Origin of the sequence: Bacillus sp. 16GRE42 (genome assembly GCF_019837435.1) — a bacterium.
In the GTDB taxonomy this organism is placed as follows: Bacteria; Bacillota; Bacilli; order Bacillales; family Bacillaceae_G; genus Bacillus_A; species Bacillus_A wiedmannii.
In genome coordinates this window covers 403,031-518,373 of the sequence record NZ_JADAXF010000004.1, presented here as the reverse complement: position 1 = coordinate 518,373, position 115,343 = coordinate 403,031, and the positions used below count along the sequence as shown (strand labels likewise).

Here is a 115,343-nt window from a genome sequence, read left to right as displayed (position 1 = left end):
CAAAGCCTGTTTTAATTTTAGTAATACAAACTTTACCAGGTCCAATACCGACTTTTGTTGCGTCAGCACCAGCGTTTTCTAATTCTCTTACCGCCTCTGGAGTTCCAACGTTTCCAGCGATAACGAAGCTTTCTGGTAAATGCTTTTTAATATGTTGAATCATGTTGATTACAGCATTAGAATGTCCGTGTGCAATATCAATCGTGATGTATTCAGGTGTAAGTTGCTCAGCAGCTAATTGTTGTACGAATTCATACTCGTCCTCTTTTACACCAACGCTAATAGAAGCGATTAATCCACGTGATTGCATATCTCTAATGAATGAGATACGTTTCTCTGGTTGGAAACGATGCATGATATAGAAGTAATTGTTTTCAGCTAAATAAGTTGCAATTCTTTCATCAATAATCGTTTGCATATTCGCAGGTACGACAGGTAATTTAAATTTATGTTTACCTAAAGTGACAGTTGTATCACATTCAGAGCGGCTGTTTACAATACATTTTGCAGGAATTAATTGAATATCTTCATAGTCGAATACGTTTTCCATCATTTACACCCCTAAAATACGAATATTTTATTTGTTTTGTTTAAAAATGTTCGTCCAAAAGATAATTTACATTATTTTCACTCATAAGTCAAAGGTTTTCATGTTTATATTTAAAAATTAAGGTTTAACTACGTATGTTGTAAGTTCATGTAATTAAAATGTGTTTAAACATAGTATTATTTGATGTAAAATTATGTTTGGGAAATAAAAGTTAAAGAGGTAAATTTAGGAGGGGTGCTAATGAAGCGCTTAGTATATATGGATTGGTTGCGTGTATTAGCAACAATCGCAGTGGTTACAATTCACGTTTCTGCTGGTTATGTTTCTATGTTAGATGCAAATAACGTATCACGCTGGATGGCTGGTAACTTGTTTGAATCGATTTCACGTGCGAGTGTTCCGATTTTTGTAATGATTAGTGGAGCGTTATTGTTAAAGGGGACAAAAGATATTTCAGTCGGGGAATTTTTACAGAAGCGTGCAAGTAAAGTAATTATACCTTTTGTAGCTTGGAGCGCTATATTTTATGCATATGGAGCATATGCAGGATATTTCCCGGCATCTTTAAAGCAAGGAATAAAGCACTTTTTAACGGATACTATTGGGGGACATTTATGGTTCTTATACATGATTGTAGGGATATATTTAATTACCCCGCTACTGAAAATCTTTGTGAAGAATGCTAAAAAAAGAGAGATAGAATACTTTTTAATTTTATGGATATATGCATCTGTAGTAGTCAATTTAGCGAAATATTATTATCCTATCAACTTTAATATTGAATTATTTTACGTTACAAACTATGTAGGGTATTTCTTACTTGGTTATTATTTATCCAATTACGATATTTCGAAAAAATGGAGAAATATCTCTTATATTGGAGGACTTGTAGGATTTATTAGCACATTCTTTATTACATATTACTATACAGTAAAAGCAAATGGACAGTTAGACCAGTTTTGGTACGGATATTTTGCGCCAGGTGTTGTATTGATGGCGATTGGATTATTTATATTTTTCAAATATGCTTTCCAAAAATCAGAACGAGAATTACCATTGTTATTCCGTTTTATAAATCAAGCAAGCCTTGGAATCTATATTCTTCACTTCTTCTTATTAAATAACTTGTTGTACATGGTTTTCCCAAAAGTAAATGAACGTGTACATGCAATATTGGCAATACCTATTAATGTAACGATTGCAATTGTTCTTAGTCTGGTAATTACGTTAGTATTACAAAGAATACCAGTCGTGAAAAAATTGGTTCCGTAAAAATGAATATAGTATAGATAGGGCAGACTTATTATTAAGGCTGCCCTTTCCTATTTTAAAATTATACTTAGATAAATTTAGGTTGAAACGAATTGAAAACAGTGGATTAATATAGTATCTTACTATAGTCTAAAGTGAGGTATGAAGAACATAATAGTTTAAATATAAAATCAAATGAGGTTAATATATGAGTGAAAAAAGCTTTAGTAATTATGCATTAAGTAAAGAAGTAAGACGAGCACTTACTGGTTTAGGATATGAGCATCCGACAGAAGTGCAAGGAGAGGTTATTCCAGTTGCATTGCAAAAGAAGGATCTTGTTGTAAAGTCGCAAACGGGAAGTGGAAAAACGGCTTCGTTCGGAATACCACTTTGTGAAATGGTAGAGTGGGAAGAGAATAAACCACAAGCATTAGTTTTAACACCAACGAGGGAACTTGCTGTTCAAGTGAAAGAAGATATTACGAATATAGGGCGATTCAAAAGAATTAAAGCTGCTGCAATTTATGGTAAATCTCCATTTGCACGTCAAAAATTAGAGTTAAAGCAAAAGACGCATATTGTAGTGGGGACCCCAGGACGTGTGTTGGATCATATTGAAAAAGGGACCCTTTCTTTAGATCGATTGAAATATTTAGTGATTGATGAAGCAGATGAAATGCTAAATATGGGCTTTATCGATCAAGTAGAGGCCATTATTGATGAATTACCTACAAAAAGAATGACAATGCTATTTTCAGCAACCCTACCGGAAGATGTTGAAAAGTTATCCCGTACATATATGAATGCACCAACTCATATTGAAATTAAAGCAGCTGGGATTACAACAGATAAAATTGAACATACCCTTTTTGAAGTAAGGGAAGAAGAGAAGCTTTCACTTCTTAAGGATGTAACTATGATTGAAAATCCAGACAGTTGCATTATTTTTTGTCGTACACAAGAAAACGTAGACCATGTATATAGACAGCTAAAACGAGTTAATTATCCTTGTGACAAAATACACGGTGGTATGGTGCAGGAAGATCGTTTTGAAGTTATGGATGATTTTAGAAAAGGAAAGTTCCGTTATTTAGTAGCAACTGATGTAGCTGCGAGAGGAATTGATATTGATAATATTACACATGTTATTAATTACGATATTCCATTAGAAAAAGAAAGCTATGTACACCGTACTGGAAGGACGGGACGAGCTGGTAATAATGGAAAAGCTATTACATTTATAACGCCTTATGAAAATAGATTTTTAGAAGAGATTGAGGAATATATCGGATTTGAAATCCCAAAGGAACTGGCACCTTCAAAAGAAGAAGTTATAAAAGTGAAAGCAGTATTTGAAGAAAAAATATATGCTAAACCAATTATAAAGAAAGATAAAAATGCAGACCTAAACAAAGGAATTATGAAATTGTACTTTAATGGCGGAAAGAAAAAGAAAATTAGGGCGGTAGATTTCGTTGGTACAATTGCTAAAATTCAAGGTGTTTCTGCTGATGATATAGGTATTATTACAATACAAGATAATGTTTCGTATGTTGAAATATTAAACGGAAAAGGACCACTTGTTTTAAAGGTTATGAGAAATACAACGATAAAAGGTAAACAATTAAAAGTTCATGAGGCAATTAAGTAAACAAAAAAACTATCCACTTTAACAGGTGGATAGTTTTTTTATTTAAGATTCTTTTAAATCATCAATCAACTTCTCAGCTAAGCGTCTATACATATTACTCATTGACACAAATGATGTTAGTAATAAAAATTTCTCTAGATTCGGATCTTCTAAGGAAGAAATTTCACTTACTTCTGAAACACGGTTATTTACGTCTTGTGTAAAGCTTTCGACGTTGTTTTCGGTAAGAGAAAGATAATCTTTATATAGTATATTTAATTCGAATGAATCATCGTTTAATAAGGATTCATTTATATTTTCTAAGGAGCTTTTTATGTCATTAATGGAAAGGGCTCCTTTTAATTGATAAATTAAGCTGATTAAAATCATATGTTCTTTTGAGTATTTTTTATTTTTGATTGGAATAAACAGTTTTCCTTTTGCGTAATTGTTAATCATTGTTTTTGTTAATACTTTTTCATCATCGGTTCTTGTTGTATCCGCATAAGTATTTTCAAATAATTGGACAACCTGGTCTACATACAAATCGACATTTGGAATATCCTCAAGCGTAATGTTTTTTTCTAAATGTAATGTTTCAAGCAATTTATTTATATTTTCCACGTAGAACCCCTCACTTTTATAACTTAGTGGAGCATAATGTTTAGTTTATCTCTAAATATGGTATTACGAAACAAATGAATTGTAAATGTTGACCTCTAATAATAATGCGTATATAATTACATGTAGTTATAAAAACTACATGTAATTATATGAGGGGTGTATATATGAATGCTTATGTAAGAGAACCGGTTAATGCTTTTACCCACTTGGGAGGAGCTGTATTATCATTTATTGCATTATTAGCTATGCTTGTAAAAGTTTCTATTAAGATGCCATCTTTTGCGGCAATTACAGCTGTTATTTTGTTTGGCATCGGAATGATGGTTCTGTATACAGCATCAGCTGTATATCATAGTGTTGTAGCCAGTGAACGTGTTATTTATTTCTTTCGGAAGCTTGATCACTCTATGATTTTTATATTGATTGCAGGTACATATGCACCATTTTGTTTAATTACATTACATTCCGCAAACGGTTTATTATTATTTTGTTTAGTTTATGCAACTGCCATTTGTGGTATTGTTTTTAAAATGTTTTGGTTTAGTTGCCCGAGATGGTTATCAACAGCAATTTATATTACAATGGGCTGGTTAATTGTTCTGTTCTTTGCACCGTTAGCTGCTAACTTAAGTGCAGGAGGTATCGTGCTTCTAGTGCTTGGAGGCATTCTTTATACAATCGGTGGATTTATTTATGGAACAAAGCCAAAGTGGTTAGAGTTTAAACATATGGGGCATCATGAAATTTTTCACGTTTTCGTGTTATTGGGAAGCCTTGCCCACTTTTTAAGTGTATATTGCTACGTAATTTAACAATATGAAATTTTCGAGTGATTATTATTTTTCTTGATTAATAAAAAAGATATAAACACATACGTATGTTGAAGAGCTTCATAACTTAAAAGTTATGTGGCTCTTTTTTATATAAATAATAATTTGAAATAAATATTCTAAATTATCAGTCTTTTGTGGTAGGATAGATGTGTATTTAGGTTATAAAATTTTATAATTAATAATAAGTGGGGGACTATATATATGGCGATACTTATAACAGGTGGAGCAGGATATATTGGTAGTCATACGTGTATAGAATTATTAAATAATAATTATAAAATTATAGTCGTAGATAATCTTTCAAATAGTTCAATCGAGTCCTTAAATCGAGTAAAAGAAATAACAGGAAAACAATTTGAATTTTATAAAGAAAGTGTTTTAAATCGTGAAAAAATGAATGAGATTTTTTTGGAAAATAACATTGAAGCGGTTATACATTTTGCTGGATTTAAAGCAGTGGGGGAATCTACTACAATTCCACTTACGTATTATTATAATAATATAATAAGTACAATCATACTATGTGATGTGATGCAGAAACATAATGTTAAAAAATTTATTTTTAGTTCATCTGCAACTGTATATGGAATTCCAAAAACATCACCGATTACAGAAGAATTTCCGCTGAGTGTGACAAACCCGTATGGGCAAACAAAACTAATGATTGAGCAGATTATGCGTGATGTAGCAAAAGCTGATGATGAATGGAGTATTGCGTTACTCCGTTATTTCAATCCCTTCGGAGCACATAAAAGTGGTCGTATTGGAGAAGATCCAAATGGGATTCCGAATAATTTAATGCCATATGTAACGCAGGTGGCGGTAGGTAAGTTAAAGGAACTAAATATATTCGGAAATGATTATCCAACAAAAGACGGGACAGGTGTCCGTGATTATATTCACGTTGTTGACCTTGCAAAAGGACATGTAAAGGCACTTGAGAAAGTACTTGAGACGAAAGGAATAGAGGCATATAATCTTGGCACAGGTAAAGGGTATAGTGTGTTGGAGATGATAAAGGCTTTTGAGGAGGTTTCAGGTAAAAAAATACCTTATAAAGTGATAGGGCGTCGTCCTGGTGATGTAGCAGTATGTTTTGCTGATGTATCTAAAGCGAAACGAGAATTAGGATGGGAAGCGGAATATGGGTTAGAAGAGATGTGTGTAGATTCTTGGAGATGGCAGGTAAATAATAAAAATGGCTATCAAATGATTTAAGGTAGTTAGTAAAGCATTCTCTTATTATTTTGTAGGATATGTTATGTATATAATAAATTGTATTCTTTATTATGTTGCTTGAGGTCAGTAATATGTTCAATTTAGGAAAGCGAATGTAATAAAATATTACTGACCATAGCATTTGAATAGCAACTGGTTCTATAGAGGAAAGAACTCTTAATGAATGCGAACAAGTTGTTTATGATATACAGTATTACCTTCTTGGCTTGTATAAGGCGGCAAGCTTCTTCCGAAACAATTTGCAATAATATTGGAGTGAGGGGGGGAAGAAATACGAATTTCATACAAATTAATAGCTTCATCTAAATTAGCATAAAATACTGCTAGGTTGTTACCTTGTAAAAGGTATGGGAATTCTACCACTGTATCTTCACCAATGAGCACAGGTAATTTTACAGGATTAGAATAGTTAGACCAATCCCACACTTCTATATTTACATAGTGTGCGTAATATGCATCTAAATTTACAATATTTATTACTGCTGAAACTGTTGCAGGCTCTCTTGTTAATACACCTGTTGAATGAATAACAGATTGGTTTGGATAATGAAGAGGCATAAATATCAGACCTTTCTAATTTAATATGATTGTACAACATTCTATGCAGATCATTGATAGAAGGAGATAGGGAAAATGCATTATTATATCAACTTTTCATAGAAATAAAAAATGTAATATGGAAGAGTATTCTAATACTTGTATCATTGTTAAAGTGCGTTTATAATCAAATAATCCTATTAGCTTTTAATTAAGTTGTGTATTATTGAAAGCGTTTTTATTATATGATACATTTCGATTGACATCATTACTGTATGACATGTATGAAAAGGTTTTTTTATTGTTTTTTAAGGTAGGAAGTCTGACTTGTTTTCAAAAAAACTTTGTATGTAGTTGTAAGTAAGAAGGAGAATAAGGAATAATATAATTTTTACAAGACGGGGAGGGTACAGTGTGAAAATGTAAGGTTTTCACATGAGGATATATGGGGTACGTAGGATTATTACTTTCGGGTGCAGCTTTATTTTTAAATAGTCTTGTTATATTAGGGAAAGCAGAGATGAAAAGTGCGGGTGTTTTTAATTTATTTGTGGGTGCACTACAAATTATTATTCCGTTCTATTTGATCATGATTTCTGACCAAAGCAATTGGACAGTGTATTCATATGCAGCTACTTTCTTATTTGGATTAACCTATTTATATGTAGGTGTTACCTTTATAAAAGGAATGGATAGTAGCGGTTTAGGTTGGTTTTGTATTTGGGTAGCAATTATAGCTTTATTCTATATGGTTGTTTCATTTGTTCAATTTCACGATGTTGTTAATGCATTAACGTGGTTTATGTGGGCATTACTTTGGTATTTATTCTTTGTATTAAATACACAAAAGAAGAATATCAATCAATATCTTGGAAGAATTGCCTTCGTACAATCATGGGTAACATTGACGTTGCCTTCACTCTTTTACTTTATGGGAGTATGGGGAGAGGGATTCGTATATGAACTATGGGTTTATGTATCCGTAATTTCTATTTTATACTTCTGTTATTGTATTTATAAATATCGAGTACGTTAATATATTTTCTGTAGAAAGGCATGGAATCGTTAAACGAATTCCATGCTTTTTCTATATTAGCATTTATAATAGAGAGGTAGTATTTTACAATTTATCAAAGTGGGGATGATGAAGTTGAAAAAAGTATTGGTGCTAGGGGGAACAAGATTTTTTGGTAAACATTTAGTAGAAGCACTTTTGCAAGATGGACACGATGTAACAATTGCGACGAGAGGGGTTACCGAAGATCCTTTCGGTAGTGCAGTGAAAAGGCTGATTGTAGATAGAGAAGATGAAAAACAATTAGCAGAGCGTCTAGAAGATAAAAGTTATGATATCGTATACGATAATTTATGCTATAGCTCGAATGCAGCGAAGATAATATGTGAAGTGTTACAAGGAAAAACGAAGAAATACGTTATGACATCTTCAATGGCTGTTTACGAACCAGCAATAGGCTTGTTAGAAGAGAACTTTAATCCGTACGAGTATGCCATTACATATGGTAGTAGGAAGGACTTTACTTATAGTGAAGGCAAGCGATTAGCCGAAGCTGTTTTACTTCAACAAGCAATATTCCCAGTTGTTGCAGTACGTTTTCCAGTTGTTATTGGAGAAAACGATTATACGAAAAGGTTACAATTTTACGTTGAACATATTGTGAGGCAAGAACCTGTCGCCGTGAATGATCTAGATGGTGAGTTGTCATTTATACATGAAAAAGAAGCAGGAGAATTTTTAGCTTGGTGCGGGATGACGGATATAGAAGGGTCAATTAATGCTTGTAGCAATGGGGTAGTTTCTACTCGAGAAGTTATTCATTTCATAGAAGAAAATATAGGAATAAAAGCACTCGTTCAAGAAGTAGGAGATAATGTAGCGCCTTATAATGGAGTGATTAATTGTACATTACATAATGGAAAAGCTAGTGAATTAGGATTCCGGTTCCGGGAGTTGAAAATAGAAATAGAAAAAGTATTACGGTATTACATACATGCAATGAAATAATCATAAATCCCCCGGTGGCAATCCGGGGGATTCTGGAGGATTTCGACAATACTAATTTTACATTACCAAATTTACCTTATGCGCACGACTAATGTGTTTGTGATTGAATTGCTTGTAAATACTTTTCATTTACCCGGTCCCAGTTCACCGTATGCCACCAGTTGGTAACAAATTCTGGACGCCGATTTTGATACTTTAAATAATAGGCGTGTTCCCATACATCGATGACGAGTAATGGAATTTTACCTTCTTGCAAAGGTGTATCTTGATTGGGTGTACTCATAACGGAAAGTTCCTCACCGTCCAGAACAAGCCATCCATAGCCACTTCCAAAACGACTAATAGCTGCTTTGGAAAGTTGATCTTTTAAGTTGTCAAAGGTATTGAAATAATAATCAATTACTTTTGCAACGTCTCCATTAGGCTCACCGCCACCTCGCGGGCTCATTAATTCCCAAAAAAGACTATGACAATAATGTCCACCACCGTTATTTCTGACAGCTGTAACAATTTCTTTTGGTAAAGTTTCTAAATTACATAGTAACTCTTCTAAAGATTTATTATGTAATTCCGTATAGTTTTCTAAAGTGGCATTCAAGTTATTTACGTATGTTGCATGGTGCTTTCCATGATGAATAGAAAGCGTGTTGCTATCGATATATGGCTCTAGTTCATCATAGTCATATGAAAGCTTTGGCAATTGAAATGAAGACATAACATTCCCTCCTTTCTTATTAAAAAGTTGGTCTAGGTAAAAACAATTTACCTGAGTCAAAAATACACCTATTTTTTATACAAGTCAATAGTAATCTCTTTAATTTTCTGAAAAATATTACAATAAAAGTAACACTTCGACTTTCATTTGTGACTCTTATTCTTTTTGCTTATACTGTAAAGTAGTAACGTTTTGTTGAAATAGAAGGAGATCGTTTATGAGTAAAACGAAACAATTAATAGAGGAAGCGAGTCATTTTATTACGGTTTGCTATAAAGAGCTTAATAAAGAACAATTCATAGAAGAGAGAATAAAAGAAATTCAAGTTGAGATAGAGAAGACGGGGACGTATGAGCATACATTTGAAGAACTTGTTCATGGATCACGAATGGCATGGCGCAATAGTAATCGATGTATCGGAAGACTATTTTGGAGTAAGATGCACATATTAGATGCACGTGAAGTAAATGATGAGGAAGGTGTATACAATGCATTAATTCATCATATTAAATATGCAACGAACGATGGGAAAGTTAAACCGACAATTACAATTTTTAAGCAATATCAAGGTGAAGAAAATAATATACGAATTTATAATCACCAATTGATTCGGTATGCAGGATATAAAACAGAAATGGGAGTGATTGGTGACTCTCATTCCACTGCGTTTACGGATTTTTGCCAGGAACTTGGATGGCAGGGAGAAGGTACGAATTTCGATGTATTGCCACTTGTTTTTTCTATAAACGGGAAGGCACCTATATATAAAGAAATTCCGAGAGAAGAAGTAAAAGAAGTGCCAATTGAACATCCAGAATACCCGATTTCGTCACTTGGAGCAAAATGGTATGGGGTTCCAATGATTTCAGATATGCGCTTAGAAATTGGCGGTATTTCTTATAAGGCAGCTCCGTTCAATGGATGGTATATGGGAACGGAGATTGGGGCTCGTAACTTAGCGGATCATGATCGCTATAATTTACTTCCGGCTGTTGCGGAGATGATGAAGCTCGATACATCGAGAAACGGTACGTTATGGAAAGACAAGGCACTAATTGAGTTGAATATTGCTGTATTACATTCCTTCAAAAAACAAGGAGTTAGTATTGTGGATCACCATACTGCTGCACAACAATTTCAACAATTTGAGAAGCAAGAAGCAGCATGTGGACGGGTTGTAACAGGCAATTGGGTGTGGCTCATTCCACCGTTATCTCCAGCTACTACTCATATTTATCATAAACCGTATCCGAATGAAATTTTGAAGCCGAATTTCTTTCATAAATAAAATTTAGTATAGTTTTTTTATGCAAATTATAATTTTTTTTAATTACTGTTACGTAGCAAATGGAAGCCTTTACTCTCGGTTATTTTTGGAAGGAGCTTTTTGAACCAAGGAGTTCCTTATGTTATAATCAAATTTCTGTTTCGAAGACCTTATAGAAATATAAGGTCTTTTGTTTTGCTTTTTTATGTAATAGGAATAGAAATTTTCTTTTAAATAAGGGATTTAGCATATTTTTAGGGACAACATAAGTGTGTAGAAAATTGATGAATTATTATGCTTATATAATCATTGTGTTTTGGGTGTAAACAATAAAACATAATAAAGTTGTTTTTTTAGATTGCTGAGGAAGGAGGAAGTGTAAATGAGGATGAAGAGTCGAAAAACGGATTGGCCTGTATTTCTTATTAGTGGTGGCTCGCTTTTATTATTTGTAATTGCAGTTATTTTAAATAAAAGTTACGTAGAGGGAGCCATTAATAGAAGTTTTGCAGCTTCAATTAAATATTTTGGTGCCTTTTGGCAGGTTTTATTAATTGGTACATTTGTTGTTGCAATGTGTATGGCGTTTTCAAAATATGGGAGAGTTAAACTTGGGGGGCTAGAAAAACCTGAGATTAGTACGACAAAATGGCTCGCTATTATTATGTCTACATTACTTGCTGGAGGTGGCGTTTTTTGGGCAGCCGCAGAGCCGATGTACCATTTGATGACGGTGCCACCAATACATGAAGGTATAACTGCTGGAACGAAAGAAGCGGTAATGCCTGCTTTAGCACAAAGTTATATGCACTGGGGTTTCCTGGCTTGGACGATTTTAGGTACAATTAGTGCGGTAGTTATGATGTACGGACATTATCATAAAGGTATGCCGTTAAAACCTCGAACGCTTTTATATCCTATTTTTGGAGAGAAATTGCGAAAGAGTTGGCTTGGAACAATGATTGATGTGTTTGCCATTATTGCGGTAGCTGCAGGGACAATTGGTCCAATTGGATTTTTAGGACTACAAGCAAGTTATGGGTTACAAGCATTGTTTGACATTCCTGATGTGTTTACTACTCAATTAGCCATTATTGTTTGTGTAGTAGCTGTTTCTACTATATCTGCGGTAACAGGAATTGATAAAGGGATTCAAATTATAAGTAATTTAAATGTTAGATTAGCAGTTCTATTAATGGTATTTGTATTACTATTTGGACCAGGTGGATTTATTATCGATTCATTTGTTTCTTCGTTTGGATTTTATATAAATGAATTTATTCCAATGAGCACATATCGTGGTGATACAGCTTGGTTAGGATCGTGGACAATCTTTTTCTGGGGATGGTTTATTGGATATGGACCGATGATGGCAATTTTAGTGAGCCGAATTTCAAGAGGAAGAACAATCCGAGAAATCATCGTTGCAATTGGAGTTATTGCACCTATTATTACAACGTTTTGGTTTACTATACTAGGGGGATCAGGTGTGTTTTATGAGTTAATGAATCCTGGTTCTATCTCGACCGCATTAAGTGAATCTGGTATGCCAGCGGCTATGATTGCAATTACAAAGCAACTGCCACTATCTAATATTATTGGACCTGCATTTCTTTTATTAACAATTTTATTTGTAGTGACAACAGGAGATTCAATGGCTTATTCGATTTCAATGGCAGTGACTGGAGATGGAGATCCTAGAATTAGCTTACGAGTTTTTTGGTCGCTTATTATGGGTGCAGTTGCAGCGATTCTTTTATACATGGGTGAGGGAAGTATTAACGCCTTACAATCCTTCATTGTAGTGACGGCTGTTCCGGTATCTATTCTGTTATTCCCAATGCTATGGTTAGCGCCTAAAGTTGCAGGGGAATTAGCCTTAAAACAAGGTATTGTAAAAGAAGAAGAGAAAACTTCCTTCTTGTTCCAAAAAGCTAGTAAATCAAAATAAATAATTGTATTTATATAAGAAGAGGAAGCATTTCATTTGAGATGCTTCCTCTTTACTATTTATTTAACTACTTTTCTAGAAGGGGATAGTACCCTGTACAGTTTCAATCTATTCTAATACTTTATCTTTCGTCTCTGGGACACATAATAGCATTGTAACTAAACCGATTGGATAGATAATGAAGATGAGAGATAATGCTCCCATTAAATTACCACCTGCAGCAAGTAAGCCGATAATAACAGGTCCAAATCCAGCTAACCCACGTCCTGTACCGAAAATAAAGTTCTCTGCTGTCGAGCGAGCTTCAGCAGGATAGTTTTCAGCTAAAACTGCTCCGAATCCCCCCATCATGCCATTGGTAAAGAATCCAAGTAGTGCACTTCCCCATAACAATGATGTTGAGTTTGTGAATAAGAAGAAGTAAATGAGACAGTATATAGTACCACCGACATAATAGATTGTAAAAGTTTTACGGCGGCCAATTTTATCGGCTAGAATACCAAAAGTTGCAATTCCAATTAACATGCCGATTGTAGAGATGAACATCCAACCGCTCGCTTTTGCTAGCGTGTAATTATATTTATTTGCTAAAATAGTTGGCATCCAAGTAAAAATCCCATAATATCCGAAGTTCTGGATGAATGACATAATAATAAGACCAATGGTTGTTATCGTTACTTTTTTATTGGCAAATAACTTTCGAAGTGGGAACTTTTTTATTTGCTTTAGCTGTTCTGCCTCAGCGGTTGTTAAATGACCTTCAGCTTCTTTTTGTAACAATTCTTTTTTGTATCGTTGTTTTTGTTCCCATATTTTCGGTTCACTTAAACTTTTGCGAACATAGACAGCTAGTAGAGCGGGAATGAGTCCAAATAAGAAAACCGCTCTCCATCCGAAATGTGGGACGATAAATGCTGGAAGGAGTGAAGCGACTAGTACGCCAAATTGCCATCCAAGTGCAACTACGGATGTCGCCTTAGCGCGCATTTCTTTAGACCATGTTTCAGTTACGATGGCCATTCCAATCCCAAATTCACCACCAACTCCCATTCCAACTAAAAAGCGAAGAATTAATAATTGCCAATAATCTGTTGCGAAATAAATAAGTGCTGTTGCTAGTGAGAATAGTAAGATTGTAAAGGCCATCGTACGGATACGCCCAAATAAATCAGCAATAAATCCAAATAAATAAGACCCGATTAACATTCCTATTGTGGTAGCTAATGTTAAGTTTCCACCTTCCACAGGGCTTAAATGAAATTCTTTTAAAATGTAGACGAGTACGAAAGATAAGAGCAACATATCTAAACCTTCTGCTGCATATCCTAGCGCAGAACCAAACAATGTTTTATATCTTTTTTCCTTCGTTTCCTCTGTTGTTGATTGTACATCAGTAGTGACGTTCATCATTACTCCTCCTTATTTTCTTCTACAGTCGCTATGGAAGAATAACAAAAGGCCTTCTCACCTGATATGATGAGAAGGCCAAAAAAGCATACGTATCCCTAAAAAAGACCATACGTATAGTATATTCCGACTTCCTTCTCAACCTCACGGGGTTGGGTTAAAGGACTGTATTATATTACTTTATTTTTAGCACTCTTCTATTAGATTGTCAAATAAAGAGTGAATTGTTATGTGTAAAATATTTCAAAAGATACTTCATTCTCCTTGACGCCCACTTCATTATTTTCCCATAATAAAACTAACTCATATAAAAAGGAATGAATCACAGATGCTAAATTTAGTACTTATGATGATTGAACGTGTCGGACTTATTGTTATTTTAGGATTTTTACTTTCTCATATTAAAACGTTCAGGCGCCTTCTTCATAGACAAGATGGGTATGCAGATAAGCTTAAGCTTATTTGTATTTTTTCAGTGTTTACAATTGTCAGCAATTACACGGGAATTGAAATTGCAGGGAATACAATTATGAATGAAAATTGGCTACAAGGTGTTTCTTCATCGAGTACAATCGCGAATACACGTATTATGGGTGTTGGAATTAGTGGGTTACTTGGTGGGCCTATCGTTGGAATTGGAGTAGGATCGATTGCGGGTATTCATCGTTATATGCTTGGCGGGACGACAGCGCTAAGTTGTGCAATTTCATCAATTTTAGCAGGTGTTATAACGGGGTATATTGGATACATTTTCAAAAAATATAATCGTGCAACTACGCCTAAATTTTCAGCAGTTTTAAGTGTGTTTATCGTTTCTTTAGAGATGATTATGATTTTATTAATTGTAGAGGATGGGATTAGTATCGTGAAAACAATTGCGATACCAATGATTCTTGTGAATAGTTTCGGGAGTTTTATTTTACTTTCTATGATACAAGCTATTTTGCGCCAGGAAGAAAATGCGAAAGCTTTGCAAACACATAAGGTATTACGAATTGCTGATAAGACATTACCATATTTTCGCCAAGGATTAACAGAAGAGTCTTGTAAACATGTGGCACAAATTATTCACCGTTTTACGGGAACGGATGCGGTATCCTTAACAGATACAGAGAAAATATTAGCTCACGTTGGATTAGCATCAGATCATCATATTCCTTCACACAGTTTAATAACAGGTTTATCGAAAGAGGTTTTACATACAGGGAAAATAATGAAAGCGAAATCACGTGAGGTTATTAATTGCCAACATGAAGGCTGTCCTCTGCAAGCAGCTATTGTTATTCCATTAACTTCACATGAAAATACGATAGGGACATTAAAACTGTATTTCAAGAACCCTAACCAGTTAAGTCGTGTTGAAGAGGAACTAGCAGAAGGGTTAGCAAAAATATTTTCCACGCAGCTTGAATTAGGTGAAGCTGAGTTGCAAAGCAAATTATTACAAGATGCAGAGATAAAGGCATTACAAGCACAAATTAACCCGCACTTTTTATTTAATGCGATTAATACAGTATCAGCTTTATGCCGAACAGATGTAGAAAAAGCAAGGAAGTTATTATTACAGCTTAGCGTGTATTTTCGTTGTAATTTGCAAGGGGCACGTCAGTTATTGATTCCGCTAGAACAAGAATTAAACCATGTACATGCATATTTATCATTAGAACAAGCACGGTTCCCAAATAAGTATGAAGTGAAGATGTACATGGAGGAAGGGTTAAAGACGACTTTAGTTCCACCATTTGTACTTCAGCTATTAGTTGAAAATGCATTGCGCCATGCTTTTCCGAAGAAACAGCCAGTATGCGAAGTGGAAGTGCATGTTTTTGAAAAAGAGGGCATGGTTCACTTTGAAGTAAAAGACAATGGACAAGGAATTGAGGAAAAACGTTTAGAACAATTAGGAAAGATGGTAGTTTCGTCAAAGAAAGGGACTGGAACGGCTTTATATAATATTAATGAACGTCTAATTGGGTTATTTGGGAAAGAAACGATGCTTCATATTGAAAGTGAATTAAATGAGGGGACAGAGATTACTTTTGTTATTCCCAAAAAAGCAGGGGAGGAAGAGCGGATTGTTAAAGGTATTAGTAGTTGACGACGAAATGTTAGCACGTGACGAACTAAAGTATTTATTAGAGAGAACGAAAGAAGTTGAGATAATTGGTGAGGCGGATTGTGTAGAGGAGGCATTAGAAGAGCTAATGAAAAACAAACCAGATATTGTTTTTCTAGACATTCAATTATCTGATGATAACGGATTTGAAATCGCAAATATATTAAAGAAGATGAAAAATCCCCCTGCAATTGTTTTTGCTACTGCCTATGATCAATATGCATTGCAAGCATTTGAAGTAGATGCGTTAGACTATATTTTAAAGCCATTTGATGAAGAACGTATCGTACAGACATTAAAGAAATATAAAAAGCAAAAACAAATAAAATTAGAAACGAAACAAGAAGTAAAGAGTGTAGACGTAACGACCGAGATGCATAAATTAGCATTACCAATTGAAGAATCGATTGTACTCGTGAATATTGAAGATATTATATATGTAGGACTTGTGGACGGAAAGGTGACAGTAAAAACGACGAGAGAAACATATGTAACACACGATACACTTGTAATTTTGGAAAAGAAGTTGCCGCAAGCAAGTTTTATGCGTGTCCATCGCAGTTTTATTGCAAATATTAATCATATTACAGAAATACAACCATGGTTCAATTCTACATATAATTTAATTATGAAAGAAGGATCGAAAGTACCTGTTAGCCGTACATATGCAAAAGAACTCAAAAAGCTGCTTCGTATTTAAGAAGTAGCTTTTTGTATTTCATCTGCCTATTTTTGTAACTAATTTTGTATATTTGACGTTCTGTTGTGTAAACGCTTACAAATTTGTTTGTATCTTATACAATTAAGGTACCAAATCGAAAGAGGTGGCCAAAATGAGTACGAAAAAAGTATATAGTTTCTTATCACAAGCATTCATATTTTCAGCTATTATGTTAGTTTCTAATATTATTGCAACGCATTTACCAATTCCGATGCCTTCATCGGTGATCGGATTAGTTATTTTATTTAGCCTATTATGTTTAAAAGTTATTAAATTGGAACAAGTTGAATCACTCGGAACGGCTTTAACAGGTATTATCGGATTCCTTTTCGTTCCATCAGGTATTTCAGTTATTAATTCTCTCGGTGTAATGGGACAATATTTTGTACAAATTCTAACTGTAATCGTTGTAGCAACAATTATTTTACTCGCTGTAACAGGGTTATTTGCACAATTCATTTTAGGAAAAGATGACAAAGAAACAAAAGATACAAAAGAATTGAAAGTAGTAAATAAAGGACGCAAGCACGGAAAAGTTGCGTAACTAATTTAGTATATATTGTTAGGAGGGAATGAACATGGCAAGTACAATGACTCCATATTTCGGAATCGTCGTTTCATTAGTCGCATACGGAATCGGAACATTATTATTTAAGCATTCAAAAGGATTCTTCTTATTCACACCATTATTCGTAGCGATGGTATTAGGGATTGTCTTTCTAAAAGTAGGTAAATTTACTTTTGAAGAATATAATACTGGCGGAAAAATGATTAGCTTCTTCTTAGAACCAGCAACAATCGCCTTTGCTATTCCATTATATAAACAAGTGGATAAGTTGAAAAAATATTGGTGGCAAATTTTATCGGCTATCGTGGTTGGATCTATTTGCTCAGTAATTGTCGTGTTCATTGTTGCAAAAGCAATTGGTCTAGATACAGCGGTAATGAATTCAATGTTACCACAAGCAGCAACAACAGCAATCGCGTTACCGATCTCTGAAAGTATTGGTGGTATACCAGCAATTACATCGTTTGCAGTTATTTTTAACGCGGTTATTGTATACGCATTAGGAGCATTATTCTTAAAAACATTTAGAGTAAAACACCCAATTGCAAAAGGTTTAGCACTTGGAACAGCAGGTCACGCATTAGGAGTGGCAGTAGGAATTGAAATGGGTGAAGTAGAGGCAGCTATGGCAAGTATTGCTGTAACAGTAGTGGGAGTTGTAACTGTAGTTGTCATACCGATGTTTATGCCATTCATTGGCTAGTAAAACTTACTTAAAAAATGAGAAAAGCAAGCTATTTGTAGGACAGATTTCTACTGATAGCTTGCTTTTTATGTTACAGTAGTGGTAAGACCTATCTTAACAAAATGTAAGTTTCCTTAAATCTTCATTAATACTGTGTAGAATACGTTTTGAATTAGGTCATTGTATTGTAAAATAAGAAGTAAGCTACTATAGGATCTGCTAAGGGAGACATATAATAAGCTTATAAAAATCTTCATATGAATGAATAATTAAAAGTAGAAAAGAGAGAAAAATCTACTTATTAACGTTTTACTTTATAGGACAGGAGAGAGTACTCGTCGATTATGCAAATAAAAAACCTGTTTCAAAGCAAAGGATTTCAGAGGTTTCTCGTATTAGTAATACTTGCTCTCGTGTTATACGGGCTGCAAAGTATGTTGAATTTAATTTTAATTACGTTTATTCTCACATATTTAATGGATCGATTCCAAAAGTTTATTTCTCGCAAATTAGATCATTTCATGCCCATTAACCGAAAAATTATTATAGCGTTTCTATATGTAATGTTAATTGGTGGAATTGCCATTACGCTATTTAAATATTTACCAGTATTAACGATACAAATTTCACAATTGATTTATCAATTTAACGTATTTTTAAGAAACCCACCAGATAGTGAATTAATTAAATATGCAGTTAATGCTGTCAATCATATGGAACTTTCGAAATATGTAGGACAAGGCGTTGACATTTTGTATAAATCGATTACGAATGTTGGGAAATTTGGCCTTCAAGTGTTACTTTCTTTAATTTTGAGTTTATTTTTCTTATTGGAGAAAGCTCGGATCGTTGCTTTTACTGCAAAATTTAAAGAAAGCCGACTTGCAATTTTCTATACTGAAATTGAGTACTTCGGTAAGAAATTTGCACGTTCATTTGGAAAAGTAATCGAAGCACAATTTTTAATTGCAGTTGTTAACTGTGTTTTATCCGTTATTGCACTATGGATATTAGGATTCCCGCAATTATTAGGTTTAGCGTTAATGATCTTCTTACTCGGTTTAATTCCAGTAGCTGGGGTTATCATTTCGTTATTCCCGCTTTGTATGATTGCTTACAATATTGGCGGTATTATGTACGTTGTTTATATTTTAATTATCGTAACAGTAATTCATGCGCTTGAAAGTTACGTGTTAAATCCGAAGTTCATGTCGCAAAAAACAAACTTACCGATTTTCTATACATTTATGGTATTAATCTTCTCAGAACACTTCTTAGGTGTATGGGGATTAATTATCGGTATTCCAATCTTCATTTTCTTATTAGATGTCTTAGATGTGACAAGTGATGAAATGGAGCATGAAGCCAGAAAAAATAAGGTGAAGTAAAGAAAAAGCATCGATGTTCGATGCTTTTTCTTTTATAACATGATGTTTTTTATGCCATACTGTAAGCAGAAGATAAAATAGGGGTGAAATAATGGCTGTAAATGAAAAGGTAGAGTTAGCTACATTTGCTGGAGGGTGCTTCTGGTGTATGGTTTCGCCATTTGAAGAGATGGAAGGAATTATAAAGGTTGTTTCTGGCTATACAGGTGGTCATAAAGAGAGTCCAACATATAAAGAAGTATGTTCAGAAACGACGGGACATTATGAAGCAGTACAAATTACATTTGATGCAAATAAAATGCCGTATGAAGAGTTATTAAATATATATTGGAGACAAATTGATCCGACTGATATAGGAGGACAATTTCACGATCGTGGACAGTCTTACGAAACAGTAATTTTTTATCACAATGAAGAACAACATAAAAAAGCAGAGGCTTCAAAAGAAGAGCTTGCAAAGAGTGGACGCTTTTCAAAACCAATTGCGACAAAAATATTACCAGCAGCTACGTTTTATCCAGCTGAAGACTATCACCAAGGATATCATAAGAAAAATACATTCCGCTATGAGTTATACCGTAAAGGGTCAGGGCGAGATGCGTTTATTAAACAACATTGGCAAAAAGATAATGCTCATTTAAAAGAAAAACTAAATGAGATGCAATTTTATGTAACACAGGAAAATGGAACTGAGCCACCCTTTAAAAATGAATATTGGAATCATAAAGAAGAAGGACTTTATGTAGATATCGTCTCAGGTGAACCATTATTTACTTCTTTAGATAAATTTGATAGCGGGTGTGGATGGCCTAGCTTTACGAAGCCAGTTATGTCAGCAAGTGTGAAAGAAAAAATGGATGTCAGTCATAATATGACGCGTACGGAAGTGAGAAGTAAAGAGGGAGATTCACATCTAGGCCATGTATTCCCGGATGGCCCAGGACCAAATGGTCTTCGTTACTGTATTAATTCCGCAGCCCTTCGATTTATCCGAAAAGAGGAATTAGAGAAAGAAGGATATGGTGATTTTTTAGTCGTATTTGGGAATAAAAAATAACCTCGCAATTAGCGAGGTTATTTTTTTATTTTACTTTTTTCTTTTTGAACTTGCTTAATACTTCATAAACGATTGGAACAATAAGAAGTGTTAATAGCGTTGAACTTGTTAATCCACCAATTACTGTTACACCAAGTCCTTTAGAAATTAAGCCGCTACCTTCAAATCCTAATGCAAGCGGGATAAGAGCCCCAATTGTTGCAATTGCAGTCATTAAAATAGGACGAAGGCGTGTTGCACCGGCTTCCAATAAGGCTTCACGTGTTGATAGCCCTTCATTTTCCTTATGAATAACGCGGTCGATAAGTACGATAGCGTTTGTTACAACGATACCGATTAACATAAGTGCACCAATCATTGCAGAGACACTTAACGTTTCACCAGAGATTAATAAGGCAACAAGAGCTCCGATAATTGTGAATGGTAGCGAGAATAAAATTGCGAATGGTGCAAGGGCACCGCCAAATGTAACGACAAGAACGAAGTATACAATGGCAATTGCAGCTAACATCGCTAAGCCAAGTTGCTTGAATGATTCTTCAATATCTTTTGTCACGCCGCCCATAGAAACATCTACGCCAGAAGGAAGATCCATTTTATCTACTTCTTTTTGAACCGCGGCAGATGCTTTTGAAACGTCATCAGATGTTAGTTTTGCACTTACTTCCGCATAAACACGGCCATCGCGGTGTTTCACTGTATTCGAAGTTTCCCCTTCTTTTACAGTCATAACATCTTTCACAGCCACTTCAGTACCAAGTGGCGTTGTAATTTTACGATTTGTTAAGTCATCGATTGTTTCATAATTTTGTTTTTCAGCTTCGACATATACATTGATATCTTTACCGTCTTTTTTAATTGTTGTCAGAACAGATTGATCATGTTGATTAGAAAGTCCCATTCCGATTTGTGCAGCCGTTAGACCCATTTTACTTAGTTTTTCCTGATCTGCGACTAAAGTATACTCTGCATACGTTTTTGCAATACTAGAGTCTATATCCTTTAAGTCTTTATTTTTCTTCATGATATTTTGAATATCTTTTACAATAGGTTTAATGTCTTCCGAGCTATCTCCGTAAACGTATAGTTTAATTTCATTACTACCGCCACTCGCTCCGAAGTCTTGGTTTTTCCATTCGCCTTTTCCAGACATCTTCTGTAAATCTTTAACGACTTGCTCTTTTTCTTTTTCGAAGTTTTTCGTGTCGTTATCATATTGCACGAAGAACATTGCTTGATTTGATTGACCAGGACTCATTGGGTTTTCGCCACCTAATGAGAATTGAATTGTTTTGACGTCTTTATTATCTTGGAAGTGCTTCTCAGCTTTCGTTGCAATTTTTTCAACGTCTTCTAACGTTTGACCTGGTTCAGGGTTGTACGTTGTAATGATCATTTTTTCTTCTTCAGATGGTAAGAAACTTACGCCGATAATTGGAACAAGTGCAAGACTACCAACTAATAGAAGGACAGCGATACTTGATGTAATGATTTTATGATTTAAAGCCCATGCAAGTATGCGTTTATACCAGTTTGCTAATTTACTTGGTTTTTCTTCATGATGTACTTCTTTTTCCCTCATGCTCTCTTTTTTAAATAAAGAGTGAGCTAACATCGGCACGATTGTAACAGCTACTAGTAACGATGCTAATAAAGCGAAGACGATAGTTAAGGCAAATGGTAAGAACATTTCACCAATCATACCTTTTACTAGTCCAAGCGGTAAGAATACAGCAATTGTTACAATGGTAGAAGACATAATTGGGATAAACATTTCCTTCGTAGCTTCACGAATTAAATCTTTTCCGCGCAGTTTCTCTTCTGATAACGACATTCGTCGGTAAATATTTTCAATAACAACAATGGAGTCATCAACAACGCGTCCAATAGCGACTGTCATTGCTCCAAGTGTCATAATGTTAAGCGTAATATCCATTTGCTTTATGACTAATACAGCAATTAATAAAGAAAGTGGTATGGAAACGACAGAGATTAATGTTGTTCGGATATTTCGTAGGAACAGCATAATAATAACAATCGCAAAGATAGCGCCAAAAATGGCTTTGCTCAGCATTGTTTCTACTGATTTCTCAATTGGTGCACCTTGGTCGAATGTTGAAATAATCTCTAAGTCTTTATATTTTTTCTCAAGGTCTTTTACTTTATCTTTCACTGCATTTACAACATCAACAGTATTCGCGTCAGCAGCTTTTACAATTTGAATTCCAATTGCTTCTTTTCCATTTGTTCGAGAAATAGATTCTGCTTTTCCGACTTCTTTAATGTCAGCAATTTCGTCTAATGTAACTGTTGGAATCCCGTTCATAGCCGCTGGATTCATTTGCGGTGTTTGTGTACCGGATCCAGCATTTTGACTACCTTGACCGCTCGGTGATGAAGGTATAGCCGGGATTTTTAACTCTTTTAATGCTTTAATTGTTGTAATATTTCCATCTACAACAACTGATTTTTCTGTGTCTTTAAATGTATATAAGCCAAGTGGTAAAGATACGTCCGATCCTTTAATTACATTTTTTACAGTATCTTCACTTAAACCTAATTCTTTCATCTTATCTTTCTTGAAGACAAGTTGTACTTCATCTACTTGTTGACCTGAAATTTGAACAGATGCAACACCATCAAGTCCTTTTAATCCTGGAACAACATTTTTTTCTACATTTTCAGTTAAGGTAGCTAAAGATTCATTTTTACTTGCTACGCTTAATGAAATAACAGGAAAGGCATTGAAGTTTACACGTGAAACTTTCGGGTCTTTTACACCTTCTGGAAATTTCACATTTGCGAGAGCTTCTTTAATTTCTGTTTCAGCCTTTTCCATATTTTTATCAAAATCATATTCTACCTGAATAGAAGATGCGTTTTGAAAAGATGATGAACTAACAACGTTTACACCACTTAAATTTTGCAGTTGCTCTTCCATCGGTTTTGAAACTTTGTCAGCTACTTCTTCTGGTGTAGCACCAGGATAAACCGTGGTTACCGTTACAATCGGTGTTGTAATATCAGGAATTGTTTCCAGCTTCATGTTCAGCCCAGAATAAATACCTGCAATGGTAACAATAATGGTTAGTAGCCAAACTGCGAACTTATTTTTTAACGAGAAATTAATGAATTTGTTCATGTTTGCGCTCCCTTTTGTATTGTATTGACCAACTGGTCAGTCTAATACATAATATAACTGACTGATTGGTCAGTCGTCAATGAAAAGGGATGGTATAATAAATTCATAATAAGATGCGAGATTAAATTTAGGAGAGACATGATATGAAAGAAAAAGAGCGTTTAATTATAGAGATGGCTATGAAGTTATTTGCGACTAAGGGTGTAAATGCGACATCAGTACAGGAAATTGTTACAGCTTGTGGCATATCTAAGGGAGCTTTCTATTTATACTTTAAATCGAAAGAGGAGCTTTTATTAGCAACACTTCGATATTACTATGACAAGATTCAAAATAAAATGATGGATATTGAAAAAGAATCATTATTACCGCGTGAAAAATTTGCAAAACAATTGCATTGCCAGTTTAACGATATAAAAAAGCATAAAGAATTTATTATTATGCATGCGAGGGAAAATGCTATACCTTTTAATAAAGAAGTAGAAGAGTTTATGATGCGGATGAAGTTAGAGTCTCACGCATTTTATCGGAATAGTTTACTGTCTATTTATGGTGAGAAGGTTATGCCTTATTTATTAGATTTAGTCATTATGGTAGAAGGCATATGCCGTGGATATTTAGAGTTAATTATTTTACAAGCGTCAGAAATTGAATTATCTTATGTTTCTGCTTTTATTTTGAAAAGAGTAGATGATTTAGTAGATGGATTGGTAGGATCTTCGGAAGAACCTGTGTTACATGAAGAAAAGCTTGGAGAATTTCTTTGCAAATCAGAGCTTATTAAGGAGCAGGTTAAGGAACACTTTTTAAAAGAAATTATCATTTTTAAACGTACATTAGCTGATCAATTAGAAGATGAGGAATTGCTTGTGACATTAGATGTTTTGGAGGCAGAAATGAGGTTGCAAAATCCAAGAATCCCGGTCATTCAAGGGATGTTATCTAATTTAGAGATATATCCAAATTTAAAAGAATTTCGTTTGAGGCTTATGGGGTATTACAATATAAAAAGGTAACAATGAGAGTTTTCATTGTTACCTTTTTATTATGCATTCACTTTTTCTTTTGTTTGTGTAGTCTCTTCTTGCTCAATATTGATTGCTTCTTTTACGATATAAATCGGACGGTTTTTACTCTCGTCATAAATACGAGCAATATATTGGCCAACGATTCCAAGACCAAGTAACTGAATACCGCTAAAGAATGTAATAGCAACCATAATAGATGCCCAACCTGTTTGCGTACCAGTACCAATAATTTTTACAGTAATTGTATATAGTAAGACGATTATTGAAATAAGAACTGATAATAAACCTAAAGTCATAACGATACGTAATGGTTTTGTTGAAAATGCAATAATGCCATCTGATGCAAATTTAATCATTTTCTTTAATGGATATTTTGTTTCACCAGCAAAGCGCTCATCGCGTTCATATTCAACATACGTTTGACGGAAGCCAACCCAAGACATCATACCGCGGATGAAGCGATTTCGTTCAGTCATTTGATTGAAAACATCAGCTACTTTGCGATCGATGATTCGGAAATCACCAGTATCTTTTGGGATATCGATATCAGACATGTAGTTTAAGAATTTATAGAAATATTTAGCTGTTAAAAGTTTAAACCAAGTCTCACCTTTACGTTGTTTACGTTTCGCATAAACAACTTCATATCCTTCTTCCCATTTTGCAATAAGTTCAGGAATAACTTCAGGTGGATCTTGTAAGTCTGCATCGATAATTACAATAGCGTCACCTTTTGCAGCAGCAATACCAGCTGTAACAGCTATTTGGTGTCCAAAGTTACGTGCGAAATTAACGATTTTTGTACGGTAATCATTTGCTGCAATCTCAGATAAGATTTCCATTGTACGGTCTGTGCTACCGTCGTTTACAAAGACAAACTCGTAATTAATATCATTTTGAAGCATAACGGACTTTAAACGGTTATAACATTCCTGTGCTACTTCTTCCTCGAAGTACATAGGAACTACAACCGAAATTAATTTTTGCATGTTGTATCCTCCGTATTTTTAATAAGTTGTTCAAGTTTAATTAGTAGCCTTTTCAGTTTGGTTGAATGTCCAAATTTTATTAAGGACAAAGTTTATAACCATTCCGACACCAATTGCGAAGATCTGTGCAATTAATGCATTAAAAGTAAGTTTATCTACCAATATAAATAAACATAATGTATTAAAAGCCAATACAATTAAATTTACAGTTAGAAATTTAAAGAACATTGACGTGCTTTTATTATTAGGTTTAAACACCCAATTTTTATTCCAATAATAGCTATTGGCAACACCAATTAAATAGGCAATGGTATTCGCAATCAGGTAGTTCATCCCGAATTTTAATAATATCCAAAAGCTAATAATTGTAATGAGTGTATTAAAGATCCCTACTAAACCAAACTTTAAGAGTTTCTCCATAATAGTATCCTCAACTTTATAAAATGTATAAATAAAACAGGAATGTAAAAAGGTTATTCGTACATAACAACTATCAATTATATCATAGTTTATGCTAAGATGTTATATGTTTTGGGTAGATATCATTTTAGGATATAAAATAAATCTGTTCATAATAAAATGATTATTTTAAATTGGTATACTAGGAAATATAAAAGCAAACATAGAAATCATGATAATATTAATGTATAGTAGCTGGTAGTGTGATTTTTTTAGGAAATATAATGTTTTCCCATATAAATATGTTAAGGAGTGAGTTTTTTTGGAACGTTTTTCTGGATTGTTTTCAACCTTTTCTACACGTGCCATATACGGCATTTATAGCTTTTTCGTTGCAATATTAATTTTTGATTATTTTTCAGATACTCAAAAATATAATTATGTAATGATATTAGTTGGAGTTTTATTATTATGTACAATTGGAAACTTTATACTTAGCAGTGGATCGCTATACCTTGAAAGAGTAAATGAAAAAATATGTTTTTTTGTACTGCTAATTATTTGTGTAGCAGTGAAAACAGCGTGGATTCTTACATACAAGATTGATCCGATTGGTGATTATGAAGCGTTTTTTAATACGGCAAAAGCATTAGGTGACAACTTTGTTATTCATGATAGATATGTTGCATTATTTCCACATATTTTTGGGTATGCTTCATTCTTAAGTATCTTCCTAAAAATATTTGGGGCAAACTTTATGATTCCACCAATTATTAATGTTGTTTTAACTACAATATCGATGGGATTAATATATTTTATAGCTAGAAGAATTGGTGGAGTGAGAACAGCGATAACAGCAAGTGTTTTATGGATTCTCTTGCCATCACAAACGATGTATAACATGTTTGCACTTTCAGAACCGTTGTATTGTACAATACTGTTATTAGCCTGGGCAATTATGATAATTGTTTATGATAAAATTGCAAATATAACGATTGCAAAGGTTCTTATGTATTCAATTCTAGTAGCTGCATTACTTGTATTAATAAATATGGCAAGGCCAATTGCAGCAGTGCCAATTATAGCCCTAGCAATATGGATGTTTATTATAGATACAAAGCATATTGGGAATAAAAAGCTACTTATTAACAAGGTGGCATATGTAGGGGTTATCATTATTGGATACTTAATGATGTCTTCGGCGGTAAATCATTATGTAACATTACGTTTAGGTGAAGAGATAGCAACAGTGCCGGGATACAATATTCATGTAGGATTTAATAAGGGAGCTTCAGGAACATGGAATCCAGGGGATTCAGCATTACTATATCATTATAGTGGTCAACCAGGATGGAGTGCTCAGGACGTTCAAAAGCAAATGCTTGAAGAAGCGAAAAAGAGAATAAAAAACGATGATATAGATTTCGGGAAACTAATGTATGATAAATTTATTATCTTTTTAGGGAACGATGATCAAGCTGTTAAATATGCAGATCCAATTATGGATCATAAAGTACGATATACTATAATTTCTAATGTTTTCTATTACTTTTTACTAGCTACTTCACTGTTCGGGGCGTTAGTAGCTATAAAAAATAAAAATAAATCTTCACTTCTCATTATTTGTTTATACACGATTGGGCTAACAATGGCACAAATGATAGTAGAAGTAGCACCGAGATATCATTATTCGGCTACAATACCTATGATCTTTTTAGCTGCTTTTGGCATTAATCATATTTACAATAAAAAAGAATATAAATAAAAAGGCATGAGCTCGGTATTGCATCGAGCTCATGCCTTTTTTATTTGGCCTTATCTTATATTTTTGTAGTCTTTCTTTTAGACATGAGACGATAAACTACATATAGTCCAGAACTTTGAATGATTGTAAAGCTAGGGATGATAAAGTATCGGTATCTTGTTTGATATTCGATTAAGAAGTGAATCGTTATATATCCAATTATTAATAATAAAAATAGTGTGTAATGTGTGTTGTTTTGCTTGGTTAGTATGAGATAAAAAGTTGCTAACGTACCAAATAACATAGTTGTAATATATATATATTTATCGTATGTCTTAAGGTCGTCTTGTAAGGTAACCATATCATTCTCTGTGTTACTTAGTGTTGCCAGACTCCATACTGGGGCGGAATCATAATCTGCCCACATAATCGTGAATTTATCACTAAATAAAGATAAAACCTTTTGTGGATCAGCTAGTCGCTCTTGAATCAATTTCTTCTCAACGGCTTCTCGTTCTTTTCCAAGCTTAAAGGACATAACATATTCTACATCTGCTGAAGAATATCCACCTCTTGTTTCGTGATTAAGTCCTACGGTGAATTTCCAGAGAGGATCCCTGTTAGATAGCGGGTATTGGGTAATTCCGGCAGATATAAATGAAGAACTTATAATGTAATGAACAAGGTAAAAAATGATGAAAATCCCAGATAATTTTTTTATAGAAGTTAAAATATCCTGTTTTGATTTTCCTAATATACCTTGTAAAAAGACATAAAGAGCTACTGCAATCAAAACTAAAGCGCCAAGTGGACGCATAATATCTCCTAAAGCTAGGGAGATCCCTATAAAAATCCACATATATTTATGGGTTAGGCCTTTTGTAATTAATAAATAAAACCCAAGATAAAATAGGAATGTGGCAATATGTTGATTCGTTAGTAATGAGCTCATTACAATGCTTGGAATATATAATGCATATAGTAATCCAGCCATTCTTCCAGACCATTCATTAAAAACATATGAAGTTATTTTGTAAATTAGCAAGGTTGTTCCTGTGCAATACATTATATTTAAAAGTTTTAGAAGGAAAGGCCCTTCACCGAATAAATTAATAATGAGGGCTTGGTACATTGTAAATCCAAGTTGATAAACCCATGAAGTATAATAGTCATCTTGTGCAAAACTAAAATCGCCTTTAGTAGCTTGAATAGCACTATTGTACATCACTGAAAAATCTGATTCGATAGGAGTTGGAACGTAGAGAACCCAAATTAATCGAACAGAAAAAGCTAAAACAATAAGTGAAACGGTAAATGTAAATGTAGACATATACTTATTAGAAATATAGCCAATAAGCAAAAATAGAAGGCCTATTAGAATAATAATCGGGATGATAATAAAGGAATGTGTGTCAGTTTTTTCTTGAATTACGACTATTGATTGCCACGTTATAGCAGCAGAAATAATTAGACATAGTACTAATAAGCACTTTACAAAAAATATATTAAGCTTTAGGGGGAATGTACGTTGCATTACTAAAAACTCCTTATCAAACTGTATGGTTATTTTAAATCGAAATCCCTTTACACGCTAAATAGTAGTGTAAAGGGATTTTTTTTAGGGGATTAAGAATTTTCTTGGGCCCATTTCTCTACATCCCAAGTTTTTGTTATCCACTCTTCATAAAAGTCTGGTTCGTGGCATACAAGAAGAATTGTTCCTTTGTATGCTTTCATCGCTTTTTTCAACTCTTCTTTTGCTGTAACATCAAGGTGGTTTGTTGGCTCATCAAAGAGTAGCCAGTTACTTTCTTCACCCATTAGTTTACATAAACGAACTTTTGCTTGTTCGCCACCGCTTAATTGATTCAGTGGACGAGAGATGTGTTCGTTTTTTAAACCGCATTTCGCTAACATTGCACGTACTTGATGCTGGTCTAAGCTAGGGAATGTATTCCAAACATCATCAATCGGTGTTATATTATCAGCTTTTACTTCTTGCTCGAAGTATGATGGGTTTAAGAAGTCACCAAGACTTGTTTTTCCGCTTAATGGTTTAATCTTACCTAAAATCGTTTTTAACAGTGTTGACTTACCGACACCATTACATCCAACAATTGCAATTTTTTCACCACGTTCAATTGTCATCGTTAATTTTGGTAATAACGGATGTGTATATCCAATCTCTACATTTTCTCCTTCGAAGACGAATCGACTACTCGCACGACTTTCTTTAAACGAGAATTCAGGTTTAATAGCTGTTTCAGGACGATCGATACGTTCCATACGATCAAGTTGTTTTTGACGACTCTTTGCACGGCCAGTCGTTGAGTAACGAGCTTTATTTTTCGCAATAAAATCTTCCTGCTTTTTAATAAACTCTCGTTGCTTTTCATAAGCGTTTATATGTTGGTTCTTATTCATCTCCGCTAGTTCTAAGAATTTTTCATATGTCGCTGTATAACGCGTCATTTTTGTAAATTCGAGATGGAAAATAATATCAACACATTTATTCATAAACTCCGTATCATGGGAAATTAATAGGAATGCGTGTGGATATTCTTTTAAATAAGTTGTTAACCAATGAATATGTTCAACGTCTAAATAGTTGGTCGGCTCATCTAATAGTAATACTTCTGGTTGCTCAAGTAGTAACTTTGCAAGTAATACTTTTGTACGTTGTCCACCACTTAATGCAGCAACATCACGATCTAGACCGATTGCGTCAATTCCAAGTCCACGTGCTGCTTCTTCAATTTTAATATCTAATAAATAGAAACCGCCGGCTTCAAGAGCATCTTGAATTTCTGCCATTTGTTCAAGAAGTTCTTCTAATTCTTCTGGTGTAGCAGTTCCCATTTTTTCTGCAACTTCATTTAATGCTTTTTCTTTTTCAAATAAAGGTAAAAATGCATCTGCTAATACATCACGAATTGTGCGACCGGGTGTTAAAATTGTATGTTGGTCTAAGTAACCGTAATTTGTGCCAGGTGTCCATTCAACACGACCTTCATCATGGATAAGCTGACCAGTAATTATATTCATAAATGTTGATTTCCCAACACCGTTTGCTCCAACTAATCCAACGTGCTCTCCTGCGAGTAAGCGCATGGATACATCTTTAAATAATGTTCGATCACCAAATGTATGACCTAATTTTTCAACAGTTAATAAGCTCATAATGTCCTCCGTTCATTTCTAAATAGTGTCTTGAATCATGATACTAAATTCTTGGATATAATGCTATCATTTCAAAAATATATAATATAATTGACCAGTGAGGGATGCGATTATAAAAGAATGATGGGTTACTTTGCAAGAAATAAGAGATGCAAGAGAAATAAAAAAACAAGGTGTAACCATTTAATAAAAGTGGTTACACCTTGTTTTTTATTTTAAATATCCACGAACAATTCCGCGTAAGCGATTTGCGTGGAATTTGCGCTTATCATTAGAAATATTTTGTGTCATACGGAATGTTGCCGCAGCGACAGCACGTAAGAAATAAGGGAATCCATAGTGTAGGCGAATAACCCTACCAAAACCACCAGCATAAGAAATGGCACGTTTTAATGATTGTTCATTAATAATTTCCTCTTTTACAGGATGGTATACGAACAGATCTTTTCTAAATAAACCAGTATAATTTTGTTTCATACCACGTAGTACAAAGTCAGTTTCTTCACCAGCTCCATAAATCGTGCCAGAACCAACACCTAAATCTTCATCAAATGTACCTACATCTTGTACAAATTGCTTTGTGAAGAATAGTGTGAAAGAAGGTCCCATGAATCCATACTTATTATTTAAAATAATGTCTGTATTCGGTGCGTGTATTAAAGAACCTGTTCCTTCAACATTTGTAGTGTTTGTTGAGATGAAATGAACATCTTTATTAGAGTTGAAAGTTTCTAATATACTCTCTAAAACATTTGTTTCATAAATACAATCATCATCTGGAAAAGCGATGACATCGCCATCCGCTACTTTTAATCCTGCATTTCGCGCTCTCGATAGTCCTTTAATAGGTGTATAAATGTAATGAATAGAAAATTTTTCTTTATATTCATCAAATAAATCAGAGATTGGTGTATCATTTTGATCTACTACGATAAGTTCGAAGTTTTTGTAAGTTTGTTGTTCAAGTGATTTTAGTAAGTCAAGAATATCATCACGTCTGCCACAAGTAGCCATGATTAAAGAAAATTTCAAGTTTAACAGCTCCTTTTAGAGATTGCGTTTAAGCTTTTTTGAATCGTGCCAGTATCTTTTCAAGTAGTGAAAATAGAATTTCATCCTTTGTTATAAAGAGGATAAGGGCATATGTTAATCCACATGTCATTATTACTAGGATAACTTGTAGTATTTGCCCAGATACGAGCATATCAATAACGAATGCTATTGGTACAAATGTTAGTGAATAAAATAGATATTTAAGTTTGTGTATATCGAATAACGTATAATTCACTTTTAGTTTCTTTTTCACATAAATATATTCAAATGTGATTAAGAAACAATTCGCAATTGTTGTTGTGAAAATTGCGGTTGTTGGTGTAAGCACATGTAAGTATATTAGTGCAATATTGGATGTTAAGTTGATAAATCCGCAAATAAATAAAAATCGCACTAAAATGCTTTCTTTCTTTTTCACATAGATAATTTGATTCGATAAAATGGACTCAATACCGACTGTAATCATATAAAAAGCAAAAACAATTAGTGTATTACCAGCCCCAGCGAATTCTTGTCCACCGTAAATAACAACAGCTCCATGAGCAATGAGCATTAAACCAATTGCAGCAGGGAATAGGGTAATGAAATATACTTTTGAAATTTTGTTTAATAATGATTCGTATTCCATTTCAGATGCGTTCCCTGATAAATAAGACAGTCTTGGAACGGTTACTTGTACAACACTTAACATAAGTGTATTAATAATCATCATAATTTGAAAAGCCATTACGTAATATGCAACTTCTATCTTTCCAACATATACCCCTAAAACAAGACGATCTAATTGAGTATATAAAATATTAGCATTTGAAAAAATCACGACTAATAGTAACGGTTTTAAATGAGGAATAATAGTTAAGTCCGAAAAATCAAATTTAACTTGGCGTTTCACATATACAAAGCTAATAGAGTGGTTTAAAAATGTTGATAATACTAATAAACCAGCAAATGTTTTGTAATCGTCGGCCCCATGAATGAAAGAGAAAAGAAGCACAACATAGATTAATCGAACGATAACTGTTTTTTTAGTGATGAAGTCATAATTTTCATATGCTTCATTGAACCATTCCACATAAAACATGTTAGAAATAAAATTGAAACCGAAAATAAGAAGAACAGGAAATAGACTTTCATGTCCATACCCAATGTAACTAAAGAGCACAAAGGCTGATAAAGCCAAAATACTAGTTGTGAAATTAATTACATAGAGACTTGTAAATAACTTAGAAACTTTCTTTTTATCATTTTTAATTAAGCTAATTTCACGTAAACCATATTGATATACACCAAATACGGCGAACACGAAGAAGTAATTGAAAAAAGTTTCAGCAACGTTAACGGTTCCAATTGAATTTGCTCCTAATGTTCGATATGCGTAAGGACCAACTAAAATTGGCAGTATAATATTAAACGTGTTGAGTAGTATTTTATAAAAAATATTTGAAGCAATTGATTTCTGCATAATTTCACCTTTCCATTAAAATAATCCAGTTTCATTAAAACACTTGCTATGTCATAGTAAGTGTTTTTACTAGAGTTAATTCTCTCAATATAATGGAAGTGTAAGGTGTTTTCTACACTGTTTACAAATCCTTAAATTGTTTTGTTAACTACCCGTATAAGTGTACCCTACATAAACTTTGTAAAGCAACTGTTGATGGGATCGAACCGTATTATAAAGTGAAACTTTTATCAGTGGGGGATGTACATTCCCGATTGATTATCAGTCCTCATCAATCGGGCGTTTACGGGAAACAAGGCTCCCGCCTAACGTCTTTGCTCCAGACGAATTTTGACGCGGGAGTTTTACAGCCCGTAAATAGCAGGATAAATGAGATTTTATTAATTAGAAGAAGTTAATAGTGAACGGATATGTATAAAAATATTACATAATATGTATGAAAAGGGGTAATGGTTGTATGAAGGTGTGAAATTGTTTATAAAAAATGAGCGAATATGTGATAGCTATTCGCTCAAAAGATGTTTTAATGGTGAAGGTCTATATACTCCAAGGTTTACTTAAAGTTAGAACTTCAGCCATTTCCTTGCTTTTTATACGCCCCTTTTTTCTACTTTCTGCACGCTCAGAACCAGTTGTGTGTAGCCAATGTTCTTCTTCCGTTTCAGGTAGTACTTGTGGAACAGATGAAGGTTTTCCATCTTTTAATGCAACGAATGTAATGAAACATGTTGCAGCTATTCTACGTTCGCCTGCTAATAAATTCTCTGCAATTACTTTTACGAACACTTCCATTGAAGATTTTCCTGTATAACATACGAATGCTTCGTAACAAACGGAATCTGCTTGGTGAATTGGAGTTAAAAAATCAACAGAATCGATAGATGCCGTTACGCAATGTTTACGGCTATGTCTTGCAGCTGCAATTGAAGCGATACTATCAATTTCCGCTAATAATTTTCCTCCGAAAAGTGTTTGATGATTATTTAAATCATTCGGAAAAACACGTGTTGTTTTAATTGCTTTGGATTCTCGCATGAATTTCTTTTCCATATGGTCAGCCCCTATTTTCTGTTTTCAATCAGAATGACATGTATTGTAAGTGGAGTACAAAAAATTAAAAATCGATAGATATTTAATGAAGTAAAGAATTCCAGAAGAGGGTTAGTAAAACTTCTGTATTTGTATTCATGTAACTGAAAGAAAATTTATTACTATATAAAGTGTAGTGTAAAAGAGGATTCGCTTACATTGCAAGTGAAAAAATTAGGACCCTGTATTTGTCATAGAAATTCCCTATCAGCTGTGTACCTATTCATGATAGAATCGTTTTGTTATGAATGGAAATAGAGGTGCAATGGACATATGAATCATATACAAACAAATTTTTCGTCTTTTTTTAGTAAAATAATGATTGGTGCGATGCTCGCATTTTTTGTTTATAGTTGTTGGTCAGCGTTTGAAACCAGTAAACAATTTTTTGGCGACAGTACGACAAGTGTACCAATCGTATTAGTTATTTTTGTTATTCTCATGCTGTTAGTGGCATCGATTTTACAGTATCGTTTTACAGATAAACAATTTCTTGTTTTTCTTATAAGTACATCTATAATTGTGAGACTTAGTATGGTTCTATTTGTAGACGTTCCGATAATTGGTGATATGAAAGCTATGTTTGAGTCTGCAAAGCAGATTGCAATTGGTAATAACGTAGAGAACATAGCGCAGTTACCTTTTATTATTTATGAATCAATTATTATTCGTGTATTTGGTGATACAGTATTCGTATTGCAGTTATTCAATATTTTATTTTGCACAGGGACTGCATTTTTCATTTATCGTATTGCAGCAATGGTTTTCGGAGAAGAATGCGGCCGTATTGCGTCTGTATTTTACGCTTTATATATTCCGAATATATTTATGAGTTCCTTATTAACATCAGAATCGCTCGCAATATTTTTATTTTATTTGGCTTGCTACATACTTTTATATAAAGGTTTAGATCATCCTTATATGTGGGTACTTTCAGCAATTTTATTTGCATGCAGTAATATGATTTTCCCAATGGGATTATTTCTTCCTATTTTTATTGCTGTATATGTGTTGTTAATTGAACTCTTTCAATCAGCAATGAAGCAAAAAGTATTATTAAAGATGATAGGGATACTTATTCTATTTTATAGTGCTCATTTTGGTGTGAGTTATGGAATTCAGACAATGGGAATGTCACAATATACAATTTCAAATGAGACGTATGTTCAATCTGTTTTAATTGGAAAAGGTAAAAATGAGGAAAAAGTAACAAAGAATCAAAACGTAACAGAGCATATTGATCAAAAGCTAAAAGAGATTGAAGAAGAAAGATTTAAACTTTTAAAGCCAGTAATTAATCAATTCTCAGGTGAGGGAATACATTCTATTCTATTTAAATGTGAAACACTTATATACATAGCGGTAACATTATTTATGTCGATAGCTTTATTACACTTTCTTATTAAGAAACAACAAAACGAAGGATATATGTTGTTCGTTTTGTTAATTGGCGGATACGTATTGTTAAGGCTCTTCCAAGTAGATATGGCATATTACAATCTTATAGTGCCAGCTTTGTTTATTTTGCAAAGCTTTGGTGTTTATATGAGTTATGTGTATTGTCAAAAAATATTCTTCAGAAAATAAAAAGAATCCAGTTTGGATTCTTTTTTTATGGGTGGAAGATGAGGACTATGAGTCAGCGGAGATGAAGAACCTCTACTGACATAAGCTTCACCTTAGCGGTTCAGTTCTAGTTGTAAACTATCAGCTGTTAGAGCCATTTTTGAGGAATCGTCTTGAATTCCTTTCACTACTTGTGAAATGGTTTCTAACTCATTTTCAATTTTTTTATTCTGTTCTTTCGAGTTAGACATGTCTTTTACAATTTCTTGGAAGTATTGATCTGTCTCAGACATACCATCCGTTCCTTCAGATACGAGGGAGCTAATTTGTTTCACGGAAGAAGAGACACGAATAATTTGTTCATTTGTTTTTTCAACGAGCTTTGTAACGTTAAATATAGATTCTTTCGTTTGCTCTGATAACTTGCGAATTTCTCCAGCTACAACAGAAAAGCCTTTGCCAAATTCCCCAGCACGTGCAGATTCAATAGCCGCATTTAGTGCGAGCAAATTTGTTTGCTCTGCAATTGATTTTACAATATCTATAATCTCGTTAATTTTGTTAGAAATATCGAGAAGTTCATGAGTATCTGTAATAATCGTTTCCATGTTTGTTTGAATATATTCCATTCGTTTATTTTGCTGATTTAATTGTTCTTTCCCTTTATTCGCTTTTTCTTCTGATGTTGTAGCTAATGATGTACCTGTTTTGGCAATTTCTACAATCGTTTCAGATTTAGCGGTTAACTGTTGAATAGAAGCGCTCGTTTTTTCAGATACAGATGCTAGTTCTGTTGCAATATGCGTAATGGTCATAGCTGTTATTTCTTTTTCTTTTTCATGTTCTTTTTGTATTCTTTCATATTCAGATTCATAAGCCGCAATAACGAGTTCTTGTTCAAGAGTAAATAATTTGTTTATTACGTTTATAGAATAAGAAAAATCGTCAATTGTTGTAATTTTTGTTTGCAAAATCTTCATGATAGAGCGGAATAATTCTTGATAAGCGGCAGTATACCATTTTCTATGTAAACCAATTTGTACATGTCTTTTGGCAATTCTAACACGTTGTTCAATAAAATCTTCATGCATATCGCCGCTGAATAATTCTTTTATATGTGTTTTTAAAGTTTGCTTTAGTTTTGGAATAGAGCTATAACGTTCAATAATAGTAGTTAAATTAGGCTGCTTTGTAATATTGGCATAGAATTTTTCCGTAATCCAATCAATTTCTTCATAAATAAAGGGCTGTAGTACCTTTACGATTTGTAAATCTTCTTTTGAAATATGTAGCATATCCATTTGAATTTTCAGTTCAGAATTAGTAGGCACGTTAAAAGTGATTTTTTGATCCTTACTTAATTCAAGTATACTGGCGTTTGTTTTATTTGTATGTTTTTTAAAAACCCCAAGCATCGTTCTTCCCCCCTGTGTATAAAGCGTTTTCATTTTTAGTCCTAATATAATTATATATTTTTATATACAATTACTCTATATTAGTGTGTAGAATAGTATATAAATTAAGAGAATTCTATGTAGAATTCTCTTAATGGCCTTTATTAATTTTAGCATGTGTTTTAAAGAAAACTGGGAAATGTACATTATATATTACAGTGACAACACGAATAATGAATGTTACTAATAAACAAACATAGAAAGCTAATACGTGTGCCCCCATTGCATATGTGATTAGGAAACTAATTGCTCCTAAGATAGAAGCGATTGCGTAAATCTCTTTTCGGAATACGTAAGGGATATCTTGAGCGCAAATGTCACGCAAAATACCGCCTCCAATACCTGTAATGACTCCCATTGAAACAACTAAAAATGAGGCGTCAACATGATGTGACATTGCCGCATTTGCACCAATAGCTGTAAAAACACCTAAGCCAACAGCATCAGAAAGCATGATAACGACTTGCAGTTTATTGATACGCTCAAAAAACATACAAGTAAATAATGCTGATAATACACTTACAAAAAAGTAAATGGGTTTAACAAATGCGACAGGAGGCAGGTTACCGATCATAATATCACGAATAATACCGCCGCCGAGCGCAGTGGCTACAGCTAAACAAAGGACACCAAATAAATCTAAATCTTTTTTTAAACCAACTAATGTACCAGAAATAGCAGCGGCGATAATGCCAAGAAACGTAAATATGTCGATTAATAACATTGCTGTAATCCCTTCCTCCTAAAGATGTTCCAGAGAAAAAATATACACTAAAGTTATGTAAATAACAATGCATTTTCTTTACATGTAGAAAAAAAGAAAAAATGAGGAAAGAAAGCGCTTGAAAATGCAAATATGCTTTTTTCTATAAGGTAAGGTTGGGGAGAAATGTGAGGCGTTTAATTAAAAAATATATGTTATAATAAATATTTGAGATAAGAAAAAAATATTAACAGTATAGATTGAAATTAGGTAATAGTTATGGAGGTTCTAGATGTTAAGCGAAAATAGTAAAAGTAATAAATTTGAAAATTTTCTATTAATCTTTATTTTGTTGCAACCAATTTTAGATTTGCTCACGGCATTCTGTATAATGGTTTTAAAAATTGATACGACCATTGGAGTTATTACACGCTTATTCGTTATGTTCCTAAGCGGGATATATATTTTAATTCAAACGAAGAAACAAGGAAATATAAAATATATATTGTATATAATCTTAGTAGGAATAGTCTTCACCATCGGATTGGTAAATAACAAGCTTACAAAAGATCCTATGGTACTTTCAGAGGAAATTAAGTTTATAGCAAAAGCATTATATCCGTTTGTTATGCTTACTTGTTATGTGTTTGTATTTAAGTCTTTAAAAGAGAAAAGCCATTCAAATTCAAAAATGCGTGACTATATTACGTATGCATCGCTAATTATAGGAGTAGTCATGGTAGCTTCGATTACTACTGGAACAGATTATAATAGTTATGAATGGGTAAAGTTAGGATCACGCGGTTGGTTTTATGCAGGTAACGAGCTAGGATCTATTTTAGCCATCATGTGTCCAATTGTTATTTTGTATTCAATTGAAAGAACAAAAAGTATAGGTAAAGCGTACTATTGGATTCCTTCAATTTTAGTTGTTTATTCACTATTTGCAATTGGGACAAAGGTTGGCGTAGGAGCAATCTTTGGATCAATGGCTATCGCAGTTGTTATGTGCTTTATTCAGGCATTTACACAGCGTAAAGATAAAAAGAAACATGCCTATTTATTAAATGGTTTTCTTGCAATAACTGTATTTGTAGGCATATTGGCATATACACCTTTTTCACCGTTTATGAAAAATATGGGATTTCATTTCCAATTAATTGAACAAGAGCAGAGTGCGAAAAAGGAAGAGAAAAAGAAGGAGGAAGCTAAAGAGCACAAACCTCCTGTGACAGAGCAAGAAAAAGAGAAAGAAAAAGCAAAAGAAAAAGTAGCGGAGAAGAAAGAAGAAACGCAAGCTCTTATTTTTAGTGGGCGTCAATTATTTGAACAGATGTATAAAGATTTCTATAATGAAGCCCCAATGTCTCAAAAATTATTAGGAATGGGTTATGCTGGTAACTATAAAGAACAGCCGAAATTAATTGAACGTGACTTCCACGATTGGTTCTATTCTTTCGGAATCATAGGGTTCATTTTACTTGTAATTCCATTCTTATACTTTGGTATTAAATTTATTGCATGTATATTTACTAAATTTAAACAAATATTCACAGTGAAATATGCAATGATGATTGCAGCAATATTTCTCGGATTAGGTATCTCATTCATGGCTGGTCATATTTTAATTGCACCTGGAGTGAGTTTCTACTTAGTATTAATCATGGCATATTTAATAGTTGACTTGGAAATTGAATGATAGAAAAATAAAAGCTAGCATATGTTAGCTTTTATTTTATTATAGTAAATAAAAAGAAAAAAAATGGGGGATGTAAGAAATGAAAGTGTTGCATATGAATGCTGGTGCAGAAGAAGGTGGGGGGAAAACGCATATTATTTCACTTTTATCTCAATTTTCAAAGGAAGAAGTGGAATTAATGGTATTTGAAGAAGGTGCGATTGCTAGAGAGGCGAGAAACCTTGGTATTCAAGTGCATGTTTTTACCCAATCATCTCGGTACGACCTATCAATTCTTTCAAAAATAAAAGCATTTATTAATGAAAATCAATTTGACATTGTGCATACACATGGCGCACGAGCAAATTTCTATCTCTCCCTCTTGAAAAAAGGTATAAAAGCGAAATGGATAATGACTGTCCACAGTGATCCAACTTTGGATTTTATGAAGAGGGGATTAAAAGGATGGGTATTTACAAAGTTAAATTTACGTTCTTTCAGGAAGGTAGATTTATTCTTTGCAATTACAGAGAATTTTAAGAGAAACATAATAAAACTAGGTGTACCAGAAGAGAAAATTTGTACGGTTTATAATGGAATTGAGTATGATAGTACTCCAGTAAAACCTTATGATAAGAGTGAATTTGGCATCGATGAAGGAGTATTTACAGCCATTCAAGTAGCACGTCTTCATCCTGTTAAAGGTCATGATATTTTATTTGAAGCGTTACAAAAAATTAAAATTCAAAATATAAAGGTGCTCTTGCTTGGTGATGGACCTATAGAAGCAGAATTAAAAGAGATGGTGAAACAAAAGGGCTTAGAGGATAAGGTGATGTTTCTAGGTTTTCGTACAGATTCCAAAGAATTATATGCATCTGCAAACATTAATTTGTTAACCTCTTATAGCGAAAGCTTTCCTCTTGTTTTATTAGAAGCGGCTAATCAGCGCTTAACATCTATTGCAACAAATGTAGGTGATATGAGAAAGTTAATAGTTGATGATACGTATGGATGGGTTGTACCAATTGGTGATGCAGACTCGTTAGCAAACGCGTTAGAAAATGCTTATGAAAAATGGTTGAATGGTGAATTAGAAGCGATGGGAAATCGTTTATATAATCATGCATCTACTCATTTCTCGCTAAAAAATTTGTATGAAGATACTTATAATGCATATAAAAAACTTTTACTGAAATAGAGAGGATAGTTAATCATGGAAGTAAAAACGGTTGATATTCTAGGTGTTCCTTTTTCTACAATGACAATGGATGAAACAATCCAATATTTGAAGGGACAACTAGAATTGGAGCGAACTCATACTTTTCAGGTAGTAACAGCAAATCCTGAAATTGTTATGTGTGCAAAAAAGGATGAAGCATTCCATAAAACATTATTAAATACAGATTTAATTACACCTGATGGTATTGGAGTTGTAAAAGCAAGCGGTATACTTGGTACACCTGTAAAGGAACGTGTAGCAGGTTTTGATTTAATGTGTAATCTACTTGCAAAGTTATCAGAGGAGAATAAACCGGTATCTGTTTTCTTACTTGGTGCAAAACCGCATGTTGTACAAGCTGCAGCAGAGCATTTAACGAAGACATATTCAGCTGTATCTATTGTAGGTACACAAGATGGGTACTTTAAACAAGAAGAAGAAGAGAGTATCGTTTCTCGTATTCAAGAAGCAAAACCAGATTTATTACTTGTCGCGCTTGGTTTCCCAAGACAAGAGAACTTTATCCAAACTAATAAGCATCGTTTAGAAACGAAGATGGCTGTTGGAGTGGGCGGAAGTTTAGATGTATGGGCTGGAGAGGTAAAACGTGCACCAAAATGGATTCAAGCGATTAACTTAGAGTGGTTTTATAGATTGTGTAGTAATCCAACGCGCTGGCGTCGTCAGTTAGTATTAGCGGAATTTTTAAAAGAAGTCATGCGTTCGAAAAAGTAGCGGAATATCGCTACTTTTTTATTTGGTCATTTTTAATAAAGTGAGGTTTTACTCATCCACCACTGATGGTTAATCCTCACCAATCGGACGTTTAACGGCAGTTGATTTTCCATCTAACCTCTTTGCTTCAGCTGAATTTTGAGGTGAGAGTCTTACTGCCCTCAAATAGTGGGATGAGTATTTTACTTTTTGGGCATGATGAAGGAGAATTTTTTGTACGAAAGTATTTTACTTATACAATTCACACATGTAAAATGATGTGTAAAGACAGCTGTGTAAGGAGGACTTCTTATGGGCAAGGGGAAAGAAATTTCGAAGCGAAAGCTACTTGGTATAGCAGGGCTTGGATGGTTATTTGATGCAATGGATGTTGGAATGCTTTCATTCGTAATGGTAGCATTGCAAAAAGATTGGGGATTAAGTACGCAAGAAATGGGCTGGATAGGCAGCATTAATTCAATTGGTATGGCAGTCGGAGCACTTGTTTTTGGAATACTATCAGATAAAATAGGACGTAAATCAGTCTTTATTATTACATTATTACTATTTTCTATCGGTAGTGGTTTAACTGCTTTAACGACAACACTTGCGATGTTCCTTGTTTTACGATTTTTAATTGGTATGGGGCTTGGCGGAGAACTTCCAGTTGCTTCTACATTAGTATCAGAGAGCGTTGAAGCGCATGAACGTGGCAAAATAGTTGTGCTATTAGAAAGCTTTTGGGCAGGTGGATGGTTAATTGCAGCTCTTATCTCGTATTTTGTTATTCCGAAATATGGTTGGGAAGTTGCAATGGTATTGAGCGCGGTTCCGGCACTATATGCTTTATATTTAAGATGGAATTTACCGGATTCTCCGAGATTTCAAAAGGCTGAAAAAAGACCATCTGTTATCGAAAATGTAAAGTTGGTTTGGTCTGGTGAATATCGTAAGGCAACAATTATGTTATGGATTCTATGGTTTTCTGTTGTCTTTTCTTACTATGGGATGTTCCTTTGGTTACCTAGTGTAATGGTATTAAAAGGATTTAGTTTAATAAAAAGTTTCCAGTACGTACTTATTATGACGTTAGCTCAATTGCCAGGATATTTCACGGCTGCTTGGTTTATTGAACGACTTGGTCGTAAGTTCGTTTTAGTTACGTATTTGATCGGTACAGCATGTAGTGCTTACTTGTTTGGAGTGGCGGAGTCATTAACCGTATTAATCGTAGCAGGCATGTTACTATCCTTCTTTAATTTAGGTGCTTGGGGTGCATTATACGCTTATACACCGGAACAGTATCCAACGGTTATTCGTGGTACAGGTGCAGGGATGGCAGCAGCATTCGGCCGTATTGGTGGTATTCTTGGTCCGCTATTAGTAGGATATTTAGTTACTTCACAGGCTTCACTATCACTAATATTTACGATTTTCTGTGGATCAATTTTGATTGGCGTAGTTGCTGTAATTGTACTTGGGCAAGAAACGAAGCAACGAGAATTAGTATAAGGTGAAACTTTAATCGGTGAGGGATTTATCCCCCACTGATTATTAGCCAGCACCAATTGCGTTTTCGGGGAAGTAACAATTCAGTGAGTGTTACTTCCTACAAATAATGGAATAAAAGGGCAGGGGAACCGTCGTGGTTTCCTTTTTTCTGTTTTTTTAGATAAATAATGGTATAGTAAGAAAAAGGGAATGTTTCTTATAAAAGCGAATGTATACAACAAGACATATGGACAAAAGAATTAGGTGGTTGAAGAAATGAAAATTTTACTGATCATGGAAGAAGCAGAAGAGCGAAGAAGTTTAGCGGACAAATTTACTGAAAATATAAGGAATGTAGAATGTTTTGAAGCGAATACGGGAACAGAATCATTATTTATTATGAAAAAGCATACACCAGATTTTGTTTTCTTGAATTCAAAATTACTAGATGGAACTGGTTTTGAATATGCGAGTTTATTACGGGAAGTAAATTGTTATACGAAATTGATTTTTATGGGTGAAGATATAGAAGAGTCGATTACGGCATTTCGTTTTCAAGCATTCTATTATTTACTACGCCCATTTCGTGAAGAAGATTTGCAATTCCTTTTATATAGAATGTGTAAAGAGCAAGGCGAGAAAGCAAAGAGTTATTTGCGAAAGCTACCAATAGAAGGTCAAGAGGGAATTCGGTATATTTTCCCTGAAGATATTGTATATGTAAGCAAAAATAAGGAAAACAAAACGGTTTCAATTTATACAACAAATAATCAGTATATTTCAACATATACACTTCAGGAGCTGGAAAATAAGCTAAATGCATATGATTTTTTACGTGTGCATAAAAGTTATTTAATTAATATGTCATATGTACAAGAACTAAAACCCTATTATAATGGCACATATAATCTGTATTTAGATAAATATGATGAGCAACCGATTCCAGTTAGTCGTAATTATGTGAAACGACTTCGAAATAAGATTGAATTATAGTAGGTAATGCGAGTTTTTTAACATGATAAACTAAAAATCCTTCATGATAAGGAGGATTCAAATTAAATATTCAGAAAATTTAGTACAATCCCACTAAGCAATAGTATTGGGGGGATTGTATGTGAAAACATTGAAGTCGATTTTACTATGGGGGGTTATTGCAGCAGTAGGCGCAGGTGCATTTGGTGTAATAGCTTTATCACAAGGTGAAACTATTAATGCCGTGTGGCTCTTAGTAGCTGCGGTATGTGTGTATGCAGTTGCTTACCGCTTTTATAGTAAATTTATAGCGAGAAAGGTATTTGGTTTAGATAATAATCGGCAAACGCCAGCCCATACATTAAACGATGGAAAAGATTATGTTCCGACAAATAAGTGGGTATTATTTGGGCACCATTTTGCAGCAATTGCTGGGGCAGGCCCTTTAGTAGGACCGATTTTGGCAGCGCAAATGGGATATTTACCAGGGACAATATGGATTATTGTTGGGGTAGTTGTCGCTGGAGCTGTACAAGATTTTGTAATTTTATTTGCTTCGATGAGACGGAATGGTAAATCTTTAGGAGAAATGATTAAAGATGAGATCGGTCCTGTTACAGGGCTTATTGCAATGATAGGCATTTTAGGTATTATGATTATTTTATTAGCAGTATTAGCATTAGTAGTAGTAAAGGCGCTTGTCGGAAGTCCTTGGGGAATGTTTACAATAGCAGCAACGATTCCTATCGCTATTTTAATGGGAGTGTACATGCGCTACATTAGACCTGGCCGGGTTGGTGAAGGGTCAGTGATCGGAATTATTCTACTTATACTGTCTCTTATTGGAGGACAGTATGTAGCAGAACATCCAACGCTTGCAAGCATGTTCACGTTTAGCGGTGAAACGATTGCTATTATGCTTATTGTATATGGATTTATCGCATCGGCCTTACCAGTTTGGATGCTTTTAGCACCACGTGATTATTTAAGCACATTTTTAAAAGTCGGAACAATTGTTGGATTAGCAATTGGTATTTTAATTGTAGCACCAGATTTACAAATGCCAGCAGTTTCGAAATTTATCGATGGAACAGGTCCTGTTTTCTCTGGAAACCTATTCCCATTCTTATTTATTACAATTGCTTGTGGTGCGGTGTCAGGATTCCATGCTCTCGTTTCATCAGGTACGACGCCAAAAATGATTGAACAAGAGGGACACGCACAGCCAATCGGTTATGGGGCAATGTTAATGGAATCATTTGTAGCGGCGATGGCGATGATTGCAGCTTGTGTATTAACACCAGGAACGTATTTTGCGATTAATAGTCCCGCAGCACTTATCGGTACGGATGTCTCGCAGGCAGCTCAAGTTATTTCTTCATGGGGATTTGCTATTACACCAAATGAACTAAAAGATCTTGCTGTAAACGTTGGAGAGCAAACGATTTTATCACGTACAGGTGGTGCACCAACGTTAGCGATAGGTATGGCATATATTTTCTCACAAGTAATAGGTGGAACGGCCATGATGGCCTTTTGGTATCATTTTGCGATTCTCTTTGAAGCGCTATTTATTTTAACAACGATTGATGCTGGAACACGTGTAGGCCGATTTATGATTCAAGATATTTTAGGACATGTATATAAGCCATTTGGGAAAACGGATTCTACATTAGCGAATGTGATAGCTACAACGTTATGCGTATTAGGATGGGGTTATTTCTTATACCAAGGGGTAGTAGATCCGCTTGGTGGAATTAATACGTTATGGCCACTTTTCGGTATTGCAAATCAAATGTTAGCAGGTATTGCATTATTACTTGGAACGACAATTTTGTTCAAAATGGGGAAAAAGGCATATGTTTGGGTCACACTTATTCCAACTGTTGGATTGCTTATTGTAACGATGACGGCGGGTTATCAAAAGTTATTTCATGAAAACCCTAAAATAGGATTTCTATCTCACGCAAAGGTGTTCCAAGGAGCATTAGACGAGGGGAAAGTGTTAGCACCAGCTAAAAATGTTGCTCAAATGAAGCAAATTATTTTAAATGATTATATTGATGCAGCGCTTTGCGGGATTTTTATGATAGTTGTAATCGCTGTATTAATTTCTGCAATTCGAATTTGGATTCAAGTATTAAGAAATAAGCCGATGCCGCTAAAAGAGGCGCCATATATTTCTAGAGATGAAAGTGAGTCGAGGAACTATTATGCTTAAACGACTACGGAAAGTATGGGGACAAAGAAAACACTTTATTAGTTTACTGGTTGGGGTACCAAGTTATGAAACATATGTAGAGCATATGAAAAAGCATCATCCAGAAGAAGAGGTTGTATGTCAAAAACAATTTTTTGCAGAAGCGCAAGAGGCTAGATTTAATGCAAAGGGCGGAAAGATATCACGCTGTTGTTAATGAAAAGGGCGAATTTTCGTCCTTTTTTATTTTTGCTGTTTCACGTGGAACAGCAAAAATAAATAAAAAACTTTGGGAATTATAGGTATCTCGTATACAATAAAATAAGGAAAGGGATAGATAGACAAGTTGGGAGATTATTTTATGTTAAGGGACTTATTTGTAAACACAACCATTATTCTTTCCTTTATTTTTGTTGGAGGTCAGCTTTTAAGAGATAGGCCGTTAAAAGAAGAGTTTTCTCTTTGGCAGAAATGTGTAGTAGGTATTCTTACTGGAATATTAAGTGTACTGTTGATGCATTTTGGTGTACATATTGAAGATATTATGTTGGATCTACGTTATTTAGCTGTTATTTTGGCAATTATAATTGGAGGTCCGATAGCTAGTAGCATAACAGTTACTATTATATTAATTACCCGATTATTTCTTACTGAGTACTCTTTAGCCTCTGAATTGGCTTGTTATACAATTGTATTGATAGGTTTTGGAATTATTTTCATTTGGCGGATGAAAGCTTCTATATTTAAAAGGTGGATCTGGTTTAATGTATATAGTTTATCTATTTTAACGGTGCCACTTTCTATTTTATTTAAGGATATTTCTATAGTAGCATTATATTTAGTTTGTAGTGGTGTTGCAGCATATATCACATTTATAAGCGCAAATTATGTATTACAATCCAATGAGTTATTTCAAACGATGAAGCAATACGCAACGATAGATGCACTGACAGGTTTAGGGAACGTAAGACAGTTTGATTTAGAGATGAATCGTCATATTGGTAATAAGCGCATGAAAAATGATTCACTTTGTTTACTACTTATAGATATTGATCATTTTAAGTGTGTAAATGATACGTATGGGCATCCTGCGGGAGATGAAGTATTAAAACAAATGGGGCATATTTTACGAGAAGTTTCAACGTTTCCAGATTTGGCTTTTCGAAAGGGTGGGGAAGAGTTCGCGCTTTTGATACCGCAGAAAGAATTAGCTTGTGGAATGCGTATGGGGGAACAAGTTCGCACGGCTGTTGAAAACCATCCATTTCAATTGCTAAATGGAACAAAAATAAAAATTACAGTTTCAGTAGGAATTTCAGTGTATGAAGAATCACCAGAGCGATTTATTCAAGCTGCTGATGATGCATTATATTACTCCAAAAGAAATGGTAGAAATCAGGTTAGTTCTGCATCTTAAAGATAAGATGACCAGAAGAGCTTATAAAAAACACCCACAGAGAGGTAATATATATACTCTGTGGGTGTTTTCATTTATATGTTAGACAAGTTCTTTTGATGCAACGAATTTACGATATGCACCGTGATGTGTTGGGCCTACGTATTCGTTGATCTTGAATGAATAACGGATAGCAGCTGTGATAAATTCTTTAGCAGTTTTTACTGCTTCTTTCACAGTTTTTCCTTTTGCAAGTTCTGCTGTAATTGCAGCAGAATATGTGCAACCTGCGCCGTGTGTATTTGTCGTATCAATTTTTTCTGACTCTAGAAGATCGAATGTTTTTCCATCATATAGGACGTCGATTGCAGTTTCCGTACCAAGCTTGCTACCGCCTTTAATTAGGACGTATTTCGCACCTAAAGCGTGGATTTTTTTTGCTGCTTCTTTCATGTCTTCAAGAGAATTAATCTTTACGCCACTTAATTGGTAAGCTTCAAATAAGTTGGGTGTTACAACTAATGCCTTTGGAACAAGAACGTCACGTAAGCAATCGTTCGTTTCAGGATGTAATGCTTCATCAGCACCTTTACATACCATAACAGGGTCAACTACTACATTTTTGAAATTATGTTTTTCGATTGTTTCAGCAACCATTTCAATAATTTCTACTGATCCAAGCATACCTGTTTTTAAAGCATCTACTCCAACACCTTCAATTGTCGTTTCTAATTGTGGTTTTAATGTAGAAGCTGGGATTGGGAATACGTTATGTGCCCAACCGTTATGTGGATCCATCGTTACGATTGTCGTAAGAGATGTCATTCCGTATACACCAAGTTCTTGGAATGTTTTTAAATCTGCTTGTATACCAGCACCGCCACTTGTGTCAGAACCAGCGATAGTAAGTGCTTTATTTAATGTCATTATGAAGTCCCCCTCAAGTGATATAATGAAAACTATGTTTTCACCATTATATCAATGTTACGAATAAGTACAAAGTGAAAAGTAGATGATTTACTTTAGGGGCGATTTAAAATCTTGTATGTAGGAGACGAATTATGTTTCAAGAGAATCGTACAAATGAATTAGTTATATTAAAAGAGATTGCAGAGACGTTGAACACCTCAAATGATACTTATCATGTGCTGCAAGCTGTGTTGGAAAAACTGTTGAATGTAACAGGTTTAACGACAGGATGGATATTTCTTGCGGATGAAAATGGTAGATATACAAAATTAATTGATTATCAATTACCAGAGGGATTAAGATTTGAAAATAAACGACCGATGTGTGAGGGGAATTGTTGGTGTTTACACCGATTTGTGGAAGGGAAACTAGAGAAAGCCGTTAATATTATTGAATGTAAGAGAATTAATAATGCGATTGAATATAACTGGGGAGATACAGAAGGGATTGTGCATCATGCGACAGTGCCATTAAAAGCGGGTGGAGATGAATTTGGCGTATTAAATGTGGCTAGTCCAGGTAAAACGCATTTTTCTGAAGAAGAGTTAGTGCTATTACAATCAGTTGCTTTCCAAATTGGAACAGCATTAAAACGTACAAAATTGTATGAAAATGAAAAGAGAAGGGCTCATTATTATGTAAAGTTAGACCGCTTTATTCAAGCTTTAAGGACGATTCATAAATTTAATGAATTGCCTGGGGAGATTGTAAAGCAAATTGGGAAGTTATTTCTATGGGAGCAAGTTGTATTCTTTATTAGAGAAGAAAATGAACTTGCTGTAAGGGCCTCATATAAGATAGATGAGCTACAAGAGGATTTGAAGTCAGCGGCACAGGAAGCTCTGAAAAAAGAAGAGTCTGTTTTGTTAAAGAGTCAGGTTGGGAATATCGTACATCCTAATCGTGCAGTTATTGCCATTCCCATACATATTCAAGATCATATATTTGGCGTACTAAGTGTAAGTTCGAATAATGGAGAATTTGATATAAATACAATAGATGTAGTACAGGCGTTAGCCAATCATATATCGTTAATGATAGAGAACTTAAGGTTAAATGAAAAGCGCCGAGAACTTGTACGAATGGAAGAACGTAATCGTTTAGCTAGAGATTTGCATGATTCTGTTTCACAAAAGTTGTTTTCATTAACTTTCATGACGAAAGGTACCGAAGCCGTCTTAAAGGGGAAAAACGAAAAGGTAGATCAGTCTTTGCATGAGATACGTGAGTTATCGCAAGGTGCTTTAAAAGAAATGAGGACGTTAATTTGGCAACTACGTCCAGCAGGATTAGAGAAAGGACTATTACCAGTTTTAAAACAATATGGTGAAAGTTTGGGATTGAAAATTCGGGAACAAGTTACAGGTGTGCGTGATTTACCGCGCGTAGTAGAGGAAGCACTATGGCGAATTGGACAAGAAGCTTTAAATAACGTAAGTAAACATGCGAATGTCAGAGAAGCGGCGATTTATTTCAAAGTGACGGAGAAGAATGTATCATTAGAAATAGTCGATCAAGGAAACGGCTTTGTAGAAAAGGATATAAAAGAGAAGAAATCACTCGGTATGACTACGATGCGAGAAAGAGTAGAATTAGTCGGTGGAACAATTAAAATTGTAAGTGATAAGAAAAGAACAAGTGTAAAAGTAAAAGTACCATTATGATGTGAAAATGAGGGAAGTTTGTGAAAATAAAAGTATTGTTAGTTGATGACCATACAGTCGTTTTAAAAGGATTAGCATTTTTCTTAAGTACACAGGAAGATTTAGCGTTAGTTGGAGAAGCAAATAATGGGAAAGAAGCGTTAGTGAAAGTAGGGGAAACGAATCCTGATGTTGTATTAATGGATTTATATATGCCCGAAATGGATGGTGTCGAGGCGACGGCGTGCATCAAAAAAGAATATCCGAATGTGAAAGTAATTGTATTAACTAGCTTTTCTGATCAGGCGCATGTTTTACCAGCGTTAAGGGCGGGGGCAAGTGGGTATATTTTAAAAGATGTAGAACCGGATCAGCTTGTTGAAGCTATTCGAAGCGCATATAAAGGTAATATTCAATTACATCCGGATATAGCAAATACTCTTCTCTCTCAAACATTACCTGTGGAAGAAAAGGAAGAAGAACCTTCTATTCAAGTGGATGTGCTAACGGCGAGAGAAAATGAAGTGTTGCAGCTATTAGCGAAAGGGATGAGTAATAAAGAGATCGCTTCTGTTTTAGTTATTACAGAAAAAACGGTAAAAGCGCATGTAAGTAGTATTTTGAGTAAGTTGAATTTATCTGATCGCACGCAAGCAGCATTATATGCAGTGAAAAATGGAATTGTATAAGACAAAAGTCGTAAGACTAGTTCGCCTTTAGAAGGTGGACTTTTTTTATAGAAAAATACGTCTATGTGAGGACGAAATTGTCTTGATATAAAGATAAAATATGTTTGTAAGCAACAAAACAACAATTACAAGGGATACCTTTTTTGAAAGCATATAACAACAGAAGAGTGAGTACTAGGAGGAAAAACAATGGCAACAGTTTTATTTGTAAAAGCAAACAACCGCCCAGCGGAACAAGCAGTTAGTGTGAAATTATACGAGGCATTTTTAGCAAACTATAAAGAAGCACATCCAAATGATACAGTAGTAGAACTTGATTTATATAAAGAAGAATTACCATATGTAGGCGTAGATATGATTAATGGTACATTCAAAGCAGGTAAAGGGTTTGATTTAACGGAAGAGGAAGCAAAAGCAGTAGCAGTTGCTGATAAGTATTTAAATCAATTTTTAGAAGCTGATAAAGTCGTTTTCGGTTTCCCATTATGGAACTTAACGATTCCAGCAGTGCTACACACATATATTGATTATTTAAACCGAGCTGGCAAAACGTTTAAATATACGCCAGAAGGTCCAGTTGGTCTAATTGGAGATAAGAAGATTGCATTATTAAACGCGCGCGGCGGCGTATATTCTGAAGGTCCAGCAGCTGAAGTAGAAATGGCTGTTAAATATGTAGCAAGCATGATGGGCTTCTTCGGTGCAACAAATATGGAAACAGTAGTTATTGAAGGACATAACCAATTCCCAGATAAAGCAGAAGAGATCATTACAGCTGGTCTTGAAGAAGCAGCTAAAGTAGCAAGCAAATTTTAATTGAAAATAGAATCGTCACTCGAAAAAAAGTAGCATTAACAGGTAAACGTTAATGCTACTTTTTTTATATTTTAAGTTCGTCAGCCAGTTTTTCTAATTGAATTCGATCTAGTATGTAATAGGTTCTTCCGTCTTTTTTTAAGTAATTTTGCTGGCAAAACTGGTTTAATACATATAAAAGATGGCGGTAGCTGACATTTAGGTATTCCGAAGCTTCGGTATGTTTTTCTGTATAACTGTTATTTTGTCCTGTTAATAGAATAAACGCCGCTAATCGATTTTCGAACGGATAACTATTGTTTTTGGCGTAACTTTCTGTTCGGGTAATTGTTTTTTCACCGATAAATTTGCATAGTTTCTGTAGAAAGGTAGCATCTTGCAATAAAAGATGCTGACAATTTTTAAGGGGGAGCGCCAAGCACATACAATCTTCAAGTACTTCCACCGTTTTCGTAACGGATTCAACGCCGATTAAGCCTAATTCCCCAATGAACGAAGGGGCTTGAATAAAGTTAATTAAGGAGACCCTCCCATTTTTGTGGCTCATATATATTTTTGCTTTTCCGGAAATTAAGTAATAAAGATAAGGAACATCAACGCCTTCATTACATATCCTTTCTTTCTTTTGAAAAGAATGTAGTTCAGCATATGATAAGACATCAAAAGAAAAAAGAGTATGGAAGTTGGAAGTTTGCACGTAATGAGAGATTTCCTTGCTATTTTTGCTAACTTTCATGTTTTCACCTCATGTTTAGTATGAGATATCTCCTATTATGTTTACAAGAAGGAATGATACGATTTACGTAAATTTATTTTGTAGAAAAGAGAGTGTGAAGGGATTATGAAAAAATATAAAACATTGTTATTTGATGTAGATGATACATTGTTAGATTTTCAAAAAGCGGAGAAAATGGCGTTACGTATGCTGTTCGAAGAGAACGAGATCCCTCTAACTAGAGAGGTTGAAGTGCAGTATAAAAAAATTAATAAACACCTTTGGGAGGCTTTTGAAGAAGGGGAAATAAATCGTGATGAAGTCTTAAATACACGATTTTCGATTTTGTTTAAAGAATACGGGGAAGAGGTAGATGGGATATTATTCGAAAATAATTATCGTAGTTACTTAGAAGAAGGAAATCAGCTCATGCAAGGTGCATTTGAATTCATAAGTCAAATTCAAAGTGAGTACGATTTATATATAGTGACAAACGGTATTTCTCAGACGCAAGATAAACGTTTACGTAATGCAGGATTACATGCCTTGTTTCAAGATATTTTCGTTTCTGAAGATACAGGATTCCAAAAGCCGATGAAAGAGTACTTTGATTATGTTTTTGAACGAATTCCTAATTTTGCTCCTGAAGAAGGGCTTATTATTGGAGATTCGTTAAGTGCTGATATGAAAGGCGGATATGTAGCAGGAATTGATACTTGTTGGTTTAATCCAGAAATGAAATCAAATCATAGCGAGATTGTGCCAACATATGAAGTGCAAAATTTTGAAGAGTTATATGCATTATTGAAGCAACGTGTGTAATAAAAATAGGCAGTGGAACTTTTGTCCCTACTGCCTATTTTTATTCGTTTGTAGCTTCGTTGTTTTTAGGAAGTGGAAATGCATTACCAATCGCTGCCGCTCCAAGCATCGGTAATAGTAAATTGAGCGGGAAAAACATGAGTAATAGTAATGTGATAGCAATTGGTTTTCTTAATGCATAGCTTGAAATTGCTGTCGTGACGATGGCTACCGAAGCGATTGGATCTATCGGGATAATGGAAGCTATAGCATATCCGATACTAGATCCAGCAAATATAATTGGGAAAATATGTCCACCGCGCCAACCTGTATTTAAACAAACGGCAGTAATACATAATTTTAAAACACCTGAAAGAAGTAGTACCCAGAAGGATAAATGACTCCATTCAACGACTAAATCTTTTAATTGGTGTTCTCCTGAGAATAACGTGTACGGGAGAACAGTTCCTGTAATTCCTAATAAAATACCACCGATAATTCCAAGTGATAGTTTGTATTCCCTGAAGGGATGGATTAATTTCTCTAATGTGAATTCAAATTTGAAATAAAAGAAACCAACTATAGCACCAATACTAGCAAGTGGTAGAAAGGCAATCCATTCATTAAGAGAAAGGGAACCTTCCCCAAAATCAACGATAAAGGATCCGCGATTATCGAATTTACTAAGTAATAAATAAATGGAAAAGCCAGCGAAAGTAGTAGCTAAATATACAATTGCTTTTTTTCCTTTAGAAAATTCGTTAATTTGCTCACCCTCATTTTCATTTGGAGCTAAATAACCGAATAATGGCGCGTTAAAAATTACACTTAAAGTAGCACCAATTCCAACCTCTGTTAGTTCATTCATTCCTTTTAATGCGAATGTAAAGCGATCCCCTACCCATGTACAAAGTCCACCGATAATTCCAACAAGTGCTGCTTCGGGACCTAAGCTAGCTCCAAATATTAAAACGATAATTGCAGTTAAAGTAGCTTTATGTACAAAACGGTATTCAATTCTACCTGTTTTTTTATATTCACTCATCACTTCCGGCATAAGACGTGGATATGTGCCGAAGTATTTTTGGGTTAAACCAACGAGAATACCACCGATAGTTGTTACACAAATAGTGTAATACGGGGGAGAAGAGAAAATAGTAGGTAAGTATCCCCAAATAAAGTGAATTCCGATATTTATTGTAACTAAAAATAGCCAGACTGTAGCTCCCACTATAGAGCCTAAAAGAATGCCGTATAGGACGAGTATATAGTGCATGTCCTTTGTGTTTGTCATGTTATACCTCCGTTATGTAAGTTTCAATGTCGAAAGGATTAAATATGCTACTGTGAAAGGAATATGTATAGTATCTTTTTGAGAGGTGGGCTTATTCAATATATTGAGGTCTCGTGAGAATTTGAAATGTATACAGTTAAACTACGTACTTAATTTTATATAGTAATCGTGGGTTTTAAAAGGTCTTTTTCAAATGAATATGGAATATATTTCTTTTGTTATGCATGTTGAATTTTTTTGTATTTAATTTAGAACATTCAGAAAAACTGATTGACATTAGGAAATTATTGCTATAAAATCAACGGTAATTGCATAGTCTTATCAAGAAAAGGTGGAGGGACAGGCCCGATGAAACCTTGGCAACAGCCGTATAACGGAATTGTGCCAAATCCTGCAGGTAATAATCCTGAAAGATAAGAAAGAGCCTTTAGAGCGTGTTTTCAAACTGCTCCTTTCTTGTTTTCAGGAAAGGAGCAGTTTTTTTATTTTGTATAAAAGAAAGGAGAATGAGAGATGGGAGAATCATGGGGAAAAGGAACAATTTGTGTGCAAGGTGGCTATACACCAAAGAATGGTGAACCGCGTGTTTTGCCACTTTATCAAAGTACAACGTATAAATACGATACTTCAGATGATTTAGCAGCGCTATTTAATTTAGAGGCAGAAGGATATATATATACGCGTATTGGAAATCCTACTTTAGCTGCATTTGAGCAAAAGTTAGCGGATTTAGAGGGTGGTGTAGGAGCTGTTGCAACGGCTTCTGGGCAGGCTGCTATTATGCTTGCTGTTTTAAATATTTGTAGTAGCGGAGACCACTTGCTTTGTTCTTCCACAGTTTATGGCGGAACGTTTAATTTATTTGGAGTGAGTTTGCGTAAGCTTGGTATTGACGTTACGTTCTTTAATCCGAATTTAAGTGCTGATGAAATTGTGGCCCTTGCTAATGATAAGACGAAACTTGTTTATGCAGAGTCGTTAGGAAATCCAGCGATGAACGTTTTAAATTTCAAAGAATTTTCAGATGCAGCGAAAGAGTTAGAAGTACCTTTTATCGTGGATAATACATTAGCAACTCCTTATTTATGCCAAGCATTTGAGCACGGAGCAAATATTATCGTTCATTCTACGACGAAATATATTGATGGTCATGCAAGCTCTTTAGGCGGCATTGTCATTGACGGAGGGAACTTCGATTGGACAAATGGGAAATATCCTGAACTTGTTGAACCGGATCCAAGTTATCACGGCGTAAGTTACGTTCAAAATTTTGGTGCAGCAGCTTATATTGTGAAGGCGCGTGTTCAATTATTAAGAGACTACGGAAACTGTATGAGCCCATTCAATGCGTATATTAGCAATATCGGCTTAGAAACGCTGCATTTAAGAATGGAGCGTCATAGTGAAAATGCTCTCGCAGTTGCTAAGTGGCTTGCTAACCATGAACGTATTGAATGGGTGAATTATCCTGGATTAGATAGCAGTGAAAATTACTCGTTAGCACAAACGTATTTGAAAAAAGGTGCTAGTGGTGTTTTAACATTCGGCATTAAGGGCGGATTAGAAGCAGCGAAAGAATTTATCGCAAATGTAAAACTAGCAACTCTCGTAACGCATGTAGCGGATGCACGAACTTGCGTTATACATCCTGCTAGCACAACGCATAGACAATTAAGTGCTGAAGATCAGCGTCTAGCTGGCGTTACATCAGATTTAATTCGTTTATCGGTTGGTATAGAAGATGTTTCTGATATTATTGCAGATTTAGAAGCAGCGCTAGTCGGAGGCAAAGAACATGCCGATCATAATTGATAAAGATTTACCAGCTCGCAAAGTGTTGCAGAAGGAAAATATTTTTGTAATGACGAAGGAGCGAGCAGAAACACAAGATATCCGGGCATTGAAAATTGCTATCTTAAATTTAATGCCTACAAAGCAAGAAACAGAAGCGCAATTACTTCGTTTAATTGGCAACACACCGTTGCAATTAGATGTTCACTTACTTCATATGGAATCACATTTGTCTCGCAATGTAGCGCAGGACCATTTAACGAGTTTCTATAAAACATTTCGTGATATTGAGAATGAGAAATTTGATGGACTTATTATTACAGGAGCACCAGTTGAAACTCTTTCTTTTGAAGAGGTAGATTATTGGGAAGAGCTTAAACGTATTATGGAGTATTCAAAAAAGAATGTAACATCTACGCTTCATATTTGCTGGGGGGCACAGGCTGGCTTGTATCATCATTATGGTGTTCCAAAGCATCCTCTTAAGGAAAAAATGTTCGGTGTATTTGAACATGAAGTCTGTGAGCAACATGTGAAATTGTTACAAGGGTTTGATGAATTGTTTTTTGCCCCGCATTCTCGTCATACAGAAGTACGAGAGAGTGATATTAGAGAGGTGACAGACTTAACATTATTAGCAAATTCTGAGGAAGCGGGTGTTCACCTTGTCATTGGGCAAGAAGGAAGGCAAGTGTTTGCGCTCGGGCATAGTGAATATAGTTGTGATACGTTAAAGCAAGAATACGAACGGGACCGCCAAAAAGGGTTAAATATTGATGTGCCGAAAAATTATTTTAAGCATAATAATCCAAATGAGAAACCACTTGTAAGGTGGAGAAGCCATGGGAATCTATTATTCTCTAATTGGCTGAATTATTACGTGTATCAAGAAACCCCTTATGTATTATAAAAAAAGATTGTGTAACACGTGGCAACGTTTTCTTTGTAAAGATTACCTTATATTTTTCCGAATGTTCAAAAAACATTGTTTTTCAGATTTTTTACTCATATAATTTCATCTAAACACAATTTTTGAGGGGTGGACAGGATTATGAAAGAAATTCAAATTGGTTTATTAGGTCTTGGGACAGTTGGTAGCGGTGTAGTTCGTATCATTACAGATCATCAAGAGCGACTTATCCACCAAGTAGGTTGTCCTGTAAAAGTAACGAAAGTACTAGTACAAAATATTGAAAAAGAGAGAGAAGTAGAGGTACCTTCTACTCTATTAACACAAGATGCAAATGAAATTTTAGATAATCCAAATATTGACGTTGTCATCGAAGTGATGGGTGGCATTGATGATGCAAAAGCATACATTTTGCAAGCCTTACAAAGTGGGAAGCATGTTGTGACTGCCAATAAAGATTTAATGGCGTTACATGGGGCGGAACTGTTAGCGGTAGCAAAAGATAATAAAGCAGATTTGTTTTATGAAGCGAGTGTAGCCGGAGGGATTCCGATTTTACGAAGTATCGTAGAAGGACTTTCTTCAGATCTTATTACGAAAGTAATGGGAATTGTAAATGGAACGACAAATTTTATTTTGACGAAAATGTCAGATGAAGGGAGAGCATATAACGACGTGTTAAAAGAAGCCCAACAACTTGGATTTGCAGAAGCAGATCCAACATCAGATGTGGAAGGTTTAGATGCAGCGAGAAAAATGACGATTTTGGCTACCCTTGGTTTTTCTACAAATGTAGAGCTTGGAGATGTAAAGGTAAAAGGGATTACTTCTATTACAGAAGAAGATATTGAATACAGTAAGAGTTTAGGATACACGATTAAATTAATCGGTCTTGCGAAGCGAGATGGTGAAAAATTAGAGGTGACAGTTGAACCGACACTACTTCCAAATACACATCCTCTTGCGGCTGTGCAAAACGAATATAACGCTGTATATGTGTATGGTGAAGCGGTCGGAGAAACGATGTTTTATGGGCCAGGTGCAGGAAGTTTACCGACAGCAACAGCTGTTGTTTCAGATTTAGTAGCTGTAATGCAAAATATTCGATTAGGTGTAAACGGAAATAGTGCGGTATCCCCGCAGTATAAAAAAGTATTAAAAGAGCCAGACGAAATTGTTGTGAAGAAATTTTTAAGACTTCATGTAAAAGATGAAATTGGTGTATTTGCAAAAATTACTTCATTATTCTCTGAGCGTGGCGTTAGCTTTGAAAAGATTATTCAAATGCCGCTTGAAGAGAAAGGGAAGGCTGAAATTGTAATCGTGACGCATCGTGCGTCTCTTGCTGATTATGATTATATTCTACATACGTTGCAAGGGTATGAAGAAATAGATTGTTTGAAAGCAAACTATCGAATTGAAGGGGATGCTAAGTAGTATCCCTTATCATAAAACAGAAAGAGCCTGTTAAGCAGCTTGCTTAACAGGCTCTTTTCTATTTAAAATCTGCGTACCAATTTGAATAAATGCTTGGATAATCCAGCCTGTTGTAAAGGATAAGATGATTGTTCCAAAATAGATAGGTCCATCTAATAAAAAACTTAATGTTAAAAATAAAAACGCTAATGAAATTTCTGTTCTTCTAAATGTCCATTTCTTTTTCTCAGCAACGGTTAAAACGAAAGCTTCTTGAGGTGCTGCGCAAAGGTTTGTAGAGACGTAAAGACCAATCCCAGCTCCAACGAATAGATTTCCGCAAATAAGTGTTATATATTTTGGAAGAGAACGGATAGTGTCCATAATAGTTGTAATGGAACCAATCCAATCAACAAAAAGAGAAATAAGAACCATCGTTACGATTGTACCAATTGTTATTTGTTTTTTATTCCAAAAGAGAACGATAAGGGTAAAAGCAAAATTAATCATGAAAATCCAAAAACCGATACTTACCCCGAAATTTTGATATAGTGCAATAAAGAAGGAATCATAAGGGCTAAGTCCAAAAGAAGTAATTGTCGTCATCATATTAATACCGATGGCGAGAATGAGTAGACCGCCAATGAAAAATATATATTCTAATTTGAATCGAAGCATAGTTGTATATCCTTTCAAAATGTATTTGCTAGGAAAGGATATATTGTGGAAAGCTTACCAGGTCAAGGGAGAATTTTTTCGAGAAGGGGAAAATGAGATGACGAATATAAGGAAGATTGCTGAACTTGCTGGAGTATCTGTTTCAACTGTTTCACGTGTATTGAATAATCATCCATATGTGAATGAACAGAAACGAAAAGAAATTTTAACAATTATAGAAGAATTAAATTATACGCAAAATGTGAATGCAATTCATTTAGTGAAAGGAAAAACGAATGTCATTGGTGTTTTATTACCGCACGTAAATGATCAATATTATAGCGCTATTATCGAGGGAATATCAAAGGAAACAGCAAAGAATAACTATAATATGATGCTTTGTCAGACGAATTATAGTGAGGAAAGAGAATTAGAAATTTTGAATATGTTAAAAATGAAAAAGCTTGATGGGGTTATTATATGTTCCCGAGTAAATAGTAAGGAAAAGCTTGAAGAATATACGAAATTTGGTCCAATTGTTATGTGTGAAGAAATAGACTCGAATTTCATTTCGAGTGTGCATATTGATTACTATAAAGTCTTTTCGCGCGGCATGAAGAGCTTAATAGATGCCGGCCATACAAGTATTGGGTATTGCATTGGAAGAAGTAATAGCATTAATAGTCAGAGAAGAAAACAAGCGTATGAGGATTCGCTTCAACAGATTGCTGTAACACCGATAGAGGCCTGGAAGTTTAAGGGCTGTTTTACAGTGGAAGATGGACGTAATGTAATCAGGGAATGGGTCTGTATGTCAGTGAAACCAACTGCGTTTCTTGTATCTTGCAACCATATTGCAGCGGGAGTGGTAACGGAAGCAAAAAAACAAGGAATTCGTATTCCAGAAGATATTACGATTATCGGTTGTGATGATCAAGATGTCGCAGATATTTTAGGCATTACGACGATTTCGTATTCTAGTAAAAATGTTGGCGTGAAGGCATTTGAATTATTATATGAAAAGATTAATGATGAGAAAATAGATGTAAAGCACGTAGAGTTATTGCCAGAACTAGTACATAGGGAAACAACATAATAGATAAGGTGTGAAAATCGCTTTTCAAAATTGCGTTTGGTATAATTATGGACAATCTATGAGGGCTAAAAGGGGTTTTGATATGAGATCAAAAGTAGTAAAAGTAATTCTACTCATTACAATTGCATCTTTCTGTTTATTTGCATATGGCTTTGTTTCAGGTGTAAATGATGTGTTAAATCCGAAAGCTTCAAATTTAATTAAAAAGACCGATGTAGTGGCAAAAGAGAAAAAGAAAACGGGAACGTTACAAATCGTTAGTTTAGGTGATTCATTAACACGTGGTGTTGGTGATAAAGAAGGAATTGGCTATATTGGGCGTATGAAAGAGGATTTACAAAAAGATTATAAGCAAAAGGTTGCATTAACAAACTTAGCTGTTAGTGGTGCAAAAATGCCCGATCTATTAAAACAAATTGAGAGTAGTGGCGCTCAATATTCAATTAAGCAAGCAGATGTAATCGTTTTAACAATTGGAGGAAATGATTTATTTCCAGGTTGGGAATCGCTTGGAAAGATAGATTTAGAAACATACCGTCCTGATACGGCGACGTTCCAAAATGAAGCGAAGAAAATAATAGAAGAAATTCGTAAGTTAAATACAGGTAGCCCTATTTTTTGGCTTGGTTTATACAATCCTTTTGAAGATGTAGAAGATTTAAAAGGTTCTTCAAACATCGTTGTAGACTGGAATGCATCTTTAGAAAAATTAGCGCTAAATGATAAAAATGTGTATATTACACCGACATTTGATTTATTCCAAAATCGTGGGAAAGAATTATTATACTCCGATCATTTTCATCCGAATGAAGTAGGGTATACATATATGGCAGACCGATTAGTTCAAAATGTTGTGAGTAAATTAAAACTAGAACAAGGAGGGGTAAAATGACGACGATACTTTCCGTACGAGACGTGAAGAAGGTAATTGGAAAGAAGACAATTGTAGAGAATATTTCCTTCGATGTAAAACAAGGGGAAGTGTTTGGCTTCCTAGGGCCGAATGGTGCCGGAAAAACAACTACAATTCGAATGTTAGTTGGATTGATTAAAGAAACAGAAGGTACGATTTCTATCGGTGGTTATTCAATTAAGGAAAATTTCAGAGAAGCGATGCGTCAAATAGGGAGTATCGTTGAAAACCCAGAACTGTATACATATTTAACTGGATGGGAAAATTTAAAGCAATTTGCCCGTATGCTAGGTGATATATCAGATGAACGTATTATTGAAATTGCTCAAATGGTTCATTTAGATGAAAGAATTCACGATAAGGTAAAAACGTACTCACTTGGTATGAAACAGCGCCTCGGCATTGCGCAAGCGCTTCTTGGAAATCCAAAATTGCTCATATTAGATGAGCCGACAAATGGTTTAGACCCAGCTGGAATTAGAGAACTTAGGGAATTTATACATAAGCTTGTGAAAGAAGAAAATATGAGTGTGTTTATTTCAAGTCACTTGCTAAGTGAAGTACAAATGATATGCGATCGGGTTGCGATTATTCATAAAGGAAAAATGATAACAGTTGCCAAGATTGAGGATTTAATTAAAACAGCAAGTGATCGTGTAGAATGGATTGTTACACCGATTTCTAAAGCGAAAGATATGCTAGAAGATGCTAAGGAAGTAAGAGAAGTGAGTATAGAAGATAATCGATTACTATGCCGCATGGATATTGCATCTATAAGTAGTTGGAATAAAAACTTTGTAGAAAATGGGATAGATGTGCATAGCGTTAAGGAGCTTGTATTTACGCTAGAAGATTTATTTATTGAACTCACAAGGGGTGAGCAGCATGCGTGAATTTGCGAATCTAGTTTTAAATGAATCGGAGAAAATTTATCGTAAGAAACGTATTTTTGTTGTCATGCTTATTTTAGCAATCTTGATCCCACTTTTTGTGTATGCGCAGTATCGTGAAGTAGAAACGACACAAAAAAGGCTAGGTACAACGGATTGGAAAGTTTCGCTGCAACAACAAATTGTTGATTCTCAAAACCGCTTGAACAATTCTAGACTACCAGAAGAATGGCGTGATTGGCTAAAGGTAAGAGTGGAGCAGCAACAATATTATTTAGATCATGATATTAACCCGATGGCACCGGGCGCACCCACTTTTGTAAGGGCGTTTATTGAGCAAGGAATTACATTGTTTATTCCGCTTCTTGTAATGATTGTAGCTATTGATATTGTTTCAGGAGAACGAAGTGATGGAACGATGAAGATGTTACTTACGCGGCCGATTCGGCGCTGGAAAATACTCCTTAGTAAGTACGTGACGATGTTATTTTTCATTTCACTCATACTGCTCCTTGTCGGTTTGTTTGCTTACGTATTATCAGGGCTTGTATTTGGATACTCAGGATGGAATTTACCCGTTTTAACTGGGTTTGTTATTGATAAGGAAACGTTAAATACGAATTTTGTACATCTTATTCCGCAGTGGCAATATATTTTGATGGCGTATGGATTAGCTTGGTTTGTTGCTATCGTTGTCGGAACTATATCATTTATGGTTTCCGTTTTAATTCGAAATACACCAGCTGGTATGGGCGTTATGTTAGCCGCACTAATTGCAGGTGGTATTTTAAGCTCATTCGCAACATCTTGGGAAGGTGCGAAATATATTTTTAGTGTGAATTTATCATTAACAGATTATCTATCAGGAAAATTACCTGCATTACAAGGGTTATCGATGGGGTTTTCTTTAATGAATTTAACTGTATGGGCCGTTGTGTCCCTTATTATTTCGTTTGTAGTATTTACAAAGCAGGATATGGTGAATTAATTGGACGGGAAGTGAAAGCATGAAAAATGTTTTAAAAAATGATTGGGGGCCATTATTGGCACTGGAATTTGAGAAAGAATACTATCGCAAACTAGCTGATTTTTTGAAAGAAGAGTACAGCACACATGTTGTTTATCCGAAAGTAGAAGATATTTTTAATGCTCTAGAATATACAAGTTATGAAAATGCAAAGGTCGTTATTTTAGGACAAGACCCATATCACGGACCGGATCAAGCGCATGGTTTAAGCTTTTCAGTACAACCTGGTATTAAAACGCCGCCGTCATTGCTAAATATGTATAAAGAACTTCGGGATGAATATGGTTATGAAATCCCGAATAACGGTTATTTAGTAAAGTGGGCAGAGCAAGGAGTTTTATTATTAAATACTGTACTAACAGTTCGACAAGGTGAAGCAAATTCTCATAAAGGGAAAGGATGGGAGCATTTCACAGATCGCGTAATTGAGCTATTAAATGAACGTGAAAAGCCGGTTATTTTCATATTGTGGGGACGCCATGCACAGGCGAAGAAAAAGTTAATTACGAATAAGAAGCACCATATTATCGAATCTGTACATCCAAGTCCACTATCAGCAAGACGTGGTTTCTTTGGTAGTAAACCATATTCTAAAGTAAATACGATTTTAGCTAATATGGGCGAGAGAGAAATTGATTGGGAAATTCCAAATCTATAAATAGAAAAGGTAGTTAACAGTCGTTAACTACCTTTTTGTTATTATTGTTGTTCGTTCTTTAATTTTGCATCTAGTACAAACGTACCGAATGGGATAATTGATGAAACGAATGCTCCAAGTGCCCATAAAATTGATTTACGGTGTACGATTGTTACTTGAATTACCGCAAAGATGAATAGAATAAATAAAACACCATGAGCCATGCCTGTAATTTTAACGGCTGTAGCAAATCCTGCAAAATATTTTAATGGCATTGCTACAAATAATAGTAGTAGGAAAGAAATTCCCTCAACAAGTCCAATTGCTCTTAATCGTCCGATTGGTGTAGATAACATGAAGTAGCCTCCTTTAATGTATGCTTGTATATAGTAAATTTGTATTCTTTTTCAAAATAAAATAGTCTATTTTGTTTCATTATATACAAAAAGAAAGTTTACACTACGAGAATAGTGCAAAGTTCAAAATATAGTCACAAAAGCGTGGTAATTTAAATAAAAACCTATTTGAAGTGTTTGACTTCAAATAGGTTTTGTGAATGAAAATATTAAACAAGTACTTCGTTTTTTAGTACAAATTTCTCTACGACTTTTGCAACGCCATCGTTCATATTTGTATCTGTTACGTAGTTGGCAATTTCCTTAATATCATCTGGTGCATTGCCCATTGCAACGCCAAGACCAGCAAATTCAATCATTGCTTGGTCGTTATAGCTATCGCCCATTGCGATAACTTCTTCACGCTTAATGCCAAGCTTTTGGATCAGTTTGTTTAAGCTCGTTCCTTTTGTAACACCGGCTTCAGTAAATTCTAAGAAGAATGGTTTCGAACGCATCACGCTTAATTGACCTTCTAGTTGTTGTTGTAGTTTCTTTTCTACTACAACAAGGCGTTCAGCTTCTTTATTCATTAATACTTTTACTACAGGCTCTTTAACAGCAGCTTTAAAGTCATCTACTACAACAATTGGCATACCAGTAATATCGCCCTCAATTTCAGTATAAGGATTATTTTCTTCCGTTACGATATCATCGCCCATATAAGTATGAATCCATACATCTTCAGTTTTACTAATTTCAAATAGGTTGTGAACGATTTCAGGAGATAGCGTACTACTAAAGATTTCTTCGTTTGTTTTACAGTTAATAATTTTTGCGCCATTAAAAGATAGAATGAAACTGCCGTATTCTTCTAAACGAAGTTCTTTCGCAACATTGCGCATACCAAACGTTGGACGCCCAGAAGCAAGTACAACTTTTACACCTTGCTCTTGTGCAGTCATTAGAGCCTCTTTCGTACGGGGTGAAATAGTATGGTCGTCACGTAATAAAGTATCATCTAAATCTAAAACAATCATTTTATAAGTCATATTGAAAATTCCTCTCTTTGTTGAAATAGAAATAAAGTTTTATGAAGATATTGGGGAATATATAGTAAGACATCGAACTTCTTTATGTGAAGTTAGGAAAAGTCCTATATTGTTAGTATAAATTACCATGAGCGTGTTGCCCACGATAATTTATACCGCTAACGCCTGATTAGCTTGCATTTTATCATTATCGTAACAACTCTAAAGGTAGAGTGCAATAATGGAAGTTTTCCAATTTACGATGGTTGTTTTTCTGTTGAACGAGAAAATAGTATTTCGAGCAAAATTGCCATTACAGATCCAAGAACGAGACCGTTACTTAAAAACGATGCTAAAAATGGTGGGAGCGTAGAAAATGCTTCTGCTGGAACAAACATAACCCCGACTCCTGTAAAGATCGAAAGACCCGCCACTTTAAATAATCGTTCTTTATCTTGTACTGTTTCGTATTCGCGAAAGGCAAGACCAATCATGCTTGCAAATACAGGATAAATGGCAGCATATCCGACTGCGACAGGTATCGCCGCAAAGAATGAAGTAATCTTTGGGAATATACTAACGAAAATAATAAAGCTTGAACCTAACATAAATGGGAGTCGTTTATAAATATTAGTCGTTGCAATAAATCCTGCTGATCCAGAAATCGCGACAGGTCCAATAGCTGAAAAAAGGCCTCCTAGCAATTGATTGATTCCTGTTATAATGCCGGCTTGTTTAAAACGATCTGGTGCTGCATTCTTTTCATACTTAGAGACAATCCTTTGCACAACGCGAATACTTGCTAACATATTTGTTAGAAGTAATAGTGTAACGAAAACGACTGTAATTGCCATGTTCCATTCAATACGAGGCATTCCGAAAACAAATAGAGACGGAAAACGGATTATATCTGTCACAGGCGTTACTGGATTTGATAATCCGAAGCATGCGAATAATATCCAGCCGCAGACGATACTGAAAAGAACGGAATATTGTCCAATAATAGGTAGCTTCATGATGAAAAAGGATAGTAAAATAACAATGAGTGAAAGAATAAATACGTCAGCTTGTACTTCTGTATGTTGTCCGTCAAGGCCGAACATTCCCTTTAAGAAGGACCCGCTAAGTTGCGCGACAAGAAGAAATAAATATGTTCCAATGACTGTCGGTGTAAAATAGCGAACTAGTTTATCGATGATTCCAAAAATGCTAAGAATAATACAAATGATACCACTTAATAGGAAAGCATACTGAAGGACTTTAAGCGTTTCATTGCTGGATCCAAATAATACGACACCTAAACTTGCATAAAGGGAGAAAATCCCCCACCAAAGTCCAGCAGGACCTTCTTGAATAGGAAGTTTATGCCCAAATATGGCTTGCAGTAGGCCAGCAAAGCCAAGAACAAATAATGTTCTTTGTACAAATGCAATAGCTTCAGCGCCATCGAGACCATAACTAGTTGCGACGCTAATTGGTACGATAAGGCTTCCAGCTAAAATAAATAGCGCCCATTGTAAGGCGGAAAGAAATGTTTTCATTATATCAACCTCTTTCATAGATTCCGTATCTAGTATATATGTATTTCATTTCCGCTGGCAAAGATTGTAGATAGAGAAAAGAGTTGAAACACGATATGAATGCACGTAAGCAATTATGGATAGCAGTTATATGTATGACCTTTGTTGTAATTCTAGGAACGGTAGGATTTATGAAGATTGAAGAGATTAGTTTGTTTCAAGCATTTTGGATGACGATGATTACTGTATTAACTGTTGGATACGGAGATGCCGTTCCTGTAACACAGGCAGGAAAAGTTTTTGCGCTTCTTATCATACCGGTCGGGGTCGGTATCGTTACGTATGCAATTGGTGTAGTGGCAGCTATGATTATTGAAGGGAATTTATTTCATGCAGTGCGGAGGAAGAAGATGGATAAACAAATAGCGCAGTTACAAAATCATATTATCGTATGTGGTTGTGGTAGAGTAGGGCTTCAAGTTGTACATGAATTGCAAGAAAAGAAAATTCCATTTGTCGTTGTGGATAAAGATGAAAGCATATTAGAGAAGGAAAAACTTTTGTATATACACGGAGATGCAACGGAAGACCAAGTGTTACATCATGCTGGAATTTCAAAGGCAGCTGGTTTAGTTGCCATCGTAGCAAATGATGCTGAAAATGTATTTATTACATTAACGGCTAGAGGATTAAACGATGCAATTAAAATTGTGGCAAGAGCAGAAAAACCAGAAACTGAAGACAAATTAAAGCGGGCTGGGGCGAATAAGGTGATTAATCCATCTAGCATGGCAGGAATTCATATTGCAAAAGGTATTGCGAATCCGCTAACAGTTCATTATATTGATACAGTACTGTATGGCGTGGAGCAGTCATTTGTAATTGAAGAGATTGCAGTAGGAAAGGGCTCTATTTTAGCTAGTAAATCATTACTCGAGAGTGATGTGAGAAATCAATTTGATGTAACAATTTTAGCGATTTTGAGAAATGGGAATGTTATACATAATCCAACGGGGCAGGAAAAACTACAAGAACATGATATGATAATAGTGTTTGGTTCAGTAGAGAAGCTAGGACAATTTGAGAAAGAACTACAAAGTAAGAGGTGACAAGGAATGCAAATATCGAGCGATAAGATTTTAAATAAAATGGCGAATGAAATTGCAAAGGCAAAAAGCAGTGAAGGGCAACAATCAAAAGCGCATTTATTAGTTGTGCGAGCGTTATGTGATTTGTTATTAGATGAACAAGCTGAGCCTTCTATGTATAGAGAACCTGAGATTCCATCACAAGTAATTGGATCTCAGCCTATGACGACAGTTCAACCAGTTATGCCGGTTTCTGGAGAACCTGTTTATATAAAAGAAGAAGGCGCAAACGGTAATTCTTTATTTGATTTTTAGAAGATAAATCGTTTGGCTTATATGAAAAAATTGCTTATGATAAAGGTAAAAAAAGGGGAATTAAGATGAAAATTTTCTTTTTACTAGGTTGTATTGCGGCAGGGCTATCTGTTGCGCTAGGGGCTTTTGGAGCACACGGTTTAGAAAATAAAGTTTCTGCAAAAATGTTAGAAGTTTGGAAAACAGGCGTTACATATCAAATGTTTCATGCAGGTGGACTATTCGTAGTTGCTTTATTAATGGATAAAATTCAATCATCACTTTTAACTACTGCTGGCTGGCTTATGGTAGCTGGGATTATTATGTTTTCAGGTAGTTTGTATGCATTAAGTACGACAGGTATTAAGTTCTTTGGCCCAATTACACCTCTTGGTGGTGTAGCGTTTATCGTGGCATGGATCTTAGTCGGAACTGCAGTTGTAAAAGGGTTATAAAAAACAAAAGCTGGCATATGCCAGCTTTTTTTTATGGTCTTGGAGCATAAGTTGCTTGTTGACTAGGTAAATACGTAATTTCTTCTGGGAATTCTACATAATCTAAGTAAATCATTAATAGTAAATAGCGTTTCCCAGATTGGGGCTCACTAATTACGATATGGTCACGGCCAGCTGCCTCAATAATACCTGTATAAGATTGTGTACCGAGTGAACTACCACGCTCATAAGTCATTACAACGGTGGCTTGCTTGCCTTTGTTCAAGCGAAGAATATTTTCAATATACGACTGTTCTAATGGTAACATGCCTTGAGAAACGGCATATTGAGCTTGCGCAGCTTGTTGTTGCATCGCTTGCTGTTGTTGCTGTTGTTGCTGTTGTTGTTGGGTCATTTGTTGCGGTTGTACATAAGTTCCAGATGGTTGATAGAAACCTGTTCCGTAATACGGGTTTTGTTGCTGTGCCATCCAAAAATCCCTCCTCATTATCAATCCTTAATATACGCCAGGACAATCCTCGCCAGATGGCTGGAAGAAGCAGTGCTTTTTGAAGCGACCAGAGTTTTGTTGATTATACCAAGTTGGTGGACAAGGGCCTTCCGGTCTAAAAAACCATAAGGAAAAGTTGGCGGGCCAAAAACGTTGTCCTTGAATCGTTCGCCTTGCTAATGCGATATCTTGTTCTCTTGCACGCTGATAAAAATACCCTTTTTGCGTTGCTTCAAAACCGCCAGGATTTTGATAAACCATTTGACGTAAATTACGTATTTTTTTAAAATCTAAACAATTTCCGCGGACACGATTTACTCCTACGTTTCCGACCATTAACATTCCTTGTTGTCCTTCTCCTTCGGCTTCAGCACGCATCAGTCTAGCTAATAACTTTACATCTTCTTCGTTATAAGCAATAACACCCATTATGTGTCACCTCTCTTTTTGGAATACCTTGTGGAAAGAGGTTTATTTCTAGATGAAGTGTGTAACGATTACTAGTTCATACGTATGAGAAAAAGGACTCAGATATGACAACCAAACGAAGTTTTACATGGAGAGAGGAAAATAAAAAAAGCTAGCGTGAGCTAGCTTTCCATCATTAAAATACTTTAGACCATAAGTTTGAGAAGAAATCTCCGATAGAGCGCATTGTTAATACGAACCAATTTGCCTTTTCAACTTCTTCTGTCGTTTTTGCAGTAACTTTCATGTTTTTATTTCCATCTAAAAATCCATATTTATCAGTTGGTTCTAGAACGATGGAACCTACCTTTGCATCCTTTTTAACAGGAGCGACTAAATGTCCATCTTCAGCAAGGGATTTATCTACTTCAGTCCCAATTTTATAAGGATCTTTGCTACCTTTTTTCGCAATTACTGTTATTTCTTTTTCAGGTGCAATAGTTACTTGATCTTCTTTACCTTTTACTACAGAGATTGTGTTGTTTTTATCTACTTTTAATTTTTGTTTTTCAAAGTTATTAAATCCATATTCAATTAATGCACGAGATTCAGTGAAACGCTCGTCCATTGATTTTGTTTTAATAATTACTGAAATAAGGCGTAAGTCACCACGTTTTGCTGTAATGGTGAATCCGTATCCAGCCGTATCAGAACTACCAGTTTTTAAACCATCTGTTCCTTCATAAGAAAAAGCAGCACCTGGTAACATCCAGTTCCAGTTTTCCATACGAATTGGTTTCGGATGATTATCTGGGAAGTTTCTAAATCTTTGTTTTGTATCCTCTCGCATTTCTGGATACTTTGTAATCATTGCTTTTGAAAGCATACCCATATCGCGAGCTGACATGGAATTTTCTCCATTCGGATCCGTTCCCTCAGGGTGTTTTCCCTTTAAGTCAGCGTTATTTAATCCAGTAGCGTTTACAAATTTATATTTCTTTAACCCTAGTTTTTTTGCATGTTCATTTGCAAGATTTAAGAAGTTTTTCTCACTTCCTGCAAGAAGTTCTGCTAAGGCAATACTAGATCCGTTTGCAGAGAAGATAACGATAGAATGATATAATTCTCTTACAGTATATTGACGTCCCTTTTCAAACGGAACGTTAGAGAATTCATTATTACGTGAAACTTCATAAGCGTAATCAGAAATGTTTACCTTTGTATCCCAAGTGATTTTTCCTTCTTTAATTGCTTCTAATACAGCATAAACAACAATTAGTTTTGACATACTAGCGATAGCTAGTAATTCATCTGGATTTTGTTCATGCAGTATTTTTCCTGTATCTGCATCAAATAGAAGTGCAGCAGCTGCCTCAATGTGTATTTTTTCTTCCGCATGGGATGTTGTTACTCCTAAGGAATAAATTGACAATAAAAGCACTAGTAAAATAGACAAGATTTTCTTCATATAGATTATCACCTTCGCATCGTTATTAGCATGTAGCTCGTACCATTTTAGCATAAATTTGGATATAGAAAGGTTACAATTTTGTAAGGGATTTGAAAGGAATTTGTCGATTTTTGTTCAAATTTGCGGAGAAAAGAAGTTTTTTGAAGAGAAATATAGAGGGTAATAAAAAAAAGGAACGAATTTCGTTCCTTTTTCACGATTTGCCCCGCTATTTGCCGGGCAGTAAGATCCCCACCTCAAAATTAAGCGAAAGCAAAGAAGTTAGGTGGGCGATCAACTGCTCGTAAAAGCCCGATTGGTGAGGGCTGATTAAAGTTTCACTTTATATGTGTAAAAATTTCTCTACCTTTTCGTCTGGTAAAATGTTTCCAACGAAAAATGTTCCGAATTCACCATAACGAGCACTTACTTCATCGAAGCGCATTTCATATATAAGTTTTTTAAATTGAAGAACATCGTCAGCGAATAATGTTACGCCCCACTCAAAATCGTCGAATCCAACTGATCCTGAAATAACTTGGCGTACTTTACCTGCGTACTGGCGACCGATTTTACTATGACTGTACATCATTTTTTTGCGTTCTTCCATAGGAAGCATGTACCAGTTGTCATCACCTTGGCGACGCTTGTCCATTGGGTAGAAGCAAATGTGATTTGCTTTTGGTAGTTCTGGATATAAGCGAGCTAAGATTTGTGGGTTTTGATATGGATCTTCATCAGCTGGAAGGTAGTTGCTTAGTTCAACAACAGATACGTAAGAGTATGCAGGAACCATATATTCAGCTAATGTTGTTTTATTCAATTCTGTCTCAATTTCATTCAACTCTTCCATTGTTGGACGTAAAATCATAAGCATGATATCAGCTTTTTGGCCAACAACTGTATACATTGCATGACTACCTTTTTTCCCGGTAGCTACTTCATTCCATTTTTCAACGACATTTAAAAATTCAGACACAGCTTGTCCGCGTTCGTCGCTAGATAATGTTTTCCATGCAGCCCAATCAATAGAACGTAAATCATGTAAACAATACCAGCCATCTAACGTTGTTGTTGCTTCACTCATTCTATTCACCTCAGTTAATGATAGTTTTACACGTTAACTATAGCATATATAGTTTTAAAATCATCTATATAAAGCCTTAGCGCATAAAATTGTCACATTTAAATTTACTTGAAAATAGGAGAAGATAAGGCTTAAAGGGGATTTATTTCTAGGCTGAATTTTATGAAAATATAATCATTTTCATTTTATCTATTTTTTGGGAGCTATAAGTTTAAAATATAGAGGAAAAGCAGTATTCTTAAAGATAGAGTTTTTTAACATATGTAGGAGGGTTTATTCGTGAGCAACTTATTTACAACAGTAAAAGAAAAAGTTCAAGGAAAAGGCATTTCTATCGTACTTCCTGAAGGAACTGATGAAAGAATTTTAGGCGCTGCAGAGCGTTTAGCAAAAGAAGAGTTAGTACAACCAATTTTAGTTGGTAATAAAGAAGAAATTAGCGCAAAAGCTGCTAGCATGAATTTAACATTAGCAGGCGTTGATATTTATGACCCAGCTACATACGAAGAAATGGATGCAATGGTAGCATCTTTCGTTGAACGCCGTAAAGGTAAAGCAACTGAAGAAGACGCTCGTAAAATCCTTAAAGACGAAAACTACTTCGGTACAATGCTTGTATACATGGGTAAAGCACACGGCTTAGTAAGTGGTGCAGCTCACTCTACAGCTGATACAGTTCGTCCAGCACTTCAAATTATCAAAACAAAACCAGGCGTTACAAAAACTTCTGGCGTATTCATCATGGTACGTGAAGAAGAGAAATATGTATTCGCTGATTGCGCAATTAACATTGCACCAAACAGCCAAGATTTAGCTGAAATTGGTATCGAGAGTGCGAAAACTGCTGAACTATTCGGTATTGATCCACGCGTTGCTATGTTAAGCTTCTCTACAAAAGGTTCTGCGAAATCTCCAGAAACAGAAAAAGTTGTAGAAGCAACTCGCATTGCGAAAGAAATGGCTCCTGAATTAACTTTAGATGGAGAATTCCAATTCGATGCTGCATTCGTACCGTCTGTAGCTGAGAAAAAAGCTCCAGGTTCTACAATTAAAGGTGATGCTAACGTATTCGTATTCCCAAGCTTAGAAGCTGGTAATATTGGCTACAAAATCGCTCAACGTTTAGGTAACTTCGAAGCAGTAGGACCAATCTTACAAGGTTTAAATATGCCTGTAAATGATCTATCTCGCGGATGTAACGAAGAAGAAGTGTACAAGTTAGCTTTAATTACAGCAGCTCAAGCACTTTAATTCTATAATGAATTGAAATAAAGACCGTCGCTATTATAGCGACGGTCTTTATTTTTCTAAGCCAAGTGCTTTATTGTTACGATCAATAATACGTTGTAAATTCGTCTCATATAAAGGTATTTCATCTATTGTTAATTGAGATGGTGTTAACTTTGGAGCGAATTGCTGCAATGTTTTTAAAAGGCGCATCATTAAATCTTGTACTGTAATGGTTTCGCCAAGTAATTCTGAAAGTGAAGCCATCGTACTCGGTACAATTTCAGGATACGTAAAGCGTGTTTCTTCTCCTTGAATGGCTAGGTTGTAGAAATCACGAACGAGTGCGGCACGCTCAGAGCCACTTCCTGTAGCGCAGAGATAAATTTGGACAGCGACACCACCGCGAATACGGCGCTGTGAAATGCCAGCAAATTTTTGATTGCGAATACTTAAGTCATAGCTACCAGGACAGTAAGAACCAACAATTTCTTTTGCCTCGATTGTAACATCGTAATCGTTTAACATTTCCTTAATTAAATGCCACATTGTATCGTATCCAAGATCAATATCGATACCTTTTTCGGTCTCTTGGAATAAAAGTGATACGTTTAAAACACCTTCATCAAGTACGACTGCAAGTCCACCGGAATTACGAACGATAACATTGAAGTTGTTTTCTTGTAAAAAGGAAATACCTTCTTCCAAGTGTGGTAGGCGTGAATCTTGAATGCCAAGAACAATTGTATTGTGATGAACCCAAGAACGCATTGTTGCAGCTGATTGACCATTTCCAATGCTTGTGCACAGTGTGTCATCCATTGCGAATGACTGCAATGCATGGAATGTTGGTCCCAAACTAGACTGATCTACAATACGCCACTCTGGCTGAGATAAAATGGAACGGGAATTGCTCATATAACTAACCCCTTATCTTTAAAATGACAATCTCTATTATAGCAAAAAATGTAGAAAGTAGTTTTAGGAAGAAATCTTACTAAATTGTAATATTATTGTAAGGAAAGTGAATTGGTTAAACGAGCTGCAATAGTTAAACTAAGAGATGCAATTATGCTTTTAGGAGGAATACAAATGAAAAAAGTTAAATTAGGAATCGTAGCAATTATGTCCGCTGCTGTATTTAGCGGTTGTTCTATTATGGATATAATCGCACCACAAGCAACAGGAGTTGTTATGTACGGAGATGAAGCAGGCGTTCAAAAAACAATGGATCAATATAAAGATAAAATTGAATCCCAAAATACATTTGAAGTAAAATTAGGAACTGTTAATGAGAAAAAGGTTTTAATTATGAATAAAACAACAGCTGAAAAGATGGTAAAAGAAAACATGCTGAAAAAAGTAGTGAAAGAAGATGTAGAACCTATTAAAGTATTGCCGTCTGTTTCAGGTGAAGTGGGAATAGTGTTTGCTAAAGATACACAAAATGATGTAGTAATTGATGGAAAGAAAATGAAGTATGAGGGTAATATAGTAATCGGTGATGCTCGTAAATATGCGGATATGTATGCAGTTGTTAGTGATGCCGAATATACAAAGATAAATGAACCGGTAAAAACGATTGGATTAGCAGCTTTTAAAGAGAATCCAAAGGAAAAGATTTTCCCAGATATAAAGAAAGGTTCTAACGTAGAAGAAGTGCATATGGTGGAAGTGAAATAATAAAAAAGGATGCATTGCATGCATCCTTTTTATTCTGCAATCTTTTCTAAATTACCATTTCGATCCATTCGGAAAGATGTTTGTGAGCGTTCCTCATCATCCATTACTGCTAATTTACGAGCACGGTTCATAATATTCATAAGTGTTTCGTAATCCTCTTGTACAGTATGAGATTGTTGTTCTAATTTTTCTAGTTTCTTTTCTAGTTCTTCATTTCGCAAGATTTGCGCTTTAATTTCTTGCTTCAATCTCGTATTCTCGTTTTCAAGAGCTGTTACTTTTATATTTGAAGATCCGACTGTTTGTAAAAAATAAATAACATCTTGCATGGTCATAGAGCTTTTTGCAGCAGGAACAGTAGATTCTTGATATGGAATAACTTCTTTATATTGTACAATTGATTCTTCTTGTACGAATTCTTCGTAATCAGTTATCGAATCTGAAGCTGGTGGTGTATAAAGTAAACGTTTTTTCGCTTGTTCACCGCTTGCAGCGCGCATTTTATCTTTACGATGTTTTTTTGCTAGTTGAAGAGCTTGTTCATAACTATAGCGAACAACAGCATTCCAACGGAAACCACAGGCAGCCGATGTACGATTTAATTGATCACCCACTTCTTCAAATGCATTTAATTGAGTACTTCCTTCTCGAACGTGACGAAGTACAGTTTCAGCAAGTAATAAATCATCCTCATCCGTCCAAGCATCTTGTCTTACTTTCATAGATTCAACTCCCTTTCTTTTTATGAACTTCCTATTTTTATAATGGGCAAAAAAATGAGCTTTTATACAAAGCTTTTAAAAATATGGTAGATTTCAATGAAAGGTATAAATTTTGCCAAGAATGACGTAAGCTTCTGTAGGAGAACATATAAATATGTAGCATTAATATGAAGAAAGAGCTTTATAGGGAAACTTGCAACGAGCTTCAAAGAGCGGTAAAATACCATTTAGTGTTTATTTTTAAATGTACTTGAGAAAAGTTTAAAATAGAGGAAGTGTTATATAATGGGGAACGAATTTCGTGTGTGTGATGATTGTCAGGCAACGAACGTTAAAACGTTGATTCCAAAGTTAAAAAAAGTAGATTCATGTGCAACGATTGAAGTTGCGTGTCAGTCTTACTGTGGCCCTGGCCGTAAAAAATCATTCGCATTTGTAAATAATCGTCCAGTCGCGGCTCCAACAGAAGATGAATTAATTATAAAAATTGAAGCAAAGTTAAATAAGTAAGAAAAAGAAGAGTGAATAGATTACTCTTCTTTTTTATGCCCATAAGAGGAATGAGTTATTCTACGAAAATACAATTGAGTAGATTAACATTCAATGAAGGAGAGGCATCATCTGTTCATTCAAATTTCAATTTATATAAATTTGTATTTCAAAATAATGGTTGACAGTCTTTTGAAGCGATAGGTAGAATAGAAAGTGTCTGATTCTGAGAATCATTATCAGGAAAAGATCAATTAACCTAATTTTTTTATTACTATTTGAGAATAAATTTCATTTTATTAAATATATGTTGTTGGTTAGGATGGTTGAGGTATGGAAGCGAGCGCAAGGAGTATAGAACATCAAGATGTGAATGTTAAAGAGATTAAGAGCAGACCGCTCGTTGCTTCTATTATTTTAGTAGCAGGTACAGTTTTGTTAGCTTTAAGCATGGCAGTTTCTATTTCGTTTGGTGCTGCAGATATTAGTTTAAAGACTGTATGGCAAGCTGTGTTTCAGTTTGACGGTTCTATTACGCATCATAACGTAATTCAAGAACTTCGCATGCCTAGAGCAATAGGGGGCGTAGTTGCAGGTGCCTTTTTAGCGGTATCAGGGGCAATTATGCAAGGTATGACGCGAAATCCACTTGCTTCACCATCGTTAATGGGAATTACAGATGGAGCTGTATTTGGAATTGCAATTATGTATGCATTCTTCCCTAATTCACCTTATTTAATGTTCGTTATCGCATCTTTTATTGGAGCTGCGTTTGGAGCGAGCATTGTATATGGAATTGGGTCTTCTTCACCAGGTGGATTAACACCTGTGAAGTTAGCTTTAGCCGGTGCAGCAATTAGTGCTTTATTAGGGGCCATTTCATCTGGAATTGCGCTATATTTCAACCTTGCCCAAGAGGTGAGTATGTGGAATGCAGGCGGAGTTGCGGGAGTGAAATGGGAAAGTATTAATATGTTAGTACCGATTGGCCTTGTTTGTCTCTTTATTGCAATTATGATGTCGAGGTATATTACAATTTTAAGCTTCGGTGAAGAAATTGCGATTGGACTTGGTCAAAATACGACATTAATTAAATTTATCGGAACAGTACTTGTTCTCGTGTTAACAGGTTCTGCGGTTTCTATGGCAGGATCGGTTGGATTTGTTGGTCTTGTAATCCCGCATATGACTCGTTTCCTTGTAGGCTCAGACTATAGATGGGTTATTCCATGTTCTGCGGTCTTAGGTGGGCTGTTAATTGAATGTGCAGATATGTTATCTCGCGTTATTAATCCACCGTTTGAAACGCCAATTGGAGCAATTACAGCGCTAATTGGGGTCCCATTCTTCCTCTACTTAGCACGTAACGAAGGGAGAGGGAAAATGTGAGGACAAGTGTCTTAACAAAAAAGAACGTTTCTGTTTTAACAATCTTAGTAGGATTAATCATTACTGTATTTTTAGTAAGTTTAAATACAGGGACATTTAAAATACCGCCAATGGACGTATTAAAGTCATTGGTTGGACTTGGGGCTGAAGATCAGTCTGTTATTTTATTTGAATTCCGTATGCCGCGTATGGTTATTGCTATATTAGTCGGATCTGCTTTAGCGATGTCAGGTGCGATTTTGCAAGGATTATCACGAAATCCACTTGCTGATCCAGGTATTATCGGTATTAACGCTGGAGCGGGATTAACAGTTGTTATATTCGTCTACTTTTTCTTCGGAAAAGTTGGGACTGGTACATTTTTATCTGTATTTATCCTTCCATTCTTCGCGTTAGTTGGTGCAATATTAGCGGCGGTTATTATTTATTTACTAGCATGGAAAGACGGCGTTTCATCAACGAGATTAATACTAGTTGGTATCGCTGTTGCAGCCGGGTTTGGTGCTGTTAGTTTAATTTTTTCTATGAAGATGACATCTAACGATTTCCGTTTTGCTACGATTTGGTTAGCAGGAAGTCTGTGGGGCACAGATTGGAAGTTCGTGCTAAGTGTACTTCCATGGATGGTTATTTTCTTGCCACTTGCTATTAGTAAGGCGCACATATTAAATGTAATGAACCTAGGCGACTCGACAGCTGTTGGTCTTGGTTTAAATGTAGAAAAAGAAAGACGTAAATTATTATTTATTGCAGTGTGTTTAGCTGGCGCATCTGTCGCTGTTGCCGGAGGAATTGGTTTTATCGGTTTAATGGCTCCGCATTTAGCGAGGCGCCTTGTTGGTGGTAAACATCAAATTATGCTGCCTACTGCTGCACTAATAGGGACGTTGTTACTTTTATTCGCAGATGTAATTTCAAGAAGTGTGTTAACAACTTCAGAAATACCGGTCGGTCTTGTTATTTCTGTAATTGGTGCACCATATTTCATATACTTACTTATGAGGACAAAATAAAGGGAGGCTTTTTGTATGGCAACTTTAGCAGTTGATGCGGTATCTGTTGGATATAATGAAGGGTTAATTATTGATGGATTAACAGTTGAAATTCCGGAAGGGAAAATTACAACAATTATTGGACCAAATGGTTGTGGGAAGTCCACATTATTAAAAACGGCTTCTCGTATTTTGAAGGCGAAAAAAGGTACTGTTTATCTTGACGGAAAAGCAATCGAGAAACAACCAACGAAAGAAATCGCAAAGAAAATGGCGATTTTACCACAGACTGCAGAAGTGCCAACTGGCCTTACTGTGTTTGAACTTGTTTCATATGGACGTTTTCCTCATCAAAAAGGATTTGGAACGTTGAAAGAAGAGGATTATCGTTACATTCATTGGGCACTTGAAGTGACTGGAATGACAGAATTCGCAAATCGTTCAGCGGAGGCGTTATCAGGCGGGCAACGTCAACGTGTATGGATTGCGATGGCCCTTGCACAAGGAACAGAATTACTCGTATTAGATGAACCAACAACGTACTTAGATATGGCGCATCAATTAGAAGTATTAAATTTATTGAAAAAGTTAAATGAAGAAGAAGGTAGAACGATTGTTATGGTTATCCATGACTTAAACCATGCTTCTCGTTTCTCAGATCATATGATTGCATTAAAAGCAGGTAAGTTAATGAAACAAGGAACGCCAGATGAAGTGATGACAAGTGAAACACTTCGTAACGTATTTGAGATTGAAGCTCAAATCGTTCCATGTCCAGTAAACTGTAAACCGATTTGTTTAACATACGATCTAATGATGATTAATAATCAATTACGTAAAAAAGCATAAATAGAACCCCCTCTAGAGAGGGGGGACTTCTAATGGACGTTGAGCTTCTTATATATGAATGGGAAGTTGAACGCCCGTTAGAATGGGTTATTAACAACAGTTAATAAACATATATTGATTGATTGTTATACTCGTTTCTTATAGTTCATTGTAACTTATAAGAGAAATACAGCTAGAAGGAGTGGGAACATGAAGAATTTTAAAATGGCACTATTAGCAATGGTACTAGTCGTTACTTCTGTACTATTTGCAGCTTGTTCTAACAAAGAAGAAGAGAAGAAAGCAGATGCGAAGGATGCGAAGACTGAAGAGCGCACTGTACAACACGCAAAAGGGGAAATTAAAATCCCTGCAAATCCAAAGAAAATTGCTGACCTTAGTGGTTCAACAGAAGAATTATTAATTTTTGGTATGAAACCAATTATTACTGCTAATACATCTCAAGAAAAAATTGATACACATATTGAAAAGAAATTAAAAGACGTAAAACCAGTTGGTTCTGCTTGGGGCGATAAAATTAACATCGAAGCAGTAGCTGCTGCAAAACCAGACTTAATTCTTGTAAACAATCGTCAAGAAAAGATTTATGATCAATTATCTAAAATTGCACCAACAGTTATGTTAAAAACTCCATTAGATCAATGGCGTCCAAAATTCGAAGAAGTAGGTCAAATCTTCGGTAAAGAGAAAGAAACAAAAGAATGGTTCAAACAGTATGATGAAAAAGCAAGCAAATTACATGATAAAATCGTTGCGAAAACTGGCGATGCTAAATTTATGAAAATGGCTGCATATCCAAATGCTTTCCGCGTATACGGTGACTACGGTTACGGTAGCGTAATCTTTAACGATTTAAAATTACCAGCAGTTAAAGGTACACCAACGGATAAACCACTAGTACAAGTACAAAAAGAAGCTTTAATCGATTACAACCCAGATTACTTATTCGTATTTACAACTGGTGACGGTTCTCAGCGTCTAAAAGAATTCCAAGAAGAATCAATTTGGAAAAATATGAACGCTGTTAAAAACAACCACGTATTTACAATTAAAAACGAAGACGTAAACAAAGGTTACTTCCCTCTAGGTAAAGAAATGATCTTAGATGAAGTTGCTGAATTCGTTTTAGGGAAATAATGTATAAACAGAAATCACTTTTACTTCGGTAAAAGTGATTTTTTCTTTATATAAGGGCAATTAATATAGTCTTTCATTTCTTTCTGTTTCCTATTTCGTTTATAATATATAGTAAGAATGCAGTAAAGAAAGGGGGATGTCGGAAGGTGGTATATTTAAACGACAAACTCAGCGAAACAAAAGTGTTTAAAGACCCGGTACATAAATATGTGCACGTACGCGATCGTGTTATTTGGGATTTAATCGGAACGAAAGAATTTCAACGCTTGCGCCGTATTAAGCAGCTTGGAACGACATTTTTTACATTTCACGGTGCAGAGCATAGTCGCTTTACTCATTCGTTAGGTGTATATGAAATTATTCGTCGTATGATTGATGATGTGTTTGATGGCAGACCGAACTGGAATGCTGAAGATAGATTGTTATGTTTATGTGCGTCATTACTTCATGATGTCGGTCACGGCCCATTTTCTCACTCGTTTGAAAAAGTATTTTCATTAGATCATGAGAAATTTACGCAAAAGATTATCGTTGGAGATACGGAAATTAATCGCATATTAAGTCGTGTGGATAAAGACTTTCCGCAAAAGGTAGCCGATGTAATCGCGAAAACATCTACTAATAAATTAGCGATTAGCATGATTTCCAGTCAAATTGATGCAGATCGTATGGACTATTTATTAAGAGATGCGTATTTCACTGGCGTAAAGTATGGAAACTTTGATATGGAACGTATACTACGTGTCATGCGTCCATATGGAAATCAAGTAGTCATTAAAAATAGTGGTATGCATGCTGTTGAGCATTATATTATGAGTCGTTATCAAATGTATTGGCAAGTATATTTCCATCCGGTAACGCGCAGTGCCGAAGTTATTTTAACGAAGATTTTACACCGTGCAAAATCATTGCATGAGAAGTATTATACATTTAAAAATCATCCGGTTCATTTCTATTCTTTATTTGAAGAAGAAGTAACAGTAGAGGATTATTTAAAGTTAGACGAGAACGTTATGTATTATTACTTCCAAGTATGGCAAGACGAAGAAGATCCAATTTTAAGTGATTTATGCCGTCGTTTTATGAATCGAAACCTATTTAAATATGTAGAGTTTACAGATAAGCACGGTTTAGATAATTGGATGGAATTAAGTAGCTTATTTAAAAAGATTGGACTTGATCCAGAATACTATTTAGTAGTTGATTCAACATCAGACTTGCCGTACGACTTTTACCGTGCTGGTGAAGAAGAAGAGCGTCTGCCAATCTTACTCCTTATGCCAAATGGAGAGCTTAGAGAGCTTTCGCGTGAATCGGATATTGTTGAGGCAATTACTGGTAAGAAGAGAAGGGATCAAAAACTATTCTATCCGCATGATTTAATCTATGAAGATGGAAGAAAAGGAAAATATAAAGAGAGAATCATCGAGTTACTAGAAGGAAAAAAATAAGAAGCAGCTAAGAGCTGCTTCTTATGAAAGAACTTGAAATTATTTGTCGCTTAAGCGTTTTCCGCCAACTGCATAATGGTTTTTAGACATTTCTTCGATGAAAACAACGATGTTTTCTTCAGGAGCACCAGTTGTTTCGCTTACTGCTGCTGTTACTTTCTCAGCAAGAGCTTTCTTTTGTTCCTCTGTGCGTCCTTCTAGCATTTTCACTGTTACGTATGGCATATATAATCGCTCCTTTTATGTAAGTTACACTCTTATTATAGCGGATTATGGGGAAGAACAATCGAAAAAACAAATATTTTCTTTTTTGACAGATTGAAGAGGAGATGAATCATGGATCAGTTATTTAGATACCCATTGCAACAAATTCCGTTGGTAGCAATGGCCATTATTATTGCGTTATCAGTGCATGAATTTGCGCATGCATATGTTGCATATAAATTTGGAGACGATACAGCAAAGAAGCAAGGCCGTTTAACATTATCACCGATGGCGCACTTAGACCCTATTGGGATGATCGCTGTATTAATTCTTGGTTTTGGTTGGGCAAGACCTGTTCCTGTTAACCCATATAACTTTAAAAGGCCGCGTCTTGCAGGTATATTAGTTTCAATTGCAGGCCCAATTAGTAACTTAATTTTAAGTGCAATTGGTTTAATTATTTGGTATAGCCTATTAACATTTGGTGTATTAGACTCAATTCCATTTGCAGTAGCAGATACATTGGCTCAATTCTTCCGGATTTTTATTATGCTTAATATCGTATTACTTGTATTTAACTTATTGCCAATTCCGCCACTTGATGGGTATCGAGTTGTGGAAGATCTAGCACCAACAAATATTCGTGCGAAAATGACACAGTATGAAAAGTATGGAGCAATAGCGTTATTAATTCTTGTTATTACACCGCTTAGCAATTATACAATTCAACCTATTTTTAATGTTGTCATTCCATATGTATTTGTATTTTTAGACAGTATCATTGCGCCTATTTTTGGCCTTTTATAATCATTAAGTGAGGAGGAATTTTCATATGACAGAGAAAAAGAAAAAAATCGGTTTTAATATCGTGAAAAATGATTCAACAGATGGACATGGTGGTTTTGGTGTTGGAGCATTAAGTCTAGAAAACATTTCACCTGTATTTGTCGATGTACTAGAGAAAACAGCATTTGTCGATATCGGTGCAATGCATGCACGTAGTACAGTCGAAAAAGGTATTAAGTTTTTAACAAATAAAGATGAAGTTCCAAACGGAAAACCATTTTGGCTTGTGTGGGTAACGATTGAAAGAACGGCGACAGGTGCTTATTATGCAGGTGTAACAGCTTGTGAAATGACAGTTGACCGTGAAATTCGCCGCGGATATAAATCACTTCCAGAGCACGTAAACAAAATGGATAAATCAATGAAGCGTTACATTATGGTTGACCATATGGATGAAGTATCTAAAAAAGTACTTGGTACGTTCTTGAAAGAACATAATGAAGCGATTTGGAACGAATCTAGTGAAGAATTGCGCCGTGCATTATTAAGTGAATAAAAAATAGCTGACGGATGCCCGTCAGCTATTTTTTTTACCAAGGAAGATATTTTTTCCACCAACTTGTTTTTTTCTTTTCTTCAGTTGTCTTTTCAAATTCTTCTTTATCATCAACATGATCCATACAATATTCAGTCGGTTCTGTACCTTTTGCGAAATACATTTTCACTGAAATTGGACAATTTTTTGTAGCGATTTTTCCGTTTTCAGGGTTAATATCGACTGCAACGACGTCACTTGGTTGTTTAAACTCTTTTTTAGGCTGTCCATCTAATCCTTTTTCCATCGTATCGGTCCATATTCTTTTTGCATATCCTTGTTCTGCTACGTTTGAAATCGATTTAGGTTGATCGTATCCAACCCATACACCCGTTACGATTTGCGGGGTAAATCCAATCATCCAACTATCTGTTTCAGTAGAACCGGATTTTCCGGCATATGTTCTTGATAGTTTAGATAACATCGATTGACCAGTTACAGCAGCATAGCTGCTCAGTTTTTTATTAAACATGCCCGTCATCATTTCTTCCATCACAAACGCTTTGCTTTTATCGAGAACTTGTTTACTCTCCAGATGAGCATCGTATAACATGTTTCCTTCCTGGTCCATAATGCGGCGAATAAACATCGGTTTTACTTCTTTTCCACCGTTTGCGAACATGCTATAAGCATTCGCCATTTCAATTGGTTTTACAGGAGATGTGCCAAGAGCAAGAGATGGAACATCTTTTAATGCGCTCGTAATTCCGAATTGTTTCGCTGTTTTTGTAAGGATATCTTCACCTAAAAACAAATTCGTTTTCACAGCATATATGTTATCAGAAACTGCGAGAGCTTGTGCCATCGTTACGAAATCATCTGCATAATAATCTTTATAGTTTTTTGGTTTATACTTTGAAACACCGTCGCCTAAAGTAAATACCGTATATTCGCTTTTTAAGCGCGTAGCAGGGGTGAATCCTCGTTCTAGTGCCGCATAGTATAGAAATGGCTTAAATGTAGAACCAGGCTGACGAACGGCTTGTGTAGCCCTGTTAAATTGACTCTTATTATAATCGGTTCCTCCCACAAGGGCAGCCACTTCACCTGTTTTTGGATTCATAGAGACGAGTGCGGTTTGTATGTTTGTTGTGTCAGGTATGTGATCTTTTACAGCTTGCTCTGCAACAGATTGTAATTTAGGGTCTAGTGTTGTATAAATACGCAGGCCACCCTTTTGTAAGGCTTGTTCATCTAATCCGATATCACGAAGAAGAGAAGCTTGTACAGCATCTTGAAAATAAGGTGCAATCTCTGCCACTTTTTTTGTATCTAATGAGGCAAAATTTAGTGGCTCTTTTTTTGCTGATATTGCTTGTTGCTTCGTAATATAACCTTGTTCTACCATTTCGTCTAATATGAGAGATTGTCGTCCTTTCGCACGATCCTCTTTTAAAAAGGGAGAGTAGACACTAGGTCCTTTCGGAATGCCTGCGAGCATACTAGCTTCCGCTAATGTTAATTCTTTTGCTGTTTTATCGAAATATAGACGGGACGCAGCTTCGATACCATAAGCACCATGTCCGTAATAAATTGTATTTAAATATCCTTCTAAAATATGATTTTTATTATAGTTCACTTCAAGGCGGATTGTGTACATCGCTTCTAATAGTTTACGTTTCCACGTTTTATCATGATCTAAGTATAGGTTACGAGCATACTGTTGTGTAATCGTACTAGCACCTTGGACTTTTGCCATCGCTTTTAAATCGGCAACAATAGCACCAGCAATACGTTTCATATCAAAGCCATGATGTTTGTAGAATCGTTGATCTTCTATAGATAGTGTCGCCTCTTTTACATAAGGAGAGATTTCATTGAGAGATACATTGTAACGTTTTTGCATTTCATTATTTTGTCCGATAACAGTGTCATCATTAGCGTAAAAGACACTCGTTTGCGGGACAGCAACAGGAGGAGGTCCCATAATTTTTGCAACTATAATAATAACAAAAAAGGAAAAAACGAAAAAAAGAACAGAAGAAAACATTACGGTGAAGAAAAGACGTTTATATTTTTTAAGTTTCGGATTCATAGTTTGATCCATCTTTTTCAGCCCCTCAATACTAATACAAACATTATTGTATTAGTATTGAGGGTTTTCGGTTATTTTAAACAATGAAATTTCGAAAACAAAAAGCTCCTTCAATTAAGAAAGGAGCTCAAAGGCACGTGCTGGCCAATCGGTAATAATAACATCTACGCCATAGTCAATCATAATTTGTAAATCTTTGTATTCGTTAATTGTATAAGGGCGGAAAGCGTACCCTTGATTTTGTGCAAATTGGACAAATTCTTTTGTTAATAATTGAAAGTTTGGGTGTAAACCAGTTGCGTTTCTATTTTTTGCTTCAGCAATCGGATCAGCAAGTGGTGTGTCATATAAAATTGCTCTTGGGATTTCAGGAGCTATTTCTGCTAATAATGAAATAGAGTCGTGGTTAAATGATGAGAATACAATTTGATTAGATAGATGATATTCACGAACGAGAGCGATAGCTTTTTCTTCAATAGTTGGATAGTGAATGACATCTGTTTTTAACTCAATGTTGAGCTGTAACTTTGTTGTAGATAGCCAAATGAATACTTCGCGTAACGTTGGGATTTTTGCTTCATGGAAAGAAGGGTCTTTATGGCTGCCAGCATCTAAAGCTTGTAATTCCGCTACCGTTTTTTCAGAAACAAGACCGATACCATTTGTTGTGCGATCTACTGTTTCATCGTGAATCACGACAAGTTCACCATCTTTTGATAGGTGGACATCAAGCTCGATGCCATGGGCTCCAATGCGTTCGGCTTCTTGGAAAGCAATCATCGTATTTTCAGGATGTGTTCCTTTTACCCCGCGGTGGGCGAAAATAAGTGGTTTATTCATAGGGAAATCTCCTTATCGTTTCTTTTCTTTCATTATGAAACTGCTTTTGGAAAAATACAATTGAATGGGAAAAACATTTACAAAAGTCTAACAGTTGCACAAAAGTTAACGTTAACGTAAAATGTAATAATTGAGTGAAGGGAGGAATAAACATGTATAAAATTGATGAAGTCACAAAGCAAGTTGGTTTAACAAAACGTACACTTCGTTATTATGAGGAAATTGGTTTAATTCATCCCCCTGAACGTAGTGAGGGGAACATTCGCCTGTATACAGAAGAGGATATCGCCAGAATTAAAAGAATTGTGGAAGCGAAAGAAGTGTTAGGAATTACGCTTCAAGAAATGCAACATTTCTTATCGTTAAAAGAACGAATGGAGCAAAGAAGAAATAGTGAGAACCCTCGTGACCGCGAAGTGATTCAAGAAATTAAAGAGATGCTTGAAAAACAAGTGCAAACGCTAGACGAGAAAATGGAGCAAATGCAGCGCGTAAAGGCGGAACTCGAGGATAGTTTACATCGCGCAGCGACATTTTTAGAGAATACAAAAGGAGAGTAATCAAAATGGAGAGCAAACAAAAACTAGGGAGATTGATTACAGTGGTGGCTACCTTTCTTGCCTTTTCGGGTATAGGGGTAGTCGATCCAATCTTGCCAAGCATCGCTGAGCAAATTGGTGCATCGCATTGGCAAGTAGAGATGTTATTTACAGCATATATTTTAACGATGGCAATTATGATGTTACCAGCTGGAATATTCGCATCGAGATTTGGTGATAAACGAATGATGACGATCGGTCTTGCGATCGTGACTGTATTTGCGTTTATATGCGGTATATCGCAAACGATTGCTCAATTATCTCTTTTCCGCGCTGGATGGGGATTAGGAAATGCGATGTTCTTTGCAACGGCGATGACATTATTGATTGCATTAAGTAAAGAAGTTCATGAAGCGGTAGGGTTATATGAAGCAGCTATCGGTTTAGGGATGGCAGGCGGACCGTTATTAGGCGGTATATTAGGTGGACATTCTTGGCGTTACCCATTTTTTGCGACGAGTATTTTAATTTTCTTAGCATTTATTTTAGTTTTCTTTTTTGTAAAAGAACCGGAGCGAAAAGTGAAGCGTAAAGCGGCAGGCGTAGGAGAATTACTTAACCTAGTGAAATATAAACCGTTTATGCAAGGTGCGATTTCAGGAATGTTATACTACTACGGATTTTTCGTTGTATTGGCATATTCACCACTTATTATGCATTTATCTGCTATTCAATTAGGGTTTGTATTTTGCGGATGGGGATTAGCGTTAGCTTACGGTTCAGCAATTTTAGCTCATAAGCTGGAAGGTAAATATGAGCCGAAAGCATTGTTGAAAGGCAGTTTACTCGTATTTGCGCTTTTCTTAATCGCGCTATTCTTCGTGAAAGTTATGTGGTTACAAATTGTATTAATTGTTCTATCAGGATTAGCATCTGGATTAAATAATGCATTATTTACAAGTTATGTAATGGATATTTCACCTTATGAAAGATCTGTTACATCAGGTGTTTATAACTTCGTTCGTTGGTTGGGTGGCGCAATTGCTCCAATCTTATCAGGAATCATCGGCCACACTGTTTCACCACAAAGTCCGTTTTTAGTCGGTGGAATTGTTGTGTTAGTCGGTTGTGTAATGATTTTAATTCCGGTTCGAAAACCGGTAGAAGTAGAGAGAAAAGCCCTTTCTTAAGAAAGGGTTTTCTTTCCTATTACAGGGCAATCCCTTTTCGTATATATGTTAGAACCCTCTGACTAAAATATATTTTCGGTATTTTTGTACTTTTAACTATACTTTTTGGATGTTTTGTTTTATTTTTGTTAGGGGACATTAATGATGTCCCTATTATAAATTTGCATTGAAAGGCGTGATTGTACGATGGAACTATGGTTCACTGAAAAACAAACAAAACATTTTGGGATTACGGCGCGTATTAACCGCACATTACATACGGAGCAAACAGAATTCCAAAAACTTGATATGGTTGAAACGGAAGAGTTCGGAAACATGCTTATTTTAGATGGCATGGTTATGACAACAGAAAAAGATGAGTTCGTTTATCATGAAATGGTAGCGCACGTACCTTTATTTACACATCCAAACCCTGAAAACGTATTAGTTGTAGGTGGTGGCGATGGTGGTGTTATTCGTGAAGTGTTAAAACACCCAAGCGTAAAGAAAGCAACTCTTGTTGAAATCGATGGAAAAGTAATTGAGTACTCTAAACAATACTTACCATCAATTGCAGGTGCATTAGATAATGAGCGTGTAGAAGTAAAAGTAGGAGACGGTTTCCTACACATCGCAGAAAGCGAAAATGAATATGACGTAATTATGGTAGATTCTACTGAGCCAGTAGGACCAGCAGTAAACCTATTTACAAAAGGCTTCTACGCTGGAATTTCAAAAGCGTTAAAAGAAGATGGTATTTTCGTTGCACAAACGGACAACCCTTGGTTCACACCAGAACTAATTACAACTGTGTTTAAAGACGTAAAAGAAATCTTCCCAATTACTCGTTTATACACAGCGAACATTCCAACTTACCCAAGTGGACTTTGGACATTCACAATCGGATCTAAACAACATGATCCACTAGAAGTAAGTGAAGAGCGTTTCCACGAAATCGAAACGAAATACTACACAAAAGAATTACACAATGCAGCATTCGCATTACCGAAATTTGTTGGCGATTTAATTAAGTAAGAAATCGAGTTTGAACAAATAAAGTGTAGGTAGCTCATTTAAGGTGTTTGTCCAGAAGACTTGAACATGCTAGCTACTTACACTCCTGTAAAGAAAATCGTCTTCTTATTGTTAAAAAAGAAGACACCGGTAAATCGAGAAAGAGGAGCAGCTCGCTCCAAATTTGAGAAATAATGAAAGGTTGGGATACCTTAAGTTCCACATAAGGAGGAAAAGAGTATGCGTTTTGATGAAGCTTATTCAGGTAAAGTATTTATTAAAAGTCATCCAAGTTTTGAAGAGTCAGAGGCAGTTATTTACGGGATGCCAATGGATTGGACAGTAAGCTACCGTCCAGGTTCTCGTTTTGGCCCTGCACGTATTCGTGAAGTATCAATTGGTCTTGAAGAATATAGCCCATATTTAGATCGTGAACTAGAAGAGGTAAAATATTTTGATGCGGGTGATATTCCATTACCATTTGGAAATCCACAGCGTAGCATAGACATGATTGAAGAGTATGTATCAAAACTTTTAGATGCCGATAAGTTTCCACTAGGTCTCGGCGGTGAGCACTTAGTGTCTTGGCCAATTTTTAAGGCAATGGCAAAAAAATATCCGGATTTAGCAATCATCCATATGGATGCTCATACTGATTTACGTGAATCGTATGAAGGGGAGCCTTTATCGCACTCTACACCTATTCGTAAAGTGTGCGATTTAATTGGTCCGGAAAACGTATATTCTTTCGGTATTCGTTCTGGAATGAAGGAAGAATTCGAATGGGCAAAAGAAGTAGGTATGAACTTATATAAATTTGACGTATTAGAACCGTTAAAAGAAGTATTACCGAAACTTGCAGGACGCCCAGTTTATGTCACAATCGACATTGACGTATTAGACCCAGCTCACGCTCCAGGAACAGGAACGTTAGAAGCTGGAGGTATCACATCTAAAGAATTATTAGATTCCATCGTGGCAATTGCAAATTCAAATATAAATGTAGTTGGAGCAGACTTAGTAGAAGTAGCTCCTGTCTACGACCATAGTGATCAAACACCAGTCGCAGCAAGCAAATTCGTGCGGGAAATGCTGCTCGGTTGGGTGAAGTAAAAGTGAAGCCGACTGTTTAGATCCGGTGAATAAGGTTCTTAGACGCAAGGGTCTAGGAGGCGTAACTGGATAAAAAAAGAGCTATTCTCAAACGATGAGAATAGCTCTTTTTCTTATGCAACCTTCTCTTCCGAAGTAATGCCGCGAATTTCATCAGCAGAACGAATTGGATATTTGCGGAATACGATTGATCCGATGTATCCAACAATAGTGGTAACGATTCCACATAATACAGCAGCAATTGTTACTTTTACAACGTCATTAAATCCGAATAAGACAAGAAGTCCTGGGATTGGTGATGCTGTTCCTGGCGCATTATTAACGAGCTGGAACAGAGATGTAATAATACCAGCAAGCGCACCGCCAACGAAGTTTGTCGCATAAATTGGAATTGGATTTGCTGAAACAACATCGGCTTGTGTTAAAGGCTCGATTGCTACAGCAATTGTATCTTTCTTTGAACAAATCTTTAGTCGTTTAAAGAAAATAAAGTTCATTGGGGCTGAGGCTGCTACGGCAAGACTACCAATTGCCATTGGTAAACCTGTTAATCCAAGCATTGCAGTTAGTGCCATAGAACTTAATGGAGAGGTAGAAATAACTGTTATTAATCCACCAAGCATAATACCCATAATGATAGGACTTTCTGTAGTTGCAACTGAAATCATAGAACCGATTTTACCGAGTGTTGCGTTCACGAGCGGATCCATAAGCATGGCCATGCCGCGCGAGATTGGTGCAGCAATAAATAAAATTGCTAAGAATTCTACACCAGCCGGTAATTTCTTTTCGAGAAATTTCACGACGAAAGCGCAAATGTATCCAGCGAAAAATCCTGGTAAAATACCGAATCCACTAGTAGCGATACCGATTAAAACAGCATATACGGGTGAAACACCGATTGCTAATGCGACTAAAATTGCCGCTGCGACACCGCTCATACTACCAGAAGCTTCTCCTACTGATTGTAAAAAGTCATTATGAAACATTTCTCCACCGATATAACGGTGAAATGCTTCAATAAGAAAACTTGCGATTGCTGCATTAGCTAAAGCACCCATTGCTTTCATGCCGTAAGGAGCACGGTAACTAAAAAGTGTAAATAGACAAAGTACAACAAGTAATAGTGCTAAACCTTGCAAGATAGCCATTTGAAAACTGTCTCCTTTGATTTTTGTAATAAAAATTCGTATCATTCAATAATAATATAAAAGTTTGGTAAACGGAAAATTTTTTTGATGGGAATTTGCTATAAAGGGAAAAACTCTTACAATAATGTAAGGAAAGTGTAAGGCGTTTCGATAGAGTATAGTATGTTGTTTTTCGTATAATACATGTATAGACATAAGGTTAGTGAGAAAGAAGTGCAAACAGGAGGCGCATTTATGAAATTGGTAATTAAAGTTTTAGCTGTGTTCGCCATTATTTTAGGGGGAACAGCATATTATTTAAACACAAAAACAGAAGGTGTACATGCTTTTGTAGACAACTTCTTTTCAAATAAAGAAATACAAGATTATTATGCGGTTATAGATAAAGGTGAGAAAAAAGCCGGTGAATACTTGTATACATTTAAAGGGTATACAGAAGACGGAAAGTTACAAGTTGTGAAAAGAATGATGAACCGTGAATTGCATACGGGGGAATTTATAAAAATTTATGCAAAAGGTACGCAAGGAAAAGGATGGGCTGAAATCTCAAAAGAATCAATTCCGCAAAAAGCATTGGAGAAAATAGAAAAACCATAAAAGGAGCGACTCATTCGCTCCTTTTATGTTGCGTTAAAATGGTGATCGATGTCTTTTCTTTGTTAGAAATGATTTTTGCACGTCCACCAATTGGGAAAGTGAAAATCGGGGTTGTATGCCCGAAACTTGCGTTTGCAATGATAGGGGTATGTGCAAGTTCAGGTTTTGAAGCGATCATTTCTTGAATGTCTTCTATCGTACATTGTGCACCTTTTTGCATCTTTCCTATGACGATGCCTTTTATATGTTCAAAGTTAGGTTGCTGCATAAGAGAATGTAAATAACGATCAAAAGTGTTAAGGGTAGCTTTTCCAGTTAAACTATCCTCCTCAAGAAATAATATTTTATCCTGTAAGTTTGGCATATATGGTGTACCTTGTAGTAAATTCAATGTGCTCATATTACCACCGATAATCTCTCCAGTTGCTTCGCCTTCATGAATCGAAACATAACCTTCATTTTTAATAAATTCTCGATTTTCTTGATCGATGTACCAAGAATCATCGCTCCATGTTTCAGATGGCAGGACTTCAATAGGTTCATTAGAAGTTAAGCATTTTAAAAAATAATCAGTCGTATATTCGAGACCTTTCTCCATTCCAAATGAAGAGAAATGGGGGCCTGAATATGTAACAAGTCCTGTTTTTGTGTAAATTGCATTATTTAAAGCGGTAATATCAGAATAGCCACAGAAAAACTTCGGGTTTTCTCGAATTAAGTCATAATCGAGATGTTTCAATAAACCATTAGAGTTATATCCGCCAAGTGTCGTCAAAACGGCTTTTACATTAGGGTCTCTAAATGCATCATGAAGATCTTGAACACGTGAAGAAATAGAAGAGGAAGCAAATCGATCGATCTCATCAGCATATGTTGAGAATGTAACTTGAAAGCCCATGTCGGTTAATCTTTTTATTGCAAGCTCTTGGTTCGTATTTGAGACAATACTTAAACTACAAGAGGGTGAAATAACTCTAATTTCATCACCTTTTTTCAATTTTGTCGGTAGCACATAACTCACCTCTTTAAATGAAAGAATATTTAGATTTAAAAAACATTTTATCATATGAAATAAAGTGGAAGTGAATTATTTTTTGAAATAGAGTTTTCCTGATTTTTCAGCAGACAGACAGAGGTTTTTTTTGATATGATAGGAAAAGTGATTTATTATAAGTAGTATTTAATATCTATAACATTTGAAAGGTGTGCAAGACGTGGAGAAACAACTTGCAGGCTTGCCGGTACACGTTCATTTCGTAACAGAAATCCGTGAAGGGGCGAGGAAGGAAACCGTTGCTTTTGAAGCAAATGGTCAATACTATGTAAAAGGTCAAGGTACATATGTAACATTCCAAGAGCCGAACGAACAGGGCGAAGTGAAAACAATTATTAAAATTCAAGGTGAACAAGTTCTCATTATGCGTTCAGGTGCTGTTTCAATGCGTCAAACGCATGTGAAAGGTGAATGGACAACTGGTACGTATACGAGTGAACTTGGTACGTTTGCATTGCAAACGAAAACTGATAACGTTCTTTTTAAATGGTCGGATGAAAAGAAAAAAGGACAACTCTTCTTAACGTACGCATTGCTTCTAAGTGAACAAGAAGCTGGCAGATATACAATTACACTTAATTTGAAGGAGGCAAAATAATGAATTCTTTAGAACAAGTAAAAGGATTAATTAAAGAAGAAATTCAAGCTGCTGTATTAAAGGCAGAATTAGCGACAGAAGAACAGATTCCAAACGTTGTATTAGAATCTCCAAAAGATAAAACAAATGGTGACTTCTCTACGAATATGGCAATGCAACTTGCACGTGTTGCGAAAAAAGCACCTCGTATGATTGCAGAAGAATTAGTTGCAAACTTCGATAAAGCAAAAGCTTCTATTGAAAAAATTGAAATCGCAGGACCTGGTTTCATTAACTTCTACATGGATAATAGCTATTTAACAGACTTAATCCCAACAATCGTTAACGCTGGCGAAGCTTACGGTGAAACGAATACTGGTAAAGGTGAAAAAGTACAAATTGAGTTCGTATCTGCAAATCCAACAGGTGACCTTCACTTAGGACATGCACGTGGTGCGGCAGTAGGTGACACTTTATGTAACGTATTAGCAAAAGCAGGATACGATGTATCTCGTGAATACTACATTAATGACGCTGGTAACCAAATTCATAACTTAGCTCTTTCTGTTGAAGCTCGTTACATGCAAGCTTTAGGCCTAGAGAAAGAAATGCCAGAAGACGGATACCATGGTGCGGACATCATTGGAATCGGTAAGCGTTTAGCTGAAGAGTTTGGCGATCGTTATGCAAAAGCTGATGCTGAAGAAAGCTATGAGTTCTATCGTTCATACGGTTTAAAATATGAGTTAGCAAAACTTCAAAAAGACTTAGAAAGCTTCCGTGTTAAATTCGATGTATGGTTCTCAGAAACATCATTATATAAAAACGGAAAAATCGATGCTGCACTTGCAGTATTAAAAGAGCGTGACGAGATCTTTGAAGAAGGCGGTGCAACTTGGTTCCGTTCTATGACTTACGGTGACGACAAAAACCGTGTATTAATTAAAAACGACGGTTCTTACACATACTTAACGCCAGATATCGCTTACCACCGTGATAAATTAGAGCGTGGTTTCGATAAGTTAATCAACATTTGGGGTGCTGATCACCACGGTTACATTCCTCGTATGAAAGCTGCTATTCAAGCACTTGGTTACGATAAAGAAACACTTGAAGTAGAAATCATCCAAATGGTACAACTGTACCAAAATGGTGAAAAAATGAAGATGAGTAAGCGTACAGGTAAAGCAGTTACACTTCGTGAACTTATGGAAGAAGTAGGCGTGGACGCAATGCGTTACTTCTTCGCAATGCGTAGCGGTGATTCTCATTTAGACTTTGATATGGACTTAGCCGTATCAAAATCTAATGAAAATCCAGTATACTATGCACAGTATGCTCATGCTCGCGTATGCAGTATCCTTCGTCAAGGTGAAGAGTTAGGATTAGCTGCAGGCGGAGACGTGAATTACAAGCTTGTTACTTCGGAGAAAGAAGTAGAGTTACTGAAAAAACTTGGTGAATTCCCAGCTGTAGTTGCGGATGCAGCACAAAAACGTCTGCCACACCGCATTACAAGCTATGCATTTGAATTAGCAGCAGCATTACACAGCTTCTACAATGCAGAAAAAGTATTAAACCAAGATAACTTAGAATTAAGTAAAGCTCGCTATGAGTTAATGAAAGCAGTACGCACTACACTTCAAAATGCATTAGCAATCGTAGGAGTATCTGCACCAGAAAAAATGTAATAAAGAAAAGCGGAAGCGACTCGTTCAGAATAGGAGGGGGATGGAGCTCCTGACAGAGAGGCGTACTTTACCTCGGAGGAAGGCGCGAAGCCACCGAGTATTCTAGCCGATTTTTCGTTTTCAGTAAAAGGCAATCACACGATGTTGTGATTGCCTTTTTGTATGGAGATAATAAAAAAATAAAATTTTATCAAACAAAGGGAGAAATTGCGTCGTCTTATATAAATGACAGGAGGTTTAAGATGGAAGAAAAGGTAGAAGAATTAATTGATATATATAAGCAGCAAATATATTCCTTATGCTATAAATTAGCGAAAACGAAAGAAGATGCAGAAGATATTTTTCAAGAGACTTGGATAAAAGTTTTTTCCTCTAGGCACCAACTTTCTTGTGTGGAAAATTATAAAAAATGGATTACTACAATTTGTGTTCGTACATTTTATGACTTTTATCGTAAGAAGAAAAGGTGGAAAGATCGCATATTGGATTTATTTCATAAAGAGGATGGGAGAGAAATAGATTTCGCAGATGAAGTGAATATATCAGAAGAATTTATTCAAAAAGTGGAAGTGGAAATGATACGGGAAGTTATACAGCTATTGAATGAAAAATATAAAACCGTGCTCGTACTCTACTATTATGAACAATACTCTTATAAAGAAATGAGCGAAATATTAAATATACCGATTGGTACGGTGAAATACCGCCTTAATTATGCGAAGAAGCAAATGCGGGAACATTTGGAGGGGTTCGTTTATGACAGAAGATAAGTTTGATCAGAAGATAAGGAGCAGCTTAGCTGAAGACATGATTCCAAGCGAAGAGCTGATAAATAATACGAAACAGAGCGTACGAAATGCTCGAAAATTAGAGAAGAGATGGGTTATTTGTATTCATGCTATTTGGATTATTTTATTAACAGTTGTTATGGAGCAGTTTGTCACTCATTTGAATCATAAAGTCCCTATGTTGATAGCAAGTGTGATTATGATGCATCTATACGTTCCTATATATGTTGTCATACAGTCATTTTTAAAGAAGGAGTATAAATTACATGATAGAGTTCGCTAATCCATTTGTAGTATTTGAGATAGCTGGGATTACAATGCTTTTGACTTTTATAGCACTTTTAGTATGTGTAGCATCATGGGTGTATACAGATGCGAAAACGCGTGGAATAAGTAAGTGGTGGAGTGTTATAGCGATTGTATTGCCATTTTTTATTGGAGTTTTGTTATATATGATAAGAAGAAGTACCAAGAAAATAGAAGGACAACATACGATGAAGGCTATGAAAAAACAAAAGATAACATTAGTTGTCATATTTGCAAGTGCGATGTTTGTATTACTGAGCAGCTTTGCTTTCGTTCAAACGTTAGATGATATGTGGAGAGCTGGTGATATATATTTAGAAAATGAGAAGAAAGGGGAGACCAGTTACGAGGCAAAATTTTCATCATGGGATATCGCTGGGAAAGATATTGAACTTGAGTATGCAAAAGATACAGAAGTAACATTTTCTTATGAGACAGATGCAAAACGTGGGAGTTTATGTTTTAGCTTGTATGAAAGGCAAGGAGAAGGTATAAGAGAATTAAAAGAGATCTGTGAATCGAAAAAAGGTACTTTCAAAGCTACATTAAAAGTAAATGAAAAGTATGTATTTAATATAAGTGGTTTAATGGTGAAAGATGGTTTTGTAAAAGTGAATTGGGAAATAAAATAAAGGGCCTTGAGAAAGGCCCTTTATTTTATCCCGCTTTAATGGGCAGTAAGACCCCCACCTCAAAATTCAGCGAAAGCAAAGAATTTAGGTGGGGGATCAACTGCCCATAAAAGTCCGATTGGTTCAACTAATAATCAGTGGTGGATGAAGAAAACCCCCACTGATTAAAGTTTCACTTTATTGGATTGTATACGTAACGGAAAAGCTAACAGGACTATAGTAAACGAAAGGTGCATGAAATTGAACATGCATATTTCCATCTGTTTTTGCAGTGAAAATTCGGCCGTAACCATCAGAATAGCGTCCAATAAGGTTATGACTTGAGTCATAAACACTGTAACTAGGAGTTTTACTGTTAGGTTGAATTGTTAGTTCCTGTCCTTTTTGAAGGAAAATAGGTTCTTGTTCAGAACTACTTCCAGTTTGCAAAGAATAAAATTTTGTAAAGCTTTGTTCTTGAGTGGCAGCAGCGACTTTTGTTTCAGGAATAAAAGCGGTAGCGCCAGTAATTCCTGCTAAAGTTAAAGCACTGGCTAAAATCATTTTTTTCATAGTAGAAAAGGCCTCCTTATTAGTTGTAATCATTTTTGTTACACTTAATATTGTATAGGATAATGAGCAGGAGGAAATATGCTTTTATGCATATATATATTTTCTCAATAAAAGACCACTGATAAAAATCAGTGGTCTTTTAAATGATTAAGCAGCTTTCTGTTCAGTTTGAGCAACAGATTTTTGAAGTGTATTATAAACTCCTGTCCCGATAACTTCTAATGCCATTTTCATACGTTCAGGCGAAATGTTTTCTAACACATTATCTTGAGGCGTATGGTATACCTTCTCAATATGATAGATTAATGGATTCCAACTATCGACACCCATCCAAATAAATAGGGCGGCAGGAATACCAACTTCAGCAAATGGTACGTGATCACTAGAGCCGAATTTACCTTGTAGTATGAGGTCATTATTTAATTGTTTACCTGCTTGTAAGGCTGCGTCTGTTACAAGGTTTGGAGAACCGTTAGGGGTCATAGCATATAAATTCTTTGCTTTATCGTAATTTGTTGCAACCATGTCTGCGTTAAAGACACCTAAAATTCGATCGCGTTCTTTTTGGGATAGACTATTAACGTAATAATCGGAGCCAAGTAAGCCAGTCTCTTCAGAACCGAAAGCAATAAAACGAATTTCTTTATCAGTTTCTACATTTTGAAAAGCACGAGCCAGTTCTAATACTAACCCTGTACCAGAAGCATTATCGTTTGCTCCAGGTGCTCCAACGACACTATCATAGTGCGAACTTACAACGACAGCTTTTTCATTACCTGTGCTGTTTTTTGGTTTCTTTTTAGCGATGACATTAAGTGATGTTAAGCTAGATTCATGTCTCGCTTTTAGAGAAAGAAGAGTGGTCCCTTTTTTAGTGATTTCCTCTTTAAATGCATTTCCTTGCGCATAAGCAAGACCAAAGACAGGGATAGACTGCTTTTTCGTTAGGCGGGGATTGAAGGTTTGTCCATAATTTCCACGTCCGCCAATTAAACTGTATAAAAGGACACCTTTTGCGCCTTTGCTAACAGCATTTTCAACTTGTTTATTATAGTCTGCGACTGTTATTCCTCTTTCAAACAGAACAATTTTTCCGTTTACTTCATTTGGGATATCCTCTAATTTTGTTCCACCTTGAACAAAGATAAGAGGAGCTGTAACAGCTTCTGTAGAAATTAGTGCGTTAGGGGCAGCGCCGACTTGCCAATTACGTTTTGTGGATAATGGTGATTCAATAAATCCAACGTATTGATCCGGCACTTGAAATGGTTGATATTCTACTTCATAGCCCATTGATTTAAGCTGCATACCAACGTAGCGAGAAGCCCATTCTTCTGATTTCGTCCCACCAGGGCGAGGACCAATTGTTTCGGATAAGAAACGGATGTGTTCGAGGGCGCGGCTTGCATCAACTTGTTTTGTGATAGGTGAAGTCTGTGTGATTTCTGACGTGGAATCAGCTTTGGCTTGTCCAATTGGAGCTAAGCTAACAGCGAGTGATACAGCAAGCAAAGAGCTTACTATTTTTTGTTTCAAAGATTTTTTCATTTTTTCCTCTCCTATTCTTCTATTCTCTCTGACTGACAAAAGAAGACGGATAATGACTTTATTTTATCTTTATCTTCTTTATTTTTCAATATTCTGACATCGATAAATAAAAAACTCTATATGCATATTTGCATATTTTTGACGGAGATATGTATGCTATCATTTTAAATGAAGGTTCGCTTTCTGATTGGAAAGCTCCTACATTGCATGAATCTAGTGTACCCAAACTTTAGATTATGTAGAGAAAAGAATCCTATAGGGTTTCTTTTCTCATGTTTGAATCATGTGATGATAAATATGTTTCCGCATTTCATACTTATTATCAGTGATATATGTAAGGCATCCATATGAAAATACGAGGCTGTTCAAAGGTTTTCCGTACTTTTGGGCAGCCTCACCCCGTTAAAAGGACGATACTCTATGTATCGTCCTTTTTTGCATAAAAAAACACCTAATCAAATGTTCATTTGATTAGGTGTGAAAAACTATTAATAATATTTTTTTCGTTTTGTAGCTAAAATACTTAACAAACCAGCTAGTAGAAGTAAGATGCCTACTGTTTGAGTGGGATCATTTTTGTGACCTGTATTTGGAAGTTCTTTACCCTTATTTCGGTCATCTTGCTGTTTGTTTATTTGTGTTTCAGGGTTTTCTTTTTCTAGTTCTTCAGAAGTTCCTTTACCATGTGTGTCAGGATTTCCTTTTTCTAGTTCTTCGGAAGTTTCTTTACCATGTGTGTCAGGATTTCCTTTTTCTAGTTCTTCAGAAGTTTCTTTACCTGTTTCCTCTTCTTTATTAGGAGGAGTAATCGGTTTATCATCTCCACCTGATGAAGAATCGATTTTTTTATTTGAAACTGTAATTTGTAGTGGTGTAGCTTGAGCTTTTTCAATTGTAAAGTTTATTGGTGATGCATTTAATTGATAGCCTGTAGGAGCCTTTGTTTCCACTAATTGATAATTACCAGGTTTCAAATCATTTACGATTAATTTACCATGCCCGTCTGTTTGTAGACCTTCTCGTACTACTTTTCCGTCGTGATCTAAAATATTGAAAATGGCACCTTCAAGTGTTCCATGGTGATCAATATCAATTTTAGTTAACTCCATTGAACCTGTTGTTAAACTATTTAAAGCTGTAACAGAAGTAACTTGAGATTGTCCTTTCGTAATTGTGAAAGGAATTGGCTTAGCACTTAAATCGTATCCAGTAGGGGCTTTCGTTTCAATAAACTGATAGTCCCCAGGACGTAAATCAGAAACAGAAATTTTTCCATCTTTATCAGTAGTTAAATTAGAACGAACGTCGTGCCCGTTCATATCGACGATTTTAAATACTGCATCTTTAAGGACCGAACCGTCAACGTCATCCACTTTAGAAAGTTCAACCGCGCCTTTCGTTAAGCTATTCGTAGCAGTAACGGAAGCGATTTTTTCTTGTCCTTTTTTAACTGTGAACTTAATAGGTGTTTCGTTTAAGTCATAGTGATTAGGAGCCTTTGTTTCGATAAACTCATAGTCTCCTGGTGGTAATTCATCCACAACTAAACGGCCGTTTTTATCAGTAGTTAAATCAGTACGGACGTCGTGTCCATCCTTATTAACAATTTTAAATACTGCACCTTCAAGTGTTGTGTTTTCTTCAATATCGTCAACTTTAATTAACTCCACACTACCTTTCGTTAAGCTGTTAGTAGCTGTAACGAAGACATGTTTTGTTTGACTTCTTTCAATTGTGAACTTAATTGGATCTTCATTTAATTCATAATGTTTTGGAGCTTTCGTTTCAATAAATTGATAGTCTCCAGGTTGTAAGTCTTTAGCGATGATTTTTCCGTCTTTATTGGTAACTAAATTCGTACGAATGTCGTTACCGTTCATATCAGTAATTTTAAATACCGCACCTTCCAGCGTTTCTTTCGCATCTAAAGAGTCAACTTTCGTTAATTCCACGCCACCCTTAGTTAAGCCATTTTTAGCAGTAACAGAAATATGAGTTGGCTGGCTTTTCTCGATAGTGAAAGGAATCGGCTTTTTATTTAAATCATAATCTTTTGGAGCTTTCGTTTCAACGAATTGATAATCTCCTGGACGTAAATTAAAAGCAGAAACTGTCCCGTCTTTATCAGTAGTTAAATCCGTGCGAACAACTTTACCTTTCGCATCAATGATGTTAAATACCGCATCAGAAAGTTTTGTGTCTGGATTTATATCATCAACTTTAATTAACTCTACCGCACCTTCAATTAAGCTGTTAGTGGCAGTGACTTGTAGCTTCTCTGCTTGGCTTTTCTTAATTGTAAATTTAAGCGGTGTACTGTCTAATTTATAATGTTCAGGAGCTTTCGTTTCAATAAACTGATAGTCCCCTGGACGTAAATCAGGAACAGAGATTTTTCCATGTACATCTGTTGTAAGCTCAGTGCGAATGTCATTACCATTCATATCAGTAATTTTAAATATCGCATCTTTAAGAGCGGTACCATCAACATCATCCACTTTAGAAAGCTCCACAGTGCCTTTCGTTAAGCTATTTGTAGCTGTAACAGAGATAGGCTCAGCTTGGCTCTTTGTGATTGTGAATGGAATTGGCTCTTTGTTTAAATCGTAGTGTTTCGGAGCCGTTGTCTCGATGAATTGATAATCACCCGGACGTAAGTCAGAAACGCTAATTTTACCTCTTGAATTTGTAGTAAGCTTCTCGCGAATTACAGTACCCTTCATATCAACAATGTTAAATACTGCGCCTTCAAGAGTAGTACCATCGACGTCGTCCACTTTAGTAAGGTCCACGCCGCCTTTTGTTAAACTATTTTTCATAGTAATAGTAGCAATATCTTTCTGGCTTTTTTCAACTGTAACTACAATTGGCTTTTTGTCTAAATCATAATGTTTAGGAGCCGTTGTTTCGACAAATTGATACGTACCAGGACGTAAGTTTTCAACAATGATTTTTCCTTCACTGTTCGTTTTTAAATCCGTTTTAAGTACTTTCCCGTTTTGATCTAGTAAATTAAACACAGCATCGGCAAGTTTTGTTTGATCGTTTAAATCATCAACTTTAATTAATTCGATACTACCTTGTTTTAAACTATTTTTAGCAGTTAAAGAAATAGTTTTTTTCTGTCCTTTTTCAATAGTGAAATTGATTGGTGTTTCATCTAAAACGTAATGCTTAGGAGCTTTCGTTTCGATGAATTGGTAATCACCAGGACGTAGGTCGTTAATTTCGATCTTCCCTTTACCATTTGTAACAAGGCCTTTATGAATTACAGTACCCTTCATATCAACAATGTTAAATACTGCGCCTTCAAGTTTGGTGTCATCGATGTCATCTACTTTAGAAAGTTCCACTGCACCTTTTGTTAGAGCGTTTTTAGCCGTAACGTGAAGAGTTTCAGTTTGGCTTTTCTTAATTGTAAATTCAATCGGTGTTTTATCTAAATCGTAATGTTCAGGAGCAATTGTTTCAACGAATTGATACGTACCAGGACGTAGATTTTCAACAACAATTTTACCTTCATCATTTGTTTTTAAGCCTTCTTCAACTAGCTCTCCGTCTGCATCTAATAAATTAAATACGGCGTTAGCAAGTTTTGTATTTATATCAATATCGTCAATCTTTGTTAGTTCAACGCTACCTTTTTTCAAAGCATTTTTACCTGTAACATTGATCTCTTTCGTTTGACTTCTTTCAATTGTAAATGGAATTTGTGTTTCTTCTAATACATAGTGCTCAGGAGCTTTTGTTTCAATGAACTGATAGTCTCCAGGGCGTAAATCAGAAACAGAAATTTTTCCATTTTTATCTGTAACAAGATTCGTATGAACTTCCTTACCGTCCATATCAACAATCTTAAAGATTGCACCTTCGAGCATCGTACGATCGATAGCATCGATTTTTGTTAATGTTACTGCACCTTTCTTTAAACTGTTAGTAGCAGTAACAGTAATATTCTCTTTTTGACTTTTTTCGATAGTGAACGGAATAGGCTCTTTGCTTAAGGTATAGTCATTTGGAGCTTTTACTTCAACAAATTGATAGTCTCCAGGACGTAAATCAGAAGCAGTAATTTTACCGTTTTTATCAGTCGTTAAACCTTTGCGAATTACCTTTTTAGTATCATGAGCGTCAACGATTATAAATTCTGCACCTTCAAGAGTAGTGCCATCAACATCATCAACTTTTGTTAAAGTGACGCCACCTGTAAGTAAACTGTTTTTTACAATAACAGGGATAGGAAGATCTTCCTTACTACCTTTTTTAATTGTGAACTTAATAGGTGTTTGATCTAATTTATAATGTTCAGGAGCTTTCACTTCAATAAATTGATAATCACCTGGTGCTAAATCAGGGATGACTAATACTCCGTGTGCATCTGTTGTTAAATCTTTCATAATTTCTTTGCCAGTTGCGTCTTGTAATGTGAATACAGCGCCAGCAAGAGCTTTCGCGCTCTCCACGTCATCTTCTTTAATTAATTTGACCTTTCCTTTCGTCAAACTATTTTTGAAAGTAATAGGGATGAGTTTTTGTTGACTCTTTTCAATCGTAAATTCGATTGGCTCTTCATTTACATCGTAATAAGTAGGAGCCTTCGTCTCGATTAGCTTATAATTACCCGGACGTAAGTCTTGTACTACTAATTTACCGTCTTTATCAGTAGTAAGTTCCGTACGAACATCCTCACCTTTGTCATTAACAATTTTAAATACTGCACCTTCAAGGGTTTCCTTAGCATTTACAGAATCAACTTTTGTTAATTCAATACCGCCTTTTATTAAGCTATTAGTAGCTGTAACGTTAATAGCAGTCGATTGGCTCTCCTTAATTGTAAATTCAATCGGTGTTTTATTTAAGGTATAATGCTCAGGAGCTTTCATTTCGATAAATTTATAGTTACCTGGACGTAAACCAGTAGCAATAATTTTACCTTCCTGATTCGTAACTAATTCTGTACGGACATCTTCATTTTTGTTATTAACAATTTTGAATACGGCACCTATAAGTGCAGTGCCATCAGTATCATCGAGTTTTGTTAGTTCAACATCGCCTGGTAATAGACCATTTTCAGCTGTAATAACAATCGGTGTTTTTTGACCTTTCTCAATTGTAAATTCAATTGGTGTTGATCGTAGTTCATAATGTTCAGGAGCTTTCGTTTCAATAAATTTGTATTTGCCTGGACGTAAGTCAGAAGCTTTAACAGTTCCGTTTGTATCGGTAGTTAATTCTGTACGAACGTCTTCGTTCTTATCATTCACGATTTTGAACATAGCTCCAGCAAGAAGATTCTTTTTATCAAATTCGTCGACTTTTAATAGCTCAACAGCACCTGTTGTTAAACTGTTTTTTGCAGTAATTGAGATAATGCTTGTTTGACTTTTCTCAATTGTAAACGGAATTGGTTCTTTATTTAAGTCATAGTATTTAGGTGGTGTTGTTTCAATAAATTGATAATCACCAGGATCTAAATCTTTAACGGTCAAAGTTCCATCTTTTTCTGTTTTTAAGTTTGTACGGACATCTTCATTTTTGTCGTTAACAATTTTGAATACCGCACCTTCAAGGGTAGTGCCATCAATATCATCCACTTTTGTTAACGTAACGCCACCTTTAATTAAAGCGTTTTTTGCTGTAATAGAAGCGGCTGTAGTTTGGCTTTTTTCTATTTCAAATAGAATAGGCGTTTTGTCTAATTCATAATGCTCAGGAGCTTTTGTTTCGACAAACTGGTATTTACCCGGACGTAAATCTTTTGCTTCTATTTGTCCATGTTCATTTGTTGTTAATTTCTCATATCCAGGAATATTTTTTCCGTTGCGATCCTGAACAGTAAACTCTGCCCCTGCTAAAGTTTTATTATAATTATCCACTTTTGTTAAAAGAGCAGATCCTTTAGTTAAAATATTTGTCGCAGTTCGGTTTACTACTGTTGTTTGATCTTCAGAGATAGTAAACGGAATAAGTTTACTATCTAATTGATAATGCTCAGGAGCCTTCGTTTCTTGTAAGTAGTAAGTTCCTGGTTTTAGTTTATCTATAATAATTTGTCCGTTATTATTTGTTGTTAATTCTTCATGTTCTGGAATTACTTTTTTGTCTTTATCTAGTAGTGTGAAAACGGCGCCTTGTAGTGTTGCGTTTTTGTTCAGGTCATCAGATTTTGTTAAAACTACTTCCCCGACAAACTTCTTATTTGCAAGTTTATATGTTGTAGTCTCTTGTGTACCAAGTTCAACAATTTTCCCTTGTTTTAAATCCCAGCTAATTACATAGCCTTCAGGAGCCTTTGTTTCTTTTAATAAATATTTATCGCGTTTTAAATTATTAAATTTAGCGATACCGTCTTTGTCTGTTGTAATTTTACGGATAACAGTTTTACCTGTACGATCGTATAAAGTAAATTCTGTCCCAGCTAATAGTACGTTCTTATTGTCGTTATCTACCTTTATAATTTCAAGGTTTCCACGACCTTTGGTAGCAGATCCTCCGCCTGAACCAGAAGACATTCTCACTTCAATCGTTTCAGTAGTTTCTGTGTTTTTAACTGTCAACTTATTGCCTGTGATTTTCGCTTTATTACTTACTTTCTCTTTATCGTCTGCATTAATAAGTGAGCGATATTCTAAAATATAAGCTCGATCAATTTTTTTCAAGAAGGCAATTTCGAAATGTTGCTTTCCAGTATTATTGTCTGTTGTTATTTTGAGTTTATAGTCTGTTCCTTCTTTTAATTCGTTTACTGTATCTTTTGTTAAATTTCCATATGGATCAACAGTTGTAGGATATAAGTGGAATGAATCTTCTACAATTACCTGATTTTCGGTTGGGTCATCTGTTACAACCGCATCTGCAATGGTTGATTGGCTTTCGTTAATTGCGATACTCCAATTAATATAGTTGTCGTCTTGCACAGCTTTTTTAGTAACGAAGCTGCCACCTTTATTTACTTGAGTGTCACCTGTAAGGGTGTTAACAATTTTAGAGCCATCTTTTAAATCTGCCTCGTTTTTGTAGGTGCCTTGGATAAGTTCACCATCAAGGCTTGTTTTAAAGATAATATAGTAAGGTGAATTAATTGATTGTTTGAAATGAACCTTTAGGGTGTTTTTATTTTTCTCTGTAGGTTCTTCAAGTTCATATTTCTCAGTTGGTACAGCATTACCAGGTTGTGCATTATCAGGATTTCCATTTAAAATCATATCGCGCACTTCAATGGATCCAGGAACTAACTTTTGTTTATCTTGTATTACGTCTATAACATAAGGATCTTTAATCTCAACATTATTATAGTTAAAGCCTATTATCCAAGTAATTTCCTTCGTTTGGGCGTTATAAGAACCGTATTTATAACCATTTGCCTTTGTGAAAGTATCAGGATCGAAATTAGCTTCAACTTTATTTGATTGTGGCTTAGAATCCGTATCTATCCAAGATAGGTTACCTGTATTTTTAAATGAAATTTTACCACTTTCTAGCTTTGTATAATCAAAGTCTGTCGTATATTTTACGACTAGTGTCTTTGTCATATTAGACTGATATGCACCTATAAGAGTAATTTTGAAGCCTTTATCTGTTGCATCTAAAACATAGTCAGTCCCAGCTTGAAGGGTATAATTTCCGTCTTTAATTTCTAGTTTTTTATCTTTTAATTGTAATCCACCATGATCAAAGGTGTCCGTAATGATCGCGTTGTTTAATGGATAGTTGTTATTATTTACTATAATTGTCCAAGTTGTTGTTTTGTCTTTATAATTTGTTTCAGCTTTATTATTAGATTTAATAATATTTTGCTGCTTGAAGCTAGCTTCATTTTCTTTACTTGAATCATTATCAGCTGTAACTTTATTTTTTACTTTTCCATCTTCTATAACTTTATTAGTTGGCTTGGTTTTATAGGTAATCACATAAGCACTATTAATATCATCATTAAACTGTAAATCGAATCCATTCTTCTTGTTACTTACAGTGTAATTATTAACAGCGTCTCCTGTTACAAGCGTTCCCTTTTCATTATATGAAGCGTTTTTCACAACAATAGAATTTGCATCTAGTTCGTGTGTATCGTCAAAAATATCTTTTAAAATCGCATCTGCTTTTTTGATTTCTCTTTGATCACCATTGTAAGTAATTGTCCACTCAATTGTTTGCGTTTTTGGATCATATTTACTTGTTTTATTTAAGTGTGTACCACGAGAAACCGTTACAGTAGAGCTTGCGTTTTGTTGCTTTTGATTATCACTCGTTATCGTAACGTTATTTCGGAAACTTTTAATATTTTCATCAGTAATTTTTGTGGCATATTCGATTTGATATGCTCTATTGATAGAATCTTTAAAAGCAATCTCCAATTTGGATCCATCTGATGAAATAATATTGTAATCTGTTGGCTCAGCTTCTGTACCACGCGTTACATTCCCATTAACATCAACTTCTAAATAATAAACTTTAATAGAATCTTTATTTAAGCTTGTACCTTGTGGGATGTTATCTTTAAAAACAGCATTTTTAAGGGTGTCTTTCGTTTTGTTCATCTCTACTTTCCAATTAATTTCATTTGTATTAATTGGTCTATCAGGTAACCCTTTTTTATTCGTAGCTGTTTGTACATTAGGCTTAAAGTCAACTGTAATAGAAACATCCTTATCTTTAATTGGGAAAGGAATTTCTTGTGTTGTTGTACCTTTAATTTCAGTTTTATTAAATTCTGTCTTTAATTGTAGGTTACCAGCAACATCTGGATGCTCTTCAACATAATCGTTGAATGTCATCGTGACTTTTCCGTCTTTTGTAACAGTAAAATTACCAATTTGATTGTTTTCACTATCATATAAAGGACTGTTAATTGTATTGTAAATCTTAAAATGTTTAGGAAGATCAAAGATATAGTAATCTCCGCTTTTCACATTCATTGATTTTAAAAGCTCCCATGTAAATTCAATATTGGCAGGGGAATCTGTACTTGGACGGTTATCCTCTGTAAATGGTTTTCCGTCTTTATCCGTCAACTTTACACCGGTTAAAATGTTTGTTGTTATTTGCTTTGGACCTGAATTTGTATTTTCAGCAGGGTCGCTTGCTAGCTTTCGTTCTGGATTGTCAGTAGCAATTTTAGCTGCTGTGTTTTGTTCTGGATTATCAGTAACAGGTTTAGTTGCTGTGTTTTGTTCCGGATTATCAGTAACAGGTTTAGTTGCTGTGTTTTGTTCCGGATTGTCAGTAACAGGTTTAGTTGCTGTGTTTTGTTCCGGATTATCAGTAACAGGCTTAGTTGCTGGATCTTGCTCCGGATTGTCAGTAACAGGTTTAGCTACTGGATCTTGCGTTTGTTTATTAGTATCCTGTTTGGTGCCATCTTCTTTAGAGTCTTCTACCTGAACAGGAACTGATATAGGCTGAACCATTGTTCCTAAAGGAAAAGCGATTTGAACTGATTTTTCTCCAGTTTTTAAAGTTGAGTTAAACACGGTATCAACTTTAATTTTTCCTTTAGCGTCTTTCAAATTTTCTACTTGATCATTAAATATTAATTTTAATTTATTATCTTTAGCTGTTATAAAATATTGACCAATATTTTTTTGATCTGTTACTAAATCCCCTTGCAAATCTTTAGATACTTTTAATGCAAGTGGTATTTGAACTACTGCTGTATCATTTGCATGTGCAACTTGTTGATCCTTTATTGACCAAGCGTATTCTAATTGAATGGTTGATCCTATCTTTATTAAGTTGGTAGGATTTTTTGCTTCGTCAATAATATGATTCGTTGCATCTTTCATTTCAACAGTGTCAAATAAGGAATCTCCTGTTAAGGTTTCCGCTTTTACTTGATTGTATGGAAAACTAGCAAGTTGCGAAAATAGTACGAATACAATTAAACATACATTGAAAAGTTTTTTCATTTTTCCTCCTCTGAACATTCATTTGTCCATTGGGGACTTATTCCACATGAACAAATGGAATATTAAAAGTATTTGTTATAAGCTATTTGTTTTTGCTATCCCTCCGTTTCTATACGCGTTCTCAGACAAACTGGATTATGTTCAAAGTAATATTATTTAACGTAAAACAAAATGTATATTTACACAGTTATTTGGAAATATACACAATTCGACAAAAAATGTCGAAAAAAAATACTGATATAAAGAATGATATCAGACCTTTATATGTGAGATAGTTTTCATGTATATCTAGTAAAAAAGAATGGTTATAAAGGTAAGTTTTACGATACATACTAACCAAGGTAGTGTATCCCCTTGTGAAGGCTTATTTTTGCCTTAAAGTTATGTGGAAATAAAAATCTAGATAGGGTTGTTTTTGGTCAGAATGAAGACAATATGTACTTTGAAAATAGTCATCTATTTTGTCTAAAGAGAGTTGTACGATTAGTGGACCGAAGTTGAAAGACGATAGTTTCTTACATTGTTAGAGGAATATAAGAATTACAGAATATTCGACTAATCCGTTACTGCGGTCATTTTTGATACTGTTTAAACAATAAAAAAGAAGGTGTTTTCCTCCTTAGCTACAATATCTTTTTAGTAAAGATAAGCTGAAGTAACCTTCGCTAAAGATTATATACTTAAATGTTAAAGAGTTCAACAGCAGTTTAACAAATATTTTCCAAAAATTAAAAATGACCGTTTTAGTAGAAAAATTCTAAAAAACGGTCATTTTTAATTTTATATTTCTGTTAAGATTATCGGCTCGCCGCGCGTTACGACAACTGTATGTTCACATTGTGCAACAAGGCTTTTATCAGGTGTAACGAATGTCCAACCATCATCGCCACGTTCGATAATGTGATCAGCTTTCATAGAAATGAATGGTTCTACAGCGATAACAAGACCGTCTTTTAGAAGCGCATTATCCATTGGGTCAAAGTAGCTTAAAATGTGGTTTGGTGCTTCGTGTAAGCTAAGACCAATACCGTGACCAGTTAAGTTTTGAATCACATTATATCCATTTTTATGTGCAAAGTTTGAAACAGCACGACCAATTTGGTTTTGTTTGGAACCAGCTTTCACCTTTTTCATTGCTGCCCAAAATGCATCAACCGCTGCTTGGCAAAGCTTTTCTTTTGCTTCATCTTCTCCAAGTACAAATGAAATACCTGTATCTGCATAATAGCCATCAAGTGCAGCAGATACGTCGACATTTACTAAATCGCCTTCTTTTAATACGCGATCTCCTGGAATACCGTGAGCAACTTCTTCGTTTACACTAATACAAGTTACACCTGGGAAATCATATTCTTTTTCAGGTGCAGAAATAGCACCATGCTCATCTAATACTTTTTTACCGATCAAATCAAGCTCTTTCGTTGTCATACCTGGCTTCGCTTCTTTTTTCATTTCTTCACGTGCAAGTGCAACGATGCGGCCGATTTTTCGTAAGCCTTCTAAATCTTGTTCATTACGAATAATCATGAAAACCACTGTCCTTCCTCGAATATATATCTTACCCGATTGTATCATGTTTATTTTCGTCCTGCTACTCGCTTGCGGTATGTAGGTTGATTCCTCTCATAAGGAATACATGACAATTGTCATATCGATGTCATGACGCATCATACTGTTTCCTAAGTTTTCCAAAACATATAATGTAAATATAAGAAACAGCGGGGGTGGAGAGATGGAAAAGATTATAGAAGTAAATGGTGTTTCTAAAACATTTAAATATAAAAAGGCAGTAAATAACGTCTCATTTTATGTGAATAAAGGAGAAATTGTAGCACTACTTGGACCGAATGGTGCAGGGAAAACGACGACGATGTCGATGATGCTTGGATTAAAGGATCCGACGGAAGGAACTGTTTCTATATTTGGAAAGAGTCCCAAGCATAGAGATGTTCGTAATAGCCTCGGTGCGATGCTACAAGAAGTAAGTGTGATTGATAGTATTACAGTAGAAGAGGCAATTGAGTTATTCCGTAGCTATTATACGAATCCGGTAGCGAAAGAAACGTTGCTACAGTTATCAAATTTAAAATCGGAGCGAAAGCAAAGATGTGAGAAATTATCAGGTGGGCAAAAAAGAAGGTTAAACTTTGCACTTGCACTTGCAGGAAATCCTGATTTGTTATTTTTAGATGAGCCGACAGTTGGAATGGATATTACGTCTCGAAGAACGTTTTGGGAAACAATTCGAAAGTTAGCAAGTGAAGGAAAAACAATTATCTTAACAACGCACTATTTAGAAGAAGCGGATGCATTGGCGAATCGCATTTTATTATTTGCGAATGGAAAGATTATCGCAGATGGTACACCAGATGAGATGAAGGCGACGATTTCGCGAAAAACAATCAAGTTTTATTCCAAGGAAAGTATTCCTGCAAAATTACTAAAAGAATTACCAAACGTAACAGAAGTACAGTCAAACGCAGGGCACTTCACTTTAATAACTGAAGATACAGATGCAACTTTAAAAGCGATTTATCAAAAGAACTTACCTGTAACAGATGTTTCAGTTGAACGTGGAAGTCTTGATGAAGCATTTGAACAGTTTGTCGCAAATCAGGAGGAGGGAATCGCATGAGAGCTTTATGGATGCAATGCAAAATAGAAATTTTACGTACGTTTCGTAATAAATTGTTTATCTTTTTCTCATTACTAATGCCAGTTATGTTTTACTACATTTTCACAAATGTTATCCAAGTGCCACAAAACGGAGATGCTTGGAAAGCGCATTATTTAATCTCAATGGCGACATTTAGTATTGTAGGGACGGCACTTTTTAGTTTCGGTGTAAGGATTTCTCAGGAAAAGGGGCAAGGGTGGACACATTTGTTAAAAATTACACCACTTCCAGAGGGGGCATATATAACAGCCAAAATCATCGCTCAAACTGTAGTGAATGCTTTTTCAATCTTAGTTATCTTTATCGCAGGAATATTAATTAATCATGTCGAGTTAACAGTAGGGCAATGGGTTGGCGCTGGATTATGGTTGTTGTTAGGTGTAACACCATTTTTAGCGTTAGGAACAGTAATAGGTTCTATTAAAAAGGCAGATGCAGCAGCGGGTTTAGCGAATATTTTAAATATGAGTCTAGCTGTGATTGGCGGGCTATGGATGCCAATTGAAGTATTCCCAAAAATATTAAGAACGATTGGTGAATGGACACCAACATATCACTTCGGGAGCGGTGCATGGGATATTGTAGCTGGGAAATCAGTTGGTTGGGAAAATATCGCGGTATTAGGAGGTTATTTCCTTATATTTGTTGTAGTATCAATATATATAAGAAAAAGACAGGAAGCGGTATAAATGATAGAGAAGAAGAGGATTGAGATTTTTCCGAAACATATGGGTTTCTTCCCGTATATGTGGCTTGTGTATCTAGCATTCCCAATTTATGCACTTGTACAAGAGGAAGGTTCGAGGTTAATGTTTGGGGCTGGTATGCTAATACTGTTTATACTAGCATATCGGCAGTTGTATTTTGTTACAAAAATGTTTGCAATGTGGGCTTGTATGCAAATGATTATTGCTTTAGTATTTAGTTTTTTCTATAGCCCGTATCTTATTTTTTTATGCTTTTTTACATCAAACGCCATAGCGTTCGCACCGACGAAAAAAATATTTCGTATATTATTGGGCCTATTAGTTGTAACGCTTATAACATTTGTATATGGTGCGGGTTTTTCATTTACAAGCTTTATAAATACTGTCCCGATGCTTATTTTGATGCTTGTTGCGCCTTTTGGTATGCGTAATTTTAATCAAAAAAAGATATTAAGAAATCAATTAAACGAAGCAAACGAGCAAATTAAAGACTTAGTAAAACGTGAAGAACGGCAGCGGATTGCAAGAGATCTTCATGATACGTTAGGGCATACGTTATCACTCATTACTTTAAAAAGTCAGCTCGTGGAAAAGTTAATTGTAAAAAATCCGGAGCGTGCAAGTGTGGAAGCAAAGGAAATTACACAAACATCTCGTACCGCTTTAAAGCAATTAAGGGAATTAATTTCTGATATGCGTATGATTACAGTGGAAGAAGAGCTTGAGCAAATAAAAGCGATCTTACAAGCTGCTACTATTGAATTAGCAATAAAACAAGAAACGAATGCAAGTTCGTTATCACCCATTGAACAAAATATTTTAGGAATGTGTTTACGTGAGGCTGTGACAAATGTTGTAAAGCATAGTCAGGCGACGCGTTGTACAGTTTCTGTACTAGAATCACAAGGTGAATTAATTTTGACAGTAGAAGATAATGGAATTGGTTTAGCGGATCAAAACCATGATGGAAATGGCATTCGTGGTATGAAAGAGCGCATCGCTCTTATTGATGGGTTTGTTGAACTGGGCACAATCAATCCAGGGACACTATTAATAGTAAAAGTACCAGTTGTCATTAGAACAGGAAAAGATGAGGTGAGGGCATGATTCGAATTATTATTGCAGAAGATCAGCGGATGCTTCGTGGTGCATTAGGGGCCCTACTTGATCTAGAAGATGATATTGAAGTAATTGGGCAAGCTGCCAATGGGGAAGAAGCGTTAAAACTAATTGAATCGCTACAACCTGATGTAAGCATTATGGATATTGAAATGCCAATTCAAACCGGATTAGATGTTGCGGAAACGTTACAGAAAGAAAAATCAGCATGCAAAGTAATGATTTTAACAACATTTGCACGCCCTGGATATTTTGAACGAGCAATGAAAGCTGACGTGCACGGATATTTATTAAAAGATAGCCCAAGTGAAGATTTAGCTGCAGCGATTCGTAATGTAATGAAAGGAAAGCGAGAGATTTCTCAAGATTTAATGTTCGGCTTATGGCAGGAGCAAAATCCGTTATCAGATCGTGAAAAAGAAGTATTGCTACTTGCGAAAGAAGGAAAGACGGCAAATGAAATTGCGAAGGCGCTCTATCTTTCGCCTGGTACAGTACGTAATTATATTTCTGAAGTATTAACGAAGCTTGATGCGAAAAATAGAATTGAGGCAATTACAATTGCGGAAGAAAAGGGATGGATATGAAAAGAAGTTTACCTATGAGTGGTAAACTTCTTTTTTCTTATAAACAAGTATTTCAATAGAGAGTTTCGTCGCAGTCGCATCGCTCAGAATTTGAAGTATATCGCGTAATTTAGATTTTACTTCATTTTTCGACAAAAAATTTGTTATAGTAAGATTAGGTTGTTGGTCTAAATTTTGGACAACTTTACCACTAACAGTTGTAATTACTCCATTTTTATCTACTTTTACAATAAAATCTTGGCAATATACTTTGTAATTTTTGTAAGTTTGTGCAAGGTGAACTTCGGTTTGATTTTCTTTTGTTTCTTTATTTGTAGGTTGGGAATCTACATTTTTTTCAGTAGTGACTTATTCTTGTTGAGCTTTAGCCCCGTTTACCTCACCCTTTAAATATTTTTTCGCAATATTCTCTTTCGTATCATTTTGAGGTTCTGTTAATTTTCCAATTGTTAAACCAGGCTGAGCAATTTCAACTTTTACTTCACTTTTATCTAATTCTTGGGCATGAATAGCTTCTGTTGATAAAGGACAAAGGAGACCGAACGTAATGAATGCACTGGCAAGTTTTCTATAATTCATCTATAAAACTCCTAATCTATTATTGTATGTGAGATGAATTGTATGAAGAATTTGCCGAATTTTATATATTATGCATTATTTCATATCAAAAATTGTCGAATGCACATTATTGTAGTGGTATGACAACTTAAAAAAATTAGATTGTTATAATGGGATGGTGAGTAAGTATG

At 35.3% G+C, this 115,343-nt stretch carries 102 protein-coding genes, 2 pseudogenes and 1 riboswitch (2 of these 105 running past the window's edge); of the genes and pseudogenes, 65 read left to right on the top strand and 39 right to left on the bottom strand.

The window, feature by feature from the left end; all coding sequences use genetic code 11:
- Window positions 1-550 carry the 5' portion of a GMP reductase gene (gene guaC / locus ILS93_RS23040; RefSeq protein ID WP_064476017.1) on the bottom strand. The gene continues 434 nt to the left of window position 1, outside the view, so only the first 550 of its 984 coding nucleotides appear in the window; the start codon lies at window positions 548-550; its stop codon lies beyond the left edge, outside the window.
- 240 nt (window positions 551-790) lie between these two features.
- Between guaC and ILS93_RS23035 the strand changes: the two genes are divergently transcribed.
- Both ILS93_RS23035 and dbpA read left to right on the top strand, forming a co-directional pair.
- Window positions 791-1,822, top strand: a complete 1,032-nt coding sequence (locus ILS93_RS23035) for an acyltransferase (protein ID WP_064476018.1) — start codon at window positions 791-793, stop codon at window positions 1,820-1,822.
- Between the two features lie 187 nt (window positions 1,823-2,009).
- Window positions 2,010-3,455: an ATP-dependent RNA helicase DbpA gene (gene dbpA, locus ILS93_RS23030; protein ID WP_064476019.1), complete on the top strand. Its 1,446-nt coding sequence runs from the start codon at window positions 2,010-2,012 to the stop codon at window positions 3,453-3,455.
- A 42-nt stretch (window positions 3,456-3,497) separates the two neighbouring features.
- On the opposite strand, the gene ILS93_RS23025 is transcribed toward dbpA, so the two are convergent.
- Entirely contained in the window at window positions 3,498-4,058 is a 561-nt protein-coding gene (locus tag ILS93_RS23025) for a DUF1836 domain-containing protein (protein ID WP_064476020.1), read from the bottom strand.
- 164 nt (window positions 4,059-4,222) lie between these two features.
- Between ILS93_RS23025 and trhA the strand changes: the two genes are divergently transcribed.
- Both trhA and galE read left to right on the top strand, forming a co-directional pair.
- Window positions 4,223-4,870, top strand: coding sequence for a PAQR family membrane homeostasis protein TrhA (gene trhA / locus ILS93_RS23020; protein WP_000995376.1), 648 nt, complete (start codon window positions 4,223-4,225; stop codon window positions 4,868-4,870).
- 222 nt (window positions 4,871-5,092) lie between these two features.
- Complete coding sequence (gene galE / locus ILS93_RS23015) at window positions 5,093-6,109, top strand: UDP-glucose 4-epimerase GalE (RefSeq protein WP_064476021.1); 1,017 nt, start codon at window positions 5,093-5,095, stop codon at window positions 6,107-6,109.
- Window positions 6,110-6,286: 177 nt separating this feature from the next.
- Here the strand turns inward: galE and ILS93_RS23010 are convergent, their stop codons facing one another.
- Complete coding sequence (locus tag ILS93_RS23010; protein ID WP_098111058.1) at window positions 6,287-6,688, bottom strand: hypothetical protein; 402 nt, start codon at window positions 6,686-6,688, stop codon at window positions 6,287-6,289.
- A 424-nt stretch (window positions 6,689-7,112) separates the two neighbouring features.
- Between ILS93_RS23010 and ILS93_RS23005 the strand changes: the two genes are divergently transcribed.
- Together ILS93_RS23005 and ILS93_RS23000 are read left to right on the top strand one after the other, a co-directional pair.
- Entirely contained in the window at window positions 7,113-7,703 is a 591-nt protein-coding gene (locus tag ILS93_RS23005) for an AmiS/UreI family transporter (RefSeq protein WP_000542569.1), read from the top strand.
- 105 nt (window positions 7,704-7,808) lie between these two features.
- Window positions 7,809-8,690: an NAD-dependent epimerase/dehydratase family protein gene (locus ILS93_RS23000; protein ID WP_222661339.1), complete on the top strand. Its 882-nt coding sequence runs from the start codon at window positions 7,809-7,811 to the stop codon at window positions 8,688-8,690.
- A gap of 88 nt (window positions 8,691-8,778) precedes the next feature.
- Here ILS93_RS23000 and sodA read toward each other — a convergent pair whose 3' ends face one another.
- Window positions 8,779-9,405, bottom strand: a complete 627-nt coding sequence (gene sodA / locus ILS93_RS22995) for a superoxide dismutase [Mn] (protein ID WP_064476023.1) — start codon at window positions 9,403-9,405, stop codon at window positions 8,779-8,781.
- A 217-nt stretch (window positions 9,406-9,622) separates the two neighbouring features.
- On the opposite strand from sodA, the gene ILS93_RS22990 reads away from it, so the two are divergent.
- Both ILS93_RS22990 and ILS93_RS22985 read left to right on the top strand, forming a co-directional pair.
- A complete protein-coding gene (locus ILS93_RS22990) occupies window positions 9,623-10,693 on the top strand; it encodes a nitric oxide synthase oxygenase (RefSeq protein WP_064476024.1) in 1,071 nt (356 codons plus the stop codon).
- A 361-nt stretch (window positions 10,694-11,054) separates the two neighbouring features.
- Window positions 11,055-12,623: a BCCT family transporter gene (locus tag ILS93_RS22985; RefSeq protein ID WP_064476025.1), complete on the top strand. Its 1,569-nt coding sequence runs from the start codon at window positions 11,055-11,057 to the stop codon at window positions 12,621-12,623.
- Between the two features lie 108 nt (window positions 12,624-12,731).
- Here ILS93_RS22985 and ILS93_RS22980 read toward each other — a convergent pair whose 3' ends face one another.
- On the bottom strand, window positions 12,732-14,030 hold the full coding sequence (locus tag ILS93_RS22980) for an MFS transporter (RefSeq protein WP_222661337.1): 1,299 nt from the start codon (window positions 14,028-14,030) through the stop codon (window positions 12,732-12,734).
- Between the two features lie 328 nt (window positions 14,031-14,358).
- On the opposite strand from ILS93_RS22980, the gene lytS reads away from it, so the two are divergent.
- The 6 genes from lytS (at window position 14,359) to msrB (ending at window position 20,565) form a co-directional block, all read left to right on the top strand.
- Window positions 14,359-16,128, top strand: coding sequence for a two-component system sensor histidine kinase LytS (gene lytS / locus ILS93_RS22975; protein ID WP_064476027.1), 1,770 nt, complete (start codon window positions 14,359-14,361; stop codon window positions 16,126-16,128).
- The gene (locus ILS93_RS22970) at window positions 16,106-16,846 is read left to right on the top strand and encodes a LytR/AlgR family response regulator transcription factor (protein ID WP_064476028.1); all 741 of its coding nucleotides are present in this window, start codon (window positions 16,106-16,108) and stop codon (window positions 16,844-16,846) included. Before lytS ends, ILS93_RS22970 begins: the two co-directional genes overlap by 23 nt.
- A gap of 133 nt (window positions 16,847-16,979) precedes the next feature.
- The gene (gene lrgA, locus ILS93_RS22965) at window positions 16,980-17,411 is read left to right on the top strand and encodes an antiholin-like murein hydrolase modulator LrgA (RefSeq protein WP_016085373.1); all 432 of its coding nucleotides are present in this window, start codon (window positions 16,980-16,982) and stop codon (window positions 17,409-17,411) included.
- Between the two features lie 34 nt (window positions 17,412-17,445).
- Window positions 17,446-18,138 carry an antiholin-like protein LrgB gene (gene lrgB / locus ILS93_RS22960; protein ID WP_064476029.1) on the top strand — a complete coding sequence of 231 codons (693 nt, stop codon included), beginning with the start codon at window positions 17,446-17,448 and terminating at the stop codon, window positions 18,136-18,138.
- 326 nt (window positions 18,139-18,464) lie between these two features.
- The gene (locus ILS93_RS22955) at window positions 18,465-19,508 is read left to right on the top strand and encodes an AI-2E family transporter (protein WP_001165997.1); all 1,044 of its coding nucleotides are present in this window, start codon (window positions 18,465-18,467) and stop codon (window positions 19,506-19,508) included.
- 91 nt (window positions 19,509-19,599) lie between these two features.
- Entirely contained in the window at window positions 19,600-20,565 is a 966-nt protein-coding gene (gene msrB / locus ILS93_RS22950; RefSeq protein WP_064476030.1) for a peptide-methionine (R)-S-oxide reductase MsrB, read from the top strand.
- Between the two features lie 25 nt (window positions 20,566-20,590).
- Here msrB and ILS93_RS22945 read toward each other — a convergent pair whose 3' ends face one another.
- Window positions 20,591-23,707, bottom strand: a complete 3,117-nt coding sequence (locus ILS93_RS22945) for an efflux RND transporter permease subunit (protein ID WP_222661334.1) — start codon at window positions 23,705-23,707, stop codon at window positions 20,591-20,593.
- 143 nt (window positions 23,708-23,850) lie between these two features.
- Here ILS93_RS22945 and ILS93_RS22940 point away from each other — a divergent pair, with 143 nt between their 5' ends.
- Entirely contained in the window at window positions 23,851-24,723 is an 873-nt protein-coding gene (locus ILS93_RS22940; RefSeq protein ID WP_088047709.1) for a TetR/AcrR family transcriptional regulator, read from the top strand.
- Between the two features lie 29 nt (window positions 24,724-24,752).
- On the opposite strand, the gene ILS93_RS22935 is transcribed toward ILS93_RS22940, so the two are convergent.
- Window positions 24,753-25,724: a glycosyltransferase family 2 protein gene (locus ILS93_RS22935; RefSeq protein ID WP_222661332.1), complete on the bottom strand. Its 972-nt coding sequence runs from the start codon at window positions 25,722-25,724 to the stop codon at window positions 24,753-24,755.
- Between the two features lie 36 nt (window positions 25,725-25,760).
- The gene (locus tag ILS93_RS22930; RefSeq protein WP_000413281.1) at window positions 25,761-26,144 is read right to left on the bottom strand and encodes a GtrA family protein; all 384 of its coding nucleotides are present in this window, start codon (window positions 26,142-26,144) and stop codon (window positions 25,761-25,763) included.
- A gap of 301 nt (window positions 26,145-26,445) precedes the next feature.
- Here ILS93_RS22930 and ILS93_RS22925 point away from each other — a divergent pair, with 301 nt between their 5' ends.
- Window positions 26,446-27,888 (top strand): glycosyltransferase family 39 protein, encoded by a 1,443-nt coding sequence (locus ILS93_RS22925; protein ID WP_064476033.1) that lies wholly within the window; start codon window positions 26,446-26,448, stop codon window positions 27,886-27,888.
- Between the two features lie 55 nt (window positions 27,889-27,943).
- Here ILS93_RS22925 and ILS93_RS22920 read toward each other — a convergent pair whose 3' ends face one another.
- The 5 genes from ILS93_RS22920 to ILS93_RS22900 all read right to left on the bottom strand — a co-directional run bounded on the left by ILS93_RS22920 (window position 27,944) and on the right by ILS93_RS22900 (window position 34,612).
- Window positions 27,944-29,401 (bottom strand): ArnT family glycosyltransferase, encoded by a 1,458-nt coding sequence (locus ILS93_RS22920; protein ID WP_064476034.1) that lies wholly within the window; start codon window positions 29,399-29,401, stop codon window positions 27,944-27,946.
- Window positions 29,402-29,493: 92 nt separating this feature from the next.
- Window positions 29,494-31,047, bottom strand: a complete 1,554-nt coding sequence (locus tag ILS93_RS22915) for an ABC-F family ATP-binding cassette domain-containing protein (protein ID WP_064476035.1) — start codon at window positions 31,045-31,047, stop codon at window positions 29,494-29,496.
- Between the two features lie 210 nt (window positions 31,048-31,257).
- Window positions 31,258-32,079: a glycosyltransferase family 2 protein gene (locus ILS93_RS22910; RefSeq protein ID WP_064476036.1), complete on the bottom strand. Its 822-nt coding sequence runs from the start codon at window positions 32,077-32,079 to the stop codon at window positions 31,258-31,260.
- Between the two features lie 28 nt (window positions 32,080-32,107).
- Complete coding sequence (locus ILS93_RS22905) at window positions 32,108-33,562, bottom strand: oligosaccharide flippase family protein (protein ID WP_088047710.1); 1,455 nt, start codon at window positions 33,560-33,562, stop codon at window positions 32,108-32,110.
- A gap of 537 nt (window positions 33,563-34,099) precedes the next feature.
- On the bottom strand, window positions 34,100-34,612 hold the full coding sequence (locus ILS93_RS22900) for an acyl-CoA thioesterase (protein WP_064476038.1): 513 nt from the start codon (window positions 34,610-34,612) through the stop codon (window positions 34,100-34,102).
- Window positions 34,613-34,924: 312 nt separating this feature from the next.
- Between ILS93_RS22900 and ILS93_RS22895 the strand changes: the two genes are divergently transcribed.
- The gene (locus tag ILS93_RS22895; protein WP_222661330.1) at window positions 34,925-36,238 is read left to right on the top strand and encodes an ArnT family glycosyltransferase; all 1,314 of its coding nucleotides are present in this window, start codon (window positions 34,925-34,927) and stop codon (window positions 36,236-36,238) included.
- Between the two features lie 92 nt (window positions 36,239-36,330).
- Here ILS93_RS22895 and ILS93_RS29130 read toward each other — a convergent pair whose 3' ends face one another.
- From ILS93_RS29130 to ILS93_RS22885, 3 genes and pseudogenes are all read right to left on the bottom strand, one after another.
- Entirely contained in the window at window positions 36,331-37,137 is an 807-nt protein-coding gene (locus ILS93_RS29130; protein ID WP_370458097.1) for a methyl-accepting chemotaxis protein, read from the bottom strand.
- Window positions 37,135-37,512: pseudogene (locus tag ILS93_RS29125) on the bottom strand (protoglobin family protein); the annotation flags it as partial. The gene ILS93_RS29130 and the pseudogene ILS93_RS29125, both read right to left, overlap by 3 nt.
- A gap of 250 nt (window positions 37,513-37,762) precedes the next feature.
- The gene (locus ILS93_RS22885; RefSeq protein WP_000924376.1) at window positions 37,763-38,395 is read right to left on the bottom strand and encodes a trimeric intracellular cation channel family protein; all 633 of its coding nucleotides are present in this window, start codon (window positions 38,393-38,395) and stop codon (window positions 37,763-37,765) included.
- Window positions 38,396-38,666: 271 nt separating this feature from the next.
- Between ILS93_RS22885 and ILS93_RS22880 the strand changes: the two genes are divergently transcribed.
- The 8 genes from ILS93_RS22880 to ILS93_RS22845 all read left to right on the top strand — a co-directional run bounded on the left by ILS93_RS22880 (window position 38,667) and on the right by ILS93_RS22845 (window position 48,068).
- Window positions 38,667-40,073 carry an O-antigen ligase family protein gene (locus tag ILS93_RS22880; protein WP_064476041.1) on the top strand — a complete coding sequence of 469 codons (1,407 nt, stop codon included), beginning with the start codon at window positions 38,667-38,669 and terminating at the stop codon, window positions 40,071-40,073.
- Window positions 40,074-40,152: 79 nt separating this feature from the next.
- Window positions 40,153-41,253, top strand: a complete 1,101-nt coding sequence (locus ILS93_RS22875) for a glycosyltransferase family 4 protein (RefSeq protein WP_064476042.1) — start codon at window positions 40,153-40,155, stop codon at window positions 41,251-41,253.
- Window positions 41,254-41,268: 15 nt separating this feature from the next.
- Window positions 41,269-42,009 carry a WecB/TagA/CpsF family glycosyltransferase gene (locus ILS93_RS22870; protein ID WP_088047711.1) on the top strand — a complete coding sequence of 247 codons (741 nt, stop codon included), beginning with the start codon at window positions 41,269-41,271 and terminating at the stop codon, window positions 42,007-42,009.
- A gap of 291 nt (window positions 42,010-42,300) precedes the next feature.
- Entirely contained in the window at window positions 42,301-43,500 is a 1,200-nt protein-coding gene (locus ILS93_RS22865; protein WP_064476044.1) for an MFS transporter, read from the top strand.
- 255 nt (window positions 43,501-43,755) lie between these two features.
- Complete coding sequence (locus ILS93_RS22860) at window positions 43,756-44,472, top strand: LytR/AlgR family response regulator transcription factor (protein ID WP_064476045.1); 717 nt, start codon at window positions 43,756-43,758, stop codon at window positions 44,470-44,472.
- 121 nt (window positions 44,473-44,593) lie between these two features.
- Window positions 44,594-46,672: a carbon starvation CstA family protein gene (gene cstA, locus ILS93_RS22855; protein ID WP_222661328.1), complete on the top strand. Its 2,079-nt coding sequence runs from the start codon at window positions 44,594-44,596 to the stop codon at window positions 46,670-46,672.
- A complete protein-coding gene (locus ILS93_RS22850) occupies window positions 46,665-46,868 on the top strand; it encodes a YbdD/YjiX family protein (RefSeq protein WP_048560464.1) in 204 nt (67 codons plus the stop codon). The genes cstA and ILS93_RS22850 overlap by 8 nt, the downstream gene beginning before the upstream one ends.
- Before the next feature lie 144 nt (window positions 46,869-47,012).
- Complete coding sequence (locus ILS93_RS22845) at window positions 47,013-48,068, top strand: GGDEF domain-containing protein (RefSeq protein WP_064476047.1); 1,056 nt, start codon at window positions 47,013-47,015, stop codon at window positions 48,066-48,068.
- Window positions 48,069-48,149: 81 nt separating this feature from the next.
- Here ILS93_RS22845 and pdxK read toward each other — a convergent pair whose 3' ends face one another.
- Window positions 48,150-48,974: a pyridoxine/pyridoxal/pyridoxamine kinase gene (gene pdxK, locus ILS93_RS22840; RefSeq protein ID WP_064476048.1), complete on the bottom strand. Its 825-nt coding sequence runs from the start codon at window positions 48,972-48,974 to the stop codon at window positions 48,150-48,152.
- 134 nt (window positions 48,975-49,108) lie between these two features.
- Between pdxK and ILS93_RS22835 the strand changes: the two genes are divergently transcribed.
- The 3 genes from ILS93_RS22835 to ILS93_RS22825 all read left to right on the top strand — a co-directional run bounded on the left by ILS93_RS22835 (window position 49,109) and on the right by ILS93_RS22825 (window position 52,164).
- Entirely contained in the window at window positions 49,109-50,680 is a 1,572-nt protein-coding gene (locus ILS93_RS22835) for a GAF domain-containing sensor histidine kinase (RefSeq protein ID WP_222661326.1), read from the top strand.
- 20 nt (window positions 50,681-50,700) lie between these two features.
- Window positions 50,701-51,348: a response regulator gene (locus ILS93_RS22830; RefSeq protein ID WP_000695794.1), complete on the top strand. Its 648-nt coding sequence runs from the start codon at window positions 50,701-50,703 to the stop codon at window positions 51,346-51,348.
- A gap of 189 nt (window positions 51,349-51,537) precedes the next feature.
- On the top strand, window positions 51,538-52,164 hold the full coding sequence (locus tag ILS93_RS22825) for an FMN-dependent NADH-azoreductase (RefSeq protein WP_000246726.1): 627 nt from the start codon (window positions 51,538-51,540) through the stop codon (window positions 52,162-52,164).
- A 64-nt stretch (window positions 52,165-52,228) separates the two neighbouring features.
- Here the strand turns inward: ILS93_RS22825 and ILS93_RS22820 are convergent, their stop codons facing one another.
- On the bottom strand, window positions 52,229-52,900 hold the full coding sequence (locus tag ILS93_RS22820) for a transcriptional regulator YeiL (protein ID WP_098111027.1): 672 nt from the start codon (window positions 52,898-52,900) through the stop codon (window positions 52,229-52,231).
- Between the two features lie 105 nt (window positions 52,901-53,005).
- Here ILS93_RS22820 and ILS93_RS22815 point away from each other — a divergent pair, with 105 nt between their 5' ends.
- Window positions 53,006-53,701, top strand: a complete 696-nt coding sequence (locus ILS93_RS22815; RefSeq protein ID WP_222661324.1) for a YjjG family noncanonical pyrimidine nucleotidase — start codon at window positions 53,006-53,008, stop codon at window positions 53,699-53,701.
- A 40-nt stretch (window positions 53,702-53,741) separates the two neighbouring features.
- Here the strand turns inward: ILS93_RS22815 and ILS93_RS22810 are convergent, their stop codons facing one another.
- Window positions 53,742-54,974 carry a chloride channel protein gene (locus ILS93_RS22810; protein WP_064476052.1) on the bottom strand — a complete coding sequence of 411 codons (1,233 nt, stop codon included), beginning with the start codon at window positions 54,972-54,974 and terminating at the stop codon, window positions 53,742-53,744.
- 315 nt (window positions 54,975-55,289) lie between these two features.
- A riboswitch (SAM riboswitch) is annotated at window positions 55,290-55,394 on the top strand.
- A 93-nt stretch (window positions 55,395-55,487) separates the two neighbouring features.
- On the opposite strand from ILS93_RS22810, the gene ILS93_RS22805 reads away from it, so the two are divergent.
- The 3 genes from ILS93_RS22805 to ILS93_RS22795 all read left to right on the top strand — a co-directional run bounded on the left by ILS93_RS22805 (window position 55,488) and on the right by ILS93_RS22795 (window position 59,112).
- Complete coding sequence (locus ILS93_RS22805) at window positions 55,488-56,786, top strand: bifunctional O-acetylhomoserine aminocarboxypropyltransferase/cysteine synthase (RefSeq protein WP_222661322.1); 1,299 nt, start codon at window positions 55,488-55,490, stop codon at window positions 56,784-56,786.
- Window positions 56,770-57,675, top strand: coding sequence for a homoserine O-acetyltransferase MetA (gene metA, locus ILS93_RS22800; protein WP_064476054.1), 906 nt, complete (start codon window positions 56,770-56,772; stop codon window positions 57,673-57,675). Before ILS93_RS22805 ends, metA begins: the two co-directional genes overlap by 17 nt.
- Window positions 57,676-57,816: 141 nt before the next feature.
- A complete protein-coding gene (locus ILS93_RS22795; RefSeq protein WP_000659071.1) occupies window positions 57,817-59,112 on the top strand; it encodes a homoserine dehydrogenase in 1,296 nt (431 codons plus the stop codon).
- Window positions 59,113-59,142: 30 nt separating this feature from the next.
- Here the strand turns inward: ILS93_RS22795 and ILS93_RS22790 are convergent, their stop codons facing one another.
- Complete coding sequence (locus ILS93_RS22790; protein ID WP_064476056.1) at window positions 59,143-59,769, bottom strand: YczE/YyaS/YitT family protein; 627 nt, start codon at window positions 59,767-59,769, stop codon at window positions 59,143-59,145.
- 97 nt (window positions 59,770-59,866) lie between these two features.
- Here ILS93_RS22790 and ILS93_RS22785 point away from each other — a divergent pair, with 97 nt between their 5' ends.
- From ILS93_RS22785 to ILS93_RS22765, 5 genes are read left to right on the top strand one after another with little or no spacing between them, the layout of a single operon-like run.
- Window positions 59,867-60,844 (top strand): LacI family DNA-binding transcriptional regulator, encoded by a 978-nt coding sequence (locus tag ILS93_RS22785; RefSeq protein WP_222661320.1) that lies wholly within the window; start codon window positions 59,867-59,869, stop codon window positions 60,842-60,844.
- A 10-nt stretch (window positions 60,845-60,854) separates the two neighbouring features.
- Window positions 60,855-61,736 (top strand): SGNH/GDSL hydrolase family protein, encoded by an 882-nt coding sequence (locus tag ILS93_RS22780; protein ID WP_141525220.1) that lies wholly within the window; start codon window positions 60,855-60,857, stop codon window positions 61,734-61,736.
- Window positions 61,733-62,650, top strand: a complete 918-nt coding sequence (locus ILS93_RS22775; protein ID WP_088047717.1) for an ABC transporter ATP-binding protein — start codon at window positions 61,733-61,735, stop codon at window positions 62,648-62,650. The genes ILS93_RS22780 and ILS93_RS22775 overlap by 4 nt, the downstream gene beginning before the upstream one ends.
- The gene (locus tag ILS93_RS22770; protein WP_001206503.1) at window positions 62,643-63,635 is read left to right on the top strand and encodes an ABC transporter permease subunit; all 993 of its coding nucleotides are present in this window, start codon (window positions 62,643-62,645) and stop codon (window positions 63,633-63,635) included. The genes ILS93_RS22775 and ILS93_RS22770 overlap by 8 nt, the downstream gene beginning before the upstream one ends.
- Window positions 63,636-63,654: 19 nt before the next feature.
- Window positions 63,655-64,332: a uracil-DNA glycosylase gene (locus ILS93_RS22765; protein WP_064476060.1), complete on the top strand. Its 678-nt coding sequence runs from the start codon at window positions 63,655-63,657 to the stop codon at window positions 64,330-64,332.
- Between the two features lie 41 nt (window positions 64,333-64,373).
- On the opposite strand, the gene ILS93_RS22760 is transcribed toward ILS93_RS22765, so the two are convergent.
- The 3 genes from ILS93_RS22760 to ILS93_RS22750 form a co-directional block, all read right to left on the bottom strand.
- Entirely contained in the window at window positions 64,374-64,667 is a 294-nt protein-coding gene (locus ILS93_RS22760) for a DUF3817 domain-containing protein (RefSeq protein WP_048542756.1), read from the bottom strand.
- 209 nt (window positions 64,668-64,876) lie between these two features.
- Window positions 64,877-65,698, bottom strand: coding sequence for a Cof-type HAD-IIB family hydrolase (locus ILS93_RS22755; RefSeq protein ID WP_088313698.1), 822 nt, complete (start codon window positions 65,696-65,698; stop codon window positions 64,877-64,879).
- A gap of 236 nt (window positions 65,699-65,934) precedes the next feature.
- The gene (locus ILS93_RS22750) at window positions 65,935-67,218 is read right to left on the bottom strand and encodes a purine/pyrimidine permease (RefSeq protein WP_142313278.1); all 1,284 of its coding nucleotides are present in this window, start codon (window positions 67,216-67,218) and stop codon (window positions 65,935-65,937) included.
- 95 nt (window positions 67,219-67,313) lie between these two features.
- Between ILS93_RS22750 and ILS93_RS22745 the strand changes: the two genes are divergently transcribed.
- From ILS93_RS22745 to ILS93_RS22735, 3 genes are all read left to right on the top strand, one after another.
- The gene (locus ILS93_RS22745) at window positions 67,314-68,306 is read left to right on the top strand and encodes a potassium channel family protein (protein ID WP_222661362.1); all 993 of its coding nucleotides are present in this window, start codon (window positions 67,314-67,316) and stop codon (window positions 68,304-68,306) included.
- A 6-nt stretch (window positions 68,307-68,312) separates the two neighbouring features.
- Window positions 68,313-68,600, top strand: a complete 288-nt coding sequence (locus ILS93_RS22740; RefSeq protein ID WP_001167358.1) for a YwdI family protein — start codon at window positions 68,313-68,315, stop codon at window positions 68,598-68,600.
- A gap of 65 nt (window positions 68,601-68,665) precedes the next feature.
- Window positions 68,666-69,034, top strand: a complete 369-nt coding sequence (locus ILS93_RS22735) for a DUF423 domain-containing protein (protein WP_000688322.1) — start codon at window positions 68,666-68,668, stop codon at window positions 69,032-69,034.
- Window positions 69,035-69,065: 31 nt separating this feature from the next.
- Here the strand turns inward: ILS93_RS22735 and gerQ are convergent, their stop codons facing one another.
- The 4 genes from gerQ to hemQ form a co-directional block, all read right to left on the bottom strand.
- Window positions 69,066-69,503, bottom strand: a complete 438-nt coding sequence (gerQ, locus tag ILS93_RS22730) for a spore coat protein GerQ (protein WP_222661318.1) — start codon at window positions 69,501-69,503, stop codon at window positions 69,066-69,068.
- Window positions 69,504-69,530: 27 nt separating this feature from the next.
- On the bottom strand, window positions 69,531-69,953 hold the full coding sequence (gene cwlJ, locus ILS93_RS22725; RefSeq protein ID WP_000538163.1) for a cell wall hydrolase CwlJ: 423 nt from the start codon (window positions 69,951-69,953) through the stop codon (window positions 69,531-69,533).
- A gap of 175 nt (window positions 69,954-70,128) precedes the next feature.
- Window positions 70,129-71,400: a serine hydrolase gene (locus ILS93_RS22720; RefSeq protein WP_222661315.1), complete on the bottom strand. Its 1,272-nt coding sequence runs from the start codon at window positions 71,398-71,400 to the stop codon at window positions 70,129-70,131.
- Between the two features lie 325 nt (window positions 71,401-71,725).
- Window positions 71,726-72,469 (bottom strand): hydrogen peroxide-dependent heme synthase, encoded by a 744-nt coding sequence (gene hemQ / locus ILS93_RS22715; protein ID WP_088047719.1) that lies wholly within the window; start codon window positions 72,467-72,469, stop codon window positions 71,726-71,728.
- A 279-nt stretch (window positions 72,470-72,748) separates the two neighbouring features.
- Between hemQ and pta the strand changes: the two genes are divergently transcribed.
- Window positions 72,749-73,720: a phosphate acetyltransferase gene (pta, locus tag ILS93_RS22710; RefSeq protein WP_000067226.1), complete on the top strand. Its 972-nt coding sequence runs from the start codon at window positions 72,749-72,751 to the stop codon at window positions 73,718-73,720.
- Between the two features lie 48 nt (window positions 73,721-73,768).
- Here the strand turns inward: pta and lipL are convergent, their stop codons facing one another.
- The gene (lipL, locus tag ILS93_RS22705; RefSeq protein ID WP_046955490.1) at window positions 73,769-74,614 is read right to left on the bottom strand and encodes an octanoyl-[GcvH]:protein N-octanoyltransferase; all 846 of its coding nucleotides are present in this window, start codon (window positions 74,612-74,614) and stop codon (window positions 73,769-73,771) included.
- Between the two features lie 174 nt (window positions 74,615-74,788).
- On the opposite strand from lipL, the gene ILS93_RS22700 reads away from it, so the two are divergent.
- A complete protein-coding gene (locus tag ILS93_RS22700) occupies window positions 74,789-75,379 on the top strand; it encodes a lipoprotein BA_5634 family protein (RefSeq protein ID WP_064476068.1) in 591 nt (196 codons plus the stop codon).
- Window positions 75,380-75,408: 29 nt separating this feature from the next.
- On the opposite strand, the gene ILS93_RS22695 is transcribed toward ILS93_RS22700, so the two are convergent.
- Entirely contained in the window at window positions 75,409-76,101 is a 693-nt protein-coding gene (locus ILS93_RS22695; RefSeq protein ID WP_064476069.1) for an RsfA family transcriptional regulator, read from the bottom strand.
- 285 nt (window positions 76,102-76,386) lie between these two features.
- On the opposite strand from ILS93_RS22695, the gene ILS93_RS22690 reads away from it, so the two are divergent.
- From ILS93_RS22690 to ILS93_RS22665, 6 genes are all read left to right on the top strand, one after another.
- A complete protein-coding gene (locus ILS93_RS22690; protein ID WP_002089811.1) occupies window positions 76,387-76,611 on the top strand; it encodes a YuzB family protein in 225 nt (74 codons plus the stop codon).
- Between the two features lie 312 nt (window positions 76,612-76,923).
- Window positions 76,924-77,979 carry a FecCD family ABC transporter permease gene (locus tag ILS93_RS22685; protein WP_064476070.1) on the top strand — a complete coding sequence of 352 codons (1,056 nt, stop codon included), beginning with the start codon at window positions 76,924-76,926 and terminating at the stop codon, window positions 77,977-77,979.
- The gene (locus ILS93_RS22680; RefSeq protein ID WP_222661313.1) at window positions 77,976-78,992 is read left to right on the top strand and encodes a FecCD family ABC transporter permease; all 1,017 of its coding nucleotides are present in this window, start codon (window positions 77,976-77,978) and stop codon (window positions 78,990-78,992) included. The genes ILS93_RS22685 and ILS93_RS22680 overlap by 4 nt, the downstream gene beginning before the upstream one ends.
- A gap of 15 nt (window positions 78,993-79,007) precedes the next feature.
- Window positions 79,008-79,820 (top strand): ABC transporter ATP-binding protein, encoded by an 813-nt coding sequence (locus ILS93_RS22675; RefSeq protein WP_000212065.1) that lies wholly within the window; start codon window positions 79,008-79,010, stop codon window positions 79,818-79,820.
- A 189-nt stretch (window positions 79,821-80,009) separates the two neighbouring features.
- On the top strand, window positions 80,010-80,957 hold the full coding sequence (locus ILS93_RS22670) for an ABC transporter substrate-binding protein (RefSeq protein ID WP_000787720.1): 948 nt from the start codon (window positions 80,010-80,012) through the stop codon (window positions 80,955-80,957).
- 146 nt (window positions 80,958-81,103) lie between these two features.
- Window positions 81,104-82,408, top strand: coding sequence for an HD domain-containing protein (locus tag ILS93_RS22665; protein ID WP_000262747.1), 1,305 nt, complete (start codon window positions 81,104-81,106; stop codon window positions 82,406-82,408).
- Window positions 82,409-82,447: 39 nt separating this feature from the next.
- Here the strand turns inward: ILS93_RS22665 and ILS93_RS22660 are convergent, their stop codons facing one another.
- Window positions 82,448-82,633 (bottom strand): 2-hydroxymuconate tautomerase, encoded by a 186-nt coding sequence (locus ILS93_RS22660; protein ID WP_001147171.1) that lies wholly within the window; start codon window positions 82,631-82,633, stop codon window positions 82,448-82,450.
- A 111-nt stretch (window positions 82,634-82,744) separates the two neighbouring features.
- Between ILS93_RS22660 and ILS93_RS22655 the strand changes: the two genes are divergently transcribed.
- Together ILS93_RS22655 and ILS93_RS22650 are read left to right on the top strand one after the other, a co-directional pair.
- Entirely contained in the window at window positions 82,745-83,419 is a 675-nt protein-coding gene (locus ILS93_RS22655) for a site-2 protease family protein (protein WP_000372469.1), read from the top strand.
- 25 nt (window positions 83,420-83,444) lie between these two features.
- Window positions 83,445-83,954 carry a YwhD family protein gene (locus ILS93_RS22650; RefSeq protein ID WP_064476072.1) on the top strand — a complete coding sequence of 170 codons (510 nt, stop codon included), beginning with the start codon at window positions 83,445-83,447 and terminating at the stop codon, window positions 83,952-83,954.
- 34 nt (window positions 83,955-83,988) lie between these two features.
- On the opposite strand, the gene ILS93_RS22645 is transcribed toward ILS93_RS22650, so the two are convergent.
- Entirely contained in the window at window positions 83,989-86,040 is a 2,052-nt protein-coding gene (locus ILS93_RS22645; RefSeq protein ID WP_064476073.1) for a transglycosylase domain-containing protein, read from the bottom strand.
- Window positions 86,041-86,142: 102 nt separating this feature from the next.
- The gene (locus ILS93_RS22640; protein WP_088047727.1) at window positions 86,143-86,868 is read right to left on the bottom strand and encodes a glycerophosphodiester phosphodiesterase; all 726 of its coding nucleotides are present in this window, start codon (window positions 86,866-86,868) and stop codon (window positions 86,143-86,145) included.
- A gap of 152 nt (window positions 86,869-87,020) precedes the next feature.
- Here ILS93_RS22640 and ILS93_RS22635 point away from each other — a divergent pair, with 152 nt between their 5' ends.
- The 4 genes from ILS93_RS22635 to speB all read left to right on the top strand — a co-directional run bounded on the left by ILS93_RS22635 (window position 87,021) and on the right by speB (window position 90,703).
- Entirely contained in the window at window positions 87,021-87,428 is a 408-nt protein-coding gene (locus tag ILS93_RS22635; RefSeq protein WP_222661311.1) for a MerR family transcriptional regulator, read from the top strand.
- A 5-nt stretch (window positions 87,429-87,433) separates the two neighbouring features.
- Complete coding sequence (locus ILS93_RS22630; protein ID WP_048560437.1) at window positions 87,434-88,597, top strand: MFS transporter; 1,164 nt, start codon at window positions 87,434-87,436, stop codon at window positions 88,595-88,597.
- 186 nt (window positions 88,598-88,783) lie between these two features.
- Complete coding sequence (gene speE / locus ILS93_RS22625) at window positions 88,784-89,611, top strand: polyamine aminopropyltransferase (RefSeq protein ID WP_064476076.1); 828 nt, start codon at window positions 88,784-88,786, stop codon at window positions 89,609-89,611.
- A 219-nt stretch (window positions 89,612-89,830) separates the two neighbouring features.
- Entirely contained in the window at window positions 89,831-90,703 is an 873-nt protein-coding gene (gene speB / locus ILS93_RS22620) for an agmatinase (RefSeq protein WP_001209823.1), read from the top strand.
- Between the two features lie 113 nt (window positions 90,704-90,816).
- Here speB and ILS93_RS22615 read toward each other — a convergent pair whose 3' ends face one another.
- Entirely contained in the window at window positions 90,817-91,854 is a 1,038-nt protein-coding gene (locus ILS93_RS22615; RefSeq protein WP_064476077.1) for a PTS sugar transporter subunit IIC, read from the bottom strand.
- A 234-nt stretch (window positions 91,855-92,088) separates the two neighbouring features.
- Here ILS93_RS22615 and ILS93_RS22610 point away from each other — a divergent pair, with 234 nt between their 5' ends.
- Window positions 92,089-92,451, top strand: a complete 363-nt coding sequence (locus ILS93_RS22610; protein WP_064476078.1) for a YxeA family protein — start codon at window positions 92,089-92,091, stop codon at window positions 92,449-92,451.
- A gap of 10 nt (window positions 92,452-92,461) precedes the next feature.
- Here the strand turns inward: ILS93_RS22610 and ILS93_RS22605 are convergent, their stop codons facing one another.
- The gene (locus ILS93_RS22605; protein ID WP_222661308.1) at window positions 92,462-93,517 is read right to left on the bottom strand and encodes a S66 family peptidase; all 1,056 of its coding nucleotides are present in this window, start codon (window positions 93,515-93,517) and stop codon (window positions 92,462-92,464) included.
- Window positions 93,518-93,665: 148 nt separating this feature from the next.
- Between ILS93_RS22605 and ILS93_RS22600 the strand changes: the two genes are divergently transcribed.
- From ILS93_RS22600 to ILS93_RS22580, 5 genes are all read left to right on the top strand, one after another.
- Window positions 93,666-94,103 (top strand): YwiB family protein, encoded by a 438-nt coding sequence (locus ILS93_RS22600; RefSeq protein WP_000414871.1) that lies wholly within the window; start codon window positions 93,666-93,668, stop codon window positions 94,101-94,103.
- Window positions 94,103-95,773, top strand: coding sequence for an arginine--tRNA ligase (gene argS / locus ILS93_RS22595; protein ID WP_001086442.1), 1,671 nt, complete (start codon window positions 94,103-94,105; stop codon window positions 95,771-95,773). Before ILS93_RS22600 ends, argS begins: the two co-directional genes overlap by 1 nt.
- Before the next feature lie 242 nt (window positions 95,774-96,015).
- Window positions 96,016-96,543: an RNA polymerase sigma factor gene (locus ILS93_RS22590; RefSeq protein WP_222661306.1), complete on the top strand. Its 528-nt coding sequence runs from the start codon at window positions 96,016-96,018 to the stop codon at window positions 96,541-96,543.
- Window positions 96,530-96,844, top strand: a complete 315-nt coding sequence (locus ILS93_RS22585) for an anti-sigma factor (protein ID WP_179194461.1) — start codon at window positions 96,530-96,532, stop codon at window positions 96,842-96,844. Before ILS93_RS22590 ends, ILS93_RS22585 begins: the two co-directional genes overlap by 14 nt.
- Window positions 96,828-97,499, top strand: a complete 672-nt coding sequence (locus ILS93_RS22580; RefSeq protein WP_222661303.1) for an ABA4-like family protein — start codon at window positions 96,828-96,830, stop codon at window positions 97,497-97,499. The genes ILS93_RS22585 and ILS93_RS22580 overlap by 17 nt, the downstream gene beginning before the upstream one ends.
- Window positions 97,500-97,676: 177 nt before the next feature.
- On the opposite strand, the gene ILS93_RS22575 is transcribed toward ILS93_RS22580, so the two are convergent.
- The 4 genes from ILS93_RS22575 to map form a co-directional block, all read right to left on the bottom strand.
- Window positions 97,677-98,051, bottom strand: a complete 375-nt coding sequence (locus ILS93_RS22575; RefSeq protein ID WP_222661301.1) for a hypothetical protein — start codon at window positions 98,049-98,051, stop codon at window positions 97,677-97,679.
- Between the two features lie 147 nt (window positions 98,052-98,198).
- Window positions 98,199-99,599: a M28 family metallopeptidase gene (locus tag ILS93_RS22570; protein WP_222661299.1), complete on the bottom strand. Its 1,401-nt coding sequence runs from the start codon at window positions 99,597-99,599 to the stop codon at window positions 98,199-98,201.
- 488 nt (window positions 99,600-100,087) lie between these two features.
- The gene (locus tag ILS93_RS22565) at window positions 100,088-109,504 is read right to left on the bottom strand and encodes a SpaA isopeptide-forming pilin-related protein (RefSeq protein WP_222661297.1); all 9,417 of its coding nucleotides are present in this window, start codon (window positions 109,502-109,504) and stop codon (window positions 100,088-100,090) included.
- Window positions 109,505-110,284: 780 nt separating this feature from the next.
- A complete protein-coding gene (gene map / locus ILS93_RS22560; RefSeq protein WP_002096176.1) occupies window positions 110,285-111,079 on the bottom strand; it encodes a type I methionyl aminopeptidase in 795 nt (264 codons plus the stop codon).
- A gap of 157 nt (window positions 111,080-111,236) precedes the next feature.
- On the opposite strand from map, the gene ILS93_RS22555 reads away from it, so the two are divergent.
- From ILS93_RS22555 to ILS93_RS22540, 4 genes are read left to right on the top strand one after another with little or no spacing between them, the layout of a single operon-like run.
- The gene (locus tag ILS93_RS22555; protein WP_064476086.1) at window positions 111,237-112,139 is read left to right on the top strand and encodes an ABC transporter ATP-binding protein; all 903 of its coding nucleotides are present in this window, start codon (window positions 111,237-111,239) and stop codon (window positions 112,137-112,139) included.
- Window positions 112,136-112,870, top strand: a complete 735-nt coding sequence (locus ILS93_RS22550; RefSeq protein WP_064476087.1) for an ABC transporter permease — start codon at window positions 112,136-112,138, stop codon at window positions 112,868-112,870. The genes ILS93_RS22555 and ILS93_RS22550 overlap by 4 nt, the downstream gene beginning before the upstream one ends.
- Window positions 112,871-113,995 (top strand): sensor histidine kinase, encoded by a 1,125-nt coding sequence (locus ILS93_RS22545; protein WP_064476088.1) that lies wholly within the window; start codon window positions 112,871-112,873, stop codon window positions 113,993-113,995. It abuts the gene before it with no gap.
- On the top strand, window positions 113,992-114,594 hold the full coding sequence (locus ILS93_RS22540) for a response regulator transcription factor (protein ID WP_088047732.1): 603 nt from the start codon (window positions 113,992-113,994) through the stop codon (window positions 114,592-114,594). Before ILS93_RS22545 ends, ILS93_RS22540 begins: the two co-directional genes overlap by 4 nt.
- A 15-nt stretch (window positions 114,595-114,609) precedes the next feature.
- On the opposite strand, the pseudogene ILS93_RS22535 reads toward ILS93_RS22540, so the two are convergent.
- Window positions 114,610-115,173 (bottom strand): annotated as a pseudogene (locus ILS93_RS22535) (M4 family metallopeptidase); the annotation flags it as partial.
- A gap of 167 nt (window positions 115,174-115,340) precedes the next feature.
- Here ILS93_RS22535 and ILS93_RS22530 point away from each other — a divergent pair.
- Window positions 115,341-115,343: the 5' end (the start) of a helix-turn-helix domain-containing protein gene (locus tag ILS93_RS22530; RefSeq protein WP_064476090.1), read on the top strand. The gene runs 855 nt beyond the window's last position; the window shows 3 of its 858 coding nt (coding positions 1-3); its start codon is at window positions 115,341-115,343; its stop codon lies off the right edge, out of view.

Excerpts from the sequence above, each read along its gene's own strand:
- ILS93_RS22885 (WP_000924376.1), bottom strand. The coding sequence starts at position 38,395 with ATGTTATTAATCGACATATTTACGTTTCTTGGCATTATCGCCGCTGCT.
- ILS93_RS22755 (WP_088313698.1), bottom strand. The coding sequence starts at position 65,698 with ATGACTTATAAAATGATTGTTTTAGATTTAGATGATACTTTATTACGT.
- lrgA (WP_016085373.1), top strand. The coding sequence starts at position 16,980 with ATGAGTACGAAAAAAGTATATAGTTTCTTATCACAAGCATTCATATTT.
- trhA (WP_000995376.1), top strand. The coding sequence starts at position 4,223 with ATGAATGCTTATGTAAGAGAACCGGTTAATGCTTTTACCCACTTGGGA.
- argS (WP_001086442.1), top strand. The coding sequence starts at position 94,103 with ATGAATTCTTTAGAACAAGTAAAAGGATTAATTAAAGAAGAAATTCAA.
- ILS93_RS22605 (WP_222661308.1), bottom strand. The coding sequence starts at position 93,517 with ATGATAAAATGTTTTTTAAATCTAAATATTCTTTCATTTAAAGAGGTG.
- ILS93_RS22570 (WP_222661299.1), bottom strand. The coding sequence starts at position 99,599 with ATGAAAAAATCTTTGAAACAAAAAATAGTAAGCTCTTTGCTTGCTGTA.
- ILS93_RS22820 (WP_098111027.1), bottom strand. The coding sequence starts at position 52,900 with ATGAAAGTTAGCAAAAATAGCAAGGAAATCTCTCATTACGTGCAAACT.
- lrgB (WP_064476029.1), top strand. The coding sequence starts at position 17,446 with ATGGCAAGTACAATGACTCCATATTTCGGAATCGTCGTTTCATTAGTC.
- ILS93_RS22845 (WP_064476047.1), top strand. The coding sequence starts at position 47,013 with ATGTTAAGGGACTTATTTGTAAACACAACCATTATTCTTTCCTTTATT.
- ILS93_RS22580 (WP_222661303.1), top strand. The coding sequence starts at position 96,828 with ATGATAGAGTTCGCTAATCCATTTGTAGTATTTGAGATAGCTGGGATT.
- msrB (WP_064476030.1), top strand. The coding sequence starts at position 19,600 with ATGGCTGTAAATGAAAAGGTAGAGTTAGCTACATTTGCTGGAGGGTGC.
- cwlJ (WP_000538163.1), bottom strand. The coding sequence starts at position 69,953 with ATGGGTGTTATTGCTTATAACGAAGAAGATGTAAAGTTATTAGCTAGA.
- ILS93_RS22760 (WP_048542756.1), bottom strand. The coding sequence starts at position 64,667 with ATGTTATCTACACCAATCGGACGATTAAGAGCAATTGGACTTGTTGAG.
- dbpA (WP_064476019.1), top strand. The coding sequence starts at position 2,010 with ATGAGTGAAAAAAGCTTTAGTAATTATGCATTAAGTAAAGAAGTAAGA.
- ILS93_RS22545 (WP_064476088.1), top strand. The coding sequence starts at position 112,871 with ATGATAGAGAAGAAGAGGATTGAGATTTTTCCGAAACATATGGGTTTC.
- gerQ (WP_222661318.1), bottom strand. The coding sequence starts at position 69,503 with ATGGCACAGCAACAAAACCCGTATTACGGAACAGGTTTCTATCAACCA.
- ILS93_RS22825 (WP_000246726.1), top strand. The coding sequence starts at position 51,538 with ATGGCAACAGTTTTATTTGTAAAAGCAAACAACCGCCCAGCGGAACAA.
- ILS93_RS22930 (WP_000413281.1), bottom strand. The coding sequence starts at position 26,144 with ATGGAGAAACTCTTAAAGTTTGGTTTAGTAGGGATCTTTAATACACTC.
- ILS93_RS22915 (WP_064476035.1), bottom strand. The coding sequence starts at position 31,047 with ATGAGCTTATTAACTGTTGAAAAATTAGGTCATACATTTGGTGATCGA.
- speB (WP_001209823.1), top strand. The coding sequence starts at position 89,831 with ATGCGTTTTGATGAAGCTTATTCAGGTAAAGTATTTATTAAAAGTCAT.
- ILS93_RS22790 (WP_064476056.1), bottom strand. The coding sequence starts at position 59,769 with ATGCTTCGATTCAAATTAGAATATATATTTTTCATTGGCGGTCTACTC.
- ILS93_RS22675 (WP_000212065.1), top strand. The coding sequence starts at position 79,008 with ATGGCAACTTTAGCAGTTGATGCGGTATCTGTTGGATATAATGAAGGG.
- ILS93_RS22685 (WP_064476070.1), top strand. The coding sequence starts at position 76,924 with ATGGAAGCGAGCGCAAGGAGTATAGAACATCAAGATGTGAATGTTAAA.
- ILS93_RS22655 (WP_000372469.1), top strand. The coding sequence starts at position 82,745 with ATGGATCAGTTATTTAGATACCCATTGCAACAAATTCCGTTGGTAGCA.
- ILS93_RS23010 (WP_098111058.1), bottom strand. The coding sequence starts at position 6,688 with ATGCCTCTTCATTATCCAAACCAATCTGTTATTCATTCAACAGGTGTA.
- ILS93_RS22615 (WP_064476077.1), bottom strand. The coding sequence starts at position 91,854 with ATGGCTATCTTGCAAGGTTTAGCACTATTACTTGTTGTACTTTGTCTA.
- ILS93_RS22880 (WP_064476041.1), top strand. The coding sequence starts at position 38,667 with ATGTTAAGCGAAAATAGTAAAAGTAATAAATTTGAAAATTTTCTATTA.
- galE (WP_064476021.1), top strand. The coding sequence starts at position 5,093 with ATGGCGATACTTATAACAGGTGGAGCAGGATATATTGGTAGTCATACG.
- ILS93_RS22735 (WP_000688322.1), top strand. The coding sequence starts at position 68,666 with ATGAAAATTTTCTTTTTACTAGGTTGTATTGCGGCAGGGCTATCTGTT.
- ILS93_RS22765 (WP_064476060.1), top strand. The coding sequence starts at position 63,655 with ATGAAAAATGTTTTAAAAAATGATTGGGGGCCATTATTGGCACTGGAA.
- ILS93_RS22690 (WP_002089811.1), top strand. The coding sequence starts at position 76,387 with ATGGGGAACGAATTTCGTGTGTGTGATGATTGTCAGGCAACGAACGTT.
- ILS93_RS22650 (WP_064476072.1), top strand. The coding sequence starts at position 83,445 with ATGACAGAGAAAAAGAAAAAAATCGGTTTTAATATCGTGAAAAATGAT.
- ILS93_RS22740 (WP_001167358.1), top strand. The coding sequence starts at position 68,313 with ATGCAAATATCGAGCGATAAGATTTTAAATAAAATGGCGAATGAAATT.
- ILS93_RS22805 (WP_222661322.1), top strand. The coding sequence starts at position 55,488 with ATGGGAGAATCATGGGGAAAAGGAACAATTTGTGTGCAAGGTGGCTAT.
- pdxK (WP_064476048.1), bottom strand. The coding sequence starts at position 48,974 with ATGACATTAAATAAAGCACTTACTATCGCTGGTTCTGACACAAGTGGC.
- ILS93_RS22955 (WP_001165997.1), top strand. The coding sequence starts at position 18,465 with ATGCAAATAAAAAACCTGTTTCAAAGCAAAGGATTTCAGAGGTTTCTC.
- speE (WP_064476076.1), top strand. The coding sequence starts at position 88,784 with ATGGAACTATGGTTCACTGAAAAACAAACAAAACATTTTGGGATTACG.
- ILS93_RS22850 (WP_048560464.1), top strand. The coding sequence starts at position 46,665 with ATGCTTAAACGACTACGGAAAGTATGGGGACAAAGAAAACACTTTATT.
- ILS93_RS22590 (WP_222661306.1), top strand. The coding sequence starts at position 96,016 with ATGGAAGAAAAGGTAGAAGAATTAATTGATATATATAAGCAGCAAATA.
- ILS93_RS22940 (WP_088047709.1), top strand. The coding sequence starts at position 23,851 with ATGAAAGAAAAAGAGCGTTTAATTATAGAGATGGCTATGAAGTTATTT.
- metA (WP_064476054.1), top strand. The coding sequence starts at position 56,770 with ATGCCGATCATAATTGATAAAGATTTACCAGCTCGCAAAGTGTTGCAG.
- ILS93_RS23005 (WP_000542569.1), top strand. The coding sequence starts at position 7,113 with ATGGGGTACGTAGGATTATTACTTTCGGGTGCAGCTTTATTTTTAAAT.
- ILS93_RS22695 (WP_064476069.1), bottom strand. The coding sequence starts at position 76,101 with ATGAAAGTAAGACAAGATGCTTGGACGGATGAGGATGATTTATTACTT.
- ILS93_RS23000 (WP_222661339.1), top strand. The coding sequence starts at position 7,809 with ATGATGAAGTTGAAAAAAGTATTGGTGCTAGGGGGAACAAGATTTTTT.
- ILS93_RS22900 (WP_064476038.1), bottom strand. The coding sequence starts at position 34,612 with ATGGAAAAGAAATTCATGCGAGAATCCAAAGCAATTAAAACAACACGT.
- lytS (WP_064476027.1), top strand. The coding sequence starts at position 14,359 with ATGCTAAATTTAGTACTTATGATGATTGAACGTGTCGGACTTATTGTT.
- ILS93_RS22720 (WP_222661315.1), bottom strand. The coding sequence starts at position 71,400 with ATGAAGAAAATCTTGTCTATTTTACTAGTGCTTTTATTGTCAATTTAT.
- ILS93_RS22795 (WP_000659071.1), top strand. The coding sequence starts at position 57,817 with ATGAAAGAAATTCAAATTGGTTTATTAGGTCTTGGGACAGTTGGTAGC.
- ILS93_RS22635 (WP_222661311.1), top strand. The coding sequence starts at position 87,021 with ATGTATAAAATTGATGAAGTCACAAAGCAAGTTGGTTTAACAAAACGT.
- ILS93_RS22860 (WP_064476045.1), top strand. The coding sequence starts at position 43,756 with ATGAAAATTTTACTGATCATGGAAGAAGCAGAAGAGCGAAGAAGTTTA.
- map (WP_002096176.1), bottom strand. The coding sequence starts at position 111,079 with ATGATACAATCGGGTAAGATATATATTCGAGGAAGGACAGTGGTTTTC.
- ILS93_RS22810 (WP_064476052.1), bottom strand. The coding sequence starts at position 54,974 with ATGACAAACACAAAGGACATGCACTATATACTCGTCCTATACGGCATT.
- ILS93_RS22575 (WP_222661301.1), bottom strand. The coding sequence starts at position 98,051 with ATGAAAAAAATGATTTTAGCCAGTGCTTTAACTTTAGCAGGAATTACT.
- ILS93_RS22745 (WP_222661362.1), top strand. The coding sequence starts at position 67,314 with ATGAATGCACGTAAGCAATTATGGATAGCAGTTATATGTATGACCTTT.
- ILS93_RS22540 (WP_088047732.1), top strand. The coding sequence starts at position 113,992 with ATGATTCGAATTATTATTGCAGAAGATCAGCGGATGCTTCGTGGTGCA.
- ILS93_RS22555 (WP_064476086.1), top strand. The coding sequence starts at position 111,237 with ATGGAAAAGATTATAGAAGTAAATGGTGTTTCTAAAACATTTAAATAT.
- ILS93_RS22775 (WP_088047717.1), top strand. The coding sequence starts at position 61,733 with ATGACGACGATACTTTCCGTACGAGACGTGAAGAAGGTAATTGGAAAG.
- ILS93_RS22895 (WP_222661330.1), top strand. The coding sequence starts at position 34,925 with ATGAATCATATACAAACAAATTTTTCGTCTTTTTTTAGTAAAATAATG.
- ILS93_RS22670 (WP_000787720.1), top strand. The coding sequence starts at position 80,010 with ATGAAGAATTTTAAAATGGCACTATTAGCAATGGTACTAGTCGTTACT.
- ILS93_RS22700 (WP_064476068.1), top strand. The coding sequence starts at position 74,789 with ATGAAAAAAGTTAAATTAGGAATCGTAGCAATTATGTCCGCTGCTGTA.
- ILS93_RS22835 (WP_222661326.1), top strand. The coding sequence starts at position 49,109 with ATGTTTCAAGAGAATCGTACAAATGAATTAGTTATATTAAAAGAGATT.
- ILS93_RS22945 (WP_222661334.1), bottom strand. The coding sequence starts at position 23,707 with ATGAACAAATTCATTAATTTCTCGTTAAAAAATAAGTTCGCAGTTTGG.
- ILS93_RS22990 (WP_064476024.1), top strand. The coding sequence starts at position 9,623 with ATGAGTAAAACGAAACAATTAATAGAGGAAGCGAGTCATTTTATTACG.
- ILS93_RS22645 (WP_064476073.1), bottom strand. The coding sequence starts at position 86,040 with ATGGATCAAACTATGAATCCGAAACTTAAAAAATATAAACGTCTTTTC.
- ILS93_RS22565 (WP_222661297.1), bottom strand. The coding sequence starts at position 109,504 with ATGAAAAAACTTTTCAATGTATGTTTAATTGTATTCGTACTATTTTCG.
- ILS93_RS22610 (WP_064476078.1), top strand. The coding sequence starts at position 92,089 with ATGAAATTGGTAATTAAAGTTTTAGCTGTGTTCGCCATTATTTTAGGG.
- hemQ (WP_088047719.1), bottom strand. The coding sequence starts at position 72,469 with ATGAGTGAAGCAACAACAACGTTAGATGGCTGGTATTGTTTACATGAT.
- ILS93_RS22935 (WP_222661332.1), bottom strand. The coding sequence starts at position 25,724 with ATGCAAAAATTAATTTCGGTTGTAGTTCCTATGTACTTCGAGGAAGAA.
- ILS93_RS22750 (WP_142313278.1), bottom strand. The coding sequence starts at position 67,218 with ATGAAAACATTTCTTTCCGCCTTACAATGGGCGCTATTTATTTTAGCT.
- lipL (WP_046955490.1), bottom strand. The coding sequence starts at position 74,614 with ATGAGCAATTCCCGTTCCATTTTATCTCAGCCAGAGTGGCGTATTGTA.
- ILS93_RS23035 (WP_064476018.1), top strand. The coding sequence starts at position 791 with ATGAAGCGCTTAGTATATATGGATTGGTTGCGTGTATTAGCAACAATC.
- ILS93_RS22630 (WP_048560437.1), top strand. The coding sequence starts at position 87,434 with ATGGAGAGCAAACAAAAACTAGGGAGATTGATTACAGTGGTGGCTACC.
- ILS93_RS22770 (WP_001206503.1), top strand. The coding sequence starts at position 62,643 with ATGCGTGAATTTGCGAATCTAGTTTTAAATGAATCGGAGAAAATTTAT.
- ILS93_RS22870 (WP_088047711.1), top strand. The coding sequence starts at position 41,269 with ATGGAAGTAAAAACGGTTGATATTCTAGGTGTTCCTTTTTCTACAATG.
- ILS93_RS22585 (WP_179194461.1), top strand. The coding sequence starts at position 96,530 with ATGACAGAAGATAAGTTTGATCAGAAGATAAGGAGCAGCTTAGCTGAA.
- ILS93_RS22815 (WP_222661324.1), top strand. The coding sequence starts at position 53,006 with ATGAAAAAATATAAAACATTGTTATTTGATGTAGATGATACATTGTTA.
- ILS93_RS22920 (WP_064476034.1), bottom strand. The coding sequence starts at position 29,401 with ATGCAACGTACATTCCCCCTAAAGCTTAATATATTTTTTGTAAAGTGC.
- ILS93_RS22865 (WP_064476044.1), top strand. The coding sequence starts at position 42,301 with ATGGGCAAGGGGAAAGAAATTTCGAAGCGAAAGCTACTTGGTATAGCA.
- sodA (WP_064476023.1), bottom strand. The coding sequence starts at position 9,405 with ATGTCTTCATTTCAATTGCCAAAGCTTTCATATGACTATGATGAACTA.
- ILS93_RS22785 (WP_222661320.1), top strand. The coding sequence starts at position 59,867 with ATGACGAATATAAGGAAGATTGCTGAACTTGCTGGAGTATCTGTTTCA.
- ILS93_RS22660 (WP_001147171.1), bottom strand. The coding sequence starts at position 82,633 with ATGCCATACGTAACAGTGAAAATGCTAGAAGGACGCACAGAGGAACAA.
- ILS93_RS22985 (WP_064476025.1), top strand. The coding sequence starts at position 11,055 with ATGAGGATGAAGAGTCGAAAAACGGATTGGCCTGTATTTCTTATTAGT.
- ILS93_RS22550 (WP_064476087.1), top strand. The coding sequence starts at position 112,136 with ATGAGAGCTTTATGGATGCAATGCAAAATAGAAATTTTACGTACGTTT.
- ILS93_RS22980 (WP_222661337.1), bottom strand. The coding sequence starts at position 14,030 with ATGAACGTCACTACTGATGTACAATCAACAACAGAGGAAACGAAGGAA.
- ILS93_RS22640 (WP_088047727.1), bottom strand. The coding sequence starts at position 86,868 with ATGAATAAACCACTTATTTTCGCCCACCGCGGGGTAAAAGGAACACAT.
- ILS93_RS22905 (WP_088047710.1), bottom strand. The coding sequence starts at position 33,562 with ATGCAGAAATCAATTGCTTCAAATATTTTTTATAAAATACTACTCAAC.
- ILS93_RS22875 (WP_064476042.1), top strand. The coding sequence starts at position 40,153 with ATGAAAGTGTTGCATATGAATGCTGGTGCAGAAGAAGGTGGGGGGAAA.